This is a genomic window from Alcaligenes sp. WGS1538 (assembly GCF_043187505.1).
Lineage (GTDB): Bacteria > Pseudomonadota > Gammaproteobacteria > Burkholderiales > Burkholderiaceae_B > Alcaligenes.
This window is the reverse complement of the sequence record NZ_CP171109.1, coordinates 3,260,917-3,372,727: the sequence shown is the minus strand read 5'-3', so window position 1 is coordinate 3,372,727 and position 111,811 is coordinate 3,260,917. Positions and strand designations below refer to the sequence as shown.

At 65.5% G+C, this 111,811-nt stretch carries 103 protein-coding genes, 1 pseudogene and 1 riboswitch (1 of these 105 cut by a window edge); of the genes and pseudogenes, 45 read left to right on the top strand and 59 right to left on the bottom strand.

Annotated features, from left to right (window positions below; all coding sequences use genetic code 11):
• Nucleotides 1–160 precede the first annotated feature (160 nt).
• The 3 genes from ACF3ND_RS15660 to ACF3ND_RS15650 form a co-directional block, all read right to left on the bottom strand.
• Nucleotides 161–334, bottom strand: a complete 174-nt coding sequence (locus tag ACF3ND_RS15660) for a hypothetical protein (protein ID WP_394062070.1) — start codon at nt 332–334, stop codon at nt 161–163.
• A gap of 86 nt (nt 335–420) precedes the next feature.
• The gene (locus tag ACF3ND_RS15655; RefSeq protein ID WP_394062069.1) at nt 421–4,362 is read right to left on the bottom strand and encodes a DUF3683 domain-containing protein; all 3,942 of its coding nucleotides are present in this window, start codon (nt 4,360–4,362) and stop codon (nt 421–423) included.
• Between the two features lie 207 nt (nt 4,363–4,569).
• Entirely contained in the window at nt 4,570–5,118 is a 549-nt protein-coding gene (locus ACF3ND_RS15650; RefSeq protein ID WP_394062067.1) for a YqaA family protein, read from the bottom strand.
• 153 nt (nt 5,119–5,271) lie between these two features.
• Between ACF3ND_RS15650 and ilvA the strand changes: the two genes are divergently transcribed.
• Nucleotides 5,272–6,780, top strand: coding sequence for a threonine ammonia-lyase, biosynthetic (ilvA, locus tag ACF3ND_RS15645; RefSeq protein WP_394062065.1), 1,509 nt, complete (start codon nt 5,272–5,274; stop codon nt 6,778–6,780).
• 60 nt (nt 6,781–6,840) lie between these two features.
• Here ilvA and ACF3ND_RS15640 read toward each other — a convergent pair whose 3' ends face one another.
• The 7 genes from ACF3ND_RS15640 to phoB all read right to left on the bottom strand — a co-directional run bounded on the left by ACF3ND_RS15640 (nt 6,841) and on the right by phoB (nt 12,113).
• Nucleotides 6,841–7,383 carry a DUF4351 domain-containing protein gene (locus ACF3ND_RS15640; RefSeq protein ID WP_394062063.1) on the bottom strand — a complete coding sequence of 181 codons (543 nt, stop codon included), beginning with the start codon at nt 7,381–7,383 and terminating at the stop codon, nt 6,841–6,843.
• Nucleotides 7,380–7,778: an Rpn family recombination-promoting nuclease/putative transposase gene (locus ACF3ND_RS15635; RefSeq protein WP_394062061.1), complete on the bottom strand. Its 399-nt coding sequence runs from the start codon at nt 7,776–7,778 to the stop codon at nt 7,380–7,382. The genes ACF3ND_RS15640 and ACF3ND_RS15635 overlap by 4 nt, the downstream gene beginning before the upstream one ends.
• A 96-nt stretch (nt 7,779–7,874) precedes the next feature.
• The gene (locus ACF3ND_RS15630) at nt 7,875–8,891 is read right to left on the bottom strand and encodes a biotin-dependent carboxyltransferase family protein (protein WP_394062059.1); all 1,017 of its coding nucleotides are present in this window, start codon (nt 8,889–8,891) and stop codon (nt 7,875–7,877) included.
• The gene (pxpB, locus tag ACF3ND_RS15625) at nt 8,888–9,586 is read right to left on the bottom strand and encodes a 5-oxoprolinase subunit PxpB (RefSeq protein ID WP_394062057.1); all 699 of its coding nucleotides are present in this window, start codon (nt 9,584–9,586) and stop codon (nt 8,888–8,890) included. Before pxpB ends, ACF3ND_RS15630 begins: the two co-directional genes overlap by 4 nt.
• A 2-nt stretch (nt 9,587–9,588) precedes the next feature.
• A complete protein-coding gene (locus ACF3ND_RS15620) occupies nt 9,589–10,020 on the bottom strand; it encodes a VOC family protein (RefSeq protein WP_394062055.1) in 432 nt (143 codons plus the stop codon).
• 79 nt (nt 10,021–10,099) lie between these two features.
• Nucleotides 10,100–11,398, bottom strand: a complete 1,299-nt coding sequence (gene phoR, locus ACF3ND_RS15615) for a phosphate regulon sensor histidine kinase PhoR (RefSeq protein WP_394062053.1) — start codon at nt 11,396–11,398, stop codon at nt 10,100–10,102.
• Nucleotides 11,399–11,402: 4 nt separating this feature from the next.
• A complete protein-coding gene (phoB, locus tag ACF3ND_RS15610) occupies nt 11,403–12,113 on the bottom strand; it encodes a phosphate regulon transcriptional regulator PhoB (RefSeq protein ID WP_394062051.1) in 711 nt (236 codons plus the stop codon).
• Between the two features lie 202 nt (nt 12,114–12,315).
• Here phoB and ubiE point away from each other — a divergent pair, with 202 nt between their 5' ends.
• The 7 genes from ubiE to ACF3ND_RS15575 all read left to right on the top strand — a co-directional run bounded on the left by ubiE (nt 12,316) and on the right by ACF3ND_RS15575 (nt 19,025).
• Nucleotides 12,316–13,086: a bifunctional demethylmenaquinone methyltransferase/2-methoxy-6-polyprenyl-1,4-benzoquinol methylase UbiE gene (gene ubiE, locus ACF3ND_RS15605; protein WP_394062049.1), complete on the top strand. Its 771-nt coding sequence runs from the start codon at nt 12,316–12,318 to the stop codon at nt 13,084–13,086.
• A 208-nt stretch (nt 13,087–13,294) separates the two neighbouring features.
• Entirely contained in the window at nt 13,295–14,275 is a 981-nt protein-coding gene (locus ACF3ND_RS15600) for a Tim44 domain-containing protein (protein ID WP_394062047.1), read from the top strand.
• 189 nt (nt 14,276–14,464) lie between these two features.
• On the top strand, nt 14,465–15,094 hold the full coding sequence (locus tag ACF3ND_RS15595; protein WP_394062045.1) for an SCP2 domain-containing protein: 630 nt from the start codon (nt 14,465–14,467) through the stop codon (nt 15,092–15,094).
• A gap of 2 nt (nt 15,095–15,096) precedes the next feature.
• Nucleotides 15,097–16,653 carry a ubiquinone biosynthesis regulatory protein kinase UbiB gene (ubiB, locus tag ACF3ND_RS15590; RefSeq protein WP_394062043.1) on the top strand — a complete coding sequence of 519 codons (1,557 nt, stop codon included), beginning with the start codon at nt 15,097–15,099 and terminating at the stop codon, nt 16,651–16,653.
• Between the two features lie 178 nt (nt 16,654–16,831).
• A complete protein-coding gene (locus tag ACF3ND_RS15585; RefSeq protein ID WP_394062041.1) occupies nt 16,832–17,698 on the top strand; it encodes a ferritin-like domain-containing protein in 867 nt (288 codons plus the stop codon).
• A 1-nt stretch (nt 17,699) separates the two neighbouring features.
• The gene (gene rfaE2 / locus ACF3ND_RS15580; RefSeq protein WP_394062039.1) at nt 17,700–18,182 is read left to right on the top strand and encodes a D-glycero-beta-D-manno-heptose 1-phosphate adenylyltransferase; all 483 of its coding nucleotides are present in this window, start codon (nt 17,700–17,702) and stop codon (nt 18,180–18,182) included.
• A 57-nt stretch (nt 18,183–18,239) separates the two neighbouring features.
• Complete coding sequence (locus ACF3ND_RS15575) at nt 18,240–19,025, top strand: IclR family transcriptional regulator (protein ID WP_394062037.1); 786 nt, start codon at nt 18,240–18,242, stop codon at nt 19,023–19,025.
• Between the two features lie 39 nt (nt 19,026–19,064).
• On the opposite strand, the gene ACF3ND_RS15570 is transcribed toward ACF3ND_RS15575, so the two are convergent.
• The 16 genes from ACF3ND_RS15570 to ACF3ND_RS15495 all read right to left on the bottom strand — a co-directional run bounded on the left by ACF3ND_RS15570 (nt 19,065) and on the right by ACF3ND_RS15495 (nt 35,872).
• Nucleotides 19,065–20,327, bottom strand: a complete 1,263-nt coding sequence (locus ACF3ND_RS15570) for an alpha/beta fold hydrolase (protein WP_394062035.1) — start codon at nt 20,325–20,327, stop codon at nt 19,065–19,067.
• A gap of 53 nt (nt 20,328–20,380) precedes the next feature.
• Nucleotides 20,381–21,535: a TRAP transporter substrate-binding protein gene (locus tag ACF3ND_RS15565; RefSeq protein ID WP_394062033.1), complete on the bottom strand. Its 1,155-nt coding sequence runs from the start codon at nt 21,533–21,535 to the stop codon at nt 20,381–20,383.
• A 43-nt stretch (nt 21,536–21,578) separates the two neighbouring features.
• A complete protein-coding gene (locus tag ACF3ND_RS15560; RefSeq protein ID WP_394062031.1) occupies nt 21,579–21,791 on the bottom strand; it encodes a hypothetical protein in 213 nt (70 codons plus the stop codon).
• The gene (locus tag ACF3ND_RS15555; RefSeq protein ID WP_394062029.1) at nt 21,788–22,705 is read right to left on the bottom strand and encodes an NAD(P)-dependent oxidoreductase; all 918 of its coding nucleotides are present in this window, start codon (nt 22,703–22,705) and stop codon (nt 21,788–21,790) included. The genes ACF3ND_RS15560 and ACF3ND_RS15555 overlap by 4 nt, the downstream gene beginning before the upstream one ends.
• Nucleotides 22,698–23,180, bottom strand: a complete 483-nt coding sequence (locus ACF3ND_RS15550) for a VOC family protein (protein ID WP_394062027.1) — start codon at nt 23,178–23,180, stop codon at nt 22,698–22,700. The genes ACF3ND_RS15555 and ACF3ND_RS15550 overlap by 8 nt, the downstream gene beginning before the upstream one ends.
• Nucleotides 23,164–25,377, bottom strand: coding sequence for a thiamine pyrophosphate-dependent enzyme (locus tag ACF3ND_RS15545; protein WP_394062025.1), 2,214 nt, complete (start codon nt 25,375–25,377; stop codon nt 23,164–23,166). Before ACF3ND_RS15545 ends, ACF3ND_RS15550 begins: the two co-directional genes overlap by 17 nt.
• 35 nt (nt 25,378–25,412) lie before the next feature.
• The gene (locus ACF3ND_RS15540) at nt 25,413–26,183 is read right to left on the bottom strand and encodes an SDR family NAD(P)-dependent oxidoreductase (RefSeq protein WP_394062023.1); all 771 of its coding nucleotides are present in this window, start codon (nt 26,181–26,183) and stop codon (nt 25,413–25,415) included.
• Between the two features lie 10 nt (nt 26,184–26,193).
• Nucleotides 26,194–27,498, bottom strand: a complete 1,305-nt coding sequence (locus tag ACF3ND_RS15535; protein WP_394062021.1) for a TRAP transporter large permease — start codon at nt 27,496–27,498, stop codon at nt 26,194–26,196.
• A 10-nt stretch (nt 27,499–27,508) separates the two neighbouring features.
• On the bottom strand, nt 27,509–28,021 hold the full coding sequence (locus ACF3ND_RS15530; protein ID WP_394062019.1) for a TRAP transporter small permease: 513 nt from the start codon (nt 28,019–28,021) through the stop codon (nt 27,509–27,511).
• A 418-nt stretch (nt 28,022–28,439) separates the two neighbouring features.
• On the bottom strand, nt 28,440–29,783 hold the full coding sequence (locus ACF3ND_RS15525; protein ID WP_394062017.1) for a TolC family outer membrane protein: 1,344 nt from the start codon (nt 29,781–29,783) through the stop codon (nt 28,440–28,442).
• An 11-nt stretch (nt 29,784–29,794) separates the two neighbouring features.
• A complete protein-coding gene (locus ACF3ND_RS15520) occupies nt 29,795–30,475 on the bottom strand; it encodes a protein-L-isoaspartate O-methyltransferase (RefSeq protein WP_394062015.1) in 681 nt (226 codons plus the stop codon).
• A gap of 91 nt (nt 30,476–30,566) precedes the next feature.
• Entirely contained in the window at nt 30,567–31,262 is a 696-nt protein-coding gene (locus ACF3ND_RS15515) for a 5'-methylthioadenosine/adenosylhomocysteine nucleosidase (RefSeq protein WP_394062013.1), read from the bottom strand.
• A 34-nt stretch (nt 31,263–31,296) separates the two neighbouring features.
• The gene (gene thiD, locus ACF3ND_RS15510) at nt 31,297–32,115 is read right to left on the bottom strand and encodes a bifunctional hydroxymethylpyrimidine kinase/phosphomethylpyrimidine kinase (RefSeq protein ID WP_394062011.1); all 819 of its coding nucleotides are present in this window, start codon (nt 32,113–32,115) and stop codon (nt 31,297–31,299) included.
• 4 nt (nt 32,116–32,119) lie between these two features.
• A complete protein-coding gene (locus ACF3ND_RS15505; protein ID WP_394062009.1) occupies nt 32,120–32,929 on the bottom strand; it encodes a thiazole synthase in 810 nt (269 codons plus the stop codon).
• 157 nt (nt 32,930–33,086) lie between these two features.
• Nucleotides 33,087–33,974, bottom strand: coding sequence for an ABC transporter substrate-binding protein (locus tag ACF3ND_RS15500; RefSeq protein WP_394062007.1), 888 nt, complete (start codon nt 33,972–33,974; stop codon nt 33,087–33,089).
• 50 nt (nt 33,975–34,024) lie between these two features.
• Nucleotides 34,025–35,872, bottom strand: coding sequence for a TonB-dependent receptor domain-containing protein (locus ACF3ND_RS15495; RefSeq protein WP_394062005.1), 1,848 nt, complete (start codon nt 35,870–35,872; stop codon nt 34,025–34,027).
• Nucleotides 35,873–36,292: 420 nt separating this feature from the next.
• On the opposite strand from ACF3ND_RS15495, the gene metH reads away from it, so the two are divergent.
• Both metH and ACF3ND_RS15485 read left to right on the top strand, forming a co-directional pair.
• Nucleotides 36,293–40,066, top strand: coding sequence for a methionine synthase (metH, locus tag ACF3ND_RS15490; protein WP_394062002.1), 3,774 nt, complete (start codon nt 36,293–36,295; stop codon nt 40,064–40,066).
• A 1-nt stretch (nt 40,067) separates the two neighbouring features.
• Complete coding sequence (locus tag ACF3ND_RS15485) at nt 40,068–40,895, top strand: helix-turn-helix transcriptional regulator (protein ID WP_394062000.1); 828 nt, start codon at nt 40,068–40,070, stop codon at nt 40,893–40,895.
• 19 nt (nt 40,896–40,914) lie between these two features.
• Here ACF3ND_RS15485 and ACF3ND_RS15480 read toward each other — a convergent pair whose 3' ends face one another.
• Nucleotides 40,915–42,372, bottom strand: a complete 1,458-nt coding sequence (locus tag ACF3ND_RS15480; protein WP_394061998.1) for a DHA2 family efflux MFS transporter permease subunit — start codon at nt 42,370–42,372, stop codon at nt 40,915–40,917.
• Between the two features lie 76 nt (nt 42,373–42,448).
• Here ACF3ND_RS15480 and ACF3ND_RS15475 point away from each other — a divergent pair, with 76 nt between their 5' ends.
• From ACF3ND_RS15475 to ACF3ND_RS15460, 4 genes are all read left to right on the top strand, one after another.
• Nucleotides 42,449–42,640: a DUF3460 family protein gene (locus tag ACF3ND_RS15475; protein ID WP_394061996.1), complete on the top strand. Its 192-nt coding sequence runs from the start codon at nt 42,449–42,451 to the stop codon at nt 42,638–42,640.
• 17 nt (nt 42,641–42,657) lie between these two features.
• Complete coding sequence (locus tag ACF3ND_RS15470) at nt 42,658–43,500, top strand: segregation and condensation protein A (protein ID WP_394061994.1); 843 nt, start codon at nt 42,658–42,660, stop codon at nt 43,498–43,500.
• Nucleotides 43,501–43,538: 38 nt separating this feature from the next.
• Nucleotides 43,539–44,387, top strand: coding sequence for a pantoate--beta-alanine ligase (gene panC, locus ACF3ND_RS15465; RefSeq protein WP_394061992.1), 849 nt, complete (start codon nt 43,539–43,541; stop codon nt 44,385–44,387).
• 181 nt (nt 44,388–44,568) lie between these two features.
• Nucleotides 44,569–44,859 (top strand): response regulator transcription factor, encoded by a 291-nt coding sequence (locus ACF3ND_RS15460; protein ID WP_394061990.1) that lies wholly within the window; start codon nt 44,569–44,571, stop codon nt 44,857–44,859.
• 13 nt (nt 44,860–44,872) lie between these two features.
• Here the strand turns inward: ACF3ND_RS15460 and ACF3ND_RS15455 are convergent, their stop codons facing one another.
• Complete coding sequence (locus ACF3ND_RS15455) at nt 44,873–45,511, bottom strand: hypothetical protein (protein ID WP_394061988.1); 639 nt, start codon at nt 45,509–45,511, stop codon at nt 44,873–44,875.
• 134 nt (nt 45,512–45,645) lie between these two features.
• On the opposite strand from ACF3ND_RS15455, the gene coaE reads away from it, so the two are divergent.
• From coaE to ACF3ND_RS15425, 6 genes are all read left to right on the top strand, one after another.
• Nucleotides 45,646–46,248 carry a dephospho-CoA kinase gene (coaE, locus tag ACF3ND_RS15450; RefSeq protein WP_394061986.1) on the top strand — a complete coding sequence of 201 codons (603 nt, stop codon included), beginning with the start codon at nt 45,646–45,648 and terminating at the stop codon, nt 46,246–46,248.
• A gap of 49 nt (nt 46,249–46,297) precedes the next feature.
• Complete coding sequence (gene zapD, locus ACF3ND_RS15445) at nt 46,298–47,053, top strand: cell division protein ZapD (RefSeq protein ID WP_394061984.1); 756 nt, start codon at nt 46,298–46,300, stop codon at nt 47,051–47,053.
• Nucleotides 47,054–47,389: 336 nt separating this feature from the next.
• Nucleotides 47,390–48,562 (top strand): efflux RND transporter periplasmic adaptor subunit, encoded by a 1,173-nt coding sequence (locus tag ACF3ND_RS15440; protein WP_394061982.1) that lies wholly within the window; start codon nt 47,390–47,392, stop codon nt 48,560–48,562.
• Between the two features lie 3 nt (nt 48,563–48,565).
• Nucleotides 48,566–51,646, top strand: coding sequence for a multidrug efflux RND transporter permease subunit (locus ACF3ND_RS15435; RefSeq protein WP_394061980.1), 3,081 nt, complete (start codon nt 48,566–48,568; stop codon nt 51,644–51,646).
• On the top strand, nt 51,643–54,765 hold the full coding sequence (locus tag ACF3ND_RS15430; protein ID WP_394061978.1) for an efflux RND transporter permease subunit: 3,123 nt from the start codon (nt 51,643–51,645) through the stop codon (nt 54,763–54,765). The genes ACF3ND_RS15435 and ACF3ND_RS15430 overlap by 4 nt, the downstream gene beginning before the upstream one ends.
• The gene (locus ACF3ND_RS15425; RefSeq protein WP_394061976.1) at nt 54,755–56,227 is read left to right on the top strand and encodes an efflux transporter outer membrane subunit; all 1,473 of its coding nucleotides are present in this window, start codon (nt 54,755–54,757) and stop codon (nt 56,225–56,227) included. Before ACF3ND_RS15430 ends, ACF3ND_RS15425 begins: the two co-directional genes overlap by 11 nt.
• Here ACF3ND_RS15425 and ACF3ND_RS15420 read toward each other — a convergent pair.
• The 3 genes and pseudogenes from ACF3ND_RS15420 to ACF3ND_RS15410 form a co-directional block, all read right to left on the bottom strand.
• A complete protein-coding gene (locus ACF3ND_RS15420) occupies nt 56,224–56,949 on the bottom strand; it encodes a spermidine synthase (protein ID WP_394061974.1) in 726 nt (241 codons plus the stop codon). The two genes, ACF3ND_RS15425 and ACF3ND_RS15420, sit on opposite strands and share 4 nt — an antisense overlap.
• Nucleotides 56,946–57,947 (bottom strand): Nudix family hydrolase, encoded by a 1,002-nt coding sequence (locus ACF3ND_RS15415; RefSeq protein ID WP_394061972.1) that lies wholly within the window; start codon nt 57,945–57,947, stop codon nt 56,946–56,948. The genes ACF3ND_RS15420 and ACF3ND_RS15415 overlap by 4 nt, the downstream gene beginning before the upstream one ends.
• Nucleotides 57,940–58,805 (bottom strand): annotated as a pseudogene (locus tag ACF3ND_RS15410) (ATP-binding protein). Before ACF3ND_RS15410 ends, ACF3ND_RS15415 begins: the two are co-directional and overlap by 8 nt.
• A gap of 178 nt (nt 58,806–58,983) precedes the next feature.
• Between ACF3ND_RS15410 and ispB the strand changes: the two are divergent.
• Together ispB and gltS are read left to right on the top strand one after the other, a co-directional pair.
• Nucleotides 58,984–59,949 (top strand): octaprenyl diphosphate synthase, encoded by a 966-nt coding sequence (gene ispB / locus ACF3ND_RS15405; protein ID WP_394061970.1) that lies wholly within the window; start codon nt 58,984–58,986, stop codon nt 59,947–59,949.
• Nucleotides 59,950–60,262: 313 nt separating this feature from the next.
• The gene (gene gltS / locus ACF3ND_RS15400) at nt 60,263–61,483 is read left to right on the top strand and encodes a sodium/glutamate symporter (protein ID WP_394061968.1); all 1,221 of its coding nucleotides are present in this window, start codon (nt 60,263–60,265) and stop codon (nt 61,481–61,483) included.
• A gap of 71 nt (nt 61,484–61,554) precedes the next feature.
• Here gltS and ACF3ND_RS15395 read toward each other — a convergent pair whose 3' ends face one another.
• A complete protein-coding gene (locus tag ACF3ND_RS15395; protein ID WP_394061966.1) occupies nt 61,555–62,190 on the bottom strand; it encodes an NAD(P)-dependent oxidoreductase in 636 nt (211 codons plus the stop codon).
• A 175-nt stretch (nt 62,191–62,365) separates the two neighbouring features.
• On the opposite strand from ACF3ND_RS15395, the gene ACF3ND_RS15390 reads away from it, so the two are divergent.
• Nucleotides 62,366–63,169: a formylglycine-generating enzyme family protein gene (locus ACF3ND_RS15390; protein WP_394061964.1), complete on the top strand. Its 804-nt coding sequence runs from the start codon at nt 62,366–62,368 to the stop codon at nt 63,167–63,169.
• A gap of 64 nt (nt 63,170–63,233) precedes the next feature.
• Here ACF3ND_RS15390 and ACF3ND_RS15385 read toward each other — a convergent pair whose 3' ends face one another.
• Both ACF3ND_RS15385 and norR read right to left on the bottom strand, forming a co-directional pair.
• Entirely contained in the window at nt 63,234–63,932 is a 699-nt protein-coding gene (locus tag ACF3ND_RS15385) for a Crp/Fnr family transcriptional regulator (protein ID WP_394061962.1), read from the bottom strand.
• Complete coding sequence (norR, locus tag ACF3ND_RS15380) at nt 63,925–65,466, bottom strand: nitric oxide reductase transcriptional regulator NorR (RefSeq protein WP_394061960.1); 1,542 nt, start codon at nt 65,464–65,466, stop codon at nt 63,925–63,927. Before norR ends, ACF3ND_RS15385 begins: the two co-directional genes overlap by 8 nt.
• A gap of 2 nt (nt 65,467–65,468) precedes the next feature.
• On the opposite strand from norR, the gene ACF3ND_RS15375 reads away from it, so the two are divergent.
• The 5 genes from ACF3ND_RS15375 to ACF3ND_RS15355 all read left to right on the top strand — a co-directional run bounded on the left by ACF3ND_RS15375 (nt 65,469) and on the right by ACF3ND_RS15355 (nt 70,361).
• Nucleotides 65,469–65,621: a hypothetical protein gene (locus ACF3ND_RS15375; RefSeq protein ID WP_394061958.1), complete on the top strand. Its 153-nt coding sequence runs from the start codon at nt 65,469–65,471 to the stop codon at nt 65,619–65,621.
• The gene (gene ytfE, locus ACF3ND_RS15370) at nt 65,618–66,310 is read left to right on the top strand and encodes an iron-sulfur cluster repair protein YtfE (protein WP_394061956.1); all 693 of its coding nucleotides are present in this window, start codon (nt 65,618–65,620) and stop codon (nt 66,308–66,310) included. Before ACF3ND_RS15375 ends, ytfE begins: the two co-directional genes overlap by 4 nt.
• Nucleotides 66,303–68,588, top strand: coding sequence for a nitric-oxide reductase large subunit (locus ACF3ND_RS15365; RefSeq protein WP_394061954.1), 2,286 nt, complete (start codon nt 66,303–66,305; stop codon nt 68,586–68,588). The genes ytfE and ACF3ND_RS15365 overlap by 8 nt, the downstream gene beginning before the upstream one ends.
• Before the next feature lie 233 nt (nt 68,589–68,821).
• A complete protein-coding gene (gene nirK / locus ACF3ND_RS15360) occupies nt 68,822–69,967 on the top strand; it encodes a copper-containing nitrite reductase (RefSeq protein ID WP_394061952.1) in 1,146 nt (381 codons plus the stop codon).
• Nucleotides 69,968–70,028: 61 nt separating this feature from the next.
• Nucleotides 70,029–70,361, top strand: coding sequence for a c-type cytochrome (locus ACF3ND_RS15355; protein WP_394061950.1), 333 nt, complete (start codon nt 70,029–70,031; stop codon nt 70,359–70,361).
• Between the two features lie 15 nt (nt 70,362–70,376).
• Here ACF3ND_RS15355 and ACF3ND_RS15350 read toward each other — a convergent pair whose 3' ends face one another.
• The 3 genes from ACF3ND_RS15350 to ACF3ND_RS15340 all read right to left on the bottom strand — a co-directional run bounded on the left by ACF3ND_RS15350 (nt 70,377) and on the right by ACF3ND_RS15340 (nt 72,513).
• Nucleotides 70,377–71,171 (bottom strand): exodeoxyribonuclease III, encoded by a 795-nt coding sequence (locus ACF3ND_RS15350; RefSeq protein ID WP_394061948.1) that lies wholly within the window; start codon nt 71,169–71,171, stop codon nt 70,377–70,379.
• 78 nt (nt 71,172–71,249) lie between these two features.
• Complete coding sequence (locus ACF3ND_RS15345) at nt 71,250–72,056, bottom strand: DODA-type extradiol aromatic ring-opening family dioxygenase (RefSeq protein ID WP_394061946.1); 807 nt, start codon at nt 72,054–72,056, stop codon at nt 71,250–71,252.
• A 55-nt stretch (nt 72,057–72,111) separates the two neighbouring features.
• Entirely contained in the window at nt 72,112–72,513 is a 402-nt protein-coding gene (locus ACF3ND_RS15340) for a DoxX family protein (protein WP_394061944.1), read from the bottom strand.
• A gap of 213 nt (nt 72,514–72,726) precedes the next feature.
• Between ACF3ND_RS15340 and ACF3ND_RS15335 the strand changes: the two genes are divergently transcribed.
• Nucleotides 72,727–73,641: a LysR substrate-binding domain-containing protein gene (locus ACF3ND_RS15335; protein WP_394061942.1), complete on the top strand. Its 915-nt coding sequence runs from the start codon at nt 72,727–72,729 to the stop codon at nt 73,639–73,641.
• A 29-nt stretch (nt 73,642–73,670) separates the two neighbouring features.
• Nucleotides 73,671–74,345: an orotate phosphoribosyltransferase gene (pyrE, locus tag ACF3ND_RS15330; protein WP_394061939.1), complete on the top strand. Its 675-nt coding sequence runs from the start codon at nt 73,671–73,673 to the stop codon at nt 74,343–74,345.
• Nucleotides 74,346–74,522: 177 nt separating this feature from the next.
• Here pyrE and ACF3ND_RS15325 read toward each other — a convergent pair whose 3' ends face one another.
• The 6 genes from ACF3ND_RS15325 to gatC all read right to left on the bottom strand — a co-directional run bounded on the left by ACF3ND_RS15325 (nt 74,523) and on the right by gatC (nt 80,440).
• Nucleotides 74,523–75,215 carry an amino acid ABC transporter permease gene (locus tag ACF3ND_RS15325; protein WP_394061937.1) on the bottom strand — a complete coding sequence of 231 codons (693 nt, stop codon included), beginning with the start codon at nt 75,213–75,215 and terminating at the stop codon, nt 74,523–74,525.
• Complete coding sequence (locus ACF3ND_RS15320; protein ID WP_394061935.1) at nt 75,212–75,949, bottom strand: amino acid ABC transporter permease; 738 nt, start codon at nt 75,947–75,949, stop codon at nt 75,212–75,214. Before ACF3ND_RS15320 ends, ACF3ND_RS15325 begins: the two co-directional genes overlap by 4 nt.
• Before the next feature lie 102 nt (nt 75,950–76,051).
• Entirely contained in the window at nt 76,052–76,861 is an 810-nt protein-coding gene (locus ACF3ND_RS15315; protein WP_394061933.1) for an ABC transporter substrate-binding protein, read from the bottom strand.
• 283 nt (nt 76,862–77,144) lie between these two features.
• Entirely contained in the window at nt 77,145–78,602 is a 1,458-nt protein-coding gene (gene gatB, locus ACF3ND_RS15310) for an Asp-tRNA(Asn)/Glu-tRNA(Gln) amidotransferase subunit GatB (RefSeq protein WP_394065852.1), read from the bottom strand.
• Nucleotides 78,602–80,122 carry an Asp-tRNA(Asn)/Glu-tRNA(Gln) amidotransferase subunit GatA gene (gene gatA, locus ACF3ND_RS15305; protein ID WP_394061931.1) on the bottom strand — a complete coding sequence of 507 codons (1,521 nt, stop codon included), beginning with the start codon at nt 80,120–80,122 and terminating at the stop codon, nt 78,602–78,604. The genes gatB and gatA overlap by 1 nt, the downstream gene beginning before the upstream one ends.
• A 9-nt stretch (nt 80,123–80,131) precedes the next feature.
• The gene (gene gatC, locus ACF3ND_RS15300; RefSeq protein WP_394061929.1) at nt 80,132–80,440 is read right to left on the bottom strand and encodes an Asp-tRNA(Asn)/Glu-tRNA(Gln) amidotransferase subunit GatC; all 309 of its coding nucleotides are present in this window, start codon (nt 80,438–80,440) and stop codon (nt 80,132–80,134) included.
• A 269-nt stretch (nt 80,441–80,709) separates the two neighbouring features.
• Here gatC and ACF3ND_RS15295 point away from each other — a divergent pair, with 269 nt between their 5' ends.
• Genes ACF3ND_RS15295 through rodA form a run of 5 tightly spaced genes read left to right on the top strand, consistent with a single transcriptional unit; the run spans nt 80,710 to nt 86,270 of the window.
• The gene (locus tag ACF3ND_RS15295) at nt 80,710–81,753 is read left to right on the top strand and encodes a rod shape-determining protein (protein WP_341667771.1); all 1,044 of its coding nucleotides are present in this window, start codon (nt 80,710–80,712) and stop codon (nt 81,751–81,753) included.
• 60 nt (nt 81,754–81,813) lie between these two features.
• Nucleotides 81,814–82,695 carry a rod shape-determining protein MreC gene (gene mreC, locus ACF3ND_RS15290; RefSeq protein ID WP_394061926.1) on the top strand — a complete coding sequence of 294 codons (882 nt, stop codon included), beginning with the start codon at nt 81,814–81,816 and terminating at the stop codon, nt 82,693–82,695.
• A complete protein-coding gene (gene mreD, locus ACF3ND_RS15285) occupies nt 82,682–83,260 on the top strand; it encodes a rod shape-determining protein MreD (RefSeq protein WP_394061924.1) in 579 nt (192 codons plus the stop codon). Before mreC ends, mreD begins: the two co-directional genes overlap by 14 nt.
• Before the next feature lie 14 nt (nt 83,261–83,274).
• Nucleotides 83,275–85,134, top strand: a complete 1,860-nt coding sequence (gene mrdA / locus ACF3ND_RS15280; protein WP_394061922.1) for a penicillin-binding protein 2 — start codon at nt 83,275–83,277, stop codon at nt 85,132–85,134.
• On the top strand, nt 85,131–86,270 hold the full coding sequence (gene rodA, locus ACF3ND_RS15275; protein ID WP_394061920.1) for a rod shape-determining protein RodA: 1,140 nt from the start codon (nt 85,131–85,133) through the stop codon (nt 86,268–86,270). The genes mrdA and rodA overlap by 4 nt, the downstream gene beginning before the upstream one ends.
• A gap of 28 nt (nt 86,271–86,298) precedes the next feature.
• On the opposite strand, the gene mutY is transcribed toward rodA, so the two are convergent.
• The 3 genes from mutY to ACF3ND_RS15260 are packed head-to-tail and all read right to left on the bottom strand — an operon-like array spanning nt 86,299 to nt 88,963.
• Nucleotides 86,299–87,387: an A/G-specific adenine glycosylase gene (gene mutY / locus ACF3ND_RS15270; RefSeq protein ID WP_394061918.1), complete on the bottom strand. Its 1,089-nt coding sequence runs from the start codon at nt 87,385–87,387 to the stop codon at nt 86,299–86,301.
• The gene (locus ACF3ND_RS15265) at nt 87,387–88,295 is read right to left on the bottom strand and encodes a cell division protein FtsX (RefSeq protein ID WP_394061916.1); all 909 of its coding nucleotides are present in this window, start codon (nt 88,293–88,295) and stop codon (nt 87,387–87,389) included. Before ACF3ND_RS15265 ends, mutY begins: the two co-directional genes overlap by 1 nt.
• The gene (locus ACF3ND_RS15260; protein ID WP_394061914.1) at nt 88,292–88,963 is read right to left on the bottom strand and encodes a cell division ATP-binding protein FtsE; all 672 of its coding nucleotides are present in this window, start codon (nt 88,961–88,963) and stop codon (nt 88,292–88,294) included. Before ACF3ND_RS15260 ends, ACF3ND_RS15265 begins: the two co-directional genes overlap by 4 nt.
• Nucleotides 88,964–89,184: 221 nt before the next feature.
• On the opposite strand from ACF3ND_RS15260, the gene ACF3ND_RS15255 reads away from it, so the two are divergent.
• The 6 genes from ACF3ND_RS15255 to ACF3ND_RS15230 all read left to right on the top strand — a co-directional run bounded on the left by ACF3ND_RS15255 (nt 89,185) and on the right by ACF3ND_RS15230 (nt 95,352).
• On the top strand, nt 89,185–90,201 hold the full coding sequence (locus tag ACF3ND_RS15255) for an amino acid ABC transporter substrate-binding protein (protein ID WP_394061912.1): 1,017 nt from the start codon (nt 89,185–89,187) through the stop codon (nt 90,199–90,201).
• A 100-nt stretch (nt 90,202–90,301) separates the two neighbouring features.
• Entirely contained in the window at nt 90,302–91,486 is a 1,185-nt protein-coding gene (locus tag ACF3ND_RS15250; RefSeq protein WP_394061910.1) for an amino acid ABC transporter permease, read from the top strand.
• Nucleotides 91,486–92,577 (top strand): amino acid ABC transporter permease, encoded by a 1,092-nt coding sequence (locus ACF3ND_RS15245; RefSeq protein WP_394061908.1) that lies wholly within the window; start codon nt 91,486–91,488, stop codon nt 92,575–92,577. Before ACF3ND_RS15250 ends, ACF3ND_RS15245 begins: the two co-directional genes overlap by 1 nt.
• Before the next feature lie 55 nt (nt 92,578–92,632).
• Nucleotides 92,633–93,370, top strand: coding sequence for an amino acid ABC transporter ATP-binding protein (locus ACF3ND_RS15240; protein WP_394061906.1), 738 nt, complete (start codon nt 92,633–92,635; stop codon nt 93,368–93,370).
• Between the two features lie 147 nt (nt 93,371–93,517).
• Nucleotides 93,518–94,507: a Bug family tripartite tricarboxylate transporter substrate binding protein gene (locus ACF3ND_RS15235; RefSeq protein ID WP_394061904.1), complete on the top strand. Its 990-nt coding sequence runs from the start codon at nt 93,518–93,520 to the stop codon at nt 94,505–94,507.
• Between the two features lie 257 nt (nt 94,508–94,764).
• Nucleotides 94,765–95,352 (top strand): OmpA family protein, encoded by a 588-nt coding sequence (locus ACF3ND_RS15230; RefSeq protein ID WP_394065851.1) that lies wholly within the window; start codon nt 94,765–94,767, stop codon nt 95,350–95,352.
• Nucleotides 95,353–95,776: 424 nt separating this feature from the next.
• Here the strand turns inward: ACF3ND_RS15230 and thiC are convergent, their stop codons facing one another.
• The 3 genes from thiC to ACF3ND_RS15215 form a co-directional block, all read right to left on the bottom strand.
• The gene (thiC, locus tag ACF3ND_RS15225) at nt 95,777–97,693 is read right to left on the bottom strand and encodes a phosphomethylpyrimidine synthase ThiC (RefSeq protein WP_394061902.1); all 1,917 of its coding nucleotides are present in this window, start codon (nt 97,691–97,693) and stop codon (nt 95,777–95,779) included.
• A 55-nt stretch (nt 97,694–97,748) separates the two neighbouring features.
• Nucleotides 97,749–97,842, bottom strand: a riboswitch (TPP riboswitch).
• Between the two features lie 40 nt (nt 97,843–97,882).
• Nucleotides 97,883–98,260, bottom strand: a complete 378-nt coding sequence (locus tag ACF3ND_RS15220; RefSeq protein WP_394061901.1) for a helix-turn-helix domain-containing protein — start codon at nt 98,258–98,260, stop codon at nt 97,883–97,885.
• A 94-nt stretch (nt 98,261–98,354) separates the two neighbouring features.
• Nucleotides 98,355–98,732 carry a helix-turn-helix domain-containing protein gene (locus ACF3ND_RS15215; RefSeq protein WP_394061899.1) on the bottom strand — a complete coding sequence of 126 codons (378 nt, stop codon included), beginning with the start codon at nt 98,730–98,732 and terminating at the stop codon, nt 98,355–98,357.
• 112 nt (nt 98,733–98,844) lie between these two features.
• Between ACF3ND_RS15215 and ACF3ND_RS15210 the strand changes: the two genes are divergently transcribed.
• A complete protein-coding gene (locus ACF3ND_RS15210) occupies nt 98,845–99,606 on the top strand; it encodes a DNA-binding response regulator (protein WP_394061897.1) in 762 nt (253 codons plus the stop codon).
• A 146-nt stretch (nt 99,607–99,752) separates the two neighbouring features.
• Here the strand turns inward: ACF3ND_RS15210 and ACF3ND_RS15205 are convergent, their stop codons facing one another.
• The 5 genes from ACF3ND_RS15205 to rplU form a co-directional block, all read right to left on the bottom strand.
• The gene (locus ACF3ND_RS15205; protein ID WP_394061896.1) at nt 99,753–101,009 is read right to left on the bottom strand and encodes a D-amino acid dehydrogenase; all 1,257 of its coding nucleotides are present in this window, start codon (nt 101,007–101,009) and stop codon (nt 99,753–99,755) included.
• Between the two features lie 149 nt (nt 101,010–101,158).
• Nucleotides 101,159–102,316, bottom strand: coding sequence for a glutamate 5-kinase (gene proB / locus ACF3ND_RS15200; RefSeq protein ID WP_394061894.1), 1,158 nt, complete (start codon nt 102,314–102,316; stop codon nt 101,159–101,161).
• A 136-nt stretch (nt 102,317–102,452) separates the two neighbouring features.
• Entirely contained in the window at nt 102,453–103,544 is a 1,092-nt protein-coding gene (gene obgE, locus ACF3ND_RS15195; RefSeq protein ID WP_394061892.1) for a GTPase ObgE, read from the bottom strand.
• A gap of 226 nt (nt 103,545–103,770) precedes the next feature.
• Nucleotides 103,771–104,031, bottom strand: coding sequence for a 50S ribosomal protein L27 (rpmA, locus tag ACF3ND_RS15190; protein ID WP_394061890.1), 261 nt, complete (start codon nt 104,029–104,031; stop codon nt 103,771–103,773).
• A 49-nt stretch (nt 104,032–104,080) separates the two neighbouring features.
• Nucleotides 104,081–104,392 (bottom strand): 50S ribosomal protein L21, encoded by a 312-nt coding sequence (rplU, locus tag ACF3ND_RS15185; RefSeq protein WP_394061888.1) that lies wholly within the window; start codon nt 104,390–104,392, stop codon nt 104,081–104,083.
• Between the two features lie 421 nt (nt 104,393–104,813).
• Here rplU and ACF3ND_RS15180 point away from each other — a divergent pair, with 421 nt between their 5' ends.
• Nucleotides 104,814–105,017 (top strand): CsbD family protein, encoded by a 204-nt coding sequence (locus ACF3ND_RS15180; protein ID WP_394061886.1) that lies wholly within the window; start codon nt 104,814–104,816, stop codon nt 105,015–105,017.
• A 95-nt stretch (nt 105,018–105,112) separates the two neighbouring features.
• Complete coding sequence (locus tag ACF3ND_RS15175; protein ID WP_394061884.1) at nt 105,113–105,271, top strand: DUF1328 domain-containing protein; 159 nt, start codon at nt 105,113–105,115, stop codon at nt 105,269–105,271.
• 82 nt (nt 105,272–105,353) lie between these two features.
• Here ACF3ND_RS15175 and argJ read toward each other — a convergent pair whose 3' ends face one another.
• On the bottom strand, nt 105,354–106,580 hold the full coding sequence (gene argJ / locus ACF3ND_RS15170; protein WP_394061882.1) for a bifunctional glutamate N-acetyltransferase/amino-acid acetyltransferase ArgJ: 1,227 nt from the start codon (nt 106,578–106,580) through the stop codon (nt 105,354–105,356).
• Between the two features lie 94 nt (nt 106,581–106,674).
• Entirely contained in the window at nt 106,675–107,205 is a 531-nt protein-coding gene (locus ACF3ND_RS15165) for a MarR family winged helix-turn-helix transcriptional regulator (RefSeq protein ID WP_394061879.1), read from the bottom strand.
• 726 nt (nt 107,206–107,931) lie between these two features.
• Between ACF3ND_RS15165 and ACF3ND_RS15160 the strand changes: the two genes are divergently transcribed.
• Entirely contained in the window at nt 107,932–109,581 is a 1,650-nt protein-coding gene (locus ACF3ND_RS15160) for an AMP-binding protein (protein ID WP_394061877.1), read from the top strand.
• A 67-nt stretch (nt 109,582–109,648) separates the two neighbouring features.
• On the opposite strand, the gene hemL is transcribed toward ACF3ND_RS15160, so the two are convergent.
• The 3 genes in view from hemL to ACF3ND_RS15145 are tightly spaced (at most 51 nt apart) and all read right to left on the bottom strand, a layout consistent with a single transcriptional unit that may run on beyond the window.
• Nucleotides 109,649–110,932, bottom strand: a complete 1,284-nt coding sequence (gene hemL / locus ACF3ND_RS15155) for a glutamate-1-semialdehyde 2,1-aminomutase (RefSeq protein ID WP_394061875.1) — start codon at nt 110,930–110,932, stop codon at nt 109,649–109,651.
• A 51-nt stretch (nt 110,933–110,983) separates the two neighbouring features.
• Nucleotides 110,984–111,667, bottom strand: a complete 684-nt coding sequence (gene thiE / locus ACF3ND_RS15150) for a thiamine phosphate synthase (RefSeq protein ID WP_394061873.1) — start codon at nt 111,665–111,667, stop codon at nt 110,984–110,986.
• Nucleotides 111,660–111,811 carry the 3' portion of a bifunctional hydroxymethylpyrimidine kinase/phosphomethylpyrimidine kinase gene (locus tag ACF3ND_RS15145; protein ID WP_394061871.1) on the bottom strand. It continues 658 nt past the right edge of the window, so the window shows 152 of its 810 coding nt (coding positions 659–810); its start codon lies off the right edge, out of view; its stop codon occupies nt 111,660–111,662. The genes thiE and ACF3ND_RS15145 overlap by 8 nt, the downstream gene beginning before the upstream one ends.

Genomic DNA, 111,811 nt, shown 5'->3' with positions numbered 1-111,811 from the left:
CGCCAGTGGCGAGTGCATCAAAGCCATTATCTGACTCAGGCTGGAAACGAGCGGGTGAAGGAGCCGTTTAATGTGCGGAACAGGGATGTCTTGCAGGGCCGCTGCCTGTTCAGTTTTGTTGCGCGGCCGTGGGGGTTCAGCAAATATGAGGTCAGCCGCCTCAGATGCCCGCCGCCAGCAGATGGCGGACTTTCTCCGGGTCCAGGCTGCGGGCGGCGAAGGACACCATGGAGACGAAAGGCAAACCCCGGTTGGTCAGCGTGCCCAGCGCGGCCGTGCGCTGGGTCTTGAGCAACTGTTGCAGACCGGCCAGCAGCAAAGCGTCATCGGACATAGAGGACCTCCGGGCGGATGTTCAGGAGCGTGCAAACGAAAACGGGCCGGCATCGAGCCGGCCCGTTTCCTGGCGAAGCGGAACGATCAGACCAGCACGCGCTCGATGCCGCCTTCATTGGCGCGGCGCACGTACTCGGGCATCCAATTCTCGCCCAGCATGTGCTTGGCCATCTCGACGACGATGTAGTCGGCATCCATCTTGGTTTCGTCCTGGTAGCGCGCCAGGCCTTGCAGACAGGAAGGACAGGAGGTCAGGACCTTGACTTCGCCCTGAAAGCCGTCGCTGCTCACGGCCTGCTTGTTCTTGAGCAGTTCCTCGTGCTTGCGAAAGCGAATCTGGGTGGAAATGTCCGGACGCGATACGGCCAGCGTGCCCGATTCTCCGCAGCAGCGGTCGGCCTTGATGGTGGATTCGCCCACCAGGGACTTGACCGTCTTCATGGGGTCCTGCAGCTTCATGGGAGTGTGGCAGGGGTCGTGGTACATGTAGCGCACGCCTTGCACGTCCTCCAGCTTCAGGCCTTTCTCCAGAAGGAATTCGTGGATGTCGATCAGGCGGCAGCCGGGGAAGATCTTGTCGAATTCGTAGCCGGCCAGCTGATCGTAACAGGTGCCGCAACTGACCACCACGGTCTTGATGTCCAGGTAGTTCAGCGTGGTGGCCATGCGGTGGAACAGCACGCGGTTGTCCGTGATGATCTTCTCGGCCTTGTCGCTCATGCCGTTGCCGCGCTGCGGGTAGCCGCAGCACAGGTAGCCGGGAGGCAGCACCGTCTGCACGCCCACGTGCCAGAGCATGGCCTGCGTGGCCAGGCCGACCTGCGAGAACAGGCGTTCGGAACCGCAGCCGGGAAAGTAGAACACCGCCTCCGAATCCACGGAGGTCGTGTTCGGGTTGCGGATGATGGGCACGTAGTTCGGGTCTTCGATGTCCAGCAGCTTGCGGGCGGTCTGCTTGGGCAGGCCGCCGGGCATCTTGCGGTTGATGAAGTGGACGACCTGCTCGCGGATGGGCGCCTTGCCGGTGGTGGCGGGCGGGGCCGCGACCTGCTTGCGGGCCGGCGCGGCCAGCACGTCGTGGGCCAGGCGCTGGGCCTTGTAGCCCACGTCTATCATGGCCGTGCGGGTGGCCTTGATGACGCGCGGGTCCTTGGCGTTCAGGAAGAACATGGCGGCCGCGGTGCCGGGGTTGAAGGATTTCTTGCCCATGCGCCGCAGCAGCGAACGCATCTCCATGGAGACGTCGCCGAAGTCGATGTCCACCGGACAGGGGTTGTAGCACTTGTGGCACAGCGTGCAGTGATCGCCCACATCCTCGAATTCTTCCCAGTGCTTGAGGCTGATGCCGCGCCGGGTCTGTTCTTCGTACAGGAAGGCTTCGATCAGCAGGGAGGTGGCCAGGATCTTGTTGCGCGGCGAGTACAGCAGGTTGGCGCGCGGCACGTGGGTGGCGCACACGGGCTTGCACTTGCCGCAGCGCAGGCAATCCTTGATGGCGTGCGAGATCGAGCCGATCTCGCTGCGCTGCATGATCAGGGATTCGTGGCCCAGCAGGTTGAAGCTGGGCGTCCAGGCGCGGCTGAGGTCGGCGCCGGGCATGAGCTTGCCGGCGTTGAAGTGGTTGCCGGGGTCCACTTCGCGCTTGTAGTTCTGAAAGGGTTCCAGCTCTTCCTGGGTCAGGAATTCGTACTTGGTCAGGCCGATGCCGTGCTCGCCGGAAATGACGCCGTCCAGGTTGCGCGCGATCTGCATGATGCGCGCCACGGTGACGTTGGCCTGCTGCAGCATGCCGTAGTCGTCGGAGTTGACCGGGATGTTGGTGTGCACGTTGCCGTCGCCCGCGTGCATGTGCAGGGCCACGAAGACGCGGCTCTTGAGCACGCGGTCGTGGATGGCCTGCAGTTCGGCCAGGACGGCGGCGCAGTCCGCGCCGGGGAAGATGTGCTCCAGCCGTTCGCGGATCTCCGTCTTCCACGAGGTGCGGATGGTGTGGTCCTGCAGAAGCTGGAAGAGGGTGGCTTCGGGCTGGGCCTGCAGGCGTTCGGCGATGGCGGCGGGCTCCAGCGGCACGCCCAGCTCGGCCAGCGCGTCCTGGCTGCCGGCCAGCGGCGTGTCCAGATTGTCCAGCAGCCATTGCCAGCGGCGGCGCACGTCCTGCACCACCTGCAGGGCGTCGTGACGGCGGGCCTCCAGGATTTCCTCGCGGGTGTGCTCGGCGTCGTCCGGATCCTCGATCTTGCCCACGGGCAGGTCGCCCTTGAGGAAGTCTTCCAGCTCGCGCGTCAGGCGCAGCTTGTTGTCGGTGGAGAGCTCGATGTTGATGCGCTCGATCTCTTCGGTGTATTCGCCCATGCGGCGCAGCGGGATGACCACGTCTTCGTTGATCTTGAAGGCGTTGGTGTGGCGCGCGATGGCGGCGGTGCGGGAGCGGTCCGCCCAGAATTTCTTGCGGGCCTCGGCGCTGACGGCCACGAAGCCTTCGCCCGAGCGGCCGTTGGCCAGGCGCACGACTTCAGAGGCGGCCTTGGCCACGGCATCCGGGTCGTCGCCGACGATGTCGCCGATCAGGACCATCTTGGGCAGGCCACTGCGCTTGCTCTTGGTGGCATAGCCCACGGCGCGCAGATAGCGTTCGTCCAGGTGCTCCAGGCCGGCCAGGATGGCACCGATGCGCTTGCCTTCGCCGTTCAGGTAGTCGATGACTTCCACGATGGACGGCACGGCCTCCTTGGCCTGGCCGAAGAACTCCATGCAGACGGTGCGGGTGTGCGCCGGCATGCGGTGCAGCACCCAGCGGGCCTGCGTGATCAGGCCGTCGCAGCCTTCCTTCTGGATGCCGGGCAGACCGGCCAGGAACTTGTCGGTGACGTCCTTGCCCAGGCCTTCCTTGCGAAAGCGCCGGCCTTCGATGGCCAGCACCTCGGTGCGCAGCAGGCGCGCGCCGGGGGCCTGGCTGCCGTCGAACCATTTGAGCTCGAAGCGGGCCACGTCCACGTCGTGGATCTTGCCCATGTTGTGGTCCAGGCGAGTGACCTCCAGCCAGTCGCCCTTGGGGTCCACCATGCGCCACCAGGCCAGGTTGTCCAGGGCTGTGCCCCACAGCACGGCCTTCTTGCCGCCGGCGTTCATGGCGATGTTGCCGCCCACACAGGAAGCGTCGGCCGAGGTGGGATCCACCGCGAAGACGGCGCCGGCCGCTTCGGCGGCCTCGGCCACGCGGCGCGTGACCACGCCCGCGCCGGTCAGGATGGTGGTGACGGGGTGATCGACGCCGGGCAGCGAGCTTTGCTCGGGCTTGCCGATGGCGTCCAGTTTTTCCGTGTTGATGACCACCGAACGCCAGGTCAGCGGGATGGCGCCGCCGGTGTAGCCGGTGCCGCCGCCGCGCGGGATGATGGTCAGCTTGAGGTCGATGCAGGCCTTCACGAGGGCGGCCATTTCGTTTTCGTGATCGGGCGTGAGCACCACGAAGGGGTACTCCACGCGCCAGTCGGTGGCGTCGGTGACGTGCGAGACGCGCGACAGGCCGTCGAACTTGATGTTGTCCTTGGCGGTCAGGCGCGAGAGGCTGCGCACCACCTGCTGGCGCAGGTCGCGGGTGTCGTTGAATTCCTGCTCGAAGGCGGCCACGGCGTCGCGGGCGGCGCGCAGCAGGCGCATGACCTTGGCGTCGCGCTCGGGCGCGGAACTGTCGCGGCGATGGTCGATTTCGTTCAGGCGGTGGTTGAGCGCCTCGATCAGCTGGTGCTGGCGCTTGGGATTGTCCAGCAGGTCGTCCTGCAGGTAGGGATTGCGCTTGACGACCCAGATATCGCCCAGCACCTCGAACAGCATGCGCGCCGAACGGCCGGTGCGGCGCTCGGAGCGCAGTTCGGACAGCTTTTCCCACGCTTCCTCGCCCAGCAGCCGCAGGACGATCTCGCGGTCCGAGTAAGACGTGTAGTTGTACGGGATTTCACGCAGGCGCGGCGTGTCGGTGTTGCTTGCCTGGGAGGCCAGGTACTGACTTGCGATGGGGGCGTTCATGGCGATAGTTGGCAATGCCCGTCAAGGGCGCTCGGGCTCGAGCGGATATGCAAAAGACAAGTGTATACGAATCCCAGCCCGACTGCCCCCATACCAGGGAGCCGCGTAATGATTAAGCGGGGAGCGCCGGCCTGTATGGAGTGAATTTGTTGTTTGATGGCAGGGGAAGTCTTTGTGAAGATGCCATTCGAGGCGGGGGTTCCCTTTTTACCAGCCCAGGCGGGGGAAGATCCACAGCAGTCCTGCGGTCATGCTTATATAGCGGGCCAGCTTGCCGATGGCCATGTAGATCGTGCAGGGCCACAGGGGCAGGCGCAGCCAGCCGGCGACCGCGCACAAGGGATCGCCCACCACGGGCAGCCAGGAAAACAGCAGGGCGGCCGGACCCAGGCGTGTCAGCCAGCGCGAACTGAAGTCATGCCAGCGGCCCGCCGTCTTGCTCTTGAGGGCCTGGCCCTGGCCCGGATCGTCGGAATGCGGGTGCTTGAGGCGCCAGGCTTCGTAGGCTTTCTCCGCGCCCGCGCCCATGGCGTAGCTGATCATCCCGCCCAGGGTGTTGCCCGCCGTGGCCACCAGCACGGCGGGCCAGAACATGTGGGGCGCGAGTTTCACGTAGGCGAAGACGGCGGGCTCGGAGCCCAGCGGCAGCAGCGTGGCCGATACGAGGCTGACGGTGAAGATGGCGCTCAGGCCGACTTCGGGCAATGACAGGGCGGCCAGGAGCCAATTGATGGATTCGTGCAACCAGGCTTGCATGGAGAAAAAGGGGTCGGGTGCGTAGAGTGAAAGTGGACGCCAGCGGGGGCGCCTGCCTATGGTATTCTGTTTTTCTTTTCCGGTGATGGGGCCCGTGGCGTGCGCCATAGGACCGCCAGGGTGGCAAACCGGTCGTTAATTTAAACCTGAATCATGTCGAACGATTACCTAAAGCGAATACTCACCTCGAAAGTGTACGACATTGCCGTCGAAACACCTCTTGAACCCGCTCCCCAGGTATCGGCTCGAATTAGCAACACGGTGCTGCTCAAGCGCGAGGACTATCAACCGGTCTTCAGCTTCAAGCTGCGCGGCGCCTACAACAAGATGGCCAATCTGTCGCCCGCCGAGCTCAAGCGCGGCGTGCTGGCCGCCTCGGCGGGCAACCATGCCCAGGGCGTGGCCATGTCGGCGCGCAAGCTGGGCTGCCGGGCCGTCATCGTCATGCCCACCACCACGCCGCAGGTCAAGATCGACGGCGTGCGCAATCTGGGCGGCGAAGTCGTATTGGCTGGCGACAGCTATTCCGATGCCTACCAGCATGCTCTGGAACTGGAAAAGAACGAAGGCCTGACCTTCGTGCACCCCTTCGATGATCCGGACGTGATCGCCGGCCAGGGCACGGTGGCCATGGAAATCCTGCGCCAGCACCCCGGTCCCATCGAAGCGGTCTTCGTGGCCATAGGCGGGGGCGGCCTGGCGGCCGGCGTGGCTGCCTACATCAAGGCCCTGCGTCCTGAAATCAAGGTCATCGGCGTGCAGACCGAGGATTCCTGCGCCATGGTGCGCAGCGTCAAGGCCGGCCGGCGGGTGAATCTGGCGGACGTGGGCCTGTTTTCGGACGGCACGGCCGTCAAGCAGGTGGGCGCCGAGACCTTCCGCCTGGTGCGCCAGTACGTGGATGATTTCGTGGTGGTGGACACCGATGCGGTCTGCGCCGCCATCAAGGATGTTTTCCAGGCCTCGCGCAGCGTCCTGGAGCCGGCCGGCGCCCTGGCCCTGGCCGGCGCCAAGCGCTACGCCGTCCAGCACAAGCTCAAGAACAAGACCCTGATCGCGGTCACCTCGGGCGCCAACATGAACTTCGACCGCATGCGCATGGTGGCCGAACGCGCCGACGTGGGCGAGGCCCGCGAGGCCCTGTTCGCGCTGACCATTCCGGAGCGCAAGGGCAGCTTCCGCCGCCTGTGCGACGCTCTGGGCACCCGCTCGGTCACGGAGTTCAACTACCGCATGTCCAATCCCGAGCAGGCGCATGTGTTCGTGGGCATGTCGATCTCCTCTGAAGCCGAGATCGCCAAGCTCGAAGAGCGTTTCCTGAAGAAAGGCTTCGGCACCCAGAACCTGACCGGCAATGAACTGGCCAAGACGCACCTGCGCTACATGGTGGGCGGCACCTCCAGCGAGGCCACCAACGAAGTCCTGCTGCGTTTCGAGTTTCCCGAACGCCCCGGCGCGCTGCGCAAGTTCCTGAGCAGCATGAACCAGGACTGGAACATCAGCCTGTTCCATTATCGTAACCAGGGCGACGACTACGGCCGCATCCTGATCGGCATCCAGGTCCCGCCGACGGACAAGAAAGAGTTCAAGGCTTTCCTGGATGCCCTGGGCTATCCTTACTGGAACGAGACGGACAATCCGGCCTACAAGCTGTTCCTGTAAGCGCGGCGCCTCGCCTTGTCAACGCCCCGGCAAAGCCGGGGCGTTTTGTTTGCGGCCGCGTCAGGGCCGGAATATTTGTTCCAGCGTTTCCGCTTCAAGCAGGTTCAGGCTCCAGTCCAGCAGTTGTTTGCTGTCCGCTTGTTGAAGGCGCTGTTCAATATTGCTATTGATTGGGCCGAAGCGGCGTTGCAGCAGCTGATGCAGAATGCGCTGTTCGCCTGCACGCTCTCCTTGCGCATGTCCTTGCTTCATCCAGCGCAGTTCCCAGTTGCGTTCCTCGTAATTGATCATGGCGTCGATCTCCTCGAAAGTATGGATCAGGGGGGTGTCCAGATGGGGCAGGTGCAAAGGCAGCACCACATGCTGGACCCAGCTGCTCAGCAGTCGGCGCAGCCGAGCGTGTTCGATGGGATGGGTCAGCTTGGCAATAGTGTGCAGACAGTCCCGCAGCTCGTCCATGCTTTGCAGATGCTGCAGGCGGAAGATTTGGGTGATGATGGCTTCGGGCGGCAGGGACTGGTTCAGAAGCAGTTGTTTTTGTTCAATCAGCAGGAAAGCTTGCGAGGGGTTGTAGCGCTGCAGCCACGGCGGAGTATCGGTCATGAGCGTCTGCATGTCGCAAGCCGCGCTCCAGGGCGCATCGCCCGTGTGCAGCACCACGGGCAGGATGGGCGGCAGGGTGTGTTGGGCTGGCGATGCTGATGCTGTTCGTGCAGCAGGGCGCCGTAGCTGCGCATGCGCAGCGCCATGGAGCGGTCGCTGCGCGATTGGTGCTCCAGCAAGAGCAGCATGTTCTGGCCGCCGTCCAGAGTCAGGCTCCAGGCCATGTCGGCCTGGCGTGTGGGTCGATCGGCATGGGCGAAGTGGGTGTTCAAGGCCTGCAGCGATTCCTGCTCGATGCGTTCGCCCAGCTCGGCGGGCAGGCAGTGGGCGATGAAGTCGTGCAGCACCAGAGGCTCGTCGAGCAGGCTGCGATAGAAGGCGTCGTGACGGGACATGGAAAGGGTTCCTGAAGGGGTGAGGACCAGGAACCAGAATGACTGATTGCTTCCGTCAGAACAGCCGGGCGCGCAGCCGTTTGTCCATGCGTGGAATTACCCCAGGCAGTCCCGCAAGGACAAGCGCAGCGGCTGCAGACTGTCGCTCAGGCGCTGGAAGGCCTGCTCTTGGCGGGTGCTGAGGGACAGGGCCTGGTCCAGCGTGACGACCTCGAAACCCAGGCTCTGGCCGGGCAGGCGCTGGGCGAGCTGGGCCAGGTCCACGGCGGCGACCTGGGCGATGCGCGGGTAGCCGCCAGTGGTCTGGCGGTCGGCCATCAGCACGATGGGCTGGCCGTCGTTGGGAACCTGGATGGTTCCAAAGCAGGTGGGCGCGGAAAGCAGTTCCTGCGTCCTGCCGCGCTGCAGGGCCTGCCCTTCAAGGCGGTAGCCCATGCGTTCCGAAGCCGGACTGATGCGGTAGCTCTGGGTCTGGAACAGCTCCAGCGATTCGGGCGTGAACAGGTCCGCCTGCTCGTCCAGAACGACGCGCATACGGTCGCGCGCGGGCAGGGCCAGGGCGGCTGGCAGGTAGATGCGCAACTCGTCCAGTTGTGCTTTCAGACGGTCCAGCACCTGTGGATCCGCCGGCAGGGGGCGGGCCAGGGGCAGGATGTCGTTCTTGCGCAGAGCCCGTCCGCCCAGACCTCCCAGGCCTACGCGCATGTGCGTGCTCTGGCTGCCCAGTACCGGCTCCACGTCAAATCCGCCGTGAATGGCCAGATAGGCGCGCGCACCCTGGCCGGGGCGGGCGGCCTGCAGCGTCAGGGCCTGTCCGGCGCGCGCCAGGATGGGGCGCAAGGGGGCGATGGGTTGTCCGTCCAGGACCGCGTTCAGATCGGCGCCCGCCAAGGCGAAGATGCAGGGGGAGTCGAATACCAGGGTGGGGCCCGACACCGTGACCTCCAGGCTGGCCAGGTCACGGTCCTGCCGATTGCCAGCCAGCAGGTGCGCCAGGCGGTGGGCGCGTTCGTCCATGGCGCCGCTGGGCGAGACGCCCAGGTGCTGCTGGCCATAGCGGCCCCTGTCCTGCAGGCTGGTCAGCAGGCCTGGTTTGACGATGCGCAGGCTCATGTCTCGGTCCAGTGCTCGAATTGCTCGGGGGCGATGGGAATGAAGCGCACCTGGTCGCCGGGCGCCAGGCGGGCGGCGGGCGAGCGCCGCGCGTCGAACAGGTCCAGGGGCGTGCGGCCGATCAGGTGCCAGCCTCCGGGCGACTCGTTGGGGTAGATGATGGTCTGCCGGTTCGCAATGGCCACGGAGCCCTTGGGCAAAGCCGTGCGCGGCGTGGCCCGGCGCGGCAGGTTCAGGGCTTCGGGCAGGATGCCCAGGTAGGGCGCGCCCGGCGCGAACCCGACCATGAAGACCAGTTGCGGCGTGCTGCAGTGCAGCTCGATCAATTGCGCCTGGCTCAGGCTCAGCTTTGCGGCCATGTCGGCCAGGTCGGGGCCGAAGTCCCCCCCGTAGCAGACCGGAATGTCGACCAGGGCGCCGGCGGCGGCCTGTTCCCCGGCCGCGTCCAGGCCCTGGAGCGCTTCATGGACATAGGCGTGCAGCCGTTCGGGCCGATCGGTGCTGCCATCGGGCTGGAAATGGACGGCCACGGCGGTGAAGCTGGGCACCAGATCGCGGACGCAATCCGGCGCGCGGGCTCGCAGCAGCCGGGCGGCCTGCGTGCAACGCAGACCGGTTTCCAGGGAAATCCCGCCGCCGAATTGAATCAGCAGGCAGCGGTCGCCTTGCTGAACGAGTTGCCAGGGGAGGGACATGCTTATTTGGCGAACAGCGAGTCCAGGTTGTTGAAGGCCTTGAATTCCAGCGCGTTGCCGGACGGGTCCAGGAAGAACATGGTGGCCTGCTCGCCGGGCTCGCCCTTGAAGCGGATGTAGGGCTCGATCACGAAGTCCGTGCCTTGGGCCACCAGCTTGTCGGCCAGTTCCTGCCAGGTCTGCATGTCGAGCACGATGCCGAAATGGCGCACGGGCACATTGTGGGCGTCAACGGCGCTGGTCGCATTGCTGCCGCATTCCTCGGGCGCCAGGTGCGCCACGATCTGATGGCCGTAGAAATTGAAGTCGATCCACTGGTCCGAGGAGCGTCCTTCCGGACAGCCCAGCGTCTGCCCGTAGAACTGCCGCGCCACGGCAAGGTCGTGAACCGGAAAGGCAAGATGGAATGGGCGTAGCCCGCTTGTGTTCGACATGCTTGGCTCCTGCGCGGCCCGCGGCCGCCAACGTGGGTAGAGCCGTTCATTGTAGGGCCAATGCGACGTCCGCAGGCTCTTAGCTGTCCAGGATGCGGACGCGGCTCTTGGGAAAGCGCAGCGTGAAGATGCTGCCCACGCCCAGGCGGCTCTGGATCTGCAGTTCGGCGTTGTGGCGCACCACGATGTGCTTGGTGATGGCCAGGCCCAGTCCGGTGCCGCCGGTCGAGCGCGAGCGGCCCTTGTCCACGCGGTAGAAGCGTTCGGTCAGGCGAGGGATGTCCTGGGGTGCGATGCCGATGCCGGTGTCCTGCACCGAGTAGCAGGCGTCGCCGTTGTCCAGCATGTACCAGCTGACCGTGATGGTGCCGTCCTTGGGCGTGTAGCGGATCGCGTTGGTGATCAGGTTGGAGACGGCCGAGCTGAGCTCGTTCTCCATGCCCTGGATGGCCAGGTTGGGGTCCAGGTTGGTGACGAAGATGTGCTGTCCGCCGGAGAGGGCCTCGCCCTGCTTGAGCGCGCTCTGGATCAGGTTGCTGACCTGCACGGTCTCGCCCTCGACGGTGGGCGAGGACTCCAGCGTGGACAGGGTCAGCAGGTCGGCCACGATGGACTGCATGTGCCGGGTCTGCTCCAGCATCATGGTTTCGTAGCGCTGGCGCTGCTCGGGCGTCAGGCTTTCGGGCGGCATGTCCCGCAGGGTCTCCAGAAAGCCCAGCAGCACGGTCAGGGGGGTGCGCAGCTCGTGCGACACGTTGGCCACGAAGTCCTTGCGGGTGGTTTCCAGCTTCTCGACCTGGGTGACGTCGCGCGTGACGATCAGGAACTGGCCCAGTCCGTAAGGGGTCAGTTGGAGCAGCAGGGACTTCTCCAGGCCGTCCTTGTCGATGTGCAGCAGCAGGGGGCCGTCCCAGCGGGACTGGCGCGCGTAGCGCGAGAACTCGGGCGCGCGCAGGATGTTGAAGATGCTGTGGTGGCGGTCGGTGGCCAGGTTAAGGCCGATGTGCTCGCAGGCGGTCTGGTTGCACCACTGCAATTCCATGTCGGCGTTCAGGGTGATGGCGCCGTCGGGCAGGGCCTCGGCGGCCATCATGATGCCGTCCACGTGGCGGTTCAGGTCCAGGATCTCGTGGCGGTCGCGCCGCAGCTGGCGGTAGACCGGAGCCAGGATGGCGTCCCACGGGCCGATGGACGGCGGCGGGGGATCGTTCAGGTTGCGCGTCCATTTCTGGATGCGGGACACGTGCGCCCCGCTGACCAGCACCATGATGAGCAGGCCGAAGGCCAGGCAGGCAAAGCCTGTGGCGGCCCCAAGCCACCAGCCCATGATGGCGCCGAACACGGCCCAGAGAAAAATAGACGTCAATGTGCTGAGCATGGGGTCAGGCTGCCGGTGCTTTTTCCAGGGGGGAGAGGGCAAAACGATAGCCCGAGCCACGGATGGTTTCAATATGCTTGTCGTGCCCGGTGGGTTCCAGCGCCTTGCGCAGGCGTCGGATGTGCACGTCCACGGTGCGCTCCTCCACGAAGACATGGTCGCCCCAGACCTGGTCCAGCAGTTGTGAACGCGTGAAGACGCGTTCGGTATGCGTCATGAAGAAGTGCAGCAGGCGGAATTCGGTGGGGCCTATGGTCAGGGCCAGGCCGTCGCTGGACAGGCGATGCGTGCCCGGATCCAGCTGCAGGTTGCCGATGGTGATCATGTCGTCGGTCAACTGGGGCGCGCGGCGGCGCAGCACGGCCTTGATGCGGGCGATCAGCTCCTTGGGGGAGAAGGGCTTGGTGATGTAGTCGTCCGCGCCGGCCTCCAGGCCGTCCACCTTGTCCTGCTCGGACCCCTTGGCCGTGAGCATGATGACGGGAATATGGCGCGTGCGCTCGTCGGTGCGCAGCTTGCGCGCCAGACTGATGCCCGAGGAACCGGGCAGCATCCAGTCCACGAGGATCAGGTCGGGCAGCTCGGCGCGGATCAGCACCTGGGCCTGCTCGGCATCGAAGGCGCGCAAGACCTTGTGGCCGGCGAAAGAGAGATTGACTGAAATCAGTTCCTGGATCGCGGGTTCGTCTTCCACGACTAATATGCTTGTACTCATTGTTTCTTCAGGCAGGTCCGATAGAGAAGTGAAAGGGCTGCGGGGGTGTTGCAAAGTCGGTTCACCCTAGGATATGCCGCCATCATATGGCGCAAATGTTTCAGGTTTGTGAACGTGCATGAAACTGCAACATGCGCATGCGGCCGGGCGCCTCGTCACTTTTTTTTCCGGCGCCGGAAATCTGCGTTACGATTACGTCATTATGGAAACACAGCGCCCTCATACTTCCTCCGCCCAGGATTCCGCCACGCATTTCGGCTTCCAGACCGTCGCCGAAAATGAAAAGGCCGGCAAGGTCGCCGAGGTCTTTCACTCGGTGGCCGGCAACTACGACATCATGAACGACCTGATGTCGGGCGGCCTGCACCGTATCTGGAAAGCCTTCACCATAGGTCGGGCCGGCGTGCGTCCGGGCATGAAGGTGCTGGACATCGCGGCGGGCACCGGCGACCTGACCCAGTCCTTCGCGCGCCAGGCCGGCGCCGACGGCGAAGTCTGGCACACGGACATCAACAGCTCCATGCTGCGCGTGGGGCGCGACCGCCTGCAGGACAAGGGCATTCTTACGCCGTCGGCGGTCTGCGACGCCGAGCACCTGCCTTTTCCGGACGGATACTTCGATCGCGTGTCGGTGGCCTTCGGTCTGCGCAACATGACGCACAAGGACCGCGCCCTGGCGGAAATGAAACGGGTGCTGCGTCCTGGCGGAAAGCTGCTGGTGCTGGAATTCTCGCGCATCGCCAAGCCGCTGCAGGCGCCCTACGACTGGTACTCCTTCAACATCCTGCCGCGCATCGGCAAATGGGTGGCCAAGGACGAGGACAGCTACCGCTATCTGGCCGAATCCATCCGCATGCATCCCGACCAGGAAACGCTGGCCGGCATGATGCGCGAGGCGGGCCTGGAACGGGTGCAGTATTTCAACCTGACCGCAGGCATCGCGGCTTTGCACGAAGGCGTGCGCCTGGACTGAGCCCGGCTTTCGCAGACAATCACGGCACCCGCGGGTGCCGTTGTCTTTTTCACCTGATCCCTTGAAAAAAATCTGGTATGGTGGAAAGTGTCATGGTAATGTTCAGCTTTCCGTAAGTTTTCTTGAACAATCGACTGGGGTGGCCCCAGGCCGCAGCGGACAAGGTCCGGTGTCGCAGGCAGGTCATGTCAGCCAGGAGTCTTGCACTATGTCTAGCCGACTTTCTCGTTTCTTCATGGCCGCTGTGCTGGCCGTCAGCACCGGCGCTATGTTGACGGTGTCGTATGATGCGGAAGCCCGCCGCATGGGCGGCGGTTCCAGCATGGGCCGGCAGTCTTCCAACATCACCCAGAACCGTTCCGCCGTGACGCCTCCGGCCGCGGCCAACAACACGACGCGCTCGGCGGCCCCGGCCGCCGGCGCGGCGGCGGGCGCCGCCGCAGCCGGCACGGCCGCCAAGAGCGGCATGTCGCGTTTCCTGGGCCCGATCGCCGGCATCGCCGCCGGCCTGGGCATTGCCGCGCTGCTGTCCAGCCTGGGCCTGGGCGGCGCCTTCCTGGAAATGATGTCCAGCCTGCTGCTGATCGGCCTGGTGGTGTTCGCGGTCCTGTTCATCGTGCGCCGCTTGCGCGGTTCCTCGTCCCGGCCCGCCATGCAGCAGGCCGGCGCCGGCGCCCAGCCCATGATGCGCAACAGCCAGGCGCCCACGCCCTGGCAGCAGTCCAATCCCGCTCCGGCCGCCGCGCCTGCCGCTGCGCCCGCCGCCGTGGCCGCCGTGCCGGCCCCGCCAGTGGACGAGAGCTGGTTCATTCCCGGCGATTTCGACACCCCCACCTTCCTGGCCAATGCCAAGAAGCAGTTCGTGGAAATCCAGAAGCTGTGGGACAAGGGCGACCTGGACCAGCTGCGCAACTACCTGACCGATGACCTGCTCAAGGAAGCCGCGCCGCAGATCCTGCAGCGCCAAGGCGACAACGTCACCGAAGTGGTGCTGCTCAATGCCGAACTGCTGGGCATAGAAAAAGTGGCCGACGGCCACCTGGCCAGCGTGCGCTACTCGGGCATGCTGCGCGAAGAAGCCGGCGCCGATGCGTTCCGCTTCGAAGAAGTATGGAATCTCTTCAAGGCCGATGGCGCCGGCTGGCTGCTGGCCGGTATCCAGCAGATCCCGGTCGACCCCAACGCCTGATCGGCGTGGCCGCAGAGACAGCCGCCTCTGAACATGGAAGGCGGCTGTTGTCACAAGGATGGGCGCTTGCCTTGGCCCGCAGCCAGGGCGCGCTTATCCCTTCAGTTCCGTGCATCGAACTGTGTCTATGTCGGGTTAAACTGACTGTTTTTCATTTGACTGGTTTGCTGGCGTCGGCAGCGAGCCCACATGGACATGCCTGCTATCCCTTCCTTCCTCGACCCTGCCGCCGTGGGCGTGCGCCTGCTCAATGCCTTGCTGCGCCGCGAGCAATGGGCGCGCGATCGCTTGCGCGCCCATTCCGGCAAGACGGTGGCGCTGGTGCTGGGACGCCTGCGCCTGGTCTACACGATCACCTCCCTGGGCGAACTGGACCTGGGGCATCCGGCCGTGGTGCCGGACGTCATCCTGACCCTGCCGGCCGAGCGCCTGCCGGATTTGCCGCAGGTGCTCAAGGACGGCGATTTCAGTCGCGTTGCGCAACTCATGCTCGTCCAGGGCGAAGCCGGCCTGGCCAATCTGGTGTCGGACCTGGCCGCCAATCTGCGCTGGGACGCCGAAGAGGACCTGTCCAGGCTGGTGGGCGATGTCATGGCGCATCGCCTCGTCGGCGGCGCGCGCCAGGCTTTTGCAGGCCTGCGCGATCTGGGCCAGCGCCTTGCGGACAATGTCACGGAGTACCTGTCGCAGGAAAGCGGACTGCTGGTGCCGCATTCCGAATTCGAGCGGCTTCGCGGGCAAGCCCAAGGCCTGTTGTCCCGGCTGGACGGGCTGGAGCGGCGCCTCGAGCAGGCTGAAACCAAGCGGCGGGAGCACTGACCATGTTTTCGTTCAGCCGCCTGTTCACCATTCTTCTGGTCGCCTTCCGTTATCGCCTGGACGAGCTCGTGCTCTCCAGCATCCGCCACCCCTGGGCCTTCCGGTTGCTGCGCATCGTGCGCCTGGGGCGCGCGCCCCGGCTGCCGCGCGGCGTGCGCCTGCGGCTGGCGCTGGAAAGCCTGGGCCCGATCTTCGTGAAGTTCGGCCAGGTGCTGTCCACGCGCCGCGACCTGATACCGCTGGACATCGCCGAGCAACTGGCGCTGCTTCAGGACCGCGTACCGCCGTTCCCCTCGGAAGTGGCCGCCGCCACCATTCACAAGGCGCTGGGCGCTCCGCCTCAGGAGCTGTTCAAGCGCTTCGACATGCAGCCCATCGCTTCGGCGTCGATCGCCCAGGTGCACTTCGCCGAGCTGCACGACGGGCGCGAGGTGGCCGTCAAGGTGCTGCGTCCGGGCATGCACGAAGTCATCTACAAGGACCTGCGCCTGATGCGCGCGCTCGCCGGCCTGATAGAGCATCTGGGGCCCGACGGCCGGCGCCTGAAGCCGCGCGAAGTTGTGGCCGAGTTCGACAAGTACCTGAACGACGAGCTGGACCTGATTCGCGAAGCGTCCAACTGCAGCCAGCTGCGCCGGAATTTCTCCCTGGTGAAAGAGCGCGCCGAACTGCTGATCGTCCCGGAAGTCATCTGGGAATATTGCGCCTCCTCGGTATTCACCATGGAGCGCATGAAGGGCATTCCGATCAACCAGATCGACCGCCTGCGCGCCGCCAATGTGGATCTGAAGGACCTGGCGCGCAAGGGCGTGGAAATCTTCTTCACCCAGGTATTTGCCGACGGCTTCTTCCATGCCGACATGCACCCCGGCAATATCTACGTGTCCGATGCGCCGGACACCCTGGGCCGCTACATCGCCCTGGACTTCGGCATCGTCGGCTCCTTGTCCGAATTCGACAAGAACTACCTGGCCCAGAACTTCCTGGCCTTCTTCCGCCGGGACTACCGCCGGGTGGCGCAGTTGCACATCGAATCGGGCTGGGTGCCGCCGCAGACGCGCGAAGAGGAACTGGAAGGGGCGGTGCGGGCCGTGTGCGAGCCTTATTTCGATCGTCCGCTGTCGGAGATCTCGCTGGGACAGGTGCTGCTGCGGCTGTTCCAGACCTCGCGGCGCTTCAATGTCGAAATCCAGCCGCAGCTCGTGCTGCTGCAGAAAACCCTCCTGAACGTGGAGGGCATGGGGCGGGACCTGGATCCGGAACTGGATCTGTGGGACACCGCCAAACCCTATCTGGAAAAGTGGATGTACCAGCGCGTCGGTCCGTCCGGCTTTTACCAGCGTCTGCGACAGGAAGCGGGGCAGTGGGCCCAGATACTGCCGCAGCTCCCGCGTCTGGTCTATGCCAACCTGGACAGGCCCGATACACGGCAGACGCTGAACCAGGAACTCAGGCTGTTGCGCCAGTCGCAGCAGCAGACCAATCGCCTGCTCACGGTGCTGTGCGCCGTGCTGGCCGTGGCGCTTGGCATTGCCATCTGGGCGTTGGCGGGACGATGAACTGTCTGTTCCACGCGACGCGTCGGTCTTTTTCTTTGACTGACATATTTCTGATAACCACAGGTTCTACGATGGACGCAGGCTGCCGGCCGTTTTCCCGCGCCGGCCTCTTGCAGCCTTGTCCGGCCGGCCTTCGCGCCGCCGTCAAGGAACCGCTTGATTCTTTTTAGGAATCGTTATGCTCTACCACGAATTGTTCAAATCCATGGAGGCGGTGCGCTGGAACCTGTCGCACGACATACCCTGGGACGATTTTGACGGCAGCAAGCTCAGCGACGAGCAGGCCTACACCATCAAGATGAACGCCATCACGGAATGGGCCGCCCTGCCGGCCACCGAGATGTTCCTGCGCGACAACAAGGACGACAGCGACTTCTCCGCCTTCATGTCGGTCTGGTTCTTCGAGGAACAGAAGCATTCCCTGGTATTGATCGAATACCTGCGCCGTTTCCGTCCCGAGCTCATGCCTACCGAGGAAGAGCTGCACAAGGTGCGCTTCGAGTTCGATCCGGCGCCGGCCATGGAGACGCTGATGCTGCATTTCTGCGGCGAAGTGCGCCTGAATCACTGGTATCGCCGCGCCGCCGACTGGCACACCGAGCCGGTCATCAAGGCCATCTACAAGATCGTGGCCCAGGATGAAGCCCGCCACGCCGGCGCCTACCTGCGCTACATGAAGCGCGCCCTGGTGCACAAGGGCCAGGAGTTCGGCCTGCAGGCCCGCATGGCCTTTGCCAAGATCGGCGTGCTGATGGCTTCGGCCCACCGCACGGCCCAGGCCCTGCATCCGACCAACCTGCACGTGAACAAGGCCCTTTATCCCCAGGACACCGTGCAGTCCAAGCTGCCTTCGCCGGGCTGGCTGGAGAACTGGCTGGACAGCCAGATCCGCTTCGACAAGGAATGGGAGCACAAGGTCAGCACACGCATCCTGCACAATATGTCCTTGCTGTTGGGCGGCTCCTTCGAAACGGTTCAGGACCTGAACCGCTATCGCAAGGAATTGACGCGTCAGGCGGCGCCCGAGTCCCTGGTTCCGGCCTGACATGACGGCGCGCTTCGAAGCCAAGATACTGGATCGCGACGCGCTGGTCCTGGCCATCGCCCAGGGCCGGCTGCCGCGCCCGCTGGTCTTTACCAACGGCGTGTTCGACCTGCTGCACCGGGGTCACGTCACCTATCTGGATGAGGCCGCTCAACTGGGCGCCTCGCTGGTGGTGGGCGTCAATGCCGATGACTCGGTGCGCCGCCTGAACAAAGGTCCGGAACGCCCCATCAATGGCGAGCAGGACCGGGCCGCGCTGCTGGCCTCGCTGGCCTGCGTGGACGCGGTGGTCATCTTTCGGGAGGACACGCCCGAAGCCCTGATCGCCGCGCTGCGGCCGGACCTGATCGTCAAGGGTGGCGACTACGACATGGAAGTGCTGCCGGAAACCGCGCTGGTGCGCAGCTGGGGCGGCGAGGCCCGCGCCATCCCTTTTGAGTTCCAGCGCTCCACGACGGCGCTGGTGAAGAAGCTGCGGCAATAGCGGATTTCCCGCGGCCGGGCTTATGTCGAAAGTGGTCAAGATTGATTACACTGGGGCATGGTCAAACAACTCGAAAAAGACGGCGCGACCGCCGCCGACAAGGCCGGCGTGCTGGGCAAGGCGCTCAAGGTGCTGGAGATGGTGATTCTGTCGCCCAGCCCGCCTTCGGCCGCGCAGATCACCGATGCGCTGGCGCTGTCGCGCCCCACGACCAATCGCCTGATCGCCCAGCTCATACGCCTGGGCTACCTGAAGCGTGACGTCCGCCGCAGCCAGTTGATGCCGGGCGACGCCCTGGTGCGCCTGTCCGTGGGCGCCGTGGCCGAACAGGTGCGGCGCGGCCCGCGCCACGAAGTCCTGCGCACGCTGTCCTTGCGTACTGGCGAGACCTGCAACGTGGCCATGATCGTCAATGGCCAGGCCCAGTATCTGGACCGCGTCGAGGCCCAGTGGCCCTTGGCTTTCCGGCTGGAGCCAGGCAGCCACGTGCCCCTGCACTGCTCGGCGGTGGGCAAAATGCTTCTGAGCCAGCTGTCGGAGTCCGAACAGGACAAGTACCTGGGCGCCTTGTCCTTGCAGGCCTATACCCCCAATACCATTACCGACCCGGATGAATTGCGCCGGCATTTGCGGCAGATCGCCCGGGAGGGCGTCTCCCTGGATCAGGAGGAGTTCCTGAGCGGCGTGCTGGGCATGGCCGTGGCCATTCCGACCGGCTCCCGGCAGTCCGTTCTGGCGGTGGCGATCGCGGCTCCGCGGGCGCGCGTCACGGTGGAGCAGTTGCGAGGAGAGCTGCCGCATCTGCAGGACGCCGCCCGGCAACTCGCGTTCTGCTACGACTGATCGTCCGCCCGGCGGGCTGGCCGCCGGGCTCCGGCCTGTTCAATGCATGGCGTGGCTGCGATTCGCGCCGTTCACGACCAGGCGGGCCACCAGCCCCGGTTTTTCCCATTGCGGCATGTGGCCCGCGTCGGCCAGCAGATGCAGGCTGGTCTGGGCGGGCGCGTCCAGCGCGTCCTGCCAGTTGACGATGGCGTCCTGACGCCCTTGTATCAGTGTGACGGGCACGGTCAGCTGCTCCAGGACAGGCAGCAGGTCGTGCTGCTGGACGCCGGCATGCGCCAGTTCGGCACAGATTCCCGCCAGCGTGGCTTTGCGGCGCTCGATGTGATCCAGCATACCGCCCAGCTGCGTGTCCGACAGCGGGACGCTCTCGGCGGTCAGGCGCTTGAGTTCGCGTTGCAGGGCCTGCGGCGTGCGCGCGTGCAGCATGCCGTCCAGGAAGTCCTGATTGATGCGCGTGCCCATGCCAGCCGGGGCGATCAGCACGAGGCTGCGCACGGGCAGGTCGGCGCGTCTGGCCAGGTGGGCGGCGACCAGCCCGCCGAAAGAGTGGCCTACCAGCACGATGGGGCCGCCCTCGCCGTTCTTCAGGCGCGTTGCGCAATCCTGGACGATGTCTTCCAACCGGCTGAGGTCTTCCTGATTGGCGCCGTGGCCGGGCAGCTCCAGGGTTTGCACCGCCAGATTCTGGCGACGCAGCTGGCTTTGCAGGCCTGACCAGGCGCTGGCGTCGCCGAAGATGCCATGGATGAGCACGAATCGCGGCGACTGGCCCGGCGCGCCGCCCGTGCGCAGCTGGGCCTGCACGTCGGCCACTTGCACGCGGCGGGACTGCATGGGAATGTCTTGCAGCGACAGACCGTTTTCGCGCGCCAGTCGGCGGGCGGCGGGCGTGGCGGGGATGCGGGCGCCCGGAACACGGGCCGTAGCGTCTGCAGGGACGGCCGCAGGGACTTGCGCAGAGGCGTCAGCAGGGGCGCTTGCAGTGATGCCTGCCGGGGCGGCGCTCGTGGCGGCCGGCGGCGGGGCCTCGTCAGGGGCGGGCTCTTGGGGCTCGCCCTCGACCTGGGCCTTGGCATAGACGCCCAGCGGCTCCAGCATCTCGCCTTCGGCGACGCAATGCTCCAGCAGCACGCCGTCTTCTTCGGCGGCGATCTCGATGATGGACTTGTCGGTTTCCAGCTCGAACAGCACCTGGCCGGCCGCGTAGGCCTGCCCGGGCTGGACGAGCCAGCTCACCACGCGGGCGGCGTCGGCCACTTCGCCCGTAGGCGGCAATGTCAGGGTTTTCAGGTAAGTCATGGCAGTATCGATCCAGTGTCGGGAGTGGATGGGCGGGCGGCCCGCCCCGCGTGTCAGACGTCGTGCACGTAGTAGCGGCTTGGCGTGTTGGCGGCCTGGTTGAGCTGTTCGAAGACATCCAGCGAGCCGACCAGCGATTTCTTCATATCGTCCCATTCGCTGCGCTGTGCGCCGGCGGCTTCTTTCCATTGGGCGAGCTCGTCCTTGCTGGGGTGGTAGAACTGCACGCCGGCCTGCTCCATTTCGGCCATGGCGAACTCGCGCGCGGCGGGCACATGGGCCATGTTCTGCAGGAAGGTGATCTGCGCGGCCCACAGCAAGGCCTCCTGGGTGTCGCTGTCCAGGCTCTGGAACCATTTCAGGTTGCAGGAGTAGGCACCGCCGTCGGGCACGGCGCGGATGAAGGAGACGTGGGAGATGATTTCCTTGAAACCGAAGAGGTTCAGCCCCATGACGTTGGGGTCCAGGCCGTCGGCCACGCCCTGGCGGATGGCCGAGGCGGTCTCGCCCCAGGACACCGGCGTGGGGTTGGCGCCCATCAGACGGTATACCTGGGCCAGGATCTTGGAGCCGGGCACGCGGAATTTCATGCCGCGCAGGTCTTCCGGCGTGCGGATGGGCGTATCCCGGAATCCCTTGCGCAGCGAGATGGTGCGCGGGTCCACGCATTGGTAGAGCAAGGGCTTGAAGCCGTTGGCCTCGACGCGCTGGTTGACGTGCTCGGCCCAGGCCCTGGAGCTGACCAGATTCACGAATTGCTGATTGTCGCCACACCAGTAGGGCATGTTGATCAGGTCCACGGCCGGCGCGAAAGGCGCGAAATTGGACATGGAGTGCTGGGCGCCCTGGATGGTGCCGGCCTGCACCTTCTGCGCCAGCTCGGAGTCCGAGCCTATGGCCCCGCCAGGCACCAGCTTGACGTAGATGCGTCCGCGCGTGGCGTTCTGGATGTTTTCCTTCAGGTGCAATTGCATCACCGGGAAGGTGCGGTCCGTTCCCACCCGATAGGAGGTGGCGATGGTCATGGTGTACTTGGCGGCTTCGGCGCGTTCGCGCTCCTCGTTCTTGGTCTGCGCCACGGCCTCGGGACTGAACAGCGCGCCGCCGCCCGCGGCGACCGCGGCGACGGTGAAGCCCGTGGTGGCGCTCAGCTTCAGGAAGCGGCGGCGCTCGGGGGCGCTCAGCAAGGGGGATGGGGTGGTTTTCATGCTTGTCTCCTGTGGATTGCGCTTCAAGGCGCTGGTATAGGGATCAGCGGGACGGCAGACTGCAGGTGTAGGCCACGAAGCTGCCGGCCGCCAGCAGCAGCACGAGGAATTCGGCCGCGTCGTCCAGGCGTGGGAAGGTCCCCAGCTTCAGGGCGTGCAGCTTGCCCAGGAGCAGGTTCAGGACGAAGGCGGCGAACAGCAGCAGGGTCAGGGCGCCGAGCAGGCGCGTGCAGAGGCGGGAGCGGGGAGCGTTCATGGCGTCTCCTTGGGCAGGGGGATCAGAGGGATGCGCCCGGCAAGCTGCTGCACCGCCAGCAGCATGGCGGTGCAGTCCGCCTTGGCCAGACCCAGGTTCTGGGCGCTCTGGAACAGGGCCTGGCTGGCCTGGCCGACGAACAGGGGCACGCCCAGCTCGCGGCCCAGTTGCACGCCCAGGCTGATGTCCTTCAGGCCCAGGTGGATGGGGAAGTCGGGACTCACATCGCCGCTGAGCACCTTGCGCGGATAGTTGACGTTGATCTGTCCCCGGCCGGCCGTGGTGTTCTGCAGGACCTCGGCGGCCAGCAGCGGATCGATGCCGCTGGCTTCGGCCAGGGCCAGGGTCTCGGCGGTCATCACCATGCCGACCATGGACATGAAGTTGTTGATGATCTTCATGCGCACGCCGTTGCCTTGCGGCCCCAGATGCAGCACCCGGTCGGCCATGCAATCGAGCGCGGGCCGGGCGCGTTCCAGTTGCTGCGCGGTGCCTCCGGCCAGCGCCAGCAGGGTGCCGGCGCGCGCGTCGGCCGGGGTGCGGCCCACCGGCACGTCCATCATGTCTATGCCGGCCCGGGCAAGCTGCGTCGCCATGTCCTGGCTGCCGGCCACGGAAATGGTGCTCATCTCCACCACCAGCGCACCGGGCGCCGCGTGCTCGAGCACGCCATCGGCCCCCAGCAGCACGGCGCGCACATGCTCTTCGCGCGGCAGCATGGTGATGATCAGCCCGGCTTGGCGGCAGGCCTGGGCGATGTCGGCGCAGGCCTGGCCGCCTTGCCCGGCCAGTTGCGCCAGCGCTTCGGGATTCAGGTCGTGGCCCTGCACCTGGAAGCCGCCGCGTACGAGGTTCAGCGCCATGGGCAGGCCCATGGTGCCCAGGCCGATGAAGGCGATGCGGCGATCAGTCATGGCGCTCTCCCGGCGCCCCGGGCGCCTGCGCGTCCAGGAACTGGATGAATTCCGTCACGGCTCCCTCGGGCTCGGCCAGGTAGAAGGCGCGGGTGGCGCCGTTGCGCAGCGTCTGCGGCGGGGAGACGCAGGCGTAGCCGGCCTGCACGGCTTGCTCGTAGACCTTATCCACGTCGGACACCACGAAGCCGATGTGGTTGTAGCCCAGGTCGCACTGGCGGCGGGGCTGCGTATCGCCCACGGGTTCGTAGTACTTGAACAGCTCGATGCGCTGGCTTCCCAGGCGCAGCATGGCCCAGCGTATGCAGGCGCCGGGCAGGCCGACCACGGTGGCCAGCGCGGGCTCCCGGCGCTGGTCCATCTCGCCTTCCACCTCGAAGCCGAGAAAGCCGGTGTAGAAGCGCAGCGCGCGGTCGAAATCATGCACGCTCAGCGCCGTATGGTGCATGAGGGCGTCATCAATCCTGGCTGGCATGTTCGGGACTCCAGTTGGGGTTGCGGGTGCGCTGGAGCTGGACGAGCGCCCGGGCCAGATCGTCCTGATTGGCCAGGGCGGCGGCCTCCAGCACCTTGGAGACGACAGGGGATGACTCGGAGCCGGTCACGTGGACGATCTCGTGGTCCAGCCAGTCGAACAGGCGGGCCTGGGCGTCGCTGATCAGGCGCGAGCCGATGGACGTGCCGCGCGTGGTCTGCTCCGCGACGACCAGCGCCTGGGTGCGGCGCACGCTGGCCTCGATGCATTCCCAGTCGATGCCGGCGGCGTCCAGGCTGCGCAGGTCGATGACTTCGGCGTCCACGCCGCTGAGCTCGGCCGCCTGGCAGGCCATGCCCACCATATTGCCGTAGGTCAGCACCGTGCAGGCCTGGCCGGGGCGGGCGATGCGGGCCTTGCCGAAGGGCACGATGTAGTCCCATTCGTCGGCGGGCACATCGTCCACATTGCGGAACAGGTCCTGGTATTCGACGATCAGCACGGGGTCGTGGCAGCGCAGGGCGGCGTTGAGCAGGCCGATGTAGTCGTGGGGGCGCGAGGGGGCGACGATGCGCCAGCCGGGATACAGGGCGAACAGGCCGGCCGCGTCCATGGAATGCTGGGATCCGTAGCCCGTGCCGGCGGACATGCGGCTGCGCACCAGCACGGGGACCGGGAATTCGCCGCCGAACATGTGGCGCACTTTGGCGATCTGGTTGAACAACTGGTCGGCGGCCACCAGCGAGAAGTCGGGGTACATGATCTCCACCACCGGCCGCAGGCCGTTGAGCGCCGCACCCAGCGCCAGGCCGGTGAAGCCGTTCTCGCAGATGGGCGTGCCGATCAGGCGGTCCGGGTATTGTTCCCCGATATTGCGCGTGGCGCCGGCGGTGCCTCCGCGCAGGCGGTGCACGTCTTCGCCGAAGATGACGATGCCGTCGTCCCGCTGCATGTTGCGCAGCATGGCCGCGGAAATCACGTCCACGAACTTGGCGGGCCGGCGCCGTGTCGCGGGCAGGTTCTCCTGCTCCAGGACCGGCAGGCCGTTCAGTTCGCTGAGATCGCCGCGGATGCCGTAATCCACGGTCTCGGGGCGCGGCCACAGCTCGGCGCGGATGCGCGGCTGCTTGCCGGCGTGGTCCTGCACCAGGACGTCCAGGGCGGCGTCCAGAACCGCGTCCATCTTGGCGGACAAGGCCTGGAATTGCTCCTGATCCAGCAGGCCCCGGGCCATCAGCTGGCGGGGATAGACGATCATGGGGTCGCGCTCGGCCCATTGGGCCTCTTCGTCCTTGGCGCGATAGCCGAAGGCGCTGCCCTTCTGCGCCCCGGACTGGTGCAGGTAGCGGTAGGTGCGGGCCTCGATCAGCACGGGGCCGCCCTGTTCGCTGATGATGCGCAGCGCCTCGCGCATGGCCGCCCGGGCCGCCAGCACGTCCATGCCGTCGAACTCGATGGCCGGCACGCCCAGCGACAGGCCGCGGGCCGACAGGCGGGTCTCGCGGGTCTGTTCGCTGACGTGCGTGGAGACGGCGTACAGATTGTTCTCGATGAAGAAGATGGTGCTGGTCTTGTACAGCGCGGCCAGGTTCAGCGCTTCGTAGCAGGCTCCGCTCTGGGTGGCGCCGTCGCCGAAGAAGGCCACGGACACGGCGGGGCGGCCGCGCAGTTTGTCGGCGAAGGCGTAGCCCACGGCGTGCGAGGGATTGCCGCCCACGATGGCGTTGGAGCCGTAGATGCCGGCCTCGGGATGGCGCAGGTGCATGGAGCCGCCGCGCCCGCCGCAGTAGCCGGGCGTCAGGCCCAGGATTTCCGCGTAGGTGCGCATGACCACTTCCTGCATGGCGGCGGGATAGTCCTGTTGCAGCGGATCGTAGTCGGCCGGGCAGGCGTGGTTCAGGGCCTTGGCCAGGAACTGATGGTGCATGCGATGGGTGCCGTTGATCTTGTCCTGGGATCCCAGCATGGACAGGGCGCCCACGGCGGCTCCATCCTGGCCGATGCTGGAGTGGGCGGGGCCGTGCAGCACGCCCAGCACGCTCAGGTTCAACAGGCGTTCTTCGAAGCGGCGGATCAGCAGCAGTTGTTCCAGCATGCGCACGGCCTGCCGGGGGTCCATGGTCTGCAGTTCCTGGTCATCGGTCTCGAGCCGCCACCAGGGTGTCTCGGTGGTCAGGTCGATGAGCTGGCAAGTCATACGGCATCTCCGGGTAAGTGAAAACCAGTGAAAGGTCAGCGGGCGGTGAAACCGCCGTCGAGAAAAAGGGTCTGGCCGGTCATGAACGAGGAGGCCGGGCTGCACAGGTAGATCGCCAGCCCGTGCAGGTCTTCCAGCTGCCCGTTGCGGCCCACGCAGGTGGAGGCGGCCATGCGCGCCAGTTGTTCCGGGTCGCGGTACAGCGCCTGTGTCAAGGCGGTGGGAAACAGGCCCGGCGCGATGGCGTTGCAGGTGATTCCGTCGCCGGACCAGGCCTGGGCCATGGCGCGGGTCAGCTGCACGATGGCGCCCTTGGTGGCGCCGTAGGCCATGCTGTCGGGAAAGGCGCGGACCGACTGCAGCGAGCCGATGTTCACGATGCGGCCCCAGCCGCGCCGGCGCATGGCGGGCGCCAGGGCCTGGGCCAGCAGGAAGGGGGCGGTCAGGTTCAGGCGCAGGGTGTAGTCCCAGTCCTGCAGGGACGTGGCCTGGGCGGGCTGGCGCAGGTTGACGCCGGCGGCGTTGACCAGGATGTCGGGACTCTGCCCGTCGCCCAGCTCCGCGGCCAGGACGGCGATGGCCTGGGGATCGGACAGGTCGGCCTGGCGCGCATCCGCCGTGCCGGGGCGCACCGCGTTCAGGCGCTCGCATTGTTCGGCCAGGGGAGCGGCCCGCCGGCCGACCAGGGTAAGGCGGGCGCCGGCCCCATGCAGGGCGCGGGCGATCTCGGCCGCCAGCCCCGTGCCGCCGCCGGTGACCAGGGCGTGGCGGCCTTCCAGCGAAAACAGGGAATCAAGTAAAGACATGCGTATCTCTCTAGAAGGCCCACAGCGAAAGCTGCGGGACGAAGGCGATGATCAGGGCCACGGCGACCAGGGCGATCACGTAGGCGACCGAATGCCGGGCCACGTTGAGGATGGGCTGGCCGGTCACGCCGGAAATCACGAACAGGTTCAGGCCCAGCGGCGGCGTGATGAAGCCTATGCCCAGGGTGGTGATCATGAACACGCAGAAGTGCAGCGGATCCATGCCGATCTCCATGGCCAGCGGATACATGATGGGCGAGAGGATGACGATGTTCGGCGTGGCTTCCATGAAGCAGCCGGCCAGCATGAAGATGGCCAGCATCAGCAGGATGATGAGCACCGGGTCGCTGGTGTAGTCGCTGATCATGCCGGCGAAGGCCTGGGGCACTTCCACCAGCGCCAGGGCCTGGGCCAGCGGCAGGGCCACGGCGATGATGGGCACGATCACCCCGTTGACCTTGGCCGAGCTGGCCAGCATCTTGGGAATGTCGGCCAGCGTGATGGTCTTCTTCCAGAAGCCGATGGCCAAGGTGATCAGCACGGCGACGGCGGCCGCCTCGGTGGGCGTGAACAAGCCGGAATAGATGCCGCCCAGGATGACCACGGGAATGGACAGGGCGTACTTGCCGTCCCACATGGCGGCCAGCCAGCGGCCCCAGTCGAAGCGCTGGCTGCTTTGCTCGTAGCCGCGCCAGCGGTTGATCAGGATGTTGGTGATCATGATGGCCACGAGCACCAGCACGCCCGGAATGGCGGCCGCCAGGAACAGGCTGGTGACCGGCACGCCCAGGACCAGGCCCACGATGATGTAGGCGATGGACGGCGGGATCAGGATGCCGGTGCAGGAGCCGGCCGCCACCAGTGCGGCGGCGTAGGCGGGCGGATAGCCTTTCTCCACCAGCCGGCCGAAGGTGATGCGCCCCACGGCCGCGCAGCCGGCCGCATCGGAGCCGGAAATGCAGGCGAAGAAGCCGCAGCCCATGACGGTGGAGGTGCCCATGCCGGTGCGCAGCGAACCCATGGTGGCTTCGGCGATGTTGAGCAGTTTGTCCGACAGGCCGGTGCGCACCAGGGCGTCGCCGGTCAGCAGGTACAGCGGGATGGCGATCAGGGCGAAGGCGTCCACGCCGTTGAACAGGCTCTCGCCCAGCAGCGAAAGGGGCAGGGCGCCGGTGAACCAGAGCATGGCCAGTCCGGTCAGCCCCAGGGACACCCAGATGGGTACGCCCAGCGCGAACAGGGCCAGCATCAGCAACAGGGGGCCGGCCACATCCATGCCGACATTCAGCTCGGCGCTGTAGTTGGAATAAAGCATGCTTGCTCCCTCAGTCGAAAAGTTTGCTGTCGGGCAGGGTGACAGAACCGCGCAGCAGGTCGCTCACGCTGATCCAGGTCATCTGCACGGCGCGCAGCAGCACCAGCGTGAAGCCGAAGGGCACGGCGAACAGGAACCAGGCCTTGGTCAGGCGCAGGCCGTCGGTGACGGAGTCGTACTGCATGGATACGGCCACGGGCTCCCAGGACAGGCGCAGCGCAAAGACGGCGAAGACGACGGTGCAAAGGCCGGCCAGGATGTTCAGCAGGGCGACGCCCCGGGGCGGCAGCAGGTTGAACAGCAGGTCGATGCGGATGTGGCCGTTGCTCTTGATGGCGGCGGCCGCACCAATCCAGGTCAGGTAGATGAAGGCGTAGCGGGCGGCCTCTTCCCCCCATAGCGAGGAGTAGTCCAGGGCGAAGCGCCGCAGCACTTCGACGACGATGACGATGACGACGAAGGCATAGAGCCAGAGCATGAGGCAGCGCTCCAGGTGCCGGTCCAGCTTTCTGAGAAATTTCATGGAATGGTCTCCGTTTCCCCTGGATCTCTGGTGGATCTTTCCGGGTGGTTGGCAATGGGTCCAACGGGTCCGCACGGGACGGCAACGGATGCAAGGCTGTCGCGTACGATCAAATCAGATCATTTGATGATTTGAATCATATCGACATGTAATTTGAAAACAAGATGCCCGGCTGCCGGTCCAGCCTTGAAACGAGCTTGCATGAATGAGTCAGGCGAAGCGGGCGGGCTTGGACCCATGGCGTGGGGCCAGATGAAAAATCCTTTTTTATCAGTTGACTGGAAAGAACTGGTGAAAGGGATTGGATCCAGGGCCGGGACGCGAGCGCGCGCCCGAGACAGGGACTTCCCTATCCGGGTATGCACTGAGCTTTGGAAAGAAGATCAGATCACTTTTTGATCCGATCCGACGCGTGGATTCAGGGTTGCGTCGTACGGGGGGAATCGAGCAGTTCGTTGACTGCCCGCAGGTCGTTCTCGTCCAGCGTGCCGCTGGCGGCCTTCAGGCGCAGGCTGTTCATCAGGACATCGTAGCGGGCCTGGGACAGGCTGCGCTGGGTTTCGTACAGCTGTTGCTGAGCGTTGAGCACGTCGATGTTCACGCGCACGCCGATCTCGTAGGCGAGTTTATTGGCCTGCACGGATTCCAGGCTGGATTTTTCGGCGGCTTCCAGGGCCTGCACGCGGGCCAGGCCGGTGGTGACGCCCGAAAAGTACTGACGCGTCTGCTGGATGGCCTGCTGCACGGCGAACTGCTGCTGATAGCGCGCCTGCTGCAGGCGCGAGGTCTGTTCGCGCACTTGCGAAGAGGTCTCGCCGCCCCGGAAGATGGGAATGCTCAGTTCCAGTCCCACGGAGCTGTTCAGCGAGCGCGGGCCGCCGCCGGTCTGGCCGAACAAGGTCTGGTCGCTGCCGCTGCCGGTCTGGGCCTTCAGGGCCAGCGTGGGCTGGTGCTGCGCCTGGGTGCTCTTGAGCTGTTCCTCGGCGGCGCGCGCGTTCAGCTCGGCCAGCGCCACCGCCAGCCCGGACTGGGTGGACTGGTCCAGCCAGTCCTGCAGGCGCGCCGGCTGCGGGGCGGGCAGGCGCAGCGGGCTGCGCAGCCGGGCCAGCTCCCCGGGGCGTTCCAGGGTCAGGGCGGCCAGCTTGTCCTGAGCGACCTGCAGGGCGTTCTCCGCCTGCAGCACGCTGGCGCGCGTCAGGTCCAGGCGGGAACGCGCCTCGTAGGTGTCGGTAATAGTGGCGCCGCCCAGCTGGAAGCTCTGGTCGGCGGCGCGCAGTTGTTCGTCTATGGCGGCCTGCTGGGCCTTCAGGGTGGCCAGCGCGTCCTGCGCGGCCAGCACGTCGAAATAGCCCTGGCTCACGCGCAGCATCAAGTCCTGCCTGTCCAGCGACAGCCGAACGTCGGCGCTGCGGGCCAGAAGCTGGGCGCGCTCGTATTGCGCCCAGGCGCTGCGGTTGTAGACGGGCTGGCTCAAGGCCAGCGTCCAGGCGGCGCGGTCCGTGGAGTTGCGGTTGGAGAGCTGACTGGTCTGGCGCCGTTCCTGCCATTCAGCCGTGCCGGTGGCGGTGACCTGCGGCAGCAGCTTGGCGCGGCTTTGGGGAACGAGTTCCTGGTCCGCCTGCCGGGCCGCCTGGGAGGCGCCGAACTGCGGTTCGCGCGCCAGCGCCTGGTTCCAGATCTGGAGCAGGTCCTGGGCCTGGGCGGCGCCGCCCAGGACGCCGAAGGCCAGAATGCACAGCTGCAGGCGGATGGCGGACCCCATGCCGGCCTGGTTCAGAAGCGGAACTGGGACACGGCGGTGCCGCGCAGAGGCTTGATCCAGGTGTCGAACAGGGGGGTGGTCTCGAAGCTGGCGGCGCTGGTGCGGGTGATGCGCACGGCCGTCATGACGGGATTCTGGCCCACCACCACGACCAGGCGGCCGCCGACGCACAGCTGGTACTTCAGGGCGTCGGGGATGGCGGGTACGGAGCCGGTGACCAGGATGGCGTCGTATTCGGTGGTGCCCCAGCCGGCGTGGGCGTCGCCCACTTCGACCTTGACGTTGCGCACATTGTTGCGCTGCAGGTTTTCCTGGGCGAATGCGGCCAGCTTGCTGTCGATTTCGATGGAGGTGACCTGCTGGGCCAGGTGGGCGAGCAGGGCGGCCTGGTAGCCCGAGCCGGTGCCGATTTCCAGCACGCCGTCGGTGGGCTGCAATTGCAGTTCCTGGGCCAGCCGGGCCTCGACCTTGGGCGAGAGCATCGTCTCGTGGGTGTCCACGGCGTTGATGATCAGGGGCAGCTCGGTGTCCGAGAAGGCCATCGAGCGCAGGGTCGAGGGAACGTAGCGTTCGCGCTGGACGGAGAACAGGGCTTGCAGCACGTTTTCGTCGGACACGTTCCAGGGCCGGATTTGTTGTTCGACCATGTAGTAACGGGCACGTTCGAGTTCAGACAGCGCGGTGATGTTCATAGCTTCCAGAAAACTAAAGGCTTGGCAAAGAATCGATTATAAGCCAGCGCACCAGTATCAGCGCGCCGGGGCATGGAACCTGTCCACGTTCTCAGCATGCCGGCACCATGGCGTGCAGCAGGGCGCTGGCATTGTCCACGGCGATCGGCAGGAAGGTGTCGAAATCCATGTGCGCGCCCTGGTTGGCATTGTCGGAGATGCTGCGGATGCAGACGAAGGGCAAGGAGTTCAGATAGCACACGTGGGCGATCGCGGCGCTTTCCATCTCGCAGGCCAGCGCTCCGAACGTACGGGTCAGCCATTGTATTTTATCGTTACAGGCGACGAATTGGTCGCCGGTAACAATTCGGCCCACGTGCACCCGGTGGCCCTCGATGCGCTGCGCCGCCTGGCGGGCGATGGCCAGCAGGGCGGGGTCGGCCGGAAAGTCGAAGGTGTCCAGGCGGAATATCTGGCCGGGCGGCAGGCCCAGGGCCTGCACGTCCATGTCGTGCTGCACCAGCGTGTCGGCGATGACCACGTCCCCGGGCACGATGCCGGGGGCCAGGCCGCCGGCGATGCCGATGTTGATGATGCGGCCGACGGAGAATTCCGAAATCAGCAATTGCGTGCAGGCGGCCGCATTGACCTTGCCCACGCCGCAGACCACGGCCACCACGGCCTTGCCCAGGTAGGCGCCGCAATGGAAGGTCATGCCGGCGCGGTGATGGGTCCGGACGTCCTGCAGGCGGGCCAGCACGACTTCCAGCTCTTCGTGCATGGCGACGATGATACCGAGTGTAGACATAGAAGCGAAAGGCGCCGCCCGTGGGCGGCCGCAGTTAGGAGGACGGCCAGAGGCGGTGGAAATGGTGCACCGGGCCATGGCCGTTGCCCACTTCCAGCTCGCCGGAGCGGGCGATGGCTTCGTACAGATACTGCTTGGCCGCCAGGGCGGCTTGCGGCACGCTGGCGTGCTGGGGCAGCAGGGCGGCCAGCGCCGCTGACAAGGTGCAGCCGGTGCCGTGCGTGTTGGCCGTGGCGATGCGCTTGGCCGGCATTTCTATCATCTGGTCGCCGTCGTGCAGCAGGTCGATGCAGTCCGAACCGGGCAAATGGCCGCCTTTCAGGAATACCCAGCGCTGGTCGCTGTGGTCCATCAGGCGGCGCAGGCGTTCGGCCGCCTGGCGCATTTCCTTCAGGGTCTCGACCGGGCGGGCGTCCAGCAGCACGCCGGCCTCGGGCAGGTTGGGCGTGATCATGGTGCATTGGGGAACCAGTTCTTCGCGCAGGGCGTTGACCGCGGCGCGTTCCAGCAGGTGGTCGCCGCTCTTGGCGATCATGACCGGATCCAGCACCAGATGCCTGGGCTTGAAGTGCGCCATGCGGTCGGCCACCACGCGGGTGACGGCTTCCTGGCCCAGCATGCCGATCTTGACGGCGTCGATGCGCACGTCGGCGAACAGGGTATCGATCTGCTGGCGCACGAAGTCCACGGGGACGGGGCAGATGCCGGTGACGCCCTGGGTGTTCTGGGCGGTCAGGGCGGCGATCACGGCGGTGGCGTAGGCGCCCAGCGCACTCATGGCCTTCACGTCGGCCAGAATGCCGGCGCCGCCGGAGGGATCGACTCCGGCGATGGTCAGCGTATTGGGGATCATGTCGTCAGGACGTGCGGGAGTGGATCAGGCCTTCGGTGGGCGAGCTGGGGTCGGCGTCGTAGTACTTGCGCGGCACGCGGCCGGACAGGTAGGCCTGGCGGCCGGCCTGCACGGCCAGGTTCATGGCGCTGGCCATCAGGATGGGCTGGCGCGCGCCCGCGATGGCGGTGTTCATCAGCACGCCGTCGCAGCCCAGCTCCATGGCGATGGCGGCGTCCGAGGCCGTGCCCACGCCGGCGTCCACCAGAACGGGGACCTTGCTCTGGTCGATGATCAGGCGCAGGTTCCAGGGATTGAGGATGCCCATGCCCGAGCCGATCAGCGAGGCCAGCGGCATGATGGCCACGCAGCCTATGTCCTCGAGCATGCGCGCCTGGATGGGGTCGTCGGCGCAGTAGACCATGACGTCGAACCCTTCGGCGACCAGTGTCCTGGCGGCTTTCAGGGTCTCGGGCATATTGGGGAACAGGTTGCCGGAGTCGCCCAGCACTTCCAGCTTGACCAGCTTGTGGCCGTCGAGCAGCTCGCGCGCCAGGCGCAGGGTGCGTACCGCGTCTTCGGCGGTGTAGCAGCCGGCGGTATTGGGCAGCAGCGTGTACTTGGAGGGCGGCAGATAGTCCAGCAGGCTGGGTTCGTCGGCGTTCTGGCCGATATTGGTGCGGCGGATGGCCACGGTGACGATTTCCGCGCCGCTGGCTTCGATGGCCTCGCGCGTTTCGTCGAAATCCTTGTATTTGCCGGTGCCCACCAGCAGGCGGGATTGATAGGTCTTGCCGGCCAGGACAAATGGGTCGTTCATCAGGGTGTGGGTCATGGTGGTGATGCGGGAGAACTGCGCGCGGACAGGCGCAGGCTGTTTCAAATAGCCAATAAACAGAAGAATAATCGATTTATGGATTCCGCGTGGGCTGGCCCGCGGCCATCGTGGCGAATCGGCGGCCAAGCGCGCGGCGTCCGCCCGGAAGCGACGCTCAGGGCCGGCTGGCCCGGTAGTGGTCCAGCTGTTCGCACAGCTCGTGCGTGGCGTCGATCAGGCGGGGGCCGGGGCGGTACAGGGCGTCGGGGTCCAGGTTGAGCAGGGCCTGGGGCGCCAGCCCCAGGTGCTTTTCCCAGAACCGGTGGCGCTCGCGCAGCATTGCCGGGTCGCGGTAGGCCATGATGACCACCTGCGGCTTCTTGTGCAGCACGTCTTCCAGGCTGATGGTGGGCGCCACGGCGGCGTGCCCGGCGTAGATATTGCGCGCGTCGCAGGTGTCGAGCACATCCTGTGTCAAGGGATCGCGGGCCAGCGTATACAGCGGCTCGTGGCCGATCTCCAGGAAAGCCGTTACGGCGTCGCCCGGATGGCGGTCCTGGCGCAGCGCGGCGATCTGGTTCTCCAGGGCGGCGGCGGCCCGTTCGGCCTGGTCCCGCGTGTCCAGTTCCAGCCCGGCCTGACGCACCAGGGCGGGAATGTCGTCCAGGCGGACGGGAGCGGCCAGGGTCAGGCCTATGCCGGCCTGCTGCAGCTGCCGGGTCAGTTCGGGGCCGATCTGACCGCTCTGCCAGGCCCAGACCTGGTCGGGCTTGAGCTGCAGCAGCCGTTCGGGGTTGACGCGCAGCGCATCGCCGATGCGCGGCAGGGTCAGGGCGTCGGGCGGAAAATCGCTGGCGCTGTCCACGGCCAGCAGTTGGTCGCCCGCGCCGGCGGCAAAGAGGATTTCCGTGATGTGCGGGGCCAGGCTCACGACCGTGGGAGGCTCCGCCCGCGCCGGCGCGGCCTGGCTGCTCGCGCAGGCCGCTTTCGCGGCCAGCAGACATGCGCCGGCCATGGCGGCCAGGAGCCGTCGCAGGCGGGAAGTCGTAGCGAAAGCGGGCATGGTCGGGGTTTCCAGGACGGGCCGGCGCAAGGCCGGCCCTTGCGCCATTCTTACATGCGCCAGGCCAGGTTCAGGAATACGCTGGAGCCGGGATTGTTGTAGCCGCGGATCAGGGTGTAGTCCTTGTCCAGCACGTTGTTCCAGCGCAGCTGGGCTTCCAGGCTGGCGGTGATGGGGTAGCTGGCCGTCAGGTTCAGCAGGCCGTAGCCGCCCAGGCGCACCTTGTTGTCCGCGTCTTCGTAGCGGCGGGTGGCGAACTGGTACTCGGCGCCGACTTTCAGGGCGTCAAAGCGCTGTTCCACGGCCAGCTTGTAGTTCTGCCTGGCGCGGCGGATCAGCTGATTGCCGGTATTGTCGTCCTTGGGATTGGCGAAGTCGGCGCTGGCCGTCAGAGTGGTGTCGCCCAGCTGCTTCATGGCCGTCAGGGTCAGGCCGGTGATGCGGGCGCGCTCCGTGTTGGAGGTCGTGCATTCGAAATTCGCATCGCAGACGTAGGGATTGATCATGTCGCGGATGCGGTTCTGGTAGACCACCAGGCCCAGCTCGGTCGTGTCATCGGCATAGCGTACATGGCCTTCCACGTTGCGCGACTTCTCGGGGCGCAGGTCGGGATTGCCCTGGAAGCCCCAGCTGTAGGGGGTGTACAGGTCGGCGAAGGTCGGCGCGCGAAAGCCGGTGTTCGCCGCCACGCCCACGGTCCAGTTGTCGGTCACGTCCAGGTCGTAGCCCAGGCCGCCGGTCACTTTGTTGCCGTAGCCGCTGATATTGTCGTTGCGCACGCTGGCCTGCAGGTGGTGGCGGTCCAGGTCGCCGCGGTAGATCAGGGCGAAGGCATTGGTGTTGCGCTTGTCTTCGTTGTGCACGGTGGTGTGCTTGATGCGCTCTTCCAGGCGCTCGGCCAGCAGCGAGACGGTGTGGCCCTGGGCCACGGCCAGGTCGTTCTGCCAGCTGTACTGGCGCTGCAGGGTGGAATAGCGCGAGCCGTACAGGCGGGTTTCCACATCTTCCTTGCTCAGCGAGGCGCTCAGGCGGCTGGTCCAGCGTTCGGCCAGCTTGTTGGTGCTGGTCAAGCCATAGGCCTGCTGGCGGGTCAGCGTGCTGGGAGCCTTGATGCCGGGGCCGCCGTCGAACTGGCCGTCCATGTAGCTGTTCAGCGCAGTCAGGCCCAGGTGCTGGCCCTGGGCCCATTCATAGCCCAGCGTGCCGCTGAAGCCGTGCTGCGTGTAGCCGTTCTTGTCGCGGTTGTAGGTGAAGCTGCCGGCCTGCGGGTTGGTGGCGTTGAAGCCGTCGCTCGTGCCGTAGCCGGTCGCCAGGCTGTAGTCCCAGCCCTGCGTGGCGCCGGAAAAGCCGGCGCTGGACTTGAAGGTGTCGTAGGAACCCAGGCCCACATTGCCCCAGGCGCTCAGGGCGCGTTCGCGCTGGCCTTTCCGGGTGATGATGTTGATCACCCCGCCGATGGCGTCCGATCCGTACAGGCTGCTGCCGGCGCCGCGCACGATCTCGATGCGTTCGATCAGCGCGGGATCCAGCGCCTGCCAGTTCACCGAGCCGCTGGTCGAGCTGTTGATGCGCATCCCGTCGATCATGACGCGGGTCTGCTGTGGATTGGTGCCGCGCAGGTAGATGCTGGTGACGGCTTGCGGGCCGCCGTTGGTGGTGATCTCCACGCCGGGCTGGCGCTGCAGGATCTCGGCCACGCTGCTCTGGCCGGCTTTCTGGAGGGCGTCGCGGCCTATCACGGTCACGTCGCCCACGACGTTCTTCAGCGGCTGTTCGATGCGGCTTGGAGTGACCACGATCTGTTCGAGCTTGGCGACGGGGGCGGTCTGGGCGGCGGCGAGCAGCGGCAGGGCGCCGGCCACGGCGGCCATCAATGGCCGGAGGGAAAATGCGGACATGGTGATTCCTGTATGACGTGCGTCCCCGCACGTCGTTGAACGAGGCCGCCCGGCGGTGGGGCGGCAATGGATTCAGGGCGGCAGGAACCTGCGGGCAGGTCCCAAGAGGCTGGTATCGGGCTATGCGCGGGGCATGTACCGTTGCGGGGGCAGCACGTTTGGCCGCTCCTGGGCGGAGCGGGGGTCGTTTCCCATTTGACTTTCCCAGGCCCGGGCGGGGCCGGACCGGAAAGCACCTCTTTCCGAGCGGCAAATGTTACATGCCTGTGACGCAAACGTTAAGGGTTTGGGTCTGTTCGCGGATGCAAAAGGCTACAATTGTGGCGTCAATCCACCAGATTCGCGGCCGGCGCCCTTGGAGGCCAGCAAGCCGGAGGCGCGGCGCGGGGGTCTTTTTTTTACTTGCCACGGGGTTTGCCAGTGTCCCATCCTGCTTTGCCTTATCCGATTTCCGCCTACACCCGCGGGGCCGAGTTCGCTCGCCGCCTGGGCCGGCGGATCATGATCCTGGACGGTGCCATGGGCACCATGATCCAACGTTACAAATTGGGCGAGGCGGATTTCCGGGGCGAGCGTTTCGCGGACCATCACAAGGACCTGAAGGGCGACAACGAACTGCTGTCGCTGGTGCGCCCGGACATCATCCGCGAGATCCACGACCAGTACCTGCGAGCGGGCGCGGACGTCATCAGCACCAATACCTTCGGCGCCACGGACATCGCCCAGGGCGACTATGACCTGCCGGGCATCAGCTACGACCTGAACCTGGAATCGGCGCGTCTGGCCTGTGCGGCGCGCGACGCCTTCAGCACCCCGGACTGGCCGCGCTTCGTGGCCGGCGCGCTGGGCCCGCAGCCCAAGACCGCCTCCATTTCCCCGGACGTGAACGATCCGGCGGCCCGCAACGTGACTTTCGAGCAGTTGCGCGTGGCCTACGCCGAGCAGGTCAACGCCCTGCTGGACGGCGGCGTGGACATCCTGCTGATCGAGACCGTGTTCGACACCCTGAATGCCAAGGCGGCGGTGTTCGCACTGGAAAGCGTCTTCGAGGAGCGCGGCGAGCGCGTGCCCGTCATGGTGTCGGGCACGGTGACGGACGCGTCGGGGCGCATCCTGTCGGGCCAGACCGTGGAAGCCTTCTGGAACTCCATGCGCCATGCCCGCCCCATCACCATAGGCCTGAACTGCGCCCTGGGTGCGGCGCTCATGCGCCCCTACGTGGCCGAGCTGTCCAAGCTCTGCGACACCTATGTCTGCGTGTACCCCAACGCCGGCCTGCCCAATCCCATGGCGGAAACGGGCTTTGATGAAACGCCGGCCGATACTTCCGCCCTGCTGCAGGAATTCACCCAGGCCGGACTGGTGAACATGGTGGGCGGCTGCTGCGGCACCACGCCTGAACACATCGCCGCCATCGCCGAGCTGTGCCGGGACCTGCCGCCGCGCGTCGTGCCCGAGGTTCCCGTCAAGACGCGCCTGTCGGGCCTGGAGCCCTTGAACATCGACGACGAGACCTTGTTCGTGAACGTGGGCGAGCGCACCAACGTCACGGGCAGCAAGGCCTTTCTGCGCCTGATCCGCGAAGAGAACTACGAAGAGGCCCTGTCCGTGGCGCGCCAGCAGGTCGAGAACGGCGCCCAGATCATCGACATCAACATGGACGAGGGCATGCTGGATTCGGCGGCCTGCATGCACCGCTTCCTGAACCTGATCGCCTCCGAGCCGGACATCGCCCGCGTGCCCATCATGATCGACAGTTCCAAGTGGGACGTGATCGAGACCGGCCTGCGCTGCGTGCAGGGCAAGGCCATCGTCAACTCCATCTCCATGAAGGAAGGGATCGAACCCTTCCTGGAGCACGCCCGCCTGTGCCGCAAGTACGGCGCCGCCGTGGTGGTCATGGCTTTTGACGAGCAGGGCCAGGCCGACAACCTCCAGCGCCGCATCGAGATCTGCGAGCGCGCCTACCGCCTGCTGGTGGACGAGGTGGGCTTCCCGCCCGAGGACATCATCTTCGATCCCAACGTGTTCGCGGTGGCCACGGGCATGGACGAGCATGCCAACTACGGCCTGGACTTCATCCAGGGCGTGAGCTGGATCCACAAGAATCTGCCGCACGCGCGCCTGTCGGGCGGCATCTCCAACGTCAGCTTTTCCTTCCGCGGCAACGAAGCCATGCGCGAGGCCATCCACACGGTGTTCCTGTACTACGCCATCCGGGAAGGCCTGACCATGGGCATCGTGAACGCGGGCCAGCTGGGCGTGTACGCCGACATCGAGCCGCATCTGCGCGACCTGATCGAGGACGTCATCCTGAACCGGGCCGAACCCAAGGGCAAGACGGATCCGGCCGACGAGCGCACCCCCACGGAGCGCCTGGTGGAGATGGCCGAAAGCGTGAAGGGTTCGGGCGCCAAGAAGGAAGAAGACCTGGCCTGGCGCGAGGCCTCGGTGGAGCAGCGCCTGATCCACTCCCTGGTGCATGGCATCACCACCTTCATCGTGGAAGACACGGAAGAGGTCCGGCAGAAGATCGCCGCCCAGGGCGGCCGCCCCATCTCCGTCATCGAAGGCCCCCTGATGGACGGCATGAACGTGGTGGGCGACCTGTTCGGCCAGGGCAAGATGTTCCTGCCGCAGGTGGTCAAGTCCGCGCGCGTCATGAAGCAGGCCGTGGCCCACCTGATTCCCTTCATCGAAGAAGAAAAGCGCCAGATCGAGGCGGCCGGCGGCGACGTGCGCTCCAAGGGCCGCATGGTCATCGCCACAGTCAAGGGCGACGTGCACGACATCGGCAAGAACATCGTGTCGGTGGTCATGCAGTGCAACAACTTCGAAGTGGTCAATATGGGCGTGATGGTGCCCTGCGCCGAGATCCTGGCCAAGGCCAAGGAAGTGCAAGCCGATATCGTGGGCCTGTCGGGCCTGATCACGCCCAGCCTGGAGGAAATGGCCTACGTGGCGTCCGAAATGCAGCGCGATCCCTACTTCCGCGAGCGCAACATTCCCCTGATGATAGGCGGGGCCACCACCAGCCGCGTGCACACGGCCGTGAAGATCGCGCCGCACTACGACGGCCCGGTCATCTACACGCCGGACGCCAGCCGCTGCGTGGGCGTGGCCACCAACCTGGTGTCGGACAATGTCGAGGAGTTCCTGGCCGAGATCCGCGAGGAATACGAGCAGGTGCGCCAGCGCCACGCCAACCGCAAGGCCACGCCGCTGATCTCCCTGGACAAGGCCCGCGAGGACAAGCCGGCCATAGACTGGTCCGCCTATGTGCCGCCGCGTCCGAAGTTCATCGGCCGGCGCGTGTTCAAGAACTACGACCTGGCCGAAATCGCCCAGTACATCGACTGGACGCCTTTCTTCCAGACCTGGAGCCTGTTCGGCAAATACCCCGCCATCCTGGAGGACAAGGTGGTGGGCGAGCAGGCCAGGACCTTGTTCGCGGAAGGGCAGGCCATGCTCAAGAAGGTCATCGAAGGCCGCTGGCTCACCGCCAACGGCGTGGTCGCCTTCTACCCGGCCAACACGGTCAACGGCGAGGATATCGAAGTCTATGCCGATGAGTCGCGCAGCGAGGTGCTCTTCACCTGGCGCAACCTGCGCCAGCAGGGCGTCAAGCGCGAAGGCGTGGACAGCAAGTGCCTGGCCGACTATATCGCGCCCAAGGAAAGCGGCGTGGCCGACTACATCGGCCTGTTCGCCGTGACCGGCGGCCTCGGGGTGGACAAGCTGTCCGAGCGCTTCCAGGCCGAGGGCGACGATTACTCGGACCTGATGATCAAGGCCCTGGGCGACCGTTTCGCCGAAGGTTTCGCCGAGTGCCTGCACGCCCGCGTGCGCACCGACCTGTGGGGCTACGTCACCGACGAGCGCCTGTCCAACGAGGAGCTCATCGATGAAAAATACCAGGGCATACGTCCGGCTCCCGGCTATCCGGCCTGCCCTGAGCACGTGGTCAAGCAGGAGATGTTCCGCGTGCTGCAGTGCGAGGAGATCGGCATGTTCATTACCGACAGCTACGCCATGATCCCGGCCTCCAGCGTGTCCGGCTTCTACTTCAGCCACCCCCAGTCCAAGTATTTCAACGTGGGCAATATTGGCGAAGACCAATTGCAGGACTACATCCAGCGCAGCGGCCGCACGGAAGAGGACGTGCGCCGCACGCTGTCCAGCGTGCTGGGCTGACATGGCCGGGCGCACCGGAACCGCTGCGGAGCAGTCCGCGGCCCTGACCCGGCGCCAGGCGCTGGGCCGCTTCCTGCGCCATGCCCGTGAACGCATCCGGCCCGAGGACCTGGGCCTGGCTCCCGGCGTGCGGCGGCGCACGCCGGGACTGCGCCGCGAAGAGGTGGCGCAGTTGTGCGACATCAGCACCACCTGGTACACCTGGATCGAGCAGGGCCGCGATGTCACCGTCTCGCCGGCGGTCTGCGCGCGCCTGGCGTCCGTGCTGAAGCTGGCCCGCGCGGAGCGCCACTACCTGTTCGAGCTGGCCGACTGCGCCGATCCGGAACACTGGCAGGGCGACATCCAGCCCCTGCCGCAGGGCTTGAGCGCCTGCGTGGACAGCATCACTGCGCCGGCCTACATCCTGGATCGCAGCTGGAACGTGCTGGCGCGCAACGAGGCCCTGCTGGAGCTGTTCGACGGCTGGCCCGACCGCAGCGAGCAGCCCAATCTGCTGCGCTATATCTTCCTGGATCCGGCCGCGCGCGACCTGGTGGTGGACTGGGAGCAGCGCGCCAGCCGCGTGGTGGCCGAATTCCGCGCCGATGTCGGCGCGCATGCGAACGAGCCCGATCTGCAGGCCCTGATCCACGAACTGACCCAGCAAAGCCAGGTGTTCGCCTTCTGGTGGGGGCGGCAGACGGTGGTCGAGCGCGAAGGCGGCCTGCGGGATTTCCGGCATCCGCGGCTGGGCGTGCGGCGCTTCCAGCAGTTCACCTTCAGGCTGGCGATCCGGCCGGACTGCAAGCTGGTGATGCTGCTGGCCGATGCGGCCGCTCCAGCCTGAACCGGCGCTGCGCGGCCCTCTAGCGCTGGATGACTTTCCGGGTCTGTTTTTCCTGCAGGGCGTCGCCGTCAGCCGGCGACAGGCGGGCGAAGGACAGGCTGGAGGCGGCCGTGATGGCGCCCAGGATCAGGAAGGCCCAGACCACGTCCTGCGTGGCAACGGCGGTGGCGCCGCGCAGGGACATGCTGACGTTCAGGGTGACGGCCGCGCAGGCCACCCCCAGGCTGATCGCCAACTGCTGGGCCATGGCCGCGAAGCTGCTGGCGCGGCTCATGGCGTACGAGTCCAGGTCGGCATAGGTCAGCGTGTTCACGGCCGTGAATTGCAGCGAACGGAAGAAGCCGCCCGCCGTCAGCACGGCGGCCATCAGCCACAGCGGCGTGCTGGCCTGGAACAGGGCGCAAAGGGCGATGAACAGCCCGGTCAGCCAGGCGTTCACGATCAGCACCCGGCGAAAGCCGTAGCGCCGTATGATGGGCGGGGCGGCCAGCTTCATGACCAGCGCGCCGATGGCGCCCGTGAAGGTGATCAGGCCGGCGGCCAGGGCGCTCATGCCGAAGCTGGTCTGCAGCAGAATGGCCAGCAGGAAAGGCGAAGCGCCCAGGGAAAAGCGGCACAGATTGCCGCCCAGCACGGAAATGGCGAAGGTCTTGGTGCGCAGCAGCGTCAGGTCGATGATGGGGTAGGCGGCCTGGCGCGAATGCCAGCCGTACCAGAGCCCGGCCGCCAGGCCGGTCAGGGTCAGCCAGCCCAGGGTGGGCCAGCTCAGCGTGCCGTGGCCCACGTTCTCGAAGCTGGTCACCAGCGTGGCCAGGCAGACGGCGCTCAGCAGAAAGCCCAGCCAGTCCAGGGGGGCGCGCTCCATGGGGTAGTCTTCGCGGATGTACTTGAGCACCAGGGCGATGCCCAGCAGCCCCACGGGAATGTTGATCAGGAATATCCAGTGCCAGGTGGCGTAGGTGACCAGGAAGCCGCCCACCGGCGGGCCGATGATGGGCCCCAGCAAGGCGGGCAGGGTCAGCACGGCCATGGCGCCCAGCAACTGGTCCTTGGGCACGCGGCGCAGCAGGATGATGCGCCCGACCGGCACCATCATGGCCCCGGCCATGCCCTGCACCACCCTGGCGGCCACCAGTTGCGGCAGGTTCTGGGACAAGGCGCATGCAACAGAACTGACGGTAAAGAGTAAAATGGCGGCCAGGAACACCTTGCGGGCGCCGAAGCGATCGGCGGCCCAGCCGCTGATGGGCACGAACACGGCCACGGCCAGCAGGTAGCTGGTGATGATGATGTTCATGCGGATCACGCTGGTGTCCAGCGAGAGCGCCATGGTGGGCAGGGCGGTGGCCACCACCGTGGAGTCCAGCATCTGCATGAAGAGCGCGCAGCCGACGATGTAGGGAATGATGCGTATGGCGCGGCGCTCCTGGGAAGACATGGCCGCATCGGCAGCGGTTTCGGTCGTGACAGACGTCATGCAGCGAGCTCTCCGGTGTTCGGTGCAGTAAACTCGAACTTTTCTGTTATCCAATTACTTTAGGCGTACAGGTATTATGGCAAAGAATTACGAATCGGAAATCACCCAGTTCCTCAAGCAATACAAAGATCAGTATCCCGATACCGAAGCGCGTCAGCGCGAAGGCCGTCATCGTCTGTGGGACAAGCAGATCGACCAGGAGCTGCAGGACGGCTACAAGGCGGCGCGCACGCCTCAGAAGCCTTACGTGTACTACGAGAACAACTGAAGCCGCACGCCTGACCTGTGTCCGAGATCGAACAGGAAATCGCGCTGGACGAGCCGCAGGCCGATGCCGATGCGGTGCTGGCGCGACTGTACGGCGAACCCCTGTTCGCCATACCCCAGGATCTGTACATCCCGCCCGATGCGCTGGAAGTCTTTCTGGACGCCTTCGAAGGCCCGCTGGACCTGTTGCTGTACCTGATACGCAAGCAGAACTTCAACGTCCTGGACATTCCCATGGCCCAGGTCACCGGGCAGTACCTGGCCTATGTGGAACAGATCCGCGCCAGCAATCTGGAGCTGGCCGGGGAATACCTGCTGATGGCGGCCCTGCTCATCGAGATCAAGTCCCGCATGCTCCTGCCCGTGCGCAAGGCCGATACCGGCGAGGAGGTCGAGGACCCGCGCGCCGAGCTGGTGCGCCGTCTGCTGGAGTACGAACGCATGAAGTTGGGGGCGCGCCGTCTGGACGAGCTGCCCTTGCAGGGGCGCGATTACCTTCTGGCGGCCGCCCACGCCGAGCTGGTCGTGGAGGAGATCCTGCCCGAGGTCTGCGCCGACGACCTGCGCCAGGCCTGGCTGGGCATCCTCAAGCGCGCCAAGCTCAACGCCAGCCACAAGATCACCCGCGAGCAATTGTCGGTTCGCGATCACATGAGCCAGATCCTGCGCCGATTGCAGGACGTGCGCTTCATGGAATTCACCCAGCTTTTTTCCGAACGCCTGGATCAGGGAGATCCGGCGGCGGTGATTGTCGTGCACTTTCTGGCCATGCTGGAACTGGCACGAGAGTCCCTGCTTGAAATCACCCAGGCCGAGCCCTATGCTCCCATTTACCTGCGCCTGACCTACATCCGGGCCTAGGGCGGGCCAGCCGGCCTCATTCCGTAGCGGAGAAATTTTTGAAAGTCGTCCACAACATCCAAGAACTGCGCGATCAGCTCCAGGGCCAGACACGCGTGGCATTCGTGCCTACCATGGGCAATCTGCACCAGGCTCACCTGTCGCTGATGAAGCTGGCCCGTCAGCACGGCGATCCGGTGGTCGCCAGCATATTCGTCAACCGCCTGCAGTTCGGGCCCAACGAGGACTTCGACCGTTATCCGCGCACCTTGCAGGACGACGTGGCCAAGATGGAGCAGGAACGGGACGTGTACGTGCTGTTCGCGCCGTCGGAAAAGGAAATGTACCCGGAGCCGCAGAATTTCCGCGTCAGCCCGCCGGACCACCTGGGCCGCATCCTGGAAGGGCATTTCCGCCCCGATTTCTTCGAAGGCGTGTGCACGGTGGTGCTCAAGCTGTTCTCCTGCGTGCAGCCGCGCGTGGCCGTGTTCGGCAAGAAGGATTACCAGCAGCTGATGGTGGTGCGCCAGATGGTGCGCCAGTTCCAGCTGCCGGTGGAGATCCTGGCCCACGAGACCGTGCGCGAAACCGACGGCCTGGCCATGTCGTCCCGCAACCGTTACCTGAGCGAGGCCGAGCGCGCCGAAGCGCCGCAGCTCTACCAGGCGTTGCAGGACATGGCGCGGCAATTGCAGCAGGGCGACAGCCGCGAGCAGATCGAGGAGCGCGCCGCCCGCCGCCTGGCCGAACGCGGCTGGCAGGTGGACTACATGGCCCTGCGCCGCCAGTCCGACCTGCTGGAACCCACGCCGGAACAGATCCAGGGCGGCGAGCCGCTGGTGGCCTTGGCCGCCGCCAAGCTGGGCGCCACCCGGCTGATCGACAACCTGGAGATGGTGAAGGCCTGATTGCGCGATCACGGCAGCAAGGACAAGGAAGCACGGTTCAGGCCGTGCTTTTTTATTGACAACTTAGACCTGTGACAAAGTCATCCTGTCAGAGCTAACAGTCGCTCGGATGTTGCATAAAATGACAAAATATGTCTTATGGTTAACAAGTTGAGCCAGCGGCGGCAGGACCGCCCGGCACATGTATCGCGAGGCTGACATGGTATTGAATGGTCATCTTCCCGCCAACGTCCTCTTCGACAGCCTGACGCCGCGCGAGCGCGACGTGCTGTCCTATATCGCCATCGGCAAGGCCAACAAGGTGATCGCGGCCGAACTGGCCATTTCCCAGCGCACCGTGGAGGCGCACCGGGCGCGGGTCTTCCAGAAACTGCGGGTGCGCAATGCCGTGGAACTGACCCGGTTCGTGTTCAGCGAACCGGGCCTGCTGGAGGCGCTGCCGCCCAGGGTATCGGGCAGGCAGGCGGGTTAGAGCCGGTCTGGGCTCAGCGGCAGGCCGGGACGGGCTTGCCGTCCAGCTCGGCAATGGGGTCGATGTCGGCCTGGCGGGTCAGGCGGCTTTCCAGCGTGGGGCGCTGCTGGTTGAATGTATTGATGCGCAGCACATTGCCATTCACGAAGCTCAGGTCGGCCAGCGTGGTGTCGTTGTCCGCCAGCAGGGCGATGCGCGTGGGCTGCGCGCCTATGGGCACCCAGCAGCCGCCGGCGCTGCGCGCCTGTCCGCCGTCCAGGGACACGGCGCGCAGGCGCCACTGGCCGGCGGGCGCCAGCGTGACGCTGATCTTGGAAGGCGAGCAGGCGCCGCCCTGGGGCGGGCAGGACAGCGTGCCCAGGAAGGTCTTGGGCTCGGCCAGTTCGGCCACGGCCGTGCCCAGCGGCGCGGCTTGCTGTTCAGCCTGGGCGGGAGCGACGGGGCGCACGCCTTCCTGGTCGCCGAAGCCCAGGGTGATCTGCGAAGGAGCGCGGGTCGTGTCGCGGCCCTGGGCGTTGCGCAGGGCATCCTGCTGCGTGGAGCCGCGCCCTTCGTTGGGATCGGGCTGGGCCGGGTTCTGGGCGCAGGCCGCCAGCAGGGCGACCATGACCAGGGAAAGGGGACGCAGGGACGTGATCTTCTGAAAAGGCATGGCGGACTTCCGTGGAGAGGGATACTGCGATTCTACGCGAGACCTTGCGCGCAGGACAGCGCCGCCGTTCGCCTGCGGGGTAGGAGGATCGCCGTCCTTACGTTACAGTTTCATTTTTGACGGATGGACGGCGCATGCTGACGATAGGGCTGACGGGGGGAATCGGATCGGGCAAGAGCAAAGTGGCGGATTTCTTCGCCGCCTGGGGCGCGGCCGTCATCGATACGGATGTGATCGCCCATCAGCTCACCGCGCCCGGCGGGCAGGCCATCGAACCCATCCGCCAGGCCTTCGGGCAGGAGTTCATCGCCGCGGACGGATCCATGGACCGCGACCGCATGCGCGCCCGCGTCTTTCAGGATCCGCCGGCGCGCCGCCGCCTGGAGGGCATCATTCATCCCTTGATTTCAGCCGTAACAAAAGCACAGACCTTGACTGCGCAGGGATGTTATCTTGTCGTGGTGGTGCCTTTGCTGGTGGAGTCGGGCCGGTGGCGGGAGCGGGTGGACCGCATCTGCGTCGTCGATTGCGATCCGGCCACCCAGGTGCGCCGCGTGCAGCAGCGCAGCGGGCTGTCCATTGCCACGATTGAGCGTATCATGGCCGCACAGGCCACGCGCGAGCAGCGTCTTGCGCTGGCCGATGATGTCGTCCTGAATGACGGGGAGACGACGCTGCCGCTCCTGGAGCAGCGCGCCCGGGCCGTACACGAAGCCTGGCGCGCCCTGTCCGGTTGAGCGCGGGTCCCGCCCCGCCGCAAGCAGTCTAATAAAGGTTTCTAAACGCGTGACTTTATACGAATACCCATGCAACGAGCGTGTCAGGGCTTTGCTCCGGGTGGAATACCTGTTCGAGCGGCTGTTTCACTTTGCCCGCAGCCTGGACGCGCACTCCCATCAGGTTGCCGTGGCAACCCTGTTCGACTTGCTGGACATCTCCGATCGCACCGACTTGCGCTCCGCCGTCCTGCAGGACCTCGAGCGCCAGCGCATCGCGCTGGCGGCCTTGCGCGAGCATCCCGGCGTGCAGCTGCAGGCGCTGGACAAGATGCTGGACGAAATCAACGGCGCGGCGGCCGAGCTGTCCGCGCAGGGACGGGTGGGCCAGGGCCTGCGCGACAATGAATGGCTGGCCAGCCTGCGCGGCCGGGTCGCCGTTCCGGGCGGCACCTCGCAGGTGGACATGCCGTCCTACTACTCCTGGCAGCAACGTCCCGATGCCGAGCGCGTCGAGGACATCCGGCGCTGGTCGGAGCCCTTTGCGCCCCTGTATCAGGGCCTGGCCCTGATCCTGCGCCTGCTGCGCCAATCGGGCGACGCGGTCGAGCAGACCGCCCGCGAAGGCTCCTACCAGGAGATGCTGGCCGGCAAGTCCTTCCAGTTGCTGCGGGTCTGGGTGAACGCCGGCGCGCGCATCTATCCCGAGATGAGCGCCAACCGCTATGTGGTGTGGGTGCGCTTCGTGCAGCAGGACAACCAGCTCAAGCCGCAACCGGTCACGGCGGACATTCCTTTCCGGCTGGCGCGCTGCAATTTCGGCTGAACAGTTCCGTTCATATCAGGTTCAGGTAGCGGCTTTTATACTTGGCCGGGCAGGCGCGCGCCGGAGCGGGCGGCTGTTGCACGCAGGCTTCGCGCATGGACATGAATCCGTCCCTTGCGCCGGGCTCAATGGAATAATGTCACACGATGCGCGAGCGCGTCCGAAACGGACGCGCTGCCGTTAAACGCTGGTTTTGACGCTGCGTGCGGACAATCGAGTTTTAGCCGGGGAGCTTACATGTCGGAGTTGAATACAGGCAGAGGTCGGAAGTCCCGAACCTTTTATGTCTGCTTGGTGCTGGGTCTGTTGGTGGCGGGAGGCCTGGCTTACTACGTTTTGTCCCCGAAGCCCGCCGCGACCGAAAGCGCCTCCGGCCAGCCGCGCGGACCGCGCGGCATGATGGGCTCCGCCAAGGTGCCGGTGCGCGCCGTAACCGTGCAGGAAGGGCTGATCGACCAGACCTTGACGGCCATCGCCACGGTCAAACCCCTGCAGACCGTGGCCGTGCGCGGCGAGGTCGACGGCGTGCTGGTGCGCGTCCTGTTCAAGGACGGCCAGCGCGTCAAGGCCGGCGACCTGCTGGCCGAAATCGATCCGCGCACCTATCAGGTCCAGCTGGATCAGGCGCGCGGCCAGTTGCTGCAGAACCAGGCCCAGCTCAAGGGCGCGCAGCAGGAGCTGCAGCGTCACCGCGTGCTGTTCCAGCAGAATTCGATTTCGCGCCAGGCGCTGGAGACCAAGGAAACCGCCGTGCAGCAGCTTCAGGCGCAGGTCAAGTCCAGCCAGGCGGAAGTGGCCCGCACCCAGTTGCAGCTGGATCGCACCCGCATTACGGCGCCGCTGGACGGTCGTCTGGGTCTGCGCAAGCTGGATCAGGGCAACCTGATTTCCGCCGCCAATACCGACGGCCTGGTCGTCATCACCCAGACCGATCCGATCGGCGTGGAATTCTCCTTGCCCCAGAATCAGTTGGCGGCTCTCTCGCAGGCCATGCGCCAGAGCCAGGGGCCGCTGCGCGTGGAGGTCACCGACAGCAACGGCCGGGTGCTCTCCAGTCAGGGCCGGCTGCAGGCCCTGGACAATCAGATCGACGTGGCCACGGGCACCTTGCGCGTCAAGGCGGAGTTCGACAATCCCGACGAGACCCTGTTTCCCAACCAGTTCGTCAATGCGCGCATTTACCTGGGCCAGCAGCAAGGGCTGCTGATCCCGTCCTACGCGGTGCAGCGCGGCTCGGTGGGCACCTATCTGTATACGCTCGACGCGGACGACAAGGTGCACGTGCAGCCGGTGGAACTGGGCACCGCCTCGCTGGACACCACGCTGGTGGCTTCGGGCTTGAAGGCGGGCGAGCGCATCGTGGTGGAAGGCACCGACCGCCTGCGCGAAGGTTCGGTCGTGGAAGTGATGGACGCAGCCGGCAAGGCCCAGGCGCCGGCGGCCAAGCCGGAACAGGCCCAGCGGCCGGCCGGCGGATCGGGCCGGCGCGCACGCCCGGCGGGTGAATAAACGGTGAGCATGTCCCGACTTTTCATTTTGCGCCCGGTGGCCACCACCCTGGCCATGGTCGCGCTGCTGGTGTCCGGCCTGCTGGGCTATCGCATGCTGCCGGTGGCGGCCCTGCCGCAGGTGGACTATCCCACCATCCAGGTGGTCACCCTTTATCCGGGCGCCAGTCCCGATGTGGTGGCGGCCCTGGTCACTTCGCCGCTGGAGAGGCGCTTCGGCAGCATGTCCGGCCTGTCGCAGATGATTTCCTCCAGCTCGGGCGGCGCCTCGCGCATCACCTTGCAGTTCGACCTGGGCCTGTCGCTGGACGTGGCCGAGCAGGAGGTGCAGGCGGCCATCAATGCGGCGTCCAACATGCTGCCCAACGACCTGCCGGCTCCGCCCATCTACAACAAGGTCAATCCGGCCGACGCGCCGGTGATCTCGCTGGCGGTGACCTCGCCCAACATGCCCCTGCACGAGGTGCGCGACCTGATCGATGTGCGGGTTGCGCAGAAGCTCTCGCAGGTCAACGGCGTGGGCCTGGTCAGCATCGCCGGCGGCCAGCAGCCGGCCGTGCGCATCCAGGCCGACCCGGCCGCCCTGGCCGCGCGCAACCTGACCCTGTCCAATCTGCGCCAGGCCGTGGTCGCGGCCAACGTCAACCAGCCCAAGGGCAATCTGGACGGACCGCAACGCTCCACCAGCATCAGCGCCAACGAACAGCTCAAGTCGGTGCGCGACTACGAGAACCTGATCATCGCCTACCAGAATGACGCGGCGGTGCGGCTGGGCGAGGTGGCGACCGTGGTGCGCGACGCCGAGGACGTGCGCCAGGCCGCCTGGGCGGGATCGGAGCCGGCCATCCTGCTGAACATCCAGCGCCAGCCCGGCGCCAACGTCATCGACGTCGTCGACCAGATCCAGAGCCTGCTGCCCGAGATCCGCCGTTCCCTGCCGGTGGGCGTGGACGTGTCGGTGGCCACCGACCGCACCCAGACCATCCGTGACTCGGTGGACCACGTGCAGAAGGAGATGATCCTGGCCATCGTGCTGGTGGTGCTGGTCACGTTCGTGTTCCTGCGCACCTGGACGGCCACCGTCATTCCCAGCGTGGTCGTGCCCATTTCGCTGATCGGCACCTTTGGCATCATGTTCCTGTGCGGCTTCAGCGTGAACAACCTGACACTCATGGCCCTGACCATCGCCACCGGCTTCGTGGTGGACGACGCCATCGTCATGATCGAGAACATCGCGCGCTACATCGAAAAAGGCGAGAGCGCCCTGCAGGCGGCCCTCAAGGGAGCCGCCCAGATCGGCTTCACGCTGCTGTCCCTGACCATCTCCCTGATCGCCGTGCTGATACCGCTGCTGTTCATGAGCGATGTCATCGGGCGGCTGTTCCGCGAGTTCGCCATCACGCTGGCCGTGGCCATCCTGCTGTCGTTGTTCATCTCTCTCACGCTCACGCCCATGATGTGCGCGCGCATGCTCAAGCCCAGCGCCGAGCAGAAGCACGGCCGCTTCACGACCTGGGCCGGCGTCCAGATGGACAGGGTCATTCACGCCTACGACAAGGGCCTGGTCTTCGTGCTGCGGCACCAGAGGCTGACCCTGCTGGTGGCCGTGGGCACGGTGGCGCTTACCGGCCTGCTGTACGTGGTGGTGCCCAAGGGCTTCTTTCCGCAGCAGGACACCGGCCTGATCCAGGTCATCACGCAAGGGCCGCAGACGGCTTCTTTCGGCGCCATGAGCCGCCTGCAGCAAGAGGCGGCCGCCATCGTACTGGAAGATCCGGATGTGGATACCGTCACCTCCTTCATCGGCGTGGACGGCACCAATGCCACCCTGAACAACGGCCGCATGCAGATTTCCCTGAAGCCCCGGAGCAGCGGGCGCGCCGGCGCCGATGAAATCATGGCGCGGCTGGGCGAACGTCTGGCGGACATTCCCGGCCTGACGGCGTACCAGCAGTCCATACAGGAGCTGACGGTGGACGATCAGATCAGCCGCAACGTCTACCAGATGGCCCTGTCCGATCCGGACACGGACGTGCTGAACGAATGGATGCCCAAGTGGCTGGACGCCGTGCGTCGGCTGCCGCAGATCAAGGACGCGTCCATGGGGCTGCAGAACGATGGCCTGCAACTGCTGCTGGACATAGACCGCGATGCGGCCGCGCGCGTGGGCGTGACCAAGGCCAATATCGACGATGCCTTGTACGATGCTTTCGGCCAGCGCCTGATCTCCACCATCTACACCCAGTCGGCCCAGTACCGCGTCGTGCTGGAAGTGCAGGGCGATTATCGCCAGGCGCCGCAGGACCTGGAGCATATCTACGTCACGACCAGCTCCGGGACTTCGGTGCCGGTCACCTCCCTGGCGCGCATCCAGCTGCTGCCCAGCACCTTGTCGGTGGAGCGGCTCGGCCAGTTCCCGGCCGTGAATGTATCCTTCGACGTGGCCGAGGGCTATTCGCTGTCGGACGCCATAAGCGCCATCGAGACGGTGCGCGAGGACATCGGCATGCCGGCCTCGGTGGACCTGCGCTACCTGGGGGCGGCCAAGGCCTTTCATGCCTCCTTGTCCAGCACGTTGTGGCTGATGCTGGCGGCGGTGCTGACCATGTACATCGTGCTGGGCATCCTGTACGAGAGCTACATCCATCCCGTCACCATCCTGTCCACGCTGCCGTCGGCGGCCATCGGGGCTCTGGTGGCGCTGTTGCTGGCGGGGCGGGACCTGGACATGGTGGGGGTGATCGGCATCATCCTGCTGATCGGCATCGTCAAGAAGAACGCCATCATGATGATCGACTTCGCCCTGGAGGCCCAGCGAGAGCAGGGCCTGCCTCCGCGCCAGGCCATCCATCAGGCGGCCTTGCTGCGTTTCCGGCCCATTCTGATGACCACCCTGGCCGCACTGTTCAGCGCCATCCCGCTGATGTTCGCCACCGGCTCGGGCGCGGAGCTGCGTCAGCCGCTGGGCCTGGTCATGGTGGGCGGCCTGCTGGCCAGCCAGCTGCTGACTTTGTTCACCACGCCCGTCATCTACCTGTTCTTTGACCGCTTCACCCGCCGCAGCGGCGCGCGCGAGGCCTCATGAAGCGTCTGCTTGGGCTGTTCATCTTCCGGCCGGTGGGCTCCAGCCTGCTGGCGCTGGCCATGGTGCTGGCCGGCGCCTTGTCGCTTCGCCTGCTGCCCGTGGCGCCGCTGCCGGAAATGGATTTCCCCATGATTGCGGTCGAGGCCCGCCTGCCCGGCGCCAGCCCCGAGACCATGGCCTCCAGCGTGGCCACGCCCCTGGAGCAGTCGCTCGGTTCGATCGCCGGCATTTCCGAGATGAGCTCGCGCAGCAGCGAAGGCTCCACCCAGATCATCCTGATGTTCGAGCTCGACCGGGACATCGAGGGCGCGGCCCGCGACGTGCAGGCGGCCATCAACCAGGCCCGGCCCATGCTGCCATCGGGCATGTCCAGCGTGCCCACCTACGAAAAGGTCAATCCTTCGTCCATGCCCGTCATGGTGCTGGCCCTGACTTCGCCCACGGCGACCAAGGCCCAGCTTTACGACATGGCCAGCGGCATCGTGCAGCAGAAACTCGCGCAGATTCCGGGCGTGGGCTCGGTGGACGTGGGCGGGGGCTCCCTGCCGGCGGTGCGCGTGGGCTTGAATCCCAAGGCGCTGGCCTCGGCCGGCATCGCATTGGATGACGTGCGCTCCGTCATCAACAATGCCAACAGCCTGCGGCCCAACGGCTACCTGGAAGACGGCAAGGACCAGTGGCAGCTCAGTTCGGGCAAGCAGTACAACCAGGCGCGCCAGTTCGAGCCGCTGGTGCTCAAGACGCAGGACGGGCAGGCGATCCGCCTGGGCGATGTGGCCAAGGTGGAGGATTCGGTGGAGGACATCCACAGCCTGGGCTACCTGAACGACCAGCCGGCGGTCCTGCTGATCGTGCGCCGCCAGGCGGGCGCCAACATCATCGAGACCGTCAACACCATACGCGAGCGCCTGCCCGACATCGAGGAGATGCTGCCCAGCGAGGCCCACCTGTCCGTCGCGCAGGATCGCACGCCCAGCATCCGCGCCACGCTGGACGAGGCCCAGCTGACCCTGGTCATCGCCGTCGCCCTGGTGGTGCTGGTGGTGCTGCTGTTCCTGCGCAACTGGCGCGCGGCCCTGATTCCGGCGATTGCGGTGCCGGCTTCGCTGATCAGCACCTTCGCCCTGATGTATCTGTTCGGCTTCACGCTCAACACCATTTCATTGATGGCCTTGATCGTGGCCACGGGCTTCGTGGTGGACGATGCCATCGTGGTGCTCGAGAGCATCATGCGCTACCTGGAGAAGGGCTTGTCGCCCATGCGCGCGGCGTTGCGCGGCACGCGCGAGGTCGGCTTCACGGTGACGGCCATGAGCCTGTCCCTGGTGGCCGTGTTCATTCCCCTGTGGCTGATCGGCGGCCTGGCCGGGCGTCTGTTCATGGAGTTCGCCGTCACGCTGTGCACGGCGGTGATGGTCTCGCTGATCATCTCGCTGATGCTCACGCCCATGATGTCGGCGCGCCTGCTGCGTCCGGGGCCGCAGCATGGGCAGGCGCGCAATCCGCTCAGCCGCTTCCTGGGCTGGTTCGGCGAGGTCAGCTGGCGCGGCTATCGGCGCTCCCTGGACTGGGCCCTGAAGCATCATCGCATCATGCTGTTGTCGCTGTTCGCCACCATAGGACTGAACGTCTACCTGTACGCCGTGGTGCCCAAGGGTCTGTTTCCCCAACAGGACACGGGCCAGCTGATGGGGTTCTTCCGCGTGGACCGCGGCACATCCTTCCAGGCCATGGAGCCCAAGCTGGAGCATTTCCGGGCCATCCTGAACCAGGATCCGGACATACGTTCGGTGGCCGTGTTCGCGGGCGGGCGCGGCGGCAGCACCTCGTCCTTCATCCTGGTCGAGCTCAAGCCGCTGGACGAGCGCACATCCAGCGCCACGGACGTGGTCAACCGCCTGCGCGAGCCGCTCAGCACCACGCCGGGCGCGCGCATGTTCATGGTGCCCCAGCAGGACATCCCGGTGGGCGGGGGAAGCGGCTCGCGCTCCGGATCCTACGACTATTCGCTGCTGGGCAGCGACCTGGAGCTGCTCAAGACCTGGCTGCCCAAGGTGCAGCAGGCCATGGCCGAACTGCCCGAACTGGTGGATGTGGACACCAGCACGGACGACAAGGCCGGCCTGGTACAGCTGGAGATAGACCGTGACCAGGCCATGCGCCTGGGCGTGGACATGGCGCTGGTGGCCAATACGCTGAACAACTCCTTCAGCCAGCGGCAGGTCGCGACCATTTACGGGCGCCTGAACCAGTACAGCGTGGTCATGGGGGTGGAGCCGCGTTTCGCCCAGGATCTGCAGTCATTGAAGGAGATCGAGGTCGTGGCCCGCGACGGCACGCGCGTGCCCCTGTCGGCCTTCACGCGTTTCACCACCGGCACGACGCCGCGCAGCATCAATCACATGGGGCTGCTGGTGGCTGAATCCGTATCCTTCGGCCTGGCCGAAGGCGTCACCTTGAGCCAGGCCACGGCGGCCATCGAGCAGGCCATGGCGCGCATCCAGCTGCCCACCCGCGAGATCCAGGCCGGCTTCGAGGGCAATACTGCCCAGATGCTGGATTCCATCGCCAAGCAGCCGCTGATGTTCCTGGCCGCGCTGGTCGCCCTGTACATCGTGCTGGGCATGCTGTACGAAAGCTACATGCATCCGCTGACCATTCTGTCCACGCTGCCCTCGGCGGGCATAGGGGCCTTGCTGGCCCTGATGATGACCAGCGGCGAATTCAACCTGATCGCCATGATAGGCGTGTTCCTGCTGATCGGCATCGTCAAGAAGAACGCCATCATGATGGTGGACTACGCCCTGCAGATGGAGCGCGAGCGCGGTCTGGATTCGCGCCAGGCCATCTATGAGGCCTGCCTGGTGCGTTTCCGGCCCATCATGATGACCACGCTGTCGGCCATCTTCGGCGCCGTTCCGCTGGTGCTGGCCTCCGGTCCCGGGGTGGAGATGCGCCAGCCGCTGGGCGTCACCATCGTGGGCGGCCTGGTGCTGAGCCAGATCCTGACCCTGTACACCACGCCGGTGGTCTATCTGTATCTGGACCGCCTGCGCCACCGTTTCCTGCGCCGCATGCGCCGCACTACTTTGGACGAGCAGACTCACCATGCCCGCTAACCGACTTTTCTTCGCGCCCCTGACGCGCCTGAGCCTGGCCTTGCTGCTGGGGGGCCTGGCCGGCTGCGCCGTGGGTCCGGACTATCAGCGTCCCGACGCCCCCGTGGGCGAGCATTTTCGCGAAGCCCGCGTCGAGGGAGCCTGGAAGACCGCCCAGCCGGCGGACCTGCAGGCGCGCGGCGCCTGGTGGGCGGCCTTCAACGATGGCGTGCTCGACGAGCTGATGCGCGGCCTGAACACCCAGAATTTTTCCGTGCAGCAGGCCGAGGCGCGGGTGCGCCAGGCCCAGGCGGCCCTGTCCAGCGCGCGCTCGGGCCTGTTCCCGCAGGTGAACGGCACGGCGGCTTCCACCCGCCGCGGCAGCGGTTCGGGCCAGACCAGCCAGAGCGGCAGCACGTATGACTTGAACGCCAACGTGTCCTGGGAGGTGGACCTGTGGGGGCGCATCCGCCGCCAGGTGGAATCGGGCGACGCCTCGCTGCAGGCCAGCGCGGCCGACATGGCGGCCACGCGCCTGAGCCTGCAGTCGCAATTGGCGCAGACGTATTTCCAGTACCGCAGCGCGGAGTCGGCCGAGCGCCTGCTGGACCAGACCGTACAGGCTTACGAGCGCTCCTTGCAGATCAATCAGAACCGCCTGGACGCCGGCTTTTCCGCGCAGAGCGACGTGGCCGCGGCGCTCAGCCAGTTGGAAGGGGCGCGTACTCAGCGCCTGGCGTTGAATCGCGAAAAAGCAGGCTACCAGCACGCCTTGGCGGTGCTGGTGGGGCGTCCGCCCTCGCAGTTCGAACTGGTGCCCCATGCGCCTTGGCCGGTTGTGCCGGACATCCCGGTGGGCCTGCCGTCCAGCCTGCTGGAGCGGCGTCCCGACGTGGCGCGCGCCGAGCGCCGCATGGCGCAGGCCAACGCCGAGATCGGCGTGGCCAAGGCAGCCTGGTTCCCGAGCCTGAAACTCAACGCCAGCGGCGGCTTCAGCAGCTCGGATTTGAGCGAGTGGCTGACGGCGCCGGCCCGCGTATGGTCCCTGGGGCCGTCCCTGGCCCTGACCCTACTGGATTTCGGTGCGCGCCGGGCCAAGGTGGAACAGGCCGAGGCCGGCTATGACGAGCAGGTCGCCGCATATCGCCAGACCGTGCTGACCGCGCTCAAGGAAGTGGAGGATGCACTCTCGGACTTGAACGGGCTGGGGCTCGAGCAGGCCAGCCAGGCCCGGGCCCTGGCGGCGGCGCGGGAGTCCCTGCAGTTGACGCGCAATCAGTTCGACGCGGGCCTGGTGGACTACCTGAGCCTGGCGCAAACCGAAACCACGGCGTTTTCCGCGGAGAGGCAGGCGCTGGACCTGGAGTCGCAGCGGCTGCGCGCCGCGGTCAAGCTGCTGGTCGCCCTGGGCGGAGGCTGGGCGGCCCCGTCGGGCTCGGAGCAGGCGGAACCGGGAACGACCGCGTCCGCCGGCTCGCCCTAATCCTGCTCCATCCAGGCGTACAGGCCGTCCACCCAATTGCGGGCGTCGTCCAGGCCGAGTCGGCTCCGGATGCGCTCGGCGCGCTCATAGAGCTCGTCAAAATCGATTTGCGGCGCCTGCTTGAAGGCGATGGCCACGATATTGCCGTCGTGGCTTTCCGGCAGCCAGGCCACGGCAGCGAAGATCTGCTGCAGCGCATGCAGATTGCGCGCATGAACCAGCGGGGCGCCCAGCAGATTGACGGTCAGCAGCCCGTGCGGGGCCAGGGCCTGGTGGCAGGCCTGGTAAAAGTCCAGGTCTTCCAGCGCAGGGTGATCGGCCTGGTCGGAATACAGATCCGCCTGCAGGACATCCAGCGTTGCGTCCTGCTGCCGCAGGTAGGCCAGTGCATCGGTGATGTGTATGCGCAGGCGTTCGTTGTCGGGCGGCAGTTCGAAGACCAGCCGGCAGGCCCTGTACACCTCGGGGTTCAGCTCCACGGCCTCGACCAGCGCATCGGGAAAGTGGCGATGGCAGAAACGCGTCAGCGCGCCCGCGCCCAGGCCCAGCTGGACGATGCGCCGGGGCTGATCCAGGAACAGCGTCCACATCATCATCTGCCGTATGTATTCCAGTTCCAGGCGTTCCGGCGCGTCCAGGCGCATGGCGCCCTGCACCCAGGGCGAGCCCAGGTGCAGGTAGCGCACGCCTTCGTGCTCCGAGATGGTGACCGGCGGCATCATGCCTGCGGGCCGTCCATCAGCTTGCGTATGCCGGCAATGCCATGGGCGCCGTGCCGGCGGGCCGGATCCAGCGTCTGCGACGATTGCCCGCCGATGGCATAGACCGGGCGGCCCGCCTGGGAGGCCAGTTCTGCAAAACGCGCCCAACCCATGCCGGGGTCGCCGGGATGGGAGCGGGTTTCCAGCACATGGCCCAGCACCAGGAAGTCCGCCTGGATTTTGCGGGCCAGCTCGATGTCGCTCTCGTTGTGGGCCGAGATGCCGATCAGTCCCTGGTTCAGGGCAGGGAAGGCGGTCAGGGTGTCGTGGCGACGCTCGGCCAGGGCCAGCGCGTCGCTGGCGCGCAGATGCACGCCGTCGGCATGGTCCCACCAGCTCTGCGGATGCACGCTGTTCACCAGGCAGCGGGCCTGGTAGCGGTGACACAGGCTGACCACCTGCAAGAAAGCCTGGTGCAGGAGGAATTCCGCGTCCTCGCGCGCCGCCCAGCCCGGTTCGCGGAACTGGACCAGCGCCAGGCCCTGTTGCAGGGCCTGCTCCAGTTGTTGCAGGTATCGGGGCAGGTGCGCGGGCTCTTCGATCTGGGTGATCAGGTAGCGTTCGGGCAGCTGCAGCCATTTCAGGGGCGGTTCGGTGGCCGGCAGCACGGGACCCACGTCCAGCGGCCCGGCCGGGCGCACCCAGGCCAGTTCCTGGCCTTCCATGCCGCGCGGCTCGCCTTGCCAGCCGCGCACCAGGCAGAAGTACAGCTTGACGAAGTTCTTGGGATATTCGTGGGTGTACGTGACCCAGGGCTGGGCCTCGGTGACCTCGATGTCCAGTTCCTCGCGCAGCTCGCGCGACAGGGCCTGCATGACGTCCTCGCCCGGTTCGATCTTGCCGCCGGGCAGCTCCCACCAGCCCGGCCAGGGCTTGTCGGCCGGGCGGCTGCCCAGCAGGACGCGACCGTCGGGCTGCAGCAGCACGCCCACGGCCACTTCTATGCTGGGTTTACACATGGCGGGCCGTCCAGTCGCGGGCGAACTGGCGCGCCACGCGGCCCGAGCGCGAACCGCGCTCCAGCGCCCACTGCAGCGCCTCGGTGCGCGAGGCCTGGATCTGGTCGGCGGGACAGCCCAGCGCGCCCAGCCAGTAGTAGACGATGTCCAGGTAGTCGTCCTGCTTGAAGGGATAGAAGGACAGCCACAGCCCGAAGCGCTCGGACAGGGACACTTTTTCCTCGACCGCTTCGCCGGGATGGATCTCGCCGTCGGCCGAGGTGGAGACGCCCAGGTTCTCCTTCATGTATTCCGGCATCAGGTGGCGCCGATTGGACGTGGCGTAGATCAGCACGTTGTCGCCCGGAGAGGCCACCGAACCGTCCAGCACCGACTTCAGGGCCTTGTAGCCGGCTTCGCCTTCTTCAAAGGACAGGTCGTCGCTGAAGATGATGAAATGCTCGGGGCGCACGCTGATCAGCTCGATGATCTCGCCCAGGTCGCCCAGATCCGACTTGTCCACTTCGATCAGGCGCAGGCCCCGGTCGGCGTATTGCGACAGCATGGCCTTGACCAGCGAGCTCTTGCCCGTGCCGCGCGCACCTGTCATCAGCACGTTGTTGGCGGGCTTGCCTTCCAGGAAATGGCGCGTGTTGCGTTCGATGATGCTTTTCTGGCGCTCGATGTGGTGCAGGTCCTCGCTGCGTATGGCGGCGATGTGGCTGACGCCCTCCAGCCAGCCGCGCGAACCGTTCTTGCGCCAGCGAAAGGCGACGGCGTCCCAGTTGATGGGCGGGGGGCGGGGGGCAGCCAGGCTTCCAGCTGGGCCAGGACGCGTTCGGCGCGGCTGACCAGTGTGCTGAGGTCTTGCGGATTCAAGACGGTCTCCGTAATCGGTCTTCGAAACCGCTATTATCGCTAATTTGAAACGCTTTCCAGTGCTCAAATCCGTGCAAGGCTGGTAACAATAGGCCTAAAGCGACTCAAAATCGTATAATCACCAAGTTACGAATGGCCGTGACGGCGGCCGCACCACTCACTCGTCCGGAATCCTGTTTTGAACCTCTCAGCCCTGATTGAACCTATCGCCGACGACATGAAGGCTCTCGATGTCGTCATTCGTGAGCGCTTGAATTCGGACGTGGTGCTCATACGCACGATCGGCGAATACATCGTCAGCGCCGGCGGCAAGCGCATGAGGCCCGCCCTGCTGCTGCTGGTGGCCCGGGCGCTGGGCTATCAGGGCGCCACGCATCACTTGCTGGCCGGCGTAGTGGAGTTCATCCACACCGCGACCCTGCTGCACGACGACGTGGTCGACGAATCGGACATGCGCCGCGGCCGCCACACCGCCAATGCCGTCTTCGGCAACGCCGCCAGCGTGCTGGTGGGCGACTACCTCTATTCCCGCTCCTTCGAGATGATGGTGGAATCCGACTCCATGCGCGCCATGGCCGTGCTGTCGGGCGCCACCACGGTCATCGCCGAAGGCGAGGTGCTGCAGTTGCTGAACGTGCATGATCCGGACGTCTCCCTGGAACGCTACCTGCAGGTCGTGCGCTACAAGACTGCCAAGCTGTTCGAGGCTGCCGCCCAGGTGGGCGCCATCGTGGCCGGTGCGCAGCTGCATCTGGAAGAGGCCATGGCGTCCTATGGCCGCCATATCGGCACGGCCTTCCAGCTCATCGACGACGTGCTGGACTACACCGGCGACACGGAAGCGCTGGGCAAGAACGTGGGCGACGACCTGCGCGAAGGCAAGCCCACCATGCCGCTGATCCGCGTCATGGAAGTGGGCACGCCCGAGCAGGCGCAGCTCATCAAGAGCGCCATCGAGACCGGCGACGCCGATTTCAGCGCCGTGGCCCAGGCCATCGAGCAGACCGACGCCCTGGCCTATACCCGCCAAGCCGCCGAAGCCGAGGCCGAGCTCGCCGTGCAGGCGCTGGAGTCGGTGCCCGACAGCGAATTCAAGCAGGTCCTGCTGCGCCTGTGCGCCTTCGCCGTCCAGCGCGACCGTTGAACCCGCACTCGTGAAACCCGCCGAACGGCGGGTTTTTTTGGCTGCCTGAACTGCAAGTCTAAAAGATGCCTCCTGGAGAAGCTGGACTTTTTTGTAAGCAGATCGCGGAAATTCAACGGTTTTTACACGTGAAATCCGTTGATTATGTTATTTTCTGAACCCCGCTGCAATTTGCTCAGCACAGGTGCGCCGCGTTATCGTGTGGCCTGCCTGCAAAAAATTTGCACGCGCACCCGGGATGTCGCGGCAGTGAGTCCTGCCTTGGTAAAGAGGGTCGCGTCGACATATCCAAAAGATGTAAGGGAAAGGATTCATGGACATCCAGCTTGATATCGCACAGACGGTCGGCATGGCCGCCGTTTTTCTGGTTTTGGGGGAGTACATCAAGAATCGCGTGGCCATCCTGGCGCGCTATTTCATCCCCAGCCCCATCATCGGGGGACTGATCTTTTCCCTGATCGCCCTGGTCGGGCACCAGACCGGCGCCTTCACCTTCCAGTTCAACGACGATATCCGCAACTTTCTGCTGATGGCGTTCTTCACCACCATCGGCTTCTCGGCCAGCTTCGAGCTGCTCAAGAAGGGCGGGGTGGCCGTGGCCATGTTCCTGGGCTGCGCCGTGGGCCTGATCGTCCTGCAGAACGTCATGGGCGTCTCCCTGGCCATGCTGCTGGGCGCCAATCCGCTGATCGGCCTGGCGGCCGGCTCGGTATCCATGACGGGCGGCCACGGCACGTCCGCCGCCTTCGGCCCCTTGATGGAGACCGCGGGCGCCACCGGGGCCTTGCCTGCCGCCATTGCCGCCTCCACCTGGGGCCTGGTCATGGGCTGCGTGATCGGCGGCCCGGTGGGCCTGCGCCTGATGAAGCGCCACGGCATCACAGGTCCGGAGCCGCACCGCCGCCATCGCCGCCAGCACGAGGGCAAGGATGTCGCGCCCGCCACCCATACGGAAACCATCCAGGTCGATGACAGCGGTTTCGACATGCCCGTGTACGCCGTGGTGCTGCTGGCCGTGGCCATAGGCATAGGCAGCCTGATCATCAACTGGCTGGCCGAGCGCGGCATCGTCCTGCCGGCCTACCTGGGCTCCATGCTGGTGGCCGCCGTCATCCGCAACATCATCGATTGGCGTCGCTACCGCCTGCCCGAGAAAGAATTCGAGATCATGGGCAATGTGTCGCTGGCCTTCTTCCTGGTCATGGCCTTGATGGTCATGAAGCTCTGGGAACTGGCCGACGTGGCCGGGCCGCTGCTGCTGATCCTGGTCGCCCAGACCGTCCTGATGTTCGCCTACGCGTCCTTCGTCACCTTCCGCGTGATGGGCAAGGACTACGACGCCGTCGTGATGTCCGCCGGTCACTGCGGCTTCGGCATGGGCGCCACGCCCAACGCCATGGCCAACATGCAGGCCTTCACCGAGGACAACGGCCCCTCGCGCAAGGCCTTCTTCGTGATCCCCCTGGTGGGCTCGCTGTTCATCGATTTCTTCAACGCCGTCATCATCACGGGGTTCATGAATTTTTTCAGTTGATTCGGCTCCAGCCGCAGATCAAGCAAAACGGGCGCCCATCAGGCGCCCGTTTTGCTTATGCGCCGGCCTGTTCAGTAACCCACGGTAAAGCGCATGCGGGTATGGCGGGGGCGTTCGACTTCGTCCAGCATGGCCATGGCGTAGTCCTGGGTGCTGATGCGGCTGTCGCCTTTGTCGTCCACCAGCAGATCGTCCTTGCCCAGGCGGAACTGCCCGGTTCGCCGGCCAGGCTCCAGCATGGCGGAGGGCGACAGCATGGTCCAGTCCAGGTCGCAGGCCCGCAGCAGGGCCAGGGCGTCGCGCGCGCCTTCGGCCGTCGCTTTCCACTCCTTGGGGAAGTCGGGCGTGTCCAGCAGGGCCTGGCCCGGTCCCACGTTCAGCGCGCCGGCGCCGCCCACCACCAGCAGGCGCGGGACGCCGGCCAGGCGCACGGCGTTCAGGATGTGCCGCATGCCCTGCATGTAGTAGGCGCGCACGTCCGGCTGGGCGTGACCGCTGAAGGCGCTGATGACGGCGTGATGCTTGCGCAGCTTGTCGGCCAGCGCCTGCTCATTCATGACGTCCACCTTGAGCGCGGTCAGCTTGGGGTGGGCCGGCAGCTTCTCGGGGTGGCCGGCCAGAGCGCTGACCTGATGGCCGCGGGCCAGGGCTTCATCGCGCAGGGCCGAGCCGACATAGCCGCTGGCGCCGATCAATGCAATTTTCATGGCTGCTCCGGAGGGTAGGGTGAGCATCTATCTTCTCAGCCTGTCCCGAAAATAAAAAGTGCGCAGATGCAAGGCGGTTTTGCGTTGATGGCATAGTGTTACTGCTGTGCTTGCCCTGGCGCAAGGACAGCGGCCGCCGCCTGGGTTCCAATCCAGATATGTAGCGGAGATTGTCATGAGAAAGCGAATTCTGGGAACCATGGCGCTGGCGGCCTTGCTGGCGGCGTGCTCGGCGGGCGAACAGGCCGCCGCGCCGGAAATGCCGGAGTTGGTCAGTGTTGCGGGACCGGCGCGCCTGCTGGTCCAGCCGGGCGAATTCCTGCAGGACGGCAAGCTGGTGGCGTCCGATACGGTCATGTACGCGCCCGCCGGCTCCCTGCAGGTCATGAAGCATCTGGTCAGCCAGCGGGACTACAGCCAATGCGTTGCCGCCGGGCATTGCAAGCAGGCCGATCCCGTCGGCCAGGGGCAGGCGCGGGACATGCCGGTGGCCGGCGTCAGCTGGCAGGACGGCCAGGACTACGCCGCCTGGCTGTCGGAGCGTACCGGCAAGCGTTTTCGGCTGCCGACTTTTCTGGAATGGAGCTACTTCGCGGGCCTGCAGGCTCCCGATGCCGCCCAGGGGCCATTGGACGAAAACGCCCAGGCGGCCCTCTGGCTGGAGGAATACCAGGTCAACTATCGCCGCAAGCAGGAACAGGAAGTCCCCCTGGCGCCCATGGGCCAAGGGCAGGCAAATGCGCACGGGGTGTTCGATGCGGGCGGCCAGGTGTCGGAATGGACCGACACCTGCCATGTCCGCGTGCACAGGCTGGGCACGCCGGCCGCTGAATCGCGGCTCGAGAATTGCGGCGTGCGCACCCTGGGAGGGGAGCACGCTGCCGTCATGCCCGATTTCATCCGCGATCCCAAGTCCGGCGCCTGCTCGGTGGGCGTACCGCCGCGCTACCTGGGCCTGCGCCTGGTGACCGAGGGCTGAACACGCGCCGTGGCGCAAGCCTCGCCGTTCGCGGCAAGGCCCGATCTTCATTTGCCCGGCGGCTTCAGGCGCCGTCGAGCACGCTACGTGCGAATCCGTCCAGGTCGGCGATCGTGATCTGCTTGCGGCCGGCCTGTATCAGTCCCTGATGGTCCCAGCTGCTGACGATGCGGCTGGCGGTGTACAGCGTGGTGCCGGCCAGGTCGGCCAGATCCTGGCGGGTCACGGGGATGCTCAGGGACGTGCCCTGCGCATCGTCCTGGCCCACCTGCCGGATCAGGCGCAGCAGGCTGTGCGCCAGGCGTTGCTCCACTTCCAGGCTGTGGATTTCCAGCAGTCTGTCGTCGGCCTCGCTCAGGCGCCGGGAAACCGTATCCTGGGCGGCGTGCAGCAGGCAGGGGTAGCGGGAGGTCAGGCCGTCCCAGGCCTGCTCGGGCCAGGCCAGCGCGGCGCTCTGGGTCACGCTGACGGCGGTGGCCGGATAGCTGCGCCGGCGCAGAGCGGGAGCGATCCCGATGACGTCGCCCGGCAAGGCGAAGCGCACCAGCAGTTGCGAGCCGTTGGGCATGGTGCGCACGACTTTGATCAAGCCTTGCAGCAGCACGAAAAAATGATCGCTCACCTGCTCCTGGCGAAAGACCTGGCTGTCCTTGTCGTATCGGATCAGGCGGCCCTGTCGCCACAGATCGTCCAGGCTGGCGGCATCCAACCGGGAGAATACGGGCAGGGCCGACAGCATGGAGGCGCTGGAAATGTCATTCATGAATGAAAGTCTCTGAACGGGCCTTGAGCCCAAGTTTGCCGGCCAGTTTGTGCAGGTTGCTGGGATCCAGTCCGAGGCGGCGGGCGGCCTGGCTCCAGTTGCCGCCCGAGTGCTCCAGGGCCTGGCGTATGAGATGGCGTTGCAGCTGGTCCACCGATTGGCGCAGCGGTTGCCAGACTTGGCCCCCTGAAGGCGCGGCGGTAGGCGGTTGGGCGTCCACGGGTGCAGTCAGGCCCAGATTGTCGGCGTCCAGCGTGAAGATCTGATTGCGGTCGGGCGCATCGACCAGCAGCCGGATGGCGGCCCGGCTGATCAGGTGTTCCAGTTCGCGTACATTGCCGGGCCAGTGGTAGGCCAGCAGGGCGGCCTCGGCGCCGGGCGAGAGCCGTATCCCGCGCAGGCCCAGGCGCGAACGGTTGGCCTCCAGGAAATGCCCGGCCAGCAGCAGGATGTCGTTGTGCCGGTCGCGCAAGGGCGGGATGTTCAAGGGAAACACGGACAGGCGGTGGAACAGGTCCGAGCGGAAGGCGCCCTGGGCGACCTGCTGGCCCAGGTCGCGGTTGGTGGCGGCCACCAGCCGCACGTCCAGCTTGACCGGGTGGTCGGCTCCCAGGCGTTGGACCTCGCCGTTCTGCAGCGTGCGCAGCAATTTGGCCTGCACCGACAGCGACAGCTCGCCGATCTCGTCCAGGAACAGCGTGCCGCCTTCGGCGGCCTCGAAGCGCCCGGCGCGGTCGGCCTGCGCGCCCGAGAACGCGCCTTTCACATGGCCGAACAGCTCGCTTTCCGCCAGCGATTCAGGCAGGGCGGCGCAGTTCACGTAGACCAGCGGCTTGTGGCTGCGGCGCGAGCGCTGGTGCAGGCGGCGCGCGAACAGCTCCTTGCCCACGCCGGTCTCGCCCAGCAGCAGCACCGGCAGTTCCGAATCGGCCACGGTGTCCAGCAAGTGGATCACGTCCAGCATGGGGACGCTGGCGCCGATGATCTCCGACGAGCTGGTCTGCGCCAGGCGCCCGGCCGGCTGCGTGGACAGCAGGCGCAGGCTGCGGTTTTCTTCTTCCAGCTCGCTCACGCGGATGGCGCTCTCCAGAACCAGGCTGCAGCGCTGCAGCTCGATCAGGGCCTGTTCGCAGAACGTGCCCGGCTGCAGGGCGTCCAGGGTCAGGATGCCCCAGGGCGCGCCTTTCAGGTGCAGGGCGATGCCTACGCAGTCATGCACGGGCAGGGGCTGTCCCTGCTTGTCGTCCAGCAGGCCGTCGTAGGGGTCGGGCAGCTCGCAGTCGGGCTCGAAGCGGATCGGGCTGCGGCTGGCCAGGATGCGGGCGAAACGGGGATGGTCGGCAATGACGAAGTGCCGGCCCATGGTGTCGTTGCTCAACCCGCTGGCGGCCATGATGCGCAGCACGGTGTCGTCCAGCTTGAGCAGGCCTACGGCATCGCAGGCGAAATGGCGGGCGACCAGCTGCACCATGCGCTGCAGGCGCAGGGCGCCTGGGATGTCGGTGGCCAGGTCGGCGATGAGGAGTTCAAGCATGGGTGAAAAATACCCTGATGGTGGAAAGTACCCGTTTTTCGATGGGTCATTTATACCGTGGCTGGCCGGAAAGCCCTTTAATCCAGATCAATCCAGGTTGGCATGCTCCTTGCTTTGAACGCAATGCAATCATTTTTTCAAGGAGTGCGGCATGACACTTGAACTTCTGGGGCGCAGCCTGAGCGATCTGGCCAGCGAAATACCAGGGGCGACCCGTGTATTCCACCAGCACAGGCTGGATTTCTGCTGCGGCGGGCACGTCAGCCTGCGCGAGGCGGCCGAGCGCCGGTCCGTCGACACGGCCGGGCTGGTCCAGGCCCTCAAGCAGCTGCAGGAGCAGGCCAGGGAGAACGGAGAGGATTGGCGCCAGGTTCCGGTCCCGCAACTGATCGCCCATCTGGTCCAGCGTTATCACGAAGTCCATCGCGAACAACTGCCCGAGCTGATCCGCTTGGCGCGCCGGGTCGAAGTCCGCCACCAGGACCATCCCCATTGCCCCGCGGGGCTGGCCGACGTGCTGGAGTCCCTGCAGCAGGAACTGGAAAGTCACATGCACAAGGAAGAGCGCGTGCTGTTTCCCATGCTGACGCACGGCTCGGACAGCATGGCGCAAAGCCCCATCGCCGTCATGCGGCTGGAGCACGAGCAGCACGGCGAAAGCCTGGAGGACGTGCTGGAACTCACCCAGGACCTGCAACTGCCGCAGGACGCCTGCACGACCTGGCGCGCCCTGTACGGCGGGTTGGAGCAGTTCCGGCAGGATCTGATGGAACACATCCATCTGGAAAACAATATTTTGTTCAAGAACTCGACCGAACGGGTTCACGGAGGCGGTCATGCGTAGTTACAAGGGTTTATGGCTGGCGTTGCTGGCGGTTCTGATCGTGACGTTCTCGATATTGGGCTGGACGGGGGTGGAGGTCTACCGCCAGGCGCCGCCCATGCCCGTCAAGGTGCTGACCCAGGACGGCAAGTTGTTCACCTCGCAAGAACAGATCGAGCGCGGACAGTCCGCCTGGCAAAGCACCGGCGGCATGCAGCTGGGTTCGATCTGGGGCCACGGCGCCTACCAGGCGCCCGACTGGAGCGCCGACTGGCTGCACCGCGAAGCGCTGGCCTGGCTGGACCTGGCCGCTCGCCAGGCCTATGCGCTGCCTTATGGGCAGCTGACGTCCTCCCAGCAGGCCAATCTGCGCCAGGAGCTGCAGGACGAGTACCGCGGCAACCGGGTGGACGCCGCCACGGGCGAGCTGCGCATCAGCGACCGGCGCGCCCAGGCGATCGAGCGGACCGCGCAGTACTACATCGACCTGTTCGGCGACGCGCCCGAGCTGAAGAACACCCGGGCCAGCTTCGCCATGAAGGACAACACCCTGCCGGACCTGCAGCGCCGCGAGGACATGACGCGCTTCTTCTTCTGGCTGTCCTGGGCGGCCGCCACGGAGCGTCCCGGCACGAACGTGACCTACACCAACAACTGGCCGCATGAACCCCTGATCGACAATCATCCGTCCACCGCCAATGTGGTCTGGTCGGTCGTCAGCGTCGTGCTGCTGCTGGCGGGCATCGCCTTCCTGGTCTGGGGCTGGTCCTTCCTGCACAAGGAGGATCCCCTGCCGCAGGCGCCTGCCCAGGATCCCGTGTTGAGCGTGCGCCTGACGCCCTCGCAGCGCGCCCTGAAGAAATACGCCTTCCTGACCGTCGCGCTGTTCGTGTTGCAGGTGTTTCTGGGCGGCTTCACGGCGCACTACACGGTGGAAGGCCAGACCTTCTACGGCATCGACGTTTCGCAGTGGTTCCCCTATGCCCTGACGCGCACCTGGCACATCCAGGCCGCGCTGTTCTGGATCGCCAGCGGCTTCCTGGCGGCGGGCCTGTTCCTGGTGCCCATCATCAACGGCGGCGAGGATCCCAAGTTCCAGCGCCTGGGCGTGGACATCCTGTTCGGCGCGCTGGTGGTCCTGTTCCTGGGCTCCTTTGCCGGCAACTATCTGGCCATCAAGCACATCCTGCCCGCCGAACTGAACTTCTGGTTCGGACACCAGGGTTATGAATACGTGGACCTGGGCCGCTTCTGGCAGATCATCAAGTTCGTCGGCCTGGCCTTCTGGCTGGTGCTGATGCTGCGCGGCATGATGCCCGCCCTGCGTCGCAACAAGGGCGACAACCACCTGCTGATGCTGCTGGCCGCCTCCACCGTGGCAATCGGCCTGTTCTACGGTTCGGGCCTGTTCTACGGCGAGCACACCAGCATCACCATCATGGAATACTGGCGCTGGTGGGTCGTGCACCTGTGGGTCGAAGGCTTCTTCGAAGTGTTCGCCACCACGGCGCTGGCCTTCATCTTCACCACCCTGGGCCTGGTGACGCGTCGCAGCGCCACCGTCGCCAGCCTGGCCGCGGCTTCCATGTTCCTGCTGGGCGGCGTGCCCGGCACCCTGCACCATCTGTACTTCTCGGGCACGACCACGCCCATCATGGCCATCGGTGCGACTTTCAGCGCCCTGGAAGTGGTGCCCCTGATCATCCTGGGCCACGAGGCCTGGAGCAATTGGAAGCTGCAGGAGCGCGCCGGCTGGATGAGCGACCTGCGCTGGCCCGTCATGTTCTTCGTGGCCGTGTCCTTCTGGAACATGTTGGGCGCGGGCGTCTTCGGCTTCATGATCAATCCGCCCATCTCGCTCTACTACATCCAGGGCCTGAACACCACGCCGGTGCATGCGCACGCCGCGCTGTTCGGGGTGTACGGCTTCCTGTCCCTGGGCTTCGTGCTGCTGGTGGTGCGCTATCTGGCGCCCCATGTGCGCTTCAACGATCGCTTGATGAGCTGGGGCTTCTGGACGCTGAACATCGGTCTGGCGCTGATGATGTTCGTGAGCCTGTTGCCCGTGGGCATCATCCAGGCCTGGGCCAGCATTTCAGAGGGCATGTGGTATGCCCGCAGCGAGGAATTCATGCAGCAGCCCATCCTGCAGTCGCTGCGCTGGTGGCGCACGCTGGGCGACGTGGTCTTCATCGCCGGCGCCCTGCTCGTGTTCCAGCAGGTGTTCGTGCGCATCTGGGCCGGGCGCCGCGGCCAGAGCGCCCTGGCTGCCGGCTCGGCAACGGGATCGGCCCGCTGATCCGGTCCTGACGGCCAGCCTGGAAAACCGCCTTCGGGCGGTTTTCTTTTTTTGGTCGTCCGTCCAAGGCAAAAGACGCCTGCTTGAGGCGCGACTTACGTCAAGGAAAAGTGGCGCTGTTTGAGCTGCAGCAAAGAGCGAAACCTGCGGATGCGGTGCAATACAGCCATGGACTGCAAAACCCGCAGAACACTAATCGACAGGCTACAAGCCTGGATAAACCGGGAGGTACTATGGAACGTCGTCATTTCTTGAAGAGCGCTGGCCTGGGCGTGGCAGCCGGAACGACTTTGCTGGCGGCGCAAGTGCAGGCGCGCGAGACCGCGGCGCCCAGGAAGTCGGCGCCTTGGCTGGCGCCGCGCACCGAAGCGGAAATTGCCAAGCTCAAGCGCGTCAAGGTGGACCTGGTTGCGCCGCCCATGGTGCATCCGCATGAACAGAAGGTCGGCCCCGAACCGCGCGTGGTCGAGTTCACCATGACCATCCAGGAAAAGGAAATCGTCGTCGACCGCGACGGCACCACCATGCACGCCATGATGTTCGACGGTTCCATGCCCGGCCCCACCATGGTGGTGCATGAAGGCGACTACCTGGAACTGACCCTGATCAACGCGGCCACCAACACCATGCCGCACAACATCGACTTCCACGCCTCCACGGGCGCGCTGGGCGGCGGCAAGCTCACCAATGTGAACCCCGGCGAGCAGGTCACGCTGCGCTTCAAGGCCGATCGCACCGGTACATTCATCTATCACTGCGCACCCGAAGGCTCGGTGGCCTGGCACGTGGTGGCGGGCATGCACGGCACGGTCATGGTGCTGCCGCGCGACGGCCTGAAGGATTCGGCCGGCAATCCGCTGCATTACGACCGCGCCTACACCATAGGCGAATTCGACCTGTACATCCCGCGCGATGAAAAAGGCAACTTCAAGAAGTACGCCTCGGCGGCGGAAAGCTATGGCGACACGGCGGAGGCCATGCGCGGCCTGGTCCCCAGCCATGTGGTGTTCAACGGCAAGGTCGGCTCCCTGACGGGCGATGGCGCCATGAAGGCCAAGGTGGGCGAGACGGTGCTGTTCATCCACTCGCAGGCCAACCGCGACACCCGGCCGCACCTGATCGGCGGCCACGGCGACTGGGTCTGGGAATTGGGCAAGTTCGACGATCCGCCCGCCAAGAACCTGGAGACCTGGTTCATACGCGGCGGCTCGGCGGGCGCGGCGCTCTACACCTTCAGGCAGCCAGGCGTGTACGCCTACGTGAACCACAACCTGATCGAGGCGTTCGAACTGGGCGCGGCCGGCCATGTGCTGGTGGAAGGCGAATGGAACGATGACCTGATGAAACAGGTCAGCCCTCCCGGCCCCATCAAGGCCTGAGACTGACTCGGCAAGCAACGCGGCGGCATGAGGACATGCCGCCCGCTCTAGGGAGAAGAACATGAAAATCCGTCATCGTCCAAGCACCATTGTTTCCGCCATGCTGGCCGGACTGGTCATCATGGCCGCCGTGCCGGCGGCTCAGGCGAATCAGGACGAGGCCGTCAAGCTGTACCGTTCGTCCTGCATGGTCTGTCATGCTTCGGGCATGGCCAACGCGCCTCGCCTGGGCGACAAGGCACGCTGGACGCCTTTGAAGGAGCAGGGCGAGGACGCCCTGATGGACGTGGTGCTCAAGGGCAAGGGCGCCATGCCCCCGCGCGGCGGCGCGGCCAAGGCTAGCGACGAGCAATTGCGCGGCGTGGTGCGCTACATGCTGGAGCAGGCAGGTTGAGGACCCTGCCCGTCTTTACAGAGCCCAGTCGTAGTCGATGGTCAGGGGAGCGTGGTCGCTGAAGCGCTCCTCCTTGTAGATCGAGGCCTTCAAGGCCGTGGCGGCAATACCCGGGGTGGCGATCTGGTAGTCGATGCGCCACCCCACATTCTTGGCCCAGGCCTGGCCCCGGTTGCTCCACCACGTATAGCATTCATCCGTGGTATCCGGATGCAGGCTGCGGTATACGTCCACCCAGGCCAGTTCCCCCAGCACCTTGCTCATCCAGGCGCGCTCTTCCGGCAGGAAGCCGCTGTTCTTCAGGTTGCCTTTCCAGTTCTTCAGGTCGGCTTCGCGGTGCGCGATGTTCCAGTCGCCGCAGATGATGAATTCACGGCCGGTCTGGCGATGCTCGCGCATCAGATCCCCGATCCATTGCTCGAAGTGGTCCAGGAAGCGATATTTGGCGCTTTGGCGCTCGTCTCCCGAAGAGCCCGAGGGCAGGTAGGCGCTGATCACGCTGAGCTTGTCCCAATCGGCGCGCAGGATGCGGCCCTCCGCATCGAACTCTTCGCATTCCATGCCTTCGGTCACGGCCTCGGCGCGCGGGCTCAGGTAGAGCCCCACGCCGCTGTAGCCCTTCTTCTGGGCGTGGTGGAAATGGCCTTCGTACTGGCCGGGGTGGCGCATGTCGTCGGTCAGGTCAGCGGCGCTGATCTTGATTTCCTGCATGCACACGATGTGGGGCTGCTGGGCTTGGAGCCAGGCGGGCAGGCCCTTGCGGAAGGCGGCACGAATGCCGTTGACGTTTAATGATGTGACGCGTAGCACGGCGGTATTCTCCTTGTAGCGTCAGCACTTTAACCCGTATTGCCGCCCCGCGTCAGGTGGCGGCGCGCCGGTTCGCCGTCAGGCCTGGCCGAAACGGTAGCTGGAGACGGTCAGGCCGCCGAAGGCCTGGGTCTCGTGATGAAAACGATGGGCCGCCTCGTGGTGGGCGGCGCCCACTGCCACCATCAAGGGCACCAGATGGTCTTCGCGGGGATGGGCGATGCGCGCGGCGGGCGCCTGCTCCCAGTCCAGCAGGGCCTGGCGGCGCTGGTCCGCATCGTCCAGGGACAGGCTCCGGTCCAGCCACCGGTCGAACTGCGCCGAAGGCTCCACTCCGCCGGCGCCCATATTGCGCAGGTTGTGGTAGCTCAGTCCGCTGCCGATGATCAGGATGTCCTGCTCGCGCAAGGGCGCCAGGGCCTGGCCGATCGAATAGTGCAGGGCCGGGTCGTAGCCGCCATGGATGGACAGTTGCACCATGGGCACGTTGGCGTGGGGATAGATGCAATAGGCCGGCACGAAGGCGCCATGGTCGAAGCCGCGCTGCGCATCTTCCCGCGCGGGCAGGCCCTGGGCTTGCAGCAGCTCGCGCACCTGGCCGGCCAATTGCGGATTGCCGGGCGCGGGGTAGCGGATCTCGTAGGTGTGGGGCGGAAAGCCGTAGTAGTCGTACACCATGTCGGGACGCTCCGCGGAGGCGACCAGCAGATGGTCGCCGCGCGCTTCCCAGTGCGCCGAGACCATCAGCATGGCCTTGGGCGTGCGTCCCAGCTGGCGGGGAACATCCTTGAGGGCGGCGCGCAGCGGCGCGTACATGGCCTGGGCTTCGGGCATCCACGGCCAGGGTCCGCCGCCATGCGAGATGAAATAGGTAGGCATGCTCATGAATGGCTCCTGTCCCTGCCCGAGCGGGCAGGGAGGCGTTCAGAAGAAAGGACGGTCAGGCGGCGTTGCGGGCCGAGTCCACGCTCCAGGAGCCGGGGCCGGCCACGGCCAGGTACAGGAAGATGAAGCAGAACAGGACGGCGGCTTCGCCGCCATTGAGCAGGGGGAAGAAGAAGGTGCTGGCGCTGACGTGGCCGATGAAATAGGCGGCGGCGCACAGGCCCGAGGCGATGAAGGCGGCCAAGCGCGAGAACAGGCCGATGACCAGCAATGCGCCCAGGATCAATTCCAGAATCCCGGCCACGCCATATAGCGAGGCGATCTGCAGGTTGGCGAACATGTCCACCTTGGGAAAACCCAGGAGTTTGGCCGAGCCATGTGTGAACAGCGCATAGCCGGCGACGATGCGCAGGATGCTGAGTACGCGGGGGGACCATTGGGAAGTAACTGCGCTCATGATGATTCCTTTGTAGAAATGAAGGCATCGATGGAACAGGGCAGTAGACCAGGCTTCTGAACGGGAGCCTGGCCATAGTATGACGATAATTGTCGGCCCTGCCCACGGTTGAGCTTGTGGATGCCCTCGGTCGGTGCATGTTGAAAGCTTATTGAATTACTATCTGGAAATGAATAGTGGTTTTTTTATCAATTGATTTCTTATAAGGAAATCATGGATACCATTCAAAGCCTGCGGGTGTTCAGGGAGATCGTGGCGGCAGGCAGTTTCGTCGCCGCCGCGCAACGGCTGAACATGTCCGCGCCCATGGTCAGCAAGCATCTGGCGCATCTGGAGAAGCAGCTGGGCGCGCGCCTGCTCAATCGCAGCAACCGCAGGTTGAGCCTGACCGAACTGGGCCAGACCTATTTCGATTACTGCCTGATGGCCCTGGACACCTTGCAGAAAGGGCAGGAGGCCTTGCTGAGCTCGGAGCAGAGCCCGCAAGGCGTGCTGCGCGTGACGGCGCCGGTGTGGTTCGCCAACGCCCAGGTTGCCCGGATCCTGAGCGCTTATCAGAAGCGCTTTCCTGACGTCGTTCTGGACCTGAGTCTGAGCAACCACAAGGTGGACCTGGTGGCTGAAGGATTCGACCTGGCCCTGCGAGTCACGCGCGAACCTTCGCCGCATCAGATCGCGCGCCATATCTGTCCCATTCAGTTCCACCTGGTGGCTTCGCCTGCTTTCGTGGAGCGCCATGGGGCGCCGCTGACCTCGGTGGACGTGATGCGGCTTGCCGCGGTCACGCCCAGCTACCTGCATCAGGATGGGTTCGAGTTCATCGGCCCTGAAGGACGCGAACTGTTGCGTTTTCGCCCGGCGATGAAGTCCGACAACACCAACCTGACGTATTACGCCGTGCTGGAGGGGCTGGGCCTGGCCTACCTGCCGGACTGGCTGGTGGCCGACGATCTGGCCGGCGGCCGTCTGCTGCGGCTGCTGCCCGATTACCGGCAGACGCCCCAGGAACTGCATGCGGTCTACGCCAGCCGCCGCTACCTGACGCCCAAGGTGCGCAGTTTCATCGACTTCCTGCTCGAATGGTTTGGCGGCCAGGACAGGACGCGCGCCGCCAAGTCTGTAAAATAGGCGCTGTTTTTTCAATTACCTATTCTGTCATGTCGGCCAAACAAGATAATCGTCGCAATTTCGTGCGCTTCTCCCTGGAACAGGGCGTGCTGCGCTTTGGTGAATTCAAGGTCAAGTCCGGCCGCCTGAGCCCCTACTTCTTCAATGCCGGCCTGTTCAACACCGGCCGCAGCGTGGGCCAGCTGGCGCGTTTCTATGCCCAGGCCCTGCTGGATTCGGGCGTGCCCTTCGACATGCTGTTCGGGCCCGCCTACAAAGGCATTCCCTTGTCCACCGCGACGTCCATCGCCCTGGCCGAGCACCCTCAGGCCAATGGCCGTGACGTGCCCTTCGCCTTCAACCGCAAGGAAGCCAAGGATCATGGCGAAGGCGGCACGCTGGTGGGCGCGCCCCTGCAGGGCAAGGTCGTGATCATCGATGACGTGATCACCGCCGGCACCTCGGTGCGCGAATCCATGCAGATCATCAAGGCCGCCGGCGCCGAGCCGGCCGCCGTGCTGATCGCCCTGGACCGCATGGAGCGCGCGGGCGCCGATGATGCGCTGTCGGCTCATTCCGCCGTGCAGGAAGTGGAGCAGACCTACGGCATTCCCGTGATCAGCATTGCGTCCCTGGCCGACATCATGGATCTGCTCGCCGACGACCAGACCCTGGCCGCCCACGCGCCGCAGGTCAAGGCCTACCGGGATCGCTACGGCGTCTGATCCTTGCCCGACCAGCAGAACCCCGGCCCAGGCCGGGGTTTTTCTTTTATCGGCCAGGCCGAATGGGCGGCAGCTGCGCAGCGGGCTCGTTGTGATGGTGCCGTTTGTGCAGCAGGGTATTTTGGCGATGATGGCAGAGGCTCGTCCCTCAGGAGAGAACACAGGCTGCGGCGGCTCTTACCGCGCGTGCCGCCCGGGCTGCCAGCGGCGCGCCGCCAGGTCGGCCAAAGCTTGCAGGCCGCTGCAGAACAGGTAGTAGACCAGGGCCACGAAAAGGAAGATTTCCACGGGATAGATCATCTCGCGGTTGCTGACCTGGGTGGCGACGAAAGACAGTTCCGCCACCCCGATCACATAGGCCAGCGACGTGTCCTTGATCAGGGCCACCCACTGGTTGATGAAGGAGGGCAGCATGATGGGCAGGGCCTGCGGCAGGATGATCCAGCGCATCAGCTGGCGGCGTGTCAGGCCCAGGGCCAGGCCGGCCTGCCATTGGCCGGCGGGCAGGCTGCGTATGCCCGCATGAACGGCATGGGCCAGGTAGGCGCCGCCGATCAGCGACAGGGCGCAGACCACGGTGACGGTGCCCGGGATGTCGATCTGGAACAGCATGGGCAGCAGGAAGTAGGTCCAGAAGATCAGCATCAGCACGGGAATGGCGCGAAAAAAGCCCAGGACCAGCACCAGGCCCTGGTGCGCCAGGCCGCGCGTCAGCGACAGCGCCACGCCCAGCGCCAATCCCAGGACGGCGGAGGACAGGGCGCTGCTCAGGCTCAGGATCAGCGTCAGGGCCGCGCCGCCCAGCGGACCGTAGGGCCAGGCTCCCACCATGAAGTACAGCAGGTTGTCCTGGATGACGTGCAGGTTCATCGCTGTCCTCCCCAGACCTGATAGCGGCGCCGCTGCAGGTATTGTCCGCCCGCTTCCACCAGGGCGACGGCCAGGATGTAGAGCGCGGTGGCGACGCCGAAGGCCTGGAAGGCCTTGAGGCTCTCGGTCTCCACCTGGCGCGAGGCATAGGACAGCTCGGCCAGGCCGATGGCCATGGTCAGCGAGGTGTTCTTGATGGTGTTCATGTACTGTCCCAGCAGCGAGGGGAAGGCGTTGCGCAGCGCCTGGGGCATGACGATCCAGCGCCAGATCTGGAAGTCCGCCAGCCCCAGCGAGCGGGCGGCCGCCCATTGGCTGGCGCGCACGCCTTGCACGCCCGAGCGCAGCTCCTCGGCGATGAAGGCCGCCGTGTACAGGCTCAATCCCCACAGGGCGGCCAGGAACTCGAAACTGGGCCAGGACAGCGGCACGCCTGCCAGCTCGATGCGGTGCGGCGTGTTCAGCCACGCGACCCAGTGTTCGGGCATCAGGCCGGACGCGCCGAAATACCAGAAGAACAGCTGGATCAGCAGCGGCGTGTTGCGGAACAGGCTCAGGTAGGCGCGGCTCAGGCACGAGGGCAGCCGGTGGCGCGACAGGCGCCCCAGGCAGATGAAAAAGCCCAGGACCGTGGCGACCACGGACACCAGGGCGGACAGCCACAAGGTCAGGTAGAAGCCTTTCAGCAGCCAGCCCACATAGTGCGGCGCCAGCCAGTCGGAGACAGCGAACATGATGATAAGAGAGCAGGGCCGCCGGAGCCGCCCGATGGAAGAGACGCCGCCCACGCCCGGCCGGGCCGGGGTGGGCAGCGTGTCCGGTCAGCGCAGCGCGGCTTACTTGGCCTGGCCGATCTTGTACAGGCGGGCCAGCGGCGTGGCGGTGTCAGGGCCGAACCAGCGGTTGTAGATCTCGTCGGCCTTGCCGCTTTGCTCCAGCTCCAGCAGGGTGGCGTCCACGAATTTCTTCAGATTGTCTTCACCCTTGGGGATGCCGATGCCGATCAGGTCGTCCGAGATGGAGAAGGCGGGGATTTCGTACTTGTCCTTGTCGGGCACGTTGGCCAGCAGGCCGATCAGCTTGGGGCCGTCCTGCGTGATGGCCTGCACGTTGCCGTTGCGCAGGGCCGTGAAGGCGAAGGGCGTGTCGTCGTAGGCGACCAGCGTGGCGCCGGGGAATTTCTCGCGCAGCACGATTTCATTGGTCGTGCCCTTGTCCACGCCGATGCGCAGGGAGTTGAGCTGTTCGGGCGAGCTCAGCGTGCCTTTCCTGGCGATGAACTGCTGGCCGGAAGCGAAGTAGGGAATGCTGAAATCAATCTGCTTGGCGCGCTCTTCGGTGATGGTGAAGTTGGCCACGACCAGGTCGGCCTTTTTGGAACTGAGCAGCGGGATGCGGTTGGCGGGGTTGGTGGGCTGGATGGCGAGCTTGACGCCCAGCTTGTCGGCCAGCGCCTTGCCGAAGTCCACGTCCAGGCCCACGATCTGGCGGGTCTTGGCGTCCACGAAGCCAAAAGGCGGGTTGCTGTCGAAGGCGGCGATGGTCAGCACGCCGGACTTCTTGATGTCCTCCAGGCGGTCGGCATGGGCGAGGCCCGCGACCAGGGACAGGGCGAGAGAGGCAAACAGCTTGAAAGACGTTTTCATGAGGCTTCCAGTAAGAAACAAGGCCCGAATGCTTGTCTCGGGCCATAGGCGGGGGCCGGGCGGAGCGGGTTGCTCGTGAGCGGCGGGTTTCCCATGGAAAGTATTTCAGCATGTGTCCGAGGACCTCGTGAAATACGAAAACTTCGCTTGCTTATAACAATTCTGGCTAATGCTTTTTATTGACGATGGTGAAGAGAATGAAAAAAGGCGGCTTCGCCCAAGGTCTGCAAAGAAAAACACCAGGCGCGCGGCCTGGTGTTTTCCGTTGGGGGCGTCCGGCGGATCAGGCGTCCAGCTTCTGCTTGAGCATGTCGTTGATCTGCTGGGGGTTGGCCTTGCCCTTGGCGACTTTCATGACCTGGCCGACCAGCGCGTTGAAGGCTTTCTGCTTGCCTGCGCGGTACTGTTCGATCATGTCGGCATTGGCGGCCAGCACTTCGTCGACCATGGCGCCGATGGCGCCGGCGTCGTTGATCTGCTTCAGCCCCTTGGCCTCGATGATGGCGTCCACATCGCCGTCCAGTTCGCCTTCCCATTGCGCGGTGAAGACGTCGCGGGCGATCTTGTTGGAGATGGTGCCGTCGGCGATGCGGGCGATCAGCTGTGCCAGTTGGGCAGGACTGACGCGCGACCGGGCGATGTCCAGTTCCTGGCGATTCAAGGTGGCGGACAGCTCGCCCAGTATCCAGTTGGCGGCCAGCTTGGCGTGAGCGGGCGAGCCGGCCTGCAGCACGGCTTCGAAGAAGTCCGCCGTGGCCCGGTCCACGGTGAGCTGGGACGCGTCGTAGCGGCTCAGTTCGAATTCGCGCTCGAAGCGGGCCTTTTTCTGGGCCGGCAGTTCGGGCATGTCCTGGCGCACGCGCTCGATCCAGTCGGCGCCGATGATCAATGGCGGCAGGTCCGGATCGGGGAAGTAGCGGTAGTCGTGCGCGTCTTCCTTGCTGCGCATGCTGCGCGTCTCGTCGCGATCGGCGTCGTACAGGCGGGTTTCCTGCGTGACCTTGCCGCCGTCCTCGATCAGTTCGATCTGGCGCCGGGCTTCGTACTGGATGGCGCGTTCCAGGAAGCGGAAGGAGTTGATGTTCTTCAGTTCGCAGCGCGTGCCGAACTCGGCCTGGCCCTTGGGGCGCACCGAGACGTTGGCGTCCACGCGAAAGGAGCCCTCCTGCATGTTGCCGTCGCAGATGCCCAGCCAGACGACCAGGCTATGCAGCGCGCGCGCATAGCCCACGGCCTCGGCGGCCGAGCGCATCTCGGGTTCGGATACGATTTCCAGCAACGGGGTGCCGGCCCGGTTCAGGTCGATGCCGGTGGAGGACTCGCCGTGCGGGCCGCGGAAGTTCTCGTGCAGCGACTTGCCGGCGTCCTCTTCGAGGTGGGCGCGAGTCAGATTGACGGTCTTTTCCTCGTCGCCGACCATGAAGGAAATCGTGCCGCCCGACACCACCGGGATTTCCATCTGGCTGATCTGGTAGTTCTTGGGCAGGTCGGGGTAGAAGTAGTTCTTGCGCTCGAAGACCGAGCGGGGCGCGATGCGGCCGCCCACGGCCAGGCCCAGGCGGATGGCCCGTTCGGCCGCGCCGCGGTTGAATACCGGCAGCGCGCCGGGCAGGGCCATGTCGACCTCATTGGCCTGCGTGTTGGGCAGCGCGCCGAAGCGGGTGCTGCTGCTGGAGAAAATCTTGGATTCGGTCGAGAGCTGAACGTGGGTTTCCAGCCCGATGACAATTTCCCATTCCATCATTCTTGTCCTGGTTGACGTTGATGCCAGTCGGTGGCTTGCTGGAAGCGGTCGGCGAAGGCCAGCAGCTGGCCTTCGCGGAAGTAGTTGCCGATGATCTGCAGGCCTATGGGCAGGGGCTTGTCGCCGCCGCTCAGGCCGCAGGGGATGGACATGGCGGGCAGGCCGGCCAGGCTCACGCCCAGCGTGTAGATGTCGCCCAGCCAGTCGGCCGTGGGGTCGTCCGTGGCGTCGCCGATCTTGCGGCCCAGCGTCGGGGTGACCGGGCCCAGGATCAGGTCGCACTGGGCGAAGGCTTTCTGGAAATCGTCCACGATCATGCGGCGCACGCGTTGCGCCTGCAGGTAATAGGCATCGTAATAGCCGTGCGAGAGCACGTAGGTGCCCACCAGGATGCGGCGCACGACTTCGGGGCCGAAGCCTTCGGAGCGCGAGCGCGAAATCATGCTGGCCAGGTCGGTGTATTGTTCGGCGCGGTGACCGTAGCGCACGCCGTCAAAGCGCGACAGGTTGGTGGAGGCCTCGGCCGGGCTGATGACGTAATAGGTCGGGATGGACAGCTCGGTCAGGGGCAACTGCACCGTGACCCGTTCCGCGCCCAGGCTTTCGTAGGTCTTGAGGGCCGATTCGATGCCGGCGGCGATGGCCGGATCCAGGCCTTCGCCGAAGAACTGGGCGGGCACGCCGATGCGCAGACCCTTCAGGGGCTGGCTGCCTTGCGCGTCGTACTGGGCGGCGTGCTGCTCGAACTGCTTGCGGATGCGCTCGCCCGTGTTGGGCTGGTCGTCGCAGAATTCCAGGCTGGTGGCGTCATGCGGATCGAAGCCGCACATGGCCTCCAGCAGGTCCAGGAGGTCGCGCGCGCTGCGGGCGATGGGGCCGGCCTGGTCCAGGCTGGAGCCGTAGGCGATGATGCCGAAGCGCGATACCGTGCCGTAAGTGGGCTTGATGCCGCTGACCCCGCACAGGGCGGCGGGCTGGCGGATGGAGCCGCCCGTATCGGTGGCGGTGGCGCCGGCCACCAGGCCGGCGGCCACGGCGGCGGCCGAGCCGCCCGAGGAGCCGCCCGGGATCACGCTGCTGTCCCAGGGGTTGCGCACGGGGCCGAAGATGGAGCTTTCATTGCGCGAGCCCATGGCGAACTCGTCGCAGCTCAGCTTGCCCAGCGAGACCGCGCCGGCGGCCTGCAGCTTCTCGACCACCGTGGCGTCGAAGGGGCTGACGTAGTCGCCCAGCATCTTGCTGCAGGCGGTGGTGCGCCAGTCGCGCGTGACGAACAGGTCCTTGTGGGCAATGGGGATGCCGGTCAGCGGACCGGCCTTGCCCTGCGCGATCAGGGCGTCGGCCGCGTCGGCCTGGGCCAGCGTCAGGGCCGGTTGCTGCTGCACGAAGGCGTTCAGGTCCTGGCGGCGCGCGCTGCGCTCCAGCGCGTGCTGGGCGAGTTCCCGGGCGCTGATGGTCTTGGCTTGCAGCGCTTGCCGCAAGGTGGCAATGGAGGCGAATTCAGGGGAGAAAGACATGGTTCTGCTTTATTCGATGACCGTGGGCACGAGGAACAGGCCGTCCTGTTCGGCGGGGGCGTTGCGCATCATGGCTTGGCGGCTGTGCACCGTTCCCGTGGGCAGCGCCTGGTCCTCGCGCAGGCGCAGGCTGATCTCCTGGTGCGCGGACAAGGGGTGGGCCATGGGTTCGACGCCGGTGGTGTCGACGGTCTGCAGGGTCTGGATCAGCCCCAGGATGCGCGTCAGATCCTGCTCGACCTGGACGGTCTGTTCGGCAGATAAATCGATGCGCGCCAGTTGCGCGATACGGGCAACATCCTGTTGAGTGATGGACATGGGGGTCGTAGTCGAAAATAAGTAATAAAAAATGGCGGAGGCCTGTCAGTTGGCGACAGATTCGCGCTTTTATGGGAAATGTGAAGGTTACAGAACTTAACTGACCATTAAAACAGTCCTAGTGCAGACCAATTATAAGTTATCATTGACCGTTTCCTTCCCAGGTATTTTTGAATTCGTTGCCTGGTTCTTGTGCCTGCCGTTTCACGCTTGAGTTCCGCGCCGAATTTACCTGCCCATCTCCCAAACACTTTACACGTTGCGCGCCCATGTTCGGATTCCTACGCAGTTACTTTTCCAGCGATATGGCAATCGACCTCGGTACGGCCAATACCCTTATCTACGTACGCGGCAAGGGTATCGTACTGGATGAACCGTCCGTTGTAGCCATCCGCCACGAAGGCGGCCCCAATGGCAAGAAAATCATTCAGGCAGTCGGCCACGAGGCCAAGCAGATGCTGGGCCGGGTGCCAGGCAACATCGAAGCCATCCGTCCCATGAAGGACGGCGTGATCGCGGACTTCACGGTCACCGAACAAATGCTCAAGCAGTTCATCCGCATGGTGCATCCGCGCAGCATGTTCGCTCCCAGCCCGCGCATCATCGTGTGCGTTCCCTGCGGCTCCACGCAGGTCGAGCGCCGCGCCATCAAGGAATCCGCGCTGGGCGCCGGCGCAAGCAAAGTCTACCTGATCGAGGAACCCATGGCCGCCGCCATCGGCGCGGGCCTGGCGGTCTCGGACGCCAGCGGCTCCATGGTCGTGGACATCGGCGGGGGCACCACCGAGGTGGCCATCATCTCCCTGGGCGGCATGGTGTACAAGGGTTCGGTGCGCGTGGGCGGGGACAAGTTCGACGAAGCCATCATCAACTACATCCGCCGCAACTACGGCATGCTGATCGGTGAGCCCACCGCCGAACTCATCAAGAAGCAGATCGGCTCGGCCTTCCCCGGCACCGAGATCCGCGAGATCGAAGTCAAGGGCCGCAACCTGTCCGAAGGCGTGCCGCGCAGCTTCACCGTCTCCTCCAACGAAATCCTGGAGTCCCTGACCGATCCGCTCAACCAGATCGTCTCGGCCGTCAAGACCGCGCTGGAACAGACCCCCCCCGAACTGGGCGCCGACATCACCGACAAGGGCATCGTCTTGACCGGCGGCGGCGCGCTGCTGCATGATCTGGACCGCCTGCTGCAGGAAGAGACCGGCCTGCCCGTGGTGGTGGCCGAGGATCCCCTGACCTGCGTGGTGCGCGGTTGCGGCGAGGCGCTGGAGCATCTGGAGCGCCTGGAATCCGTATTCATCTACGACTGATCCCTGCTCAGCTCCCCGGGCGGTCCGTGCCCTGGGGGCAAGCGTCCGAGTGCTTGAGTAATGCGAGAACAAGGCTCCATCCGGCTTTTCAGGCGCGGCACGTCCGCCGAGCTGCGCGTGGCCGCGCTGGTCGTGCTGGCGCTGGGCCTGATGCTGGCCGACGCTCGCCTGGCCGTGCTCGAGCCGGTGCGCCAGGCCGTGGCGGCGGTGCTCTATCCCTTCCAGCGCGTGATGCTCGCCCCGCGCGACCTGGTCAGCTATTTCAGTAGCTGGACCGACGCGGCCTCCACGGCGCGCTCTGAAAAAGAAGCGCTGCAACGCCAGCGCATCGAGCTGGCCCAGCTCTCCACCCATGCCGCCCAGCTGTCGGCGGAAAACGAGCAATTGCGCCGCCTGCTGCAGGTGGCCGATGCGGTCACCCAGCCTTCCGTGGCGGTGGAGGTCCTGTACGAGCCGCCCAACGGCTATGCCCGACACCTGATCTTCAACAAGGGTTCCTCCAGCGGCATCCGTCCCGGCATGCCGGTCATCGACGAGGGCGGCGTGGTCGGCCAGGTGGTGCGCGTCACGCGCTTCACCTCGGAGGCCGCGCTCATCACCGACGACAAGGTGTCGGTGCCGGTGCAGGTGCTGCGCAACGGCCTGCGCCTGATCGCCTTCGGCGGCAATCCGGGCGGCAAGGTGGAGGTGCGCTACCTGACGGCCGACGTGGACCTGCAGGAGAACGACACGCTCATCACCAGCGGCATCGGCGGTCTGTTTCCGGCCGGCCTGCCCGTGGGCACGGTGGACCGCATCGAACGGGACGACGCCTCGGGATTCGCCCTGGCGCTGGTCTCGCCGCTTTCGCATCCGGAACGCTATCGCCACTTCCTGATCCTGCTCGTGCCCGAGAGCGAACCCCCTTTTGAACAGGACAAGCCAGACCATGAATCGCCCTGAATCCCCGGATACGCAGTCCCGGCGGGCGCGGCATTCATCCCTGAGCAGTCTGCAGCCCATCGACAGCAGCCCCTTTTCCCGGGCTTCCAGCCCCTGGCTGGTCTGGGGCTCCATCCTGCTGATGTGGCTGTCCTCCATGCTGCCCTGGCGGCTGTGGTCCTTCGCGCCCGACCTGCTGATGCTGGTGCTGGCCTTCTGGGCCGTGCACGAACCGCGCCGCGTGCCCATGTCGCTGGCCTTTCTGCTGGGCATCCTGGTGGACGTGCACGACGGTAGCCTGCTGGGCGAGCATGCGCTCAGCTACGTGCTGGTGGTGTACGGCGCCCTGGTGCTGCGCCGGCGCATGCTGCATTTCGGCATGTGGACCCACGTGCTGCACATGCTGCCCGTCATGCTGCTCGCCCAGCTCGTGGTGCGCGTGCTGCACGCCTGGCTGATGGGAGAATGGTCGGGCTGGGACTGGGCCGGCGCCGTCCTGCTGACGGCGGCGCTCTGGCCATTGGCCGACAGTGTGCTCTTTCTGCCGCAGCGGCGTCATGACGAGACCGATTCCGGTTCGCCCTGAACGGAGCGGCGGCCATGTTCGAATTCAAGAAAACCACCCACCAGCAACGCCAGCGGATGCTGGTCCGCGCCATGGTGGCCGCCATCCTGGCCGCATTGCTGCTGAGCGTGCTGGGCGTGCGCCTGTGGTATTTGCAGGTGGTGCGCTACGAAGGCTTTGCCGCGCGCGCCGACCAGAACCGGATCGCGGTGGTGCCCATCACGCCCCGGCGCGGCGAGATCCTGGACCGTAACGGCGTGGTGCTGGCGCGCAACTACCGCGACTACACCCTGTCGGTGGTGCCCGCCAATCTCGAAGAGCCCGTGGACGACATGCTGGACAAGGTCGGGCAGCTGGTGGAGCTCAGCTCGCGCGACCGGCGCCGCTTCAAGCAGAGCGTGGCGCAGAACAGCCGCTATTCGGAAAGCATGCTGCGCAACAACCTGAATGACGACGAGGCTTCCTGGTTCGCGGCCCACGCCTACAAGTTTCCCGGCGTGACCCTGCAGGCGCGCTGGGTGCGCGAATATCCGCAGGGCGAGGCGGCCGCCCATGTCATTGGCTATGTGGGCCGCATTTCCGAGGCCGACCAGACGCGTCTGGAAGAGACGGGCCAGACGGGCAACTACCGGGGCACCAGCGTGATCGGCAAGAAGGGCATCGAAAAGACCTGGGAGCAGACCCTGCATGGCCGCACCGGCATCGAGGAAGTCGAAGTGGCGGCCTCGGGGCGCCCGGTGCGCACGCTCAGCCGTGTGGATCCGGTGCCGGGGGCCAACCTGAAACTGTCGCTGGACATAGGCTTGCAGAAGGTGGCCGAGGCCCAGTTCAAGGGGCGCCGCGGCGCCCTGGTGGCCATCGAGCCGGCCACCGGAGAAGTGCTGGCCTTCGTGTCGGCGCCTTCCTTCGACCCCAATCTGTTCATCGACGGCATCGACGTCGAAAACTGGCGCAAGCTCAATGATTCGCCCGACCACCCCCTGATCAACCGTCCCTTGTACGGCACCTATCCCATCGGCTCCACCTACAAGCCCTTCGTGGCGCTGGCGGCGCTGGAACTGGGCAAGCGCAACGCCACCGATCGCCTGCCCGACCCCGGCTACTTCGAGTTCGGCGGGCAGCGTTTCCGCAACGCGGGCGGCGCCGTGTACGGCGCCACGGACATGCACCGCGCGCTGGTGGTGTCCTCGGACACTTATTTCTATTCGCTGGGGCCGGAGATCGGCGTGGACAGTCTGCACGACTTCATGAAGCAGTTCGGCTTCGGCCAATACACCGGCATAGACCTGGACGGCGAGCGCCGCGGCATCCTGCCGTCAACCGAATGGAAGCGCCAGGCCTATCGCAAGCCCGCCCAGCAGCGCTGGTATGCGGGCGAGAGCATCTCGGTGGCCGTGGGCCAGGGCTACAACTCCTTCACCCTGCTGCAACTGGCCCACGCCACCGCCGTGCTGGCCAACAATGGCATCTCCCGCAAGCCTCACCTGGTCAGCCAGATCGTCAACCCGCATGATCCGGACGTCGAAAAGCCGGTGCGCATCGATACCGAGGTCATCCCCCTCAAGCAGGCCAACCTGGACGTGGTCAAGCGCGCGCTGGTGGACGTGGTGCGCATGGGGACCGCCCGGCGCGCGTTCGCGGGCGCGGCCTACCAGGCCGCCGGCAAGACCGGCACGGCCCAGGTGTTCAGCCTGCGCGGAGCCAAGTACAACGCCAATGCCATCGATGAACGCCTGCGCGATCACGCCCTGTTCATGTCCTATGCGCCGGCCGACAATCCCAAGATCGCCGTCGCGCTGATCGTGGAGAACGCCGGTTGGGGCGGCTCGGTGGCGGCGCCCGTGGCGCGCCAGGTGTTTGATTACTGGCTGGTCGAGCGGGGGCATCTGCAATGAAACGTCTTCTTCAATGGGGCTTGAAAGCCATCAACGCCTTCGACTGGCCCCTGTTGCTGCTGCTGTTGCTGATGACGGTGCTGGGCCTGACGGTCATGCATTCGGCCGTGGGCGGCACCGACTGGCGCTTTGCCGACCAGACGCGCAATTTCCTGCTGGCCTTCGGCGTCATGTGGCTGGCCGCCTTGATCCCTCCGCCGCTGTGGATGCGCCTGGCGCCCTATGTGTATTCATTGGGCGTGGTGCTGCTGCTGGGCGTGGAGTTCTTCGGCGAGACCAGCAAGGGCGCCACCCGCTGGCTGGACCTGGGCGTGGCGCGCATCCAGCCTTCGGAGATGCTGAAGATCTCGGTTCCGCTGATGCTGGCCTGGTATTTCGATCGCCACCAGGGCTCGCGCATGCGCTTCATGGACTTCCTGGTGGCCGGCGTGCTGCTCATGATTCCGTTCCTGCTGATCGTGCGCCAGCCGGACCTTGGCACCGCGCTGCTGGTGTTCGGCGCCGGTTTCTGCGTCATTTATTTCGCAGGCCTGTCGTTCCGCCTGCTGGTGCCCATCTTCCTGGTGCTGATCCTGGGCATCAGCGCCTTGCTCTACTACGAAGACCAGATCTGCGTGCCGGACCTGGACTGGGTGGTCCTGCACGACTACCAGAAGCACCGCGTCTGCACCTTGCTCAACCCGGGCAGCGACCCGCTGGGCAAGGGCTTTCACACCATCCAGTCCATGATCGCCATCGGTTCGGGCGGCATCTATGGCAAAGGCTACATGATGGGCACCCAGTCCCACCTGGATTTCGTGCCTGAACGCACCACGGACTTCATTTTCGCCGTGTTCGCCGAGGAATTCGGCCTGTATGGCGGCATCATGCTGCTGGTGCTGTATGCGCTGCTCATCGTGCGCGGACTGACGATCGCCGTGGCCGCGCAGACGCAGTTCAGCCGCCTGCTGGCCGGCTCCATGTCCATGATGCTGTTCGTCTACGTATTCGTGAACATCGGCATGGTGACGGGCATCCTGCCCGTGGTCGGCGTGCCCCTGCCGTTCCTGAGCTACGGCGGCACGGCCTTGATGACCCTGGGCGTGGCCTGCGGGATGCTGATGAGCATCAGCCACCACAGGCCGGGCAGGCCCTAGCGCCTGTTCAGCATCGGGGGGCGCGCCGCTATTCCAGCGTCAATTGCGCCTCGCCCACGCCGTACAGGCCGTCCAGCAGCTTGCGTATGGGCGCGGGCAGGGCGGCGTCGCGCAATCCGTCGAGTTCCAGCCAGCGCTGCCGGGCGGCGGGCTCGGCCAGTACGGGGTCGTCGGCTTCCAGCAGCCAGGGCGTGATGTGCAGCTTGAAATGCGAAAACACATGCTGGAACGAGGCCAGGACCACGGGCTCCTGGTTCGACCAGCGCCGCGCTGCCGCGTGCAGGGCCTGTTCGTCGTCGAATTGGGGCAGGGTCTGCAGGCCGCCCCAGATGCCTTTGTCGGGGCGTTGTTCCAGCAGCAGCCGGCCGTCCTGCTCCAGGATCAGCACGTGGCAGCAGCGCTCGTCCTGGCGGGTGCGCTCCTTGGGGCTGGGCAGCTCGGCCTGCACCTGGCGGGTATGGGCGTAGCAGTCCGATTGCAGGGGACACAGGCTGCAGGTCGGCTTGCTGCGCGTGCAGCACTGCGAGCCCAGGTCCATCAGGCCTTGCGTGTACGCCGCCATGTCCAGATCGGCCGGCGCCTGTGCCAGCACCTCCTGCGCCTTGTCCCACAGCGCGTTCTCCACGGCCTTCTTCTGCGTCGGACCATAGATGCCGAAGTAGCGCGTGAAAACCCGCTTGACGTTGCCGTCCATGATGGGACTGCGTTCGCCGAAACAGAAGGCTGCGATGGCGCAGGCCGTGGAGCGGCCTATGCCGGGCAGCCCGGCCAGTTCCGCCGCTGTGCCGGGGAAGCGGCCCTGCCAGCGTTCCGCGACCTCGCGCGCGCAGCGGTGCAGGTTGCGGGCGCGGGCGTAGTAGCCCAGGCCGGCCCAATAGGGCATGACTTCGTCCTGGCTGGCGGCGGCCAGATCCAGCACGGTGGGAAAACGTTCCAGAAAACGCTCGTAGTAGCCCAGGACAGTGGCGACCTGGGTCTGCTGCAGCATGATCTCGGACAGCCAGACCCGGTAGGGGTCCCGGGTGTGCTGCCAGGGCAGATGGTGGCGGCCCGCCTCTTTCTGCCAGGCCACCACGCGGCCGGCCAGGCCGCGCGTACAGGGTTCGGGTAGGGACATCAGTATTGGGTGGTGCGGGTGACGGACCAGCGAGCGGCCAGGGCGCCCAGGATGGCGACCAGGACGGCGGCGGTCAGCAGGAGCGAGAAGTCGGGCAGGCGCAGTTGCAGCGGCACGCCGTAGCTGGCGGCCAGGCGCGACAGCGCCTGGTTCAGGGGCGTCAGGGCCAGCAGCGCCAAGCCGCAGGCCAGGGCGCTGGCCAGCAGGCCGGTCAGCGCGCCCATGTACAGGAAGGGGCGCCGCACGAAGGCCTCGGTCGCGCCCACCAGGCGCGCCACGGCGATTTCCTCGCGCTGGCTGAGGGCCTGCAGGCGCACGGTGTTGAAGACGGTGGCGATGACCACCACGCCCACGCCGGCCATCAGGATCCACAGGCCGATGCGGATGAAGCGCAGGATGGCCTCCAGGCGCTGCACCCATTCGCTGTCCAGCAGCACACTGTCCACGCCTTCGCGGCCCTGGATGTCCTTTGCCAGGGTGTCGGCCCGCGCCGCCAGGTCGGGGGCCTCGTGCAGGGTCAGGACGATGGCATGGGGCAGGGGGTTGCTGGGCAGCACGGCGAGCGCGTCCGCCCAGGTGGGGTTGCCCTTGAGCTGGCGCAGCGCCTGCTCGTTGCTGACCAGGCGTGTTTCGGCCAGCAGCGGTTCGAACTCCTGCCGGATGCGGGCCGTCAAGTCCTGAGCCTGCTCCAGCTTGGCGTCCTGTTTCATGAAGACCGTCATTTCGGGGGAGATCGGGATCTCGCGCACCACGGGTTGCGCGGCCAGCAGGATGGCGGCGCCAAGGATGGGCACGGCCAGCGTCAGGGCGATGACCACCAGGTTGGACAGCGAGGAGAAGGGCTGCACCTTCAGGCGGCGCAGGGCCACCAGCAGGGCGTATTGATGGTGTCGCAGCCAGCGTGTCATGCCAGCACCCCCGGATGGTCGGAGAAGCGCCCGTCCTGGATCAGTAGGGTGCGGCGGGCGTAGCGGGCCATGAGCTTCAGGTCATGGGAGGCGATCAGCGTGGTCACGCCGACCCGGTTGAAATCCATCAAGACGTCCATGATGCGTTTGGCGTTGTCGGCGTCCAGGTTGGCGGTGGGTTCGTCCGCGATCAGGATGGCCGGGCGGTTGACGATGGCCCGGGCGATGGCCAGGCGCTGCTGTTCGCCGCCGGACATCTCCACGGGATTGAGGTCCTCCTTGCCGCGCAGGCCCACTTTTTCCATGGCGGCGCGGGCGCGCGCCTGGGCGGTGCGCGGGTCCAGACCCACGACCGCCAGCGGCAGGGTGACGTTGGCCAGCGCGCTGCGGTCGTACAGCAGGTGTGTATCCTGCAGCACCACGCCCACGGCGCGGCGCAGGTAGGGGCGGGCGCGCGCCGACAGCTTGTCCAGGCGGTGTCCGTTGACCTGCACGGAGCCGCGGCTGGGCGGCTCAAGGCCGCCGATCAGGCGCAGCAAGGTGGATTTGCCGGCTCCCGAGGGGCCCGAGACGAAGATGAATTCGCCGGCCTGGATGCGGAAGTTGATGTCGGCAAGAATATTCCTGCCGCGGCCATACGACTTGAAAACGTGTTGGAACTCGATCATCGCGATGGAAAATCAAAGGTAAGTCTGTCCGGGACGCCCCAATGGCGACCCGGCGCGGGCCGGCGTCAAAGCGCCGGGCCAAACATGGCCGGCCGTGGTTCCATAAGAGGGAAATTCCCCATACTTGTTTCGCAACACTGGTCTTACGATTGGATACCGACAGCTTAGCTGCAATTGTAATCTGCATCCATTTACCAAAAGTAAACAGGAGGTGACATACCATGAGGTTCGTGAAAACCATTGCATGCGGTGTGGCTTTGATGGCATTTGGCGCCAGCGTACAAGCCGGTGAAACCCTGGACGCAGTCAAGAAGAAGGGCTTTGTCCAGTGCGGGATATCCACCGGCATCGCCGGCTTTTCGCTGGCTGACAGCAAGGGCGCCTGGTCGGGCATAGACGTGGACGCCTGCCGCGCCATCGCCGCCGCCGTCTTTGGCGACGCGGCCAAGTACAAGGTCACCCCCCTGACGACGCAGCAGCGGTTCACCGCCCTGCAATCGGGCGAAGTGGACGTGCTGACCCGCAACACGACCGCCACCATCGCCCGCGACACCACCCTGGGCCTGATGAGCGCGGGCGTGAATTACTATGACAGCCAGGGCATCATGGTCAAGAAGGCGCTGGGCGTCAAAAGCGCCAAGGAGCTGGACGGCGCCGCGGTCTGCGTGCAGCCCGGCACCACCACCGAGCTGAACCTGGCCGACTGGTTCCGATCCCAGAACATCAAATTCAATCCGGTCGTGATCAACAACCCCGAAGAGGCCATGCGCTCCTTCACCTCCGGGCGCTGCGACGCCTTCACCACCGACAAGTCCCAGCTGGCCTCCATGCGCGCTGCGCAGGCCTCGCCGGATGATTTCGACATCCTGCCCGAGGATCTCTCCAAGGAGCCGCTGGGACCCATGGTGCGCCAGGGCGATGATGAATGGTTCACGCTGGTGCGCTGGACCTTGAACGCCATGCTGGAGGCCGAGGAATACGGCATCACCTCCGCCAATGTGGACGAGAAGGCCAAGAGCGACAATCCGAACGTGCAGCGCATCCTGGGCGTGTCCGGAGAACTGGGCAAGGGCTTGAAGCTGGACAACAAGTGGGCCTACAACATCATCAAGCAGGTGGGCAACTACGGCGAAAGCTTCGAGCGCAACCTGGGCAAGAACACGCCGCTCAAGCTCGAGCGCGGCCTGAACGCCCAATGGCGAGACGGCGGACTGATGTACGGGTGGCCAGTGCGTTAAGATTCCACATCTTCACCATCTGTTTCCGCGCCTTGCCGACGGCGGGGCGCGGGCCATCTCGCAGGGCTACGCGTAGTGCTGCTAACACGGGTTTTACGCTATGGCACAAAACACACCGGCTCCGCAGGCGCCGCGCCGCCGCCTGTCCTGGAATGATCCGTTCACGCGCGGCATCATCTACCAGGTCCTGATCCTGGGCATGCTGGGCTTCTGTGTGTGGTATCTGGTCTCCAATACCTTGCACAATCTGGCGGTGCGCAATATTTCCACAGGCTTTGGATTCCTGGACCGCGAGGCGGGCTTTGCCATCGGCGAGTCCTCCATCGCCTATACGCCGTCCGACACGTACGGGCGCGCCATCCTGGTGGGCCTGATCAATACGCTCAAGGTCTCGGTCATCGGCATCGTCGCCGCCACCCTGATCGGCACGGTGCTGGGCATCGCGCGCCTGTCCAGGAACTGGCTCATCTCCCGGCTGGCGGGCCTGTACGTGGAGGTGATGCGCAATGTCCCGCTGCTGCTGCAGCTGTTCTTCTGGTATGCATTGATCACCGAGGCGCTGCCCGGCCCCCGCCAGGCGCTCAATCCGGTCAGCGGCGTGTTCCTGTCCAATCGCGGCCTGAAGCTGCCCACGCTGCAGGGCGACGGCCTGAACTGGCTGCTGCTGGGCCTGGGGGCGGCCATCGTGGCCGTCGTGCTGCTGGCGCACTGGGCGCGCCGCCGCCAGGAGCAGACCGGCCGCATCTTCCCGGTGGCGCGCGCCAGCGCGGCTCTGCTGCTGGTCCTGCCGGCCGCCGCACTGCTGCTCAGCGGCGCGCCGATCGCGCTGGACGTGCCCGAGCTGCGCGGCTTCAACTTCGCGGGCGGACTGACCCTGTCGCCTGAATTCGCCGCGCTGCTGGCCGGGCTCATCATCTATACCTCGGCCTTCGTGGCCGAAGTCGTGCGCTCGGGCATACAGGCCGTGGGCAAGGGGCAATGGGAGGCCGCACAGGCGCTGGGCCTGACCCGCAGCCGCATGATGCGGCTGGTCATTCTGCCGCAGGCCTTGCGCGTCATCGTGCCGCCCATGACCAGCCAGTACCTGAACCTGACCAAGAACAGTTCGCTGGCCGTGGCCATCGGCTATCCGGACATCGTATCGGTGGTGAACACCACGCTGAACCAGACGGGCCAGGCGATCGAGGGCATCCTGATCATCATGGCGGCCTACCTGACCGTCAGCCTGTCGATCTCGATCTTCATGAACTGGTACAACAACCGCATCGCCCTGGTGGAGCGCTAATGAGTCAGAACACCTCGACCCTGTCGGCCCCGCCGCCGCTGCAGCGCGGCCCGATCGGCTGGCTGCGCGAAAACCTCTTCTCCTCGCCGCTGAACGCCATCCTGACCGTCCTGGTGGTGTGGCTGCTGCTGATGACCGTGCCCGCCCTGGTGGACTGGCTGTTCATCAAGGCCAATTTCGACGCCCGGACAGCCCAGGATTGCCGTGCCAGCGCCGGAGCCTGCTGGGCCTTCATTCGCGAGAAGCACCGTCTGATCCTGTTCGGCATCTATCCCTACGACGAGCAGTGGCGGCCCTTGCTGGCCTCCATCCTGCTGACGCTGCTGATCGTGTGCAGCTGCGTGAGCTGGTTCTGGAAGCCCTGGCTGCCCCTGCTGTGGCTGGCCGGCCTGACCGTGGTGGGCGTGCTGATGTGGGGCGGCGTGCTGGGCCTGAGCTACGTGGAGAACAGCCTGTGGGGCGGTTTGCCGCTGACCCTGATCCTGGCCACCTTCGGCATTGCCTTTGCCTTTCCGCTGGGGCTGCTGCTGGCCCTGGGGCGCACATCGCGCCTGCCGGCGGTCAAGGCCGTGTGCGTGGTCTACATCGAGCTGATCCGCGGCGTGCCCCTGATCAGCCTGCTGTTCATGTCCTCGGTGATGCTGCCTCTGTTCATGCCCGAAGGCTTCAATATCGACAAGCTGCTGCGCGCCCAGATCGCCATCATCCTGTTCGCCGCCGCCTACATCGCCGAGACCGTGCGCGGCGGCCTGCAGGCCATCCCCAAGGGGCAGTACGAGGGCGCGGAGTCCATCGGCCTGAGCTACTGGCAGACCATGCGCAAGATCGTGCTGCCGCAGGCGCTCAAGATCGTGATTCCGCCGCTGGTCAGCATCTTCATCTCGCTGTTCAAGGACACCTCCCTGGTGGTGATCATAGGCATCTTCGACCTGACCCAGGCCGCCAAGGTGGCGCTGGCCGATGCGGCCTGGCGCGGCTTCAGCACCGAAGCCTATCTGTTCATCGCCCTGATTTACTTCGTGTTCTGCTATTCGATCTCCCGTTACAGCCGCGCCCTGGAGCGCCGGCTGCAGACCGGGTATGAACGCTGAGACAGGCCGCGGCGCGCCAGGTGCGGGCCGCGGCCGACCCTACTAGGAGTTTTGCATGGCAGAGGCCATCATTGAGCTGAAGAACGTCAACAAGTGGTACGGACAGTTCCACGTGCTGCGCGACATCAATCTGGACGTGGGCCGGGGAGAGCGGATCGTGATCTGCGGGCCCTCCGGCTCGGGCAAATCCACCCTGATCCGCTGCATCAACCGGCTGGAAGAGCACCAGCAGGGCCGGATCGTCGTGGACGGCGTGGAGCTGACCAATGACTTGCGCCAGATCGAGGCCATACGCCGCGATGTGGGCATGGTGTTCCAGCACTTCAATCTGTTCCCGCACCTGACCGTCATGGAGAACCTGACGCTGGGGCCCATGTGGGTGCTGCGCAAGACCAAGGCTCAGGCCCAGGCCATGGCCATGAAGTACCTGGAGCGCGTGCGCATCCCCGAACAGGCCCAGAAATATCCCGGCCAGCTCTCCGGCGGCCAGCAGCAGCGCGTGGCAATTGCCCGTTCGCTGTGCATGGAGCCTAAAATCATGCTGTTCGATGAGCCCACCTCGGCGCTGGATCCGGAAATGGTCAAGGAAGTGCTGGAGGTCATGGTCGAGCTGGCCCAAACCGGCATGACCATGCTGTGCGTCACCCACGAAATGGGTTTTGCGCGCAAGGTGGCCGACCGGGTCATTTTCATGGACCAGGGCGAGATCATCGAGCAGAATGCGCCGGATGCGTTTTTTGACGCTCCCCAGAACGAGCGCACGCGGGAATTCCTCAGCCAGATCATTCACTGAGCCTGCGTGGTTTTACGCTTGCGCTGTGCGCAGGCATGTTTTTGTCGCCGGGCCGTCGGAATGCCGCATCACCCAAGACAAAAAGCGCCCCCTTGGGGGCAGCAAGCCGAAGGCGCCGCTTAATTTTTTTACTTGAAGGATAGTTCGATGTTTTGTGCACGCAAGTGGCTGTTGGCCGCCTCGGGAGTCGCCGCCATGATGGCCGCGCCCGCCGTCATGGCCGAAGATGCCTTTCCCTCCAAACCCATCCAGTTCGTGGTGCCGTATCCACCTGGAGGCCCGCTGGACAGCATGGCGCGCCTGCTGGCCGAGCGCGTCAAGGGCGACCTGGGCACCGTGGTCGTGGAGAACAAGTCGGGCGCCGGCGGCAATATCGGCGCCAGCATCGTGGCCAAGGCGGCGCCGGACGGATACACGCTGATGATGGGAGCCGTGGCCATCAATGCCATCAATCCCTGGCTGTACAAGACCGTCCCCTTCGATCCCGTGCAGAGCTTCGAGCCCATCGCCCTTGTGGCCTCGGTGCCCAACATCCTGATCGTCAACAAGGAATTCGCCCAGGACAACAAGATCGCCACGGTGCAGGACTTGGTGGCTTACGCCAAGCAGCATCCCGGCCAGCTCAATTTCGCGTCGGGCGGCAACGGCAGCGCGGGTCACCTGGCTGGCGCCGTGCTGAACACGCGCGCCCAGATCGATGCGATACACGTGCCCTATGCGGGCGCCGCCCCGGCCAAGACAGCCCTGCTGGCCGGCCAGGTGCATTTCATGTTCGACAACCTGGCCTCGGCCGCTCCCCTGATCAAGGCCGATTCGGTCAAGGCCCTGGCCGTGACCACGACGGAACGCTCCAACTTCTTCCCGGACGTGCCCACCATGGAGCAGGCAGGCGTTCAGCCCTTCGATTTGGGGACCTGGTTCGGCGTGTTCGTGACAGGCGGCACGCCCCAACCCATCGTGCAGAAGCTGCACGATGCCTATGCCAAGGCGCTGACCGAGCCGTCCGTGCGCCAGGCGCTGGCCGTGATGGGTTCGGACGCCGAGCCGGGCACGGTGGAGCAGTTCCGCGAGCTTGTCAGTAATGACCTGAAGAAGTACAAGGAGGTTGTGGCCAGTTCCGGCGCTGAGTTGTTCTAGGTCCTGGCCGTCCGGTGCCCGTCAGGGACGGGCATCGTGCAGGTGAAGTGCAGTCCGTTTGATCAAGAATTGTTAACAGAGGTGTTTGGAACCATTCTGTAACACCGAGTCTATGCGCGCCTTGCTAGCATAGGGGCGCTCGATAGGCCCTTGTACTTAATTTCGAGATTACGGAGAAAAGAATGACAATTTCCATTCGTTCTGCCAAATTGGCGGCATGTGCAGGCGCTTTCGCCATTCTGGCCGGCTGCGGCACCATGGACAATATGGGTACGGGCGGGCGCACTGCCGTCGGAGCGGGGGCAGGCGCCGCCGTGGGGGCGGGCCCGGGCGCCCTGATCGGGGACAGCAGCAAGGCGGCGGCCATCGGCGCGGGCATCGGCGCCCTGGCCGGCGGCATTGCGGCCTACAACTGGTCCGGCATCAAGAAAGATGTCCAGCAGTCCGGCGCGACCAGCCTGGGCGTGGACGTCACGGAAATGCCCGACGGCAGCCTGCGTGTCAACATCCCCAGCAGCGTCTCCTTCGACACGGGCAAGTACCAGCTGAAGCCGGCCCTGCTGCCGGTGCTGGACAGCGTGGCGCGCGCCATGGTCCAGCATCCCGAACTGCGCGCCAAGGCCATCGGTCACACTGACAGCACGGGCTCCGCCCAGACCAACCAGACGCTGTCCGTGAACCGCGCCAGCGCCGTCACCAACTACCTGACCCAGCAAGGCGTGGGCCAGGGCCGCCTGATGGTCGAGGGTCGCGGGCCGAACTCGCCGATCGGTGACAACGCCACGGCGGAAGGCCGCGCCATGAACCGGCGCGTGGAGCTGTATCTGTACGCTCCTCAGCAGTAAAGAAGGCTTTATGCGCCTGCAGGCGCGGACGAGCAAAGGCCCGGCTTTCGCCGGGCTTTTTTTGGGCCTGATGGTGCGCGAACAAGATTCCCCGCCTAGTTGCGGGGTGCGAATCGGCTGGTTGATAAGCAAGCAGGTCTTTGCAAAGACGCCGTTCAAGAAGCCTGGGGGACAGTCTGGGCTGGCTGCCTGCCGGTGCTGCGCACTGGTGCCCTTGCCGGCGGATCGCTCCGGGCGCATTCTGAACTCGCGCGATGGCTCGCCCCCCGGACGAGCCATAAGCGTCGCGCTCGAACAGCAGAATGCTTGCCTCTCGGAGCGCTCCCCCGCCGGCAATGGCCTTGATAATCGAAGAAGCCCCACAAGAAAGCCCCAGGCAGGATAAACCCGCCCGGGGCGCTTTCACTGCCTGATCATGAAGGCGTCAAGCCTCCTGGTACAGCTTGCTGCCCTGCTGCACGAACTGCACCGACATCTCCTTCATGCCCTGGTCCACGGCGGCCGCCTCGTCCAGGCCCTTGGCCTTGGCGTAGTCGCGCACGTCCTGCGAGATCTTCATGCTGCAGAACTTGGGTCCGCACATGGAACAGAAGTGGGCCACCTTCATGGAGTCCTTGGGCAGGGTCTCGTCGTGGAAGGCGCGCGCCGTGTCCGGGTCCAGGCCCAGGTTGAACTGGTCCTCCCAGCGGAACTCGAAGCGCGCCTTGGACAAGGCGTTGTCGCGAAAAGCCGCGGCCGGGTGTCCCTTGGCCAGGTCGGCCGCGTGGGCGGCGATCTTGTAGGTGATGATCCCGTCCTTGACGTCCTTCTTGTTGGGCAGGCCCAGGTGCTCCTTGGGCGTGACATAGCACAGCATGGCCGTGCCCTGCCAGGCGATCATGGCCGCGCCCAGGCCGGAGGTGATGTGGTCGTAGCCTGGCGCGATGTCCGTGGCCAGCGGCCCCAGCGTATAGAAGGGCGCTTCATGGCAGTGCTCCAGCTGCAGCCGCATGTTTTCCGGGATCAGGTGCAGCGGCACGTGGCCGGGGCCTTCGATCATGACCTGCACATCGTGCTTCCAGGCTGCCTGGGTCAGCTCGCCCAGGGTGCGCAGTTCGGCGAACTGGGCCTGGTCGTTGGCGTCGTATCCCGAGCCGGGCCGCAGGCCGTCGCCCAGCGAGAAGGCCACGTCGTACTGCTTCATGATGTCGCAGATGTCTTCGAAGTGCTCGTACAGGAAGCTTTCGCGGTGATGCGCCAGGCACCATTTGGCCATGATGGAGCCGCCGCGCGACACGATGCCCGTCATGCGGCTGGCCGTCATCGGGATGAAGGGCAGGCGCACGCCGGCGTGGATGGTGAAATAGTCCACCCCCTGTTCGGCCTGCTCGATCAGCGTGTCGCGGAAGATGTCCCAGGTCAGGTCTTCGGCAATGCCGCCGACCTTCTCCAGGGCCTGGTAGATGGGCACGGTGCCCACAGGCACGGGCGAGTTGCGGATGATCCATTCGCGCGTCTCATGGATGTTCCTGCCGGTGGACAGGTCCATGATGGTGTCCGCGCCCCATCGTATGGCCCAGGTCATCTTTTCGACTTCTTCGCCGATAGTCGAGCCCAGCGCCGAGTTGCCGATGTTGGCGTTGATCTTCACCAGGAAATTGCGGCCTATGATCATGGGCTCGGTTTCCGGGTGGTTGACGTTGGCCGGCAGGATGGCCCGGCCGCGCGCGATCTCGTCGCGCACGAATTCGGGCGTGACCAGAGCGGGCAGGGTGGCGCCGTAGCCCTGGCCGGGATGCACGCGGGTCAGGCGGCGGGCCATTTCTTCGCCTTGCGGGCCGCTGGCGCGCAGGCTCTCCAGGTAGTGCTCGCGGCGCAGGTTCTCGCGGATGGCCACGAACTCCATTTCGGGCGTGACGATGCCGCGTCGCGCATAGTGCATCTGGGTGACGTTGGCGCCGGGCTTGCCGCGCCGCGGCCGGCGGACCAGCTCGAAGCGCAGCGCGTCCAGCTCCGGATCGGCCTGCCGGGCCCGGCCGTACTGGCTGTTCAGGCCGGCGGTCAGCTCGGTGTCGTCGCGCTCCTGGATCCAGGCCTGACGCAGCGGCGGCAGGCCCTTGCGGATGTCGATATGGGCGGCCGGGTCCGTGTAGGGGCCGCTGGTGTCGTAGACGCTGAGCGGGGGGTTGCGCTCCGCGCCGAACTGGCTGGGGGTGTCGGCCAGGGTGATCTCGCGGAACGGCACGCGCAGGTCGGGACGCGAGCCGGTCTGGTAGATTTTGCGGGAATTGGGCAAAGGCTGGATCGCAGCCGGGTCCACGCTGGCCGCGGTGGCCGTGAAAGTTGGGTTTTTGCTTGTCATTGCAGCTCCAAGGAAGGGGTGGAGCCGATATAGGAAGAAGCACCTTGCAGGCATTGCACCTGGGGCGCACGCTCCCAGCATCGGCATTATCCGTACTGGTACGAGGGTGTTTCTCAACCCGCCTGCGGCGAGTACCCCTGCGTGAGGACAAGTATAGGTGTCTTGGACCTGTCTGTGGGCTGATAAAGCTTATTTGCTTTTCATGCCATTGAGCAGATGGCGTATGGTCTGGTCCAGGTGTTCGCGGTCCTTGCCGGACAGCGCCACGATCTCGTCCACGGAGAAGCGGCTGAAGGGCCAGGTGACGATGGGCGGTCCGCCGTCCGGTTCATGCATGACCAGTGCGCCGCCCACGCTGATCTCCATGGGGCCCAGGCCGCTCTTGAGCCACTGGGCGCTGACGTTCAGGGCCTTGGCCAGGTCCAGGATCTCGCGGGCGTCACGGCGCGCGCCGCTCTCGTAGTTGGAGATGGCGCTCTGGCTCAGGTTGCAGAGCCGGGCCAGCTCGGCCTGGGAGAGGCCGCGCTGCTGCCGGGCATGGCGTAGGCGTTCGGAAAAGTGCTTCACACCAGTGATTGTTCATGGAACGCCAACCACGATGGTTTTGGTGGATAATCCCGTATGTGATGATGGGGCTGCGGCCTTGCCGCGAGAGGGACCGCTAGCGGGGTTTCATGCCGTCGAGCAGGTGGCGCACGGTGCGCTCGAGCAGTTCGCGCTCGGCCACGGGCAGCGCGACGATTTCATCCACGGAAAAGCGGCTGAAAGGCCAGGTGACGATGGGCGGTCCGCCGTCCGGTTCATGCATGACCAGGACGCCGCCCGCCCGGGGCTCCATCATGCCCACTCCGTTGCGCAGCCACTGCGCGCTGACGCTCAAGGCCTTGGCCAGGTCCAGGATTTCCCGGGCGTCGCGGCGCGTGCCGTTCTCGTAGTTGGAGATGGCGCTCTGGCTCAGGCCGCACAAGCGGGCCAGCCCGGCCTGCGACAGGCCGCGTTGTTGCCGTGCGTGGCGCAGGCGTTCGGAGAAGTTTTTCACACCACAGATTGTTGATGCAACGACCACCACGATGGTTTTGATTAAATAACACGATTGTGATTTATAATGTCAGGCAGGGTCATCTGGCGTCATTATAGTTAAGGTATCAACTATGTCGGTTACAAATGTGGTTACTGGCGGTCCTGTTGTGCTGTACCTCTCCAGTGTCATTCCTGATCGAAACCTGCTGGAACAGCAGGTCAAGGCCCTGGCGGAACGGGGCTATCGGCCGATTTCCTGCCGCGACTCCACCGCCTTGCTGCAATTGGCGCAAAGCCGGGGCAGGCACATGGGCTCGGTGTGCATCGCCTGGCTGGGCGGCGCCTTGTCCGATATCTGCGCGGCCGCCGTGCGCCTGCGCATGCTGTGCCCGCAGGTCGGCATCCTGATGCAGGCGGACTATTCCGACGCGGCCATGCTCCAGGCGCTGCACAGCGGCGGAGACCAACTGTGTCCCAGGGATGCGTCCTTCGAACTGCTGGCGGCCAGCCTGCAAAGCCTGCAGCGTCGCCTGATGCAGGTGCCCATGCTGCCCGAACTGCGCCAACGCGCCGACTGGGCGCTCACACAGGAAGGCTGGGCCCTGGTGGCGCCCAACGGGCAATCCTTCGCCCTGACCACCACGGAGCGCTCTTTCATCTGCTGCCTGCTGCATCACCCCGACCGGCGCGCCAGCCACCATGAACTGCTCAGCGCCATCGCCGGTGTGCAGGGCGAGATCGAAGATCCGCCTTCGGCTCTGCTCATCAATCGGCTGGGGGTGCTGGTCAGCCGGATGCGCCGCAAGTTCAATCGGGGCGATGCCGTGCTGCCGGTGCGCTCGGTGCACAACTGGGGTTACATGTTTGCCGCCAATTGCGAACTGCGCGACTGAAGCCTTGGTTTGTCGTTCTTTCCCTCCGCATCATGCGGTTCGTCCGGCGCCAGGACCCTGGGATGAACTCTTTGTACGCCCGCCGTTGCGAATGACGCTTGCCCGTGCGTCCGTGTTCCGCGGTGGCGGGCGTTCTGCCGCTGCGGTCAATGCGCGTAGCGTTGCACCGACAGGTCGTCGGCACGGATGGCGGGCTCCCGGCCGCTGATGATGTCGGCCAGCAACTGGGCGCTGCCGGTGGCCAGCGTCCAGCCCAGCGTGCCGTGGCCGGTGTTCAGGAACAGATTGTCATAGCGCGTGCGGCCTATGATGGGCGTGCTGTCGGGGGTCTTGGGTCGCAGGCCGGTCCAGAAGTTCAGATCCACGCCGCTCTGGTAGCTGCCGGGGAACAGGTCGTTCAGCACCATCAGCAAGGTTTGCTGGCGGCGCGGGTTCAGGCGTTTGTCAAAGCCCACCACTTCCGCCATGCCGCCTACGCGTATGCGGCGATCGAAACGGGTCAGGGCGATCTTGTAGCTTTCATCGAGCAGCGTGGACTGCGGCGCCCGCGATTCGTCCGCAATGGCCGCCGTGATGGAATAGCCTTTCAGCGGATAGACGGGAATGGCCTGCAGGTCTTTCATCAGGCCCGTGGACCAGGAGCCCAGCGCGACGACATAGGCATCGGCCACCAGCAGTTCGTCCTGGCATTGCACGCCGCTGATCCGTCCGCCGCTTGCATGGATGCGCTGGATCGTCTGGCCCCAGCGGAATTCCACGCTTTCCTGACGGGCCAGTTCGGCCAGGCGGGTGGTGAAAAGCTGACAGTCGCCGGTCTCGTCGTCAGGAAAGCGCAAGCCGCCGCTCAGCTTGTGCTCAACATGCCGCAGGGCGGGTTCCACGCGGTGCAGCTCAGAGGCCGGCATCAGCTCGTAGCGCACGCCAGCCTGTTGCAGCACCTGGATGTCGGCGGCGACGGCGTCCAGTTGCTGCTGGGTGCGGAAAAGCTGCAGCGTGCCCTGCCGGCGTTGCTCGTACTGGATGCCGGTGGTCTCGCGCAGCTCGGCCAGGCAATGCCGGCTGTATTCGGCCAGCCGCACCATCCGTTCCTTGTTGGTGGCGTAATGGTCGGGCGTGCAGTTGCGCCACATGGCCAGGAGCCAGCGGATCTGCTCCAGGCTGCGGTCCGGGCGTATGGTCAGGGGAGGGTGGCGGTCGAACATCCAGCCTATCGCCTTGCGGGGGATGCCGGGCGCGGCCCAGGGGCAGGCGTAGCCGAAGGACAGCTGGCCGGCATTGGCGAAGCTGGTCTCCAGGGCGGGGCCCTGCAGGCGATCCACCACCGTCACGCTGTGGCCCTGGCGGGCCAGATAATAGGCGCTGGTGACTCCTTCCACGCCGGCGCCCAGAACGAGGATCTTCATACTTTTCCTTATATGGCGCGGCAGGGCTGCGCAGGTGCGAGGCGCGACATGCGCGCCCGCTGTCGTAATTCGATACGTCTGGCTGGTCTATTTCAACAGGCGGGGGCGGAGCGGGTCAAGGCCGGACGTCCGAGGCCCGCCCTGCCGGGTCAGTCCGACTCGGAGGCCGCGTTGGGAAACACCATGTTGTTGCGGTGCATCAGCTCGGTGTCGTTCGCGCCGCCCAGCAATTCATTGATCAGGTGGCTGGGCTGGCCCATGATGCGCCGGGTGTCGTCGGACGAATAATTGATCAGGCCGCGCGCGTACTCCACGCCATGCCGGTCCACGCAGGCGACCACATCGCCCCGGTCGAACTCGCCTTCCACGTGGGTGACGCCCACGGGCAGCAGGCTTTTATGGCCTTCGGTCAGGGCGCGCACGGCCCCGTCGTCCAGCGACACGCGTCCGCGCACGCGCAGGTGGTCCACCAGCCAGCGCTGGCGAGCCGAGCGTACGGGCAGCATGGCGCGCAGTTCGGTGCCTATGCGTTCGCCCCGGGCCAGACGCGAGAGCACATTGCTTTCCCGGCCCGAGGCAATGATGGTGTGGCCGCCGCTGTTGGCGGCCCGCTTGGCCGCCAGGATCTTGGTGATCATGCCGCCGGTGCCCACCATGCTGCCCGAGCCGCCGGCCATGGCCTCCAGCGTGGGGTCACCGGCCTGGGCCAGGGAGATGAACTCGGCATCCGGATTGCGGCGCGGATCGGCGCTGTACAGGCCGGCCTGGTCCGTCAGGATGATCAGGGCCTCGGCTTCGATCAGGTTGGTCACCAGCGCGCCCAGCGTGTCGTTGTCGCCCACGCGGATTTCGTCGGTGACCACGGTGTCGTTCTCGTTGACGATGGGCACCACGCCCAGGTCCAGCAAGGTGTTGATCGTGCTGCGCGCGTTCAGGTAGCGATGGCGGTCGGCCAGGTCTTCGTGAGTCAGCAGGATCTGGGCGGTGCGCACGCCATGGCGGGCAAAGGCCACTTCATAGGCCTGGATCAGGCCCATCTGTCCCACGGCGGCAGCGGCCTGCAGCTCGTTCATGGCCTTGGGCCGGCGCGGCCAGCCCAGGCGCGCCATTCCTTCGGCGATGGCGCCGCTGGAGACCAGCACCAGTTGCTTGCCCTGCGCATGCAGGCTGGCGATCTGGGTGGCCCACTGCTCAACGGCGTCAAGGTCTATGCCTTTGCCTTCGTTGGTGACCAGGGACGAACCCACCTTGACGACCAGGCGCCGCGATTGGGCGACGGCGGACTCGGAGTGAGAAGAGAGCTGCATGATGAGCCTGAGATCCATCGGTTAGCGTAGAAATAGGGAAAATGCCCGGAGGGAAGGAGCGGCAGGCTGACCGCGGGACCGGGCGTCATGGGTTCGCGCCGGCCCCGAAGGCCGGCGCAACGGGCCGCCGGCCTGTTCAGTCCGGGGCGAAACGCGGGTCGTCGTACACGTGGGTGCCGTCGGCCTTGTCCTGTTCGATGTGTTCCTTGCGGGTTTCCTCGTCCAGCCAGGATTGCAGTTGCCAGACCAGTTCCTGGGTGCCTTCGCCGGTCAGGGCGGAGATGCCGAACACGGGGCCTTCCCAGCCGAGCTCCTTGAGCAGGCGGGCCTTGAGGTCTTCGGGATCGTCCACCATGTCCAGCTTGTTCAGCACCAGCCAGCGCGGCTTGGCGTACAGTTCTTCGCTGTACAGGCGCAGTTCTTCGACGATGGCGCGGGCTTCGGCGACGACTTTGTCCACCACGTCCACGTCCGGATCCAGGCTGGAGACGTCCAGCAGGTGCAGCAGGATGCGCGTGCGGGTCAGATGGCGCAGGAACAGATGGCCCAGCCCCGCGCCTTCGGAGGCGCCTTCGATCAGGCCTGGAATGTCCGCCACCACGAAGCTGTGCGATTCGGAGGAACGCACCACGCCCAGATTGGGGTGCAGCGTGGTGAAAGGGTAATCGGCGATGCGCGGGCGGGCGTTGGAGACGCGCGAGATGAACGTGGACTTGCCGGCGTTGGGCATGCCCAGCAGGCCCACGTCGGCCAGCACTTTCAATTCCAGGCGCAGCTTGCGCTGCTCGCCTTCCTTGCCGTAGGTGAACTGGCGTGGCGCGCGGTTCACGCTGGACTTGAAGTGCAGGTTGCCCATCCCGCCCTGGCCGCCCTTGGCCAGCGTGACGCGTTCGCCGTGGCGTTTCAGGTCGTACAGTTGTTCGCCGGTGTCGGCGTCGAACACCATGGTGCCCACGGGCAGGCGCAGCACGATGTCCGGGCCGGCGGCGCCGTACTGGTCCGAGCCGCGGCCATTTTCGCCGTTGCGGGCGCGGTGCAGACGGGCGTAGCGGTAGTCGATCAGGGTGTTGACGTTGCGGTCGGCCACGGCATGGATGCTGCCGCCCCGGCCGCCGTCGCCGCCGTCCGGCCCGCCTTTTTCGATGAATTTTTCCCGGCGGAAGCTGGCGACGCCATTTCCGCCTTTGCCTGCGATGACTTCAATGGTCGCTTCGTCTACGAATTTCATGGTGATGAGTGCTGTATGGGTCCAGGAACACGCGTGGCCGCGGTCCCGTATCCGGACCATTTTAAACAAAAAACACTAAGTGCTCAGTGTATAGGAGATTGGGCGCGAAGCCGGCAGATTGCGCGCCGGGCAGGCGTGCTCTTGTCGTTCTGGGGCCGGCCGCGCAAAGAAAAAGCCCCGCCGCAAACGGCAGGGCTTTCTGGGCTGCTACGCGTGGAGCGTGAGCTTACTCGGCGGCAACGACCGAAACGGTACGCTTGTTCAGTGCACCGGTGATGGAAAATTTGACTTTGCCATCGACCAGGGAGAACAGGGTGTGGTCCTTGCCAATGCCCACGTTCACGCCGGGGTGAAACTGAGTGCCGCGCTGACGGACAATGATGCCGCCAGCCAGAATTTCCTGACCGCCGTAAACTTTTACGCCCAGTCGTTTGGCCTGTGAGTCACGGCCGTTCCGCGTAGAGCCGCCGCCTTTCTTCTGTGCCATGTTTTAGCTCCTTGATGAAGAAAATACCAGATTCGCTTCGAGCAACGGCTTAGCCGTTGACGGCCTCGATGCGGATTTCGGTGTAGTTCTGACGATGGCCTTGCGTTTTGCGATAGTGCTTGCGACGGCGCATTTTGAAGATTTTCACTTTGTCGTGACGGCCTTGCGCAAGAACGGTTGCCTTGACCACGGCGCCGTCAACGAAAGGAGCACCGATCTTCAGTGCTTCGCCTTCGCCTACGGACAGGACCTGGTCGAGCGAGATTTCTTGCCCAATGTCAGCCGGTATCTGTTCTATCTTGAGTTTTTGGCCAGCAGTAACGCGATATTGCTTACCGCCGGTTTTTATAACCGCGTACATAGGGAGTCCCTTAGAGATTCAATCCGGCTGGCGCCCCGACACCGCACTGTTCCATAAGCATGGCGGCAGGGCGGATTGGTCAGCATGTAGCCGGCAATCGTTGAAAATAGCTTGGCACGCAAAATGCCAAGCAAAAAATAATAAGATAAAAAGGCTTTGCCGTCAATGGTTTGGGGCTTGGGCTGTCTGCATTTCGCATCTATTGGTTACGTCGCGGCGGCGCAAAAAGGCGGGGAGCCGCGGCGCCGCAGCAAGACCGTCCATGACCGCGGCCGCAATGGCCGCCGGGCGGGCCGGCAACAACAGACGTTTACATTTACTGGCATTCTGTGGCCTGCCGTCCGGCATGTTTAGCTACGGTATGGGTAACGTTCGATGAGCGTAAGTCGATATTTCTGAAACCTTACACAAGGGGAACAGCATGAATAAAGACACGATCGAAGGTAAATGGAAACAGCTGGCCGGCAAGGCCAAATCCGTCTGGGGCGACCTGACCGATGACGAACTGGCCCGGGTCAAGGGCGACTCCCAGCAGTTGGCCGGTCTGGTGCAGGAGCGCTATGGCCGCACCCGCGAAGAAGCCGAGCGCGAAGTGAAGGACTTCTACGACAAGTACGACCGTTAGCGCGGCGGCCTGCGCCGGCCCCGTCCGGGGCGGGGCGTCATCAGGGCTGTCAATGCTAAGTGGCCGCCAGCCGCGGCCGTCACAAGGAGAGTCGTATGCTTTACTACGCCGTTATCTTTTTCATCGTGGCCATCGTGGCCGCCGTCCTGGGTTTTGGCGGCATCGCCGCTGGCGCGGCTTCGATCGCCAAGATCCTGTTCTTCGTGTTCCTGATCCTGGCGGTGATCTCGCTGATCAAGGGCATGGCCAAATAGATAAAGGCCCGGAACCGGTCCGGGCCAGGAACAAGCGTGACGACGACAGGCTCCGCCGGGCGACCGGCGGGGCCTGTTGTCGTCAGGAGCGGTAATCCGCGTTGATGGACACGTATTCGTGGGAGAAGTCGCAGGTGTAGACGGTCTCGCTGGCTTGGCCGCGGCCCAGCGACACGCGCACCAGGATTTCGGCCTCCTGCATGACGCGCTGCCCGTCTTCTTCGCGATAGTCGGGATTGCGGCCGCCGTTCTGGGCCACCAGCACGTCGCCCAGCCACAGGCGCAAGCGGGAGACGTCCAGATCGGCGATGCCGGCGTAGCCGATGGCGCACAGGATGCGGCCCAGGTTCGGGTCTGAAGCAAAGAAGGCCGTCTTGACGAGCGGCGAATGGGCGATGGCATAGGCCACCTTGAGGGCTTCCTCGGAGGAGCCCGCGTCCTCGACCTGGATGGTCATGAACTTGGTGGCGCCTTCGGCGTCGCGCACGATCTTCTGGGCCAGTTCGCGCGAGGCGTCCACCAGCGCGTCCAGCAGCTTGTTGTAGTTGGGGTCCGCGATGGACTCCACCCGCACGCCGCTCTGGCCCGTGGCCATGATGATGAAGGAGTCGTTGGTGGAGGTGTCGCCGTCCACGGTGATGCGGTTGAAGGAGCGGTTGGCCGCCAGGCGGCACATGTCCTTGAGCAGTTCGGGGGCAATGCCCGCGTCCGTGGCCAGAAAGCCCAGCATGGTGGCCATGTTGGGACGGATCATGCCCGCGCCCTTGCTGATGCCGGTCAGGGTGACGGTCTTGCCGGACAGGGTGATCTGGCGCGACACGATCTTGGGCTGCGTGTCCGTGGTCATGATGCTGTGGGCCGCATTGAACCAGTTGTTCGCGCTCAGGTCGGCCACCGCCTTGGGCAGGCCGGCCAGCAGGCGGTCCATGGGCAGGGGCTCCAGGATGACGCCCGTGGAGAAGGGCAGCACCTGCTGAGGACGCAGGTTCAGCAGCCTGGCCAGCTCATTGCAGGTGTGGCGGGCGTCGGCCAGGCCGGTCTCGCCCGTTCCGGCGTTGGCGTTGCCGGTATTGATGACCAGCGCGCCCATGTCCTCGTGCGTGGCCAGGTGGGCCTCGCAGACCTGCACGGGTGCGGCGCGGAAGCGGTTGGTGGTGAACACGCCTGCCACGCTGCTGCCGGGCGACAGTTCGAAGACGGTCAGGTCGCGTCGGTTGGCCTTGCGGATGCCGGCTTCGGCGATGCCGATTCTGACGCCGGCGACGGGGTGGATGTCGGATTCGGAAGGAATGAACAGATTGACGGCCATGACGCTATCCGGAAAACAAAGTTAAAGGCGGCTCAAAACAGTAATGATACTTGCTTTGAGCCGCCTGGGCATATGCTTTCGGGAGCGGGCCGGGTCAGTTCTGGCGGGCGCCCATCGAGACGTGGTTGCGGGCGATGAGCTTGAGCTCTCCCAAGGCCTCGAAGAGGTTCTTGCGCGTTTTCTCGGACAGGTCGGCGAACATGTCCTGCAGCCATTGTTCGTGCGAGGCGGCCATCTTGCGGAACTGGCGCTTGCCCTTGGGGGTGAGGCGGATCAGGGAGCTGCGCCGGTCGGTGACCACCTTGATGCGCTCCACCAGGCCTTCTTTTTCGAGTTGGTCGGTGATGCCGGTGATATTGCCGTTGGTGACCATCAGGTGGCGCGAGAGTTCGCTCATCTTCATGCCGGCGGGGCGGCGCTGCAGCTGCGCCATGAGGTCGAAGCGCGGCAGGGTGGTTTGATGTTCGGTGCGCAGACGGCTGCGGATTTCGCCTTCGACCAGGTTGGTGCAGGCCATCAGGCGCAGCCACAGGCGCACGTCGAAGTGATCGTCGCTGCTGGCACGGCTCTCCAGGTCGGGGGCGGCGTCGGCGACGGCGGAAGCTGGGATATCGTTCATGATCATAGATAGCTGGCCTTAATGGTGCATGTCCAAAATTTTTAGCTTTGAAGGACGCAGACCGCAGCCGGAAGTAAGCTGGGTAAGCTCAGGTGTCATTTTAGGGGGGTGCTTGCAAGTTTGACATTGCGGCAGATCAAAGTAAATTCGTTTTTAAGTTTAAATTAATAATATTATTAAAAACGTATACTGAAGCTTGCCGTCGGACAAGCTGGAAACATGAAAAACAGTATTCGGAAATTTGCTTATTACCTTCTCCGACTTAACTTTCCCATCCTTGGGCTTTGGAAGCGCTTTGCTCCATAAGCTGGATGAAATCAAGGGACTATCTGCTTCAAGTGTCATGAATAAGCTGGCGTATGAGGTCCAGTGGCGGCAGTCGGTCCGCTCCTCATTTTTGTTTCTAAACGGATACGTTTTCAATTATTTTCTTAATTGAAAATTTTACGTATTTTTGACGCCGGATTCTTTTGGCAGGGCCGGATCCTCTATTCGAGGCTCAGTCCGGGCTTGTCAATCATGCCAGGGCTTCAGGCGGAGCGACGGGCCGCGGCGGACCCGGCGCAGGTCCCGCTACTGCGGATAACCCGTAGGCTCAAGCAGTGGCGGCCAGGTTTTTTTTTGCTAATATAGTTTAGAACTAAACAATATAGGTCTTGGTACATGCGGCGGTGCGCGCCGGCTGGCCGGGGCCTACGCCCGAGCGGGGCGCTACATACGCAGGAGACAAGGATGGAACGTTCGGCCCATATCGACACTTTTGCTCGTGACAATCTGCCGCCGCTGGAATGGTGGCCGCAGATGCTGATCGAGGGCAATCCCGACGTGGACTATCCGGCCCGCTTCAACTGCGCCGCGGCGCTGCTGAGCGAGCAGGTGGCCGCCGGGCATGGGGAGCGGATCGCGCTGCGCTGGGCGCAGGGCGAGCAGGACGCCAGCCTGACCTATGCGGAACTGGATGTGCTGACCAACCGCATCGCCCACGTGCTGACGCAGGACCTGAAGCTGGTGCCGGGCAACCGCATTCTGCTGCGCGGCCCGAACAACCCCATGATGGCGGCCTGCTGGCTGGCCAGCATCAAGGCGGGTCTGGTCACGGTTCCGACCATGCCGTTGCTGCGGGCCGTGGAGCTCAAGACCATACTGGAAAAGGCCGAGATCCACGCCGCGCTGTGCGATGTGCGCCTGCGCGAGGAGCTGGATCATTGCATGGACGCGGGCCATGCCAGCCATGCGCCCGTGCTCAAGCAATTGCTGTGCTTCAACGACGAAGGGCCCGAGGGCCTGGAATCCCTGCTCAAGGACAAACCGGCCGATTTCTCGGCCTGCGACACGGCGGCCGACGATGTCTGCCTGATCGCCTTCACCAGCGGCACCACAGGCCAGCCCAAGGGCTGCATGCATTTTCACCGTGACGTGCTGGCCATGTGCGACACCTTTTCGCGCCACATCCTGCGCCTGAGCCCGCAGGACGTGGTCTGCGGCACGCCGCCGCTGGCCTTCACCTTCGGCCTGGGCGGCCTGCTGTGCTTCCCGCTGCGGGCGGGCGCGTCGACGGTGCTGCTGGAACGCCTGACTCCGGCCGACCTGCTGGCCACCATAGACCGCTTCAAGGTCACCATGACTTTCACGGCGCCGACGTTCTACCGCCAGATGGCCGCGCTGGTGGGCCGCTATTCGCTGGCCAGCCTGCGCGCCAGCGTCTCGGCCGGCGAGGCCCTGCCCGACGCCACGCGCCAGCTGTGGAAGCAGGCCACGGGCATCGAGATGACCGACGGCATCGGCGGCACCGAGATGATCCACGTCTATGTCTCCAGCCCGCCCGAGCAGGTGCGGCCCGGCGCCATCGGCAAGGTGGTGCCCGGCTATGTGGCCGCGATCCTGGACGAGAACCTGAACCCGGTGCCGGTCGGCACGGTGGGACGCCTGGCGGTCAAGGGGCCGACCGGCTGCAAGTACCTGAACGACGAACGACAGAAGCAGTTCGTGCAGGGCGGCTGGAACTTCCCCGGCGACACCTTCAAGATGGATGAGGACGGCTATCTGTATTACCAGGCCCGCAATGACGACATGATCGTCTCGGCCGGCTACAACATCGCCGGCCCCGAGGTGGAAGGCACCCTGCTCAAGCACGAGGCGGTCGCCGAGTGCGGAGTGGTGGGTGCGCCGGACGAGGACCGCGGCCAGGTGGTCAAGGCCTTCATCGTGCTCAAGCCCGGCTTCACCGGCAGCGAGGAGCTCAAGAAGCAGCTTCAGGACTTCGTGAAGGAGAATGCCGCGCCCTACAAGTATCCGCGCGCCATTGAGTTCGTGACGCAGCTGCCGCGCACCGAAACCGGCAAGCTGCAGCGCTTCGTGCTGCGGCAGATGGCGCAGGGCTGACCGGGGCCGGGCAAAAAAAAGCGGGGCGTGGCGCCCCGCTTTTTTCATGCCTGCCGCTGGAGGGACATCAATCCTTGAGCGTGGCGAAGACCTCGCGCGCCGCCTGCACGGTGGCGGCTATCACGTCGGGCGTGTGCTGCACGGACACGAAGCCGGCCTCGAAGGCGGACGGGGCGAAGTACACGCCCTTGTCCAGCATGGCGTGGAAGAAGCGCTTGAAGCGCGCGATGTCGCCGGCCGAGACTTCGGCCAGGGAGGCGGGGACGCGTTCGCTGAAGTAGATGCCGAACAGGCCGCCCTGATGATCGGCGCAAAAGGGTATGCCGGCTTCGCGGGCGGCGTCGGTCAGGCCCTGGATCAGGAGAGCGGTGTTGCTGTTGAGCGTGTCGTAGAAGCCGGGCTGGGCCAGCTTCTTCAGGGTCGCCAGGCCGGCGGCCACGGCGACCGGATTGCCCGACAGCGTGCCGGCCTGGTAGACGCCGCCTACGGGCGCCACGCATTGCATGATGTCGCGGCGTCCGCCGAAGGCGCCCACCGGCATGCCTCCGCCAATGACCTTGGCCAGCGTGGTCAGGTCGGGGCGGATGCCCGTCAGGCCCTGCACGCCCTGCGGGCCGACGCGAAAGCCGGTCATGACTTCGTCGAAGATCAGTACCGCGCCGTGCTCGGTGCACAGCTCGCGCAGGCCTTCCAGGAAGCCGGGGGCGGGGCGCACCAGGTTCATGTTGCCGGCGAAGGGTTCGACGATGACGCAGGCGATGTCCTGGCCTTTCTGCTGGAAGGCGTCGCGCACGGCGTCCAGGTCGTTGTAGTCCAGTACCAGGGTATGGGCCACGAATTCGGCGGGCACGCCGGCCGAGGTGGGGTTGCCGAAAGTGAGCAGGCCCGAGCCGGCCTTGACCAGCAGGCTGTCGGCGTGGCCGTGATAGCAGCCTTCGAACTTGATGATGGTCTTGCGGCCCGTGTAGCCGCGCGCCAGGCGGATGGCGCTCATGGTCGCCTCGGTGCCCGAGCTGACCAGGCGCACCTGCTCGATGGAAGGCAGCAGCTTGGTGATGGTCTCGGCCAGCACCACTTCGCCTTCGGTGGGCGCGCCGAAGGACAGGCCGTGCACGGCCGCGTCCTGGACGGCCTTGACCACGTCCGGATCGGCATGGCCCAGGATGGCCGGGCCCCAGGAGCCGACGTAGTCGGTGTATTGCCGGCCATCCGCATCCCAGATGTAGGGACCCTGGGCGCGTTCGATGAAGCAGGGCGTGCCGCCGACCGAGCCGAAGGCGCGAACGGGCGAGTTGACGCCGCCGGGAATGAATTCGCAGGCGCGTTCGAAAAGTTGCGTGTTACGGGACATGATGCAGAAATCCAGACGGTAGGAACGGTTGGTTCGTGGCAGGCGGTCCGGTCAGCGCGCGTGGCGAGACCGGGCCTGGGCTAGGAAAAGGTCGGTGAAGCGTTGCGCCGTGGCGCGCACGTCGTCGGCCTCGAACAGGCTGCTGATGACGGCCAGGCTGTCCACCCCGGCCTCCAGCAGCGCCGGGGCGTTGTCGGGGGTGATGCCGCCTATGGCCACCACGGCGGCGCGGCGGCTGCGGTCCTGGTCCTGGCAGAGCTGGCGCGCCTGACGCAGGGTGTCCAGCTCGGCGCGCGGCGCGTCGGGCTTCACGCTGGACGGAAAGACCGCGCCGAAGGCGATGTAGTCCGCGCCTTCGGCCAGGGCCTGCCGGGCCAGCTCCAGGCTGTTGTAGCACGAACGCCCCAGCAGGGCATGCTGGCCGAGCGCGTGGCGCGCCTGGATCAGGTCGCCGTCGTCCTTGCCCAGGTGGGCGCCCTGCACCGGGAACTGCAGCGCCCAGGACCAATGGTCGTTGATGAGCAACGGCAGTTCCAGCGACGCGCACAGCTCGCTCAGCTGGGCCAACTGTTGATGCAGGGCTTCCTGGCTGCCTTGCTTGCGGCGGAACTGCAGCACCTTGAGGCCCCCGTCGTGCGCGGCGCGCACCGCGCGCAGCAGGCGGGGCGTGTCGTCCCAGTCGGGGGTGATGCCGTACAGGCCGGCCGGAAAGCGCAGGGGCGTGGAGTCAGTCATGGCGAAAGGGGGCGGGGTTGAGCAGGCGGTGGCCCATGCCGGGCTGGAAGGTGTCGCGCGAGCATGCCTGCAGGTGGCTCAGGGCTGATTCTACCGCGCCGTCCAGTTCCTGGCCCTGGGCCAGCCGGCAGGCGCAGGCCGCGG

Coding starts and splice junctions, on each gene's coding strand:
- pxpB (WP_394062057.1), bottom strand. CDS start 9,586: ATGTCCCTCCCCTGGCAACTCGTTCAGCAAGGCGACCGCTGCCTGCTG.
- nirK (WP_394061952.1), top strand. CDS start 68,822: ATGGAACGTCGTCATTTCTTGAAGAGCGCTGGCCTGGGCGTGGCAGCC.
- obgE (WP_394061892.1), bottom strand. CDS start 103,544: ATGAAATTCGTAGACGAAGCGACCATTGAAGTCATCGCAGGCAAAGGC.
- rodA (WP_394061920.1), top strand. CDS start 85,131: ATGAAACGTCTTCTTCAATGGGGCTTGAAAGCCATCAACGCCTTCGAC.
- ACF3ND_RS15415 (WP_394061972.1), bottom strand. CDS start 57,947: ATGTGTAAACCCAGCATAGAAGTGGCCGTGGGCGTGCTGCTGCAGCCC.
- ACF3ND_RS15385 (WP_394061962.1), bottom strand. CDS start 63,932: ATGAATGACATTTCCAGCGCCTCCATGCTGTCGGCCCTGCCCGTATTC.
- ACF3ND_RS15260 (WP_394061914.1), bottom strand. CDS start 88,963: ATGATCGAGTTCCAACACGTTTTCAAGTCGTATGGCCGCGGCAGGAAT.
- ACF3ND_RS15565 (WP_394062033.1), bottom strand. CDS start 21,535: ATGAAAACCACCCCATCCCCCTTGCTGAGCGCCCCCGAGCGCCGCCGC.
- ACF3ND_RS15255 (WP_394061912.1), top strand. CDS start 89,185: ATGAGGTTCGTGAAAACCATTGCATGCGGTGTGGCTTTGATGGCATTT.
- ACF3ND_RS15500 (WP_394062007.1), bottom strand. CDS start 33,974: ATGCCCGCTTTCGCTACGACTTCCCGCCTGCGACGGCTCCTGGCCGCC.
- ACF3ND_RS15295 (WP_341667771.1), top strand. CDS start 80,710: ATGTTCGGATTCCTACGCAGTTACTTTTCCAGCGATATGGCAATCGAC.
- ACF3ND_RS15530 (WP_394062019.1), bottom strand. CDS start 28,021: ATGAAATTTCTCAGAAAGCTGGACCGGCACCTGGAGCGCTGCCTCATG.
- phoB (WP_394062051.1), bottom strand. CDS start 12,113: ATGAGTACAAGCATATTAGTCGTGGAAGACGAACCCGCGATCCAGGAA.
- rpmA (WP_394061890.1), bottom strand. CDS start 104,031: ATGGCACAGAAGAAAGGCGGCGGCTCTACGCGGAACGGCCGTGACTCA.
- thiC (WP_394061902.1), bottom strand. CDS start 97,693: ATGACAAGCAAAAACCCAACTTTCACGGCCACCGCGGCCAGCGTGGAC.
- ACF3ND_RS15540 (WP_394062023.1), bottom strand. CDS start 26,183: ATGTCTTTACTTGATTCCCTGTTTTCGCTGGAAGGCCGCCACGCCCTG.
- gatA (WP_394061931.1), bottom strand. CDS start 80,122: ATGTCTTTCTCCCCTGAATTCGCCTCCATTGCCACCTTGCGGCAAGCG.
- ACF3ND_RS15600 (WP_394062047.1), top strand. CDS start 13,295: ATGTCTAGCCGACTTTCTCGTTTCTTCATGGCCGCTGTGCTGGCCGTC.
- ACF3ND_RS15460 (WP_394061990.1), top strand. CDS start 44,569: ATGTATCGCGAGGCTGACATGGTATTGAATGGTCATCTTCCCGCCAAC.
- ACF3ND_RS15250 (WP_394061910.1), top strand. CDS start 90,302: ATGGCACAAAACACACCGGCTCCGCAGGCGCCGCGCCGCCGCCTGTCC.
- ACF3ND_RS15570 (WP_394062035.1), bottom strand. CDS start 20,327: ATGACTTACCTGAAAACCCTGACATTGCCGCCTACGGGCGAAGTGGCC.
- ACF3ND_RS15545 (WP_394062025.1), bottom strand. CDS start 25,377: ATGACTTGCCAGCTCATCGACCTGACCACCGAGACACCCTGGTGGCGG.
- ACF3ND_RS15640 (WP_394062063.1), bottom strand. CDS start 7,383: ATGACCGATACTCCGCCGTGGCTGCAGCGCTACAACCCCTCGCAAGCT.
- ACF3ND_RS15335 (WP_394061942.1), top strand. CDS start 72,727: ATGGATACCATTCAAAGCCTGCGGGTGTTCAGGGAGATCGTGGCGGCA.
- pyrE (WP_394061939.1), top strand. CDS start 73,671: ATGTCGGCCAAACAAGATAATCGTCGCAATTTCGTGCGCTTCTCCCTG.
- ACF3ND_RS15515 (WP_394062013.1), bottom strand. CDS start 31,262: ATGTCTACACTCGGTATCATCGTCGCCATGCACGAAGAGCTGGAAGTC.
- ACF3ND_RS15390 (WP_394061964.1), top strand. CDS start 62,366: ATGAGAAAGCGAATTCTGGGAACCATGGCGCTGGCGGCCTTGCTGGCG.
- ACF3ND_RS15235 (WP_394061904.1), top strand. CDS start 93,518: ATGTTTTGTGCACGCAAGTGGCTGTTGGCCGCCTCGGGAGTCGCCGCC.
- ACF3ND_RS15485 (WP_394062000.1), top strand. CDS start 40,068: ATGGCCGGGCGCACCGGAACCGCTGCGGAGCAGTCCGCGGCCCTGACC.
- ACF3ND_RS15180 (WP_394061886.1), top strand. CDS start 104,814: ATGAATAAAGACACGATCGAAGGTAAATGGAAACAGCTGGCCGGCAAG.
- ACF3ND_RS15320 (WP_394061935.1), bottom strand. CDS start 75,949: ATGTTCGCTGTCTCCGACTGGCTGGCGCCGCACTATGTGGGCTGGCTG.
- ACF3ND_RS15340 (WP_394061944.1), bottom strand. CDS start 72,513: ATGAGCGCAGTTACTTCCCAATGGTCCCCCCGCGTACTCAGCATCCTG.
- argJ (WP_394061882.1), bottom strand. CDS start 106,580: ATGGCCGTCAATCTGTTCATTCCTTCCGAATCCGACATCCACCCCGTC.
- ACF3ND_RS15525 (WP_394062017.1), bottom strand. CDS start 29,783: ATGGGGTCCGCCATCCGCCTGCAGCTGTGCATTCTGGCCTTCGGCGTC.
- ACF3ND_RS15620 (WP_394062055.1), bottom strand. CDS start 10,020: ATGTCGAACACAAGCGGGCTACGCCCATTCCATCTTGCCTTTCCGGTT.
- mreC (WP_394061926.1), top strand. CDS start 81,814: ATGCGAGAACAAGGCTCCATCCGGCTTTTCAGGCGCGGCACGTCCGCC.
- rfaE2 (WP_394062039.1), top strand. CDS start 17,700: ATGACGGCGCGCTTCGAAGCCAAGATACTGGATCGCGACGCGCTGGTC.
- ACF3ND_RS15585 (WP_394062041.1), top strand. CDS start 16,832: ATGCTCTACCACGAATTGTTCAAATCCATGGAGGCGGTGCGCTGGAAC.
- ACF3ND_RS15425 (WP_394061976.1), top strand. CDS start 54,755: ATGCCCGCTAACCGACTTTTCTTCGCGCCCCTGACGCGCCTGAGCCTG.
- ubiB (WP_394062043.1), top strand. CDS start 15,097: ATGTTTTCGTTCAGCCGCCTGTTCACCATTCTTCTGGTCGCCTTCCGT.
- ACF3ND_RS15595 (WP_394062045.1), top strand. CDS start 14,465: ATGGACATGCCTGCTATCCCTTCCTTCCTCGACCCTGCCGCCGTGGGC.
- ACF3ND_RS15395 (WP_394061966.1), bottom strand. CDS start 62,190: ATGAAAATTGCATTGATCGGCGCCAGCGGCTATGTCGGCTCGGCCCTG.
- ACF3ND_RS15160 (WP_394061877.1), top strand. CDS start 107,932: ATGGAACGTTCGGCCCATATCGACACTTTTGCTCGTGACAATCTGCCG.
- mrdA (WP_394061922.1), top strand. CDS start 83,275: ATGTTCGAATTCAAGAAAACCACCCACCAGCAACGCCAGCGGATGCTG.
- ACF3ND_RS15505 (WP_394062009.1), bottom strand. CDS start 32,929: ATGACCCACACCCTGATGAACGACCCATTTGTCCTGGCCGGCAAGACC.
- ACF3ND_RS15660 (WP_394062070.1), bottom strand. CDS start 334: ATGTCCGATGACGCTTTGCTGCTGGCCGGTCTGCAACAGTTGCTCAAG.
- thiD (WP_394062011.1), bottom strand. CDS start 32,115: ATGATCCCCAATACGCTGACCATCGCCGGAGTCGATCCCTCCGGCGGC.
- ACF3ND_RS15475 (WP_394061996.1), top strand. CDS start 42,449: ATGGCAAAGAATTACGAATCGGAAATCACCCAGTTCCTCAAGCAATAC.
- ACF3ND_RS15535 (WP_394062021.1), bottom strand. CDS start 27,498: ATGCTTTATTCCAACTACAGCGCCGAGCTGAATGTCGGCATGGATGTG.
- gatB (WP_394065852.1), bottom strand. CDS start 78,602: ATGGAATGGGAAATTGTCATCGGGCTGGAAACCCACGTTCAGCTCTCG.
- ACF3ND_RS15315 (WP_394061933.1), bottom strand. CDS start 76,861: ATGAAAACGTCTTTCAAGCTGTTTGCCTCTCTCGCCCTGTCCCTGGTC.
- ACF3ND_RS15230 (WP_394065851.1), top strand. CDS start 94,765: ATGGACAATATGGGTACGGGCGGGCGCACTGCCGTCGGAGCGGGGGCA.
- ACF3ND_RS15430 (WP_394061978.1), top strand. CDS start 51,643: ATGAAGCGTCTGCTTGGGCTGTTCATCTTCCGGCCGGTGGGCTCCAGC.
- hemL (WP_394061875.1), bottom strand. CDS start 110,932: ATGTCCCGTAACACGCAACTTTTCGAACGCGCCTGCGAATTCATTCCC.
- ACF3ND_RS15325 (WP_394061937.1), bottom strand. CDS start 75,215: ATGAACCTGCACGTCATCCAGGACAACCTGCTGTACTTCATGGTGGGA.
- ACF3ND_RS15635 (WP_394062061.1), bottom strand. CDS start 7,778: ATGTCCCGTCACGACGCCTTCTATCGCAGCCTGCTCGACGAGCCTCTG.
- ACF3ND_RS15455 (WP_394061988.1), bottom strand. CDS start 45,511: ATGCCTTTTCAGAAGATCACGTCCCTGCGTCCCCTTTCCCTGGTCATG.
- ACF3ND_RS15165 (WP_394061879.1), bottom strand. CDS start 107,205: ATGATCATGAACGATATCCCAGCTTCCGCCGTCGCCGACGCCGCCCCC.
- ubiE (WP_394062049.1), top strand. CDS start 12,316: ATGGAAACACAGCGCCCTCATACTTCCTCCGCCCAGGATTCCGCCACG.
- ACF3ND_RS15210 (WP_394061897.1), top strand. CDS start 98,845: ATGTCGGTTACAAATGTGGTTACTGGCGGTCCTGTTGTGCTGTACCTC.
- coaE (WP_394061986.1), top strand. CDS start 45,646: ATGCTGACGATAGGGCTGACGGGGGGAATCGGATCGGGCAAGAGCAAA.
- ytfE (WP_394061956.1), top strand. CDS start 65,618: ATGACACTTGAACTTCTGGGGCGCAGCCTGAGCGATCTGGCCAGCGAA.
- ACF3ND_RS15480 (WP_394061998.1), bottom strand. CDS start 42,372: ATGACGTCTGTCACGACCGAAACCGCTGCCGATGCGGCCATGTCTTCC.
- ACF3ND_RS15630 (WP_394062059.1), bottom strand. CDS start 8,891: ATGAGCCTGCGCATCGTCAAACCAGGCCTGCTGACCAGCCTGCAGGAC.
- ACF3ND_RS15495 (WP_394062005.1), bottom strand. CDS start 35,872: ATGTCCGCATTTTCCCTCCGGCCATTGATGGCCGCCGTGGCCGGCGCC.
- ACF3ND_RS15355 (WP_394061950.1), top strand. CDS start 70,029: ATGAAAATCCGTCATCGTCCAAGCACCATTGTTTCCGCCATGCTGGCC.
- gltS (WP_394061968.1), top strand. CDS start 60,263: ATGGACATCCAGCTTGATATCGCACAGACGGTCGGCATGGCCGCCGTT.
- ACF3ND_RS15550 (WP_394062027.1), bottom strand. CDS start 23,180: ATGCCAGCCAGGATTGATGACGCCCTCATGCACCATACGGCGCTGAGC.
- ACF3ND_RS15650 (WP_394062067.1), bottom strand. CDS start 5,118: ATGCAAGCCTGGTTGCACGAATCCATCAATTGGCTCCTGGCCGCCCTG.
- norR (WP_394061960.1), bottom strand. CDS start 65,466: ATGCTTGAACTCCTCATCGCCGACCTGGCCACCGACATCCCAGGCGCC.
- thiE (WP_394061873.1), bottom strand. CDS start 111,667: ATGACTGACTCCACGCCCCTGCGCTTTCCGGCCGGCCTGTACGGCATC.
- ACF3ND_RS15265 (WP_394061916.1), bottom strand. CDS start 88,295: ATGACACGCTGGCTGCGACACCATCAATACGCCCTGCTGGTGGCCCTG.
- ACF3ND_RS15560 (WP_394062031.1), bottom strand. CDS start 21,791: ATGAACGCTCCCCGCTCCCGCCTCTGCACGCGCCTGCTCGGCGCCCTG.
- ACF3ND_RS15245 (WP_394061908.1), top strand. CDS start 91,486: ATGAGTCAGAACACCTCGACCCTGTCGGCCCCGCCGCCGCTGCAGCGC.
- ACF3ND_RS15420 (WP_394061974.1), bottom strand. CDS start 56,949: ATGATGCCGCCGGTCACCATCTCGGAGCACGAAGGCGTGCGCTACCTG.
- ACF3ND_RS15175 (WP_394061884.1), top strand. CDS start 105,113: ATGCTTTACTACGCCGTTATCTTTTTCATCGTGGCCATCGTGGCCGCC.
- ACF3ND_RS15365 (WP_394061954.1), top strand. CDS start 66,303: ATGCGTAGTTACAAGGGTTTATGGCTGGCGTTGCTGGCGGTTCTGATC.
- ACF3ND_RS15345 (WP_394061946.1), bottom strand. CDS start 72,056: ATGAGCATGCCTACCTATTTCATCTCGCATGGCGGCGGACCCTGGCCG.
- ACF3ND_RS15555 (WP_394062029.1), bottom strand. CDS start 22,705: ATGACTGATCGCCGCATCGCCTTCATCGGCCTGGGCACCATGGGCCTG.
- phoR (WP_394062053.1), bottom strand. CDS start 11,398: ATGCTCAGCACATTGACGTCTATTTTTCTCTGGGCCGTGTTCGGCGCC.
- ACF3ND_RS15575 (WP_394062037.1), top strand. CDS start 18,240: ATGGTCAAACAACTCGAAAAAGACGGCGCGACCGCCGCCGACAAGGCC.
- mreD (WP_394061924.1), top strand. CDS start 82,682: ATGAATCGCCCTGAATCCCCGGATACGCAGTCCCGGCGGGCGCGGCAT.
- rplU (WP_394061888.1), bottom strand. CDS start 104,392: ATGTACGCGGTTATAAAAACCGGCGGTAAGCAATATCGCGTTACTGCT.
- proB (WP_394061894.1), bottom strand. CDS start 102,316: ATGCAGCTCTCTTCTCACTCCGAGTCCGCCGTCGCCCAATCGCGGCGC.
- ACF3ND_RS15655 (WP_394062069.1), bottom strand. CDS start 4,362: ATGAACGCCCCCATCGCAAGTCAGTACCTGGCCTCCCAGGCAAGCAAC.
- ACF3ND_RS15520 (WP_394062015.1), bottom strand. CDS start 30,475: ATGAACATCACCGCGCTGTCTGAACTCGAACGTGCCCGTTACTACATG.
- ilvA (WP_394062065.1), top strand. CDS start 5,272: ATGTCGAACGATTACCTAAAGCGAATACTCACCTCGAAAGTGTACGAC.
- ACF3ND_RS15205 (WP_394061896.1), bottom strand. CDS start 101,009: ATGAAGATCCTCGTTCTGGGCGCCGGCGTGGAAGGAGTCACCAGCGCC.
- gatC (WP_394061929.1), bottom strand. CDS start 80,440: ATGTCCATCACTCAACAGGATGTTGCCCGTATCGCGCAACTGGCGCGC.
- mutY (WP_394061918.1), bottom strand. CDS start 87,387: ATGTCCCTACCCGAACCCTGTACGCGCGGCCTGGCCGGCCGCGTGGTG.
- ACF3ND_RS15240 (WP_394061906.1), top strand. CDS start 92,633: ATGGCAGAGGCCATCATTGAGCTGAAGAACGTCAACAAGTGGTACGGA.